105 protein-coding genes and 1 pseudogene (1 of these 106 running past the window's edge) are annotated in these 113,576 nt (G+C 74.1%); 55 read left to right on the top strand and 51 right to left on the bottom strand.

Features of this window, described 5'->3' with window-relative positions:
- The 5 genes from SM573_RS00530 to SM573_RS00510 form a co-directional block, all read left to right on the top strand.
- On the top strand, nt 1–509 hold the 3' portion of the coding sequence (locus SM573_RS00530; protein WP_474612165.1) for an endonuclease. 22 nt of this gene lie to the left of the window's left edge; only the last 509 of its 531 coding nucleotides appear in the window; the start codon falls outside the window, past its left edge; its stop codon occupies nt 507–509.
- Nucleotides 506–1,042, top strand: coding sequence for an SUKH-4 family immunity protein (locus SM573_RS00525; RefSeq protein ID WP_474615161.1), 537 nt, complete (start codon nt 506–508; stop codon nt 1,040–1,042). Before SM573_RS00530 ends, SM573_RS00525 begins: the two co-directional genes overlap by 4 nt.
- Entirely contained in the window at nt 1,039–1,575 is a 537-nt protein-coding gene (locus SM573_RS00520) for an SUKH-4 family immunity protein (protein WP_474612163.1), read from the top strand. The genes SM573_RS00525 and SM573_RS00520 overlap by 4 nt, the downstream gene beginning before the upstream one ends.
- 64 nt (nt 1,576–1,639) lie before the next feature.
- Nucleotides 1,640–2,290: a M23 family metallopeptidase gene (locus SM573_RS00515; protein ID WP_474612468.1), complete on the top strand. Its 651-nt coding sequence runs from the start codon at nt 1,640–1,642 to the stop codon at nt 2,288–2,290.
- A gap of 127 nt (nt 2,291–2,417) precedes the next feature.
- Entirely contained in the window at nt 2,418–3,440 is a 1,023-nt protein-coding gene (locus SM573_RS00510) for a DUF4331 family protein (RefSeq protein WP_474615160.1), read from the top strand.
- Nucleotides 3,441–3,518: 78 nt separating this feature from the next.
- Here the strand turns inward: SM573_RS00510 and SM573_RS00505 are convergent, their stop codons facing one another.
- Nucleotides 3,519–4,871, bottom strand: coding sequence for a CBM96 family carbohydrate-binding protein (locus SM573_RS00505; protein WP_474612161.1), 1,353 nt, complete (start codon nt 4,869–4,871; stop codon nt 3,519–3,521).
- A gap of 253 nt (nt 4,872–5,124) precedes the next feature.
- Between SM573_RS00505 and SM573_RS00500 the strand changes: the two genes are divergently transcribed.
- Both SM573_RS00500 and SM573_RS00495 read left to right on the top strand, forming a co-directional pair.
- Nucleotides 5,125–6,435 (top strand): MFS transporter, encoded by a 1,311-nt coding sequence (locus SM573_RS00500; RefSeq protein ID WP_474615159.1) that lies wholly within the window; start codon nt 5,125–5,127, stop codon nt 6,433–6,435.
- Entirely contained in the window at nt 6,432–7,418 is a 987-nt protein-coding gene (locus SM573_RS00495; RefSeq protein ID WP_474612159.1) for a TolB family protein, read from the top strand. Before SM573_RS00500 ends, SM573_RS00495 begins: the two co-directional genes overlap by 4 nt.
- A 118-nt stretch (nt 7,419–7,536) precedes the next feature.
- On the opposite strand, the gene SM573_RS00490 is transcribed toward SM573_RS00495, so the two are convergent.
- Together SM573_RS00490 and SM573_RS00485 are read right to left on the bottom strand one after the other, a co-directional pair.
- Nucleotides 7,537–8,709, bottom strand: a complete 1,173-nt coding sequence (locus SM573_RS00490) for an alanine--tRNA ligase-related protein (protein ID WP_474615158.1) — start codon at nt 8,707–8,709, stop codon at nt 7,537–7,539.
- A gap of 331 nt (nt 8,710–9,040) precedes the next feature.
- Nucleotides 9,041–11,302: a catalase gene (locus SM573_RS00485; RefSeq protein WP_474615157.1), complete on the bottom strand. Its 2,262-nt coding sequence runs from the start codon at nt 11,300–11,302 to the stop codon at nt 9,041–9,043.
- 200 nt (nt 11,303–11,502) lie between these two features.
- Here SM573_RS00485 and SM573_RS00480 point away from each other — a divergent pair, with 200 nt between their 5' ends.
- Nucleotides 11,503–12,066 carry a cysteine hydrolase family protein gene (locus tag SM573_RS00480; RefSeq protein ID WP_474615156.1) on the top strand — a complete coding sequence of 188 codons (564 nt, stop codon included), beginning with the start codon at nt 11,503–11,505 and terminating at the stop codon, nt 12,064–12,066.
- Between the two features lie 72 nt (nt 12,067–12,138).
- Here the strand turns inward: SM573_RS00480 and SM573_RS00475 are convergent, their stop codons facing one another.
- The 3 genes from SM573_RS00475 to SM573_RS00465 form a co-directional block, all read right to left on the bottom strand.
- Complete coding sequence (locus SM573_RS00475) at nt 12,139–13,596, bottom strand: M1 family metallopeptidase (RefSeq protein ID WP_474615155.1); 1,458 nt, start codon at nt 13,594–13,596, stop codon at nt 12,139–12,141.
- Nucleotides 13,597–13,765: 169 nt separating this feature from the next.
- A complete protein-coding gene (locus SM573_RS00470) occupies nt 13,766–14,647 on the bottom strand; it encodes an alpha/beta fold hydrolase (RefSeq protein WP_474612154.1) in 882 nt (293 codons plus the stop codon).
- Between the two features lie 111 nt (nt 14,648–14,758).
- Nucleotides 14,759–15,712: an RNA polymerase sigma factor gene (locus tag SM573_RS00465; protein WP_474615154.1), complete on the bottom strand. Its 954-nt coding sequence runs from the start codon at nt 15,710–15,712 to the stop codon at nt 14,759–14,761.
- A gap of 223 nt (nt 15,713–15,935) precedes the next feature.
- On the opposite strand from SM573_RS00465, the gene SM573_RS00460 reads away from it, so the two are divergent.
- Entirely contained in the window at nt 15,936–16,271 is a 336-nt protein-coding gene (locus SM573_RS00460) for a hypothetical protein (protein ID WP_474612152.1), read from the top strand.
- A 97-nt stretch (nt 16,272–16,368) separates the two neighbouring features.
- Here SM573_RS00460 and SM573_RS00455 read toward each other — a convergent pair whose 3' ends face one another.
- Complete coding sequence (locus tag SM573_RS00455) at nt 16,369–16,656, bottom strand: DUF1905 domain-containing protein (protein ID WP_474612151.1); 288 nt, start codon at nt 16,654–16,656, stop codon at nt 16,369–16,371.
- A 95-nt stretch (nt 16,657–16,751) separates the two neighbouring features.
- A complete protein-coding gene (locus SM573_RS00450) occupies nt 16,752–18,299 on the bottom strand; it encodes an alkaline phosphatase D family protein (protein WP_474615153.1) in 1,548 nt (515 codons plus the stop codon).
- A gap of 231 nt (nt 18,300–18,530) precedes the next feature.
- Between SM573_RS00450 and SM573_RS00445 the strand changes: the two genes are divergently transcribed.
- Both SM573_RS00445 and SM573_RS00440 read left to right on the top strand, forming a co-directional pair.
- Nucleotides 18,531–19,646 carry an SdiA-regulated/phytase-like domain-containing protein gene (locus tag SM573_RS00445; protein WP_474615152.1) on the top strand — a complete coding sequence of 372 codons (1,116 nt, stop codon included), beginning with the start codon at nt 18,531–18,533 and terminating at the stop codon, nt 19,644–19,646.
- Nucleotides 19,647–19,725: 79 nt separating this feature from the next.
- Nucleotides 19,726–20,886 carry a low temperature requirement protein A gene (locus SM573_RS00440; RefSeq protein ID WP_474612148.1) on the top strand — a complete coding sequence of 387 codons (1,161 nt, stop codon included), beginning with the start codon at nt 19,726–19,728 and terminating at the stop codon, nt 20,884–20,886.
- 11 nt (nt 20,887–20,897) lie between these two features.
- Here SM573_RS00440 and SM573_RS00435 read toward each other — a convergent pair whose 3' ends face one another.
- Nucleotides 20,898–21,506: a TetR family transcriptional regulator gene (locus SM573_RS00435; RefSeq protein WP_474612147.1), complete on the bottom strand. Its 609-nt coding sequence runs from the start codon at nt 21,504–21,506 to the stop codon at nt 20,898–20,900.
- A gap of 105 nt (nt 21,507–21,611) precedes the next feature.
- Between SM573_RS00435 and SM573_RS00430 the strand changes: the two genes are divergently transcribed.
- On the top strand, nt 21,612–22,082 hold the full coding sequence (locus SM573_RS00430; protein WP_474615151.1) for a MarR family winged helix-turn-helix transcriptional regulator: 471 nt from the start codon (nt 21,612–21,614) through the stop codon (nt 22,080–22,082).
- Nucleotides 22,079–23,719: an MDR family MFS transporter gene (locus SM573_RS00425; RefSeq protein WP_474612145.1), complete on the top strand. Its 1,641-nt coding sequence runs from the start codon at nt 22,079–22,081 to the stop codon at nt 23,717–23,719. The genes SM573_RS00430 and SM573_RS00425 overlap by 4 nt, the downstream gene beginning before the upstream one ends.
- Nucleotides 23,720–24,025: 306 nt before the next feature.
- On the opposite strand, the gene SM573_RS00420 is transcribed toward SM573_RS00425, so the two are convergent.
- The gene (locus SM573_RS00420) at nt 24,026–25,369 is read right to left on the bottom strand and encodes a low temperature requirement protein A (RefSeq protein WP_474612143.1); all 1,344 of its coding nucleotides are present in this window, start codon (nt 25,367–25,369) and stop codon (nt 24,026–24,028) included.
- Between the two features lie 162 nt (nt 25,370–25,531).
- The gene (locus tag SM573_RS00415; protein WP_474612142.1) at nt 25,532–26,107 is read right to left on the bottom strand and encodes a hypothetical protein; all 576 of its coding nucleotides are present in this window, start codon (nt 26,105–26,107) and stop codon (nt 25,532–25,534) included.
- 307 nt (nt 26,108–26,414) lie between these two features.
- Between SM573_RS00415 and SM573_RS00410 the strand changes: the two genes are divergently transcribed.
- Nucleotides 26,415–27,572 (top strand): low temperature requirement protein A, encoded by a 1,158-nt coding sequence (locus SM573_RS00410; RefSeq protein WP_474612141.1) that lies wholly within the window; start codon nt 26,415–26,417, stop codon nt 27,570–27,572.
- 45 nt (nt 27,573–27,617) lie between these two features.
- Here the strand turns inward: SM573_RS00410 and SM573_RS00405 are convergent, their stop codons facing one another.
- The 7 genes from SM573_RS00405 to SM573_RS00375 form a co-directional block, all read right to left on the bottom strand.
- On the bottom strand, nt 27,618–29,924 hold the full coding sequence (locus tag SM573_RS00405; RefSeq protein ID WP_474615150.1) for a M64 family metallopeptidase: 2,307 nt from the start codon (nt 29,922–29,924) through the stop codon (nt 27,618–27,620).
- 168 nt (nt 29,925–30,092) lie between these two features.
- Nucleotides 30,093–30,740: a TetR/AcrR family transcriptional regulator gene (locus SM573_RS00400; protein WP_474615149.1), complete on the bottom strand. Its 648-nt coding sequence runs from the start codon at nt 30,738–30,740 to the stop codon at nt 30,093–30,095.
- 88 nt (nt 30,741–30,828) lie between these two features.
- Nucleotides 30,829–32,208, bottom strand: a complete 1,380-nt coding sequence (gene zwf, locus SM573_RS00395; protein ID WP_474615148.1) for a glucose-6-phosphate dehydrogenase — start codon at nt 32,206–32,208, stop codon at nt 30,829–30,831.
- A gap of 155 nt (nt 32,209–32,363) precedes the next feature.
- Nucleotides 32,364–35,177, bottom strand: a complete 2,814-nt coding sequence (locus SM573_RS00390) for a M14 family zinc carboxypeptidase (RefSeq protein ID WP_474615147.1) — start codon at nt 35,175–35,177, stop codon at nt 32,364–32,366.
- A 69-nt stretch (nt 35,178–35,246) separates the two neighbouring features.
- Complete coding sequence (locus SM573_RS00385) at nt 35,247–36,638, bottom strand: MFS transporter (RefSeq protein WP_474615146.1); 1,392 nt, start codon at nt 36,636–36,638, stop codon at nt 35,247–35,249.
- Between the two features lie 253 nt (nt 36,639–36,891).
- A complete protein-coding gene (locus tag SM573_RS00380) occupies nt 36,892–38,760 on the bottom strand; it encodes an adenylyl cyclase (protein ID WP_474615145.1) in 1,869 nt (622 codons plus the stop codon).
- 201 nt (nt 38,761–38,961) lie between these two features.
- Complete coding sequence (locus tag SM573_RS00375) at nt 38,962–39,477, bottom strand: winged helix-turn-helix transcriptional regulator (protein ID WP_474612134.1); 516 nt, start codon at nt 39,475–39,477, stop codon at nt 38,962–38,964.
- Nucleotides 39,478–39,592: 115 nt separating this feature from the next.
- Between SM573_RS00375 and SM573_RS00370 the strand changes: the two genes are divergently transcribed.
- The 5 genes from SM573_RS00370 (at nt 39,593) to SM573_RS00350 (ending at nt 44,792) form a co-directional block, all read left to right on the top strand.
- Nucleotides 39,593–40,384, top strand: coding sequence for an SDR family oxidoreductase (locus SM573_RS00370; RefSeq protein WP_474615144.1), 792 nt, complete (start codon nt 39,593–39,595; stop codon nt 40,382–40,384).
- 25 nt (nt 40,385–40,409) lie between these two features.
- A complete protein-coding gene (locus SM573_RS00365; protein WP_474615143.1) occupies nt 40,410–40,733 on the top strand; it encodes a nuclear transport factor 2 family protein in 324 nt (107 codons plus the stop codon).
- A 53-nt stretch (nt 40,734–40,786) separates the two neighbouring features.
- Nucleotides 40,787–41,578, top strand: a complete 792-nt coding sequence (locus tag SM573_RS00360) for an FkbM family methyltransferase (RefSeq protein WP_474615142.1) — start codon at nt 40,787–40,789, stop codon at nt 41,576–41,578.
- A gap of 112 nt (nt 41,579–41,690) precedes the next feature.
- Nucleotides 41,691–44,087, top strand: coding sequence for a PEP/pyruvate-binding domain-containing protein (locus SM573_RS00355; RefSeq protein ID WP_474615141.1), 2,397 nt, complete (start codon nt 41,691–41,693; stop codon nt 44,085–44,087).
- Nucleotides 44,088–44,156: 69 nt separating this feature from the next.
- The gene (locus SM573_RS00350; protein ID WP_474615140.1) at nt 44,157–44,792 is read left to right on the top strand and encodes a TetR/AcrR family transcriptional regulator; all 636 of its coding nucleotides are present in this window, start codon (nt 44,157–44,159) and stop codon (nt 44,790–44,792) included.
- Between the two features lie 55 nt (nt 44,793–44,847).
- Here the strand turns inward: SM573_RS00350 and SM573_RS00345 are convergent, their stop codons facing one another.
- From SM573_RS00345 to SM573_RS00335, 3 genes are all read right to left on the bottom strand, one after another.
- On the bottom strand, nt 44,848–45,603 hold the full coding sequence (locus tag SM573_RS00345; RefSeq protein WP_474612467.1) for an ABC transporter permease: 756 nt from the start codon (nt 45,601–45,603) through the stop codon (nt 44,848–44,850).
- A gap of 104 nt (nt 45,604–45,707) precedes the next feature.
- A complete protein-coding gene (locus tag SM573_RS00340) occupies nt 45,708–46,685 on the bottom strand; it encodes an ATP-binding cassette domain-containing protein (RefSeq protein WP_474615139.1) in 978 nt (325 codons plus the stop codon).
- A gap of 67 nt (nt 46,686–46,752) precedes the next feature.
- Nucleotides 46,753–49,914 carry an AfsR/SARP family transcriptional regulator gene (locus SM573_RS00335; RefSeq protein WP_474615138.1) on the bottom strand — a complete coding sequence of 1,054 codons (3,162 nt, stop codon included), beginning with the start codon at nt 49,912–49,914 and terminating at the stop codon, nt 46,753–46,755.
- A gap of 112 nt (nt 49,915–50,026) precedes the next feature.
- Between SM573_RS00335 and SM573_RS00330 the strand changes: the two genes are divergently transcribed.
- Nucleotides 50,027–51,211, top strand: coding sequence for an FUSC family protein (locus tag SM573_RS00330; protein WP_474615137.1), 1,185 nt, complete (start codon nt 50,027–50,029; stop codon nt 51,209–51,211).
- 113 nt (nt 51,212–51,324) lie between these two features.
- On the opposite strand, the gene SM573_RS00325 is transcribed toward SM573_RS00330, so the two are convergent.
- Together SM573_RS00325 and SM573_RS00320 are read right to left on the bottom strand one after the other, a co-directional pair.
- Nucleotides 51,325–52,098 (bottom strand): hypothetical protein, encoded by a 774-nt coding sequence (locus SM573_RS00325; protein WP_474615136.1) that lies wholly within the window; start codon nt 52,096–52,098, stop codon nt 51,325–51,327.
- A 70-nt stretch (nt 52,099–52,168) separates the two neighbouring features.
- Nucleotides 52,169–53,251 (bottom strand): Gfo/Idh/MocA family oxidoreductase, encoded by a 1,083-nt coding sequence (locus SM573_RS00320; protein ID WP_474612124.1) that lies wholly within the window; start codon nt 53,249–53,251, stop codon nt 52,169–52,171.
- Nucleotides 53,252–53,434: 183 nt separating this feature from the next.
- On the opposite strand from SM573_RS00320, the gene SM573_RS00315 reads away from it, so the two are divergent.
- Together SM573_RS00315 and SM573_RS00310 are read left to right on the top strand one after the other, a co-directional pair.
- Nucleotides 53,435–53,917, top strand: coding sequence for a hypothetical protein (locus SM573_RS00315; RefSeq protein ID WP_474615135.1), 483 nt, complete (start codon nt 53,435–53,437; stop codon nt 53,915–53,917).
- A 77-nt stretch (nt 53,918–53,994) separates the two neighbouring features.
- Nucleotides 53,995–55,200, top strand: a complete 1,206-nt coding sequence (locus tag SM573_RS00310) for an MFS transporter (protein WP_474615134.1) — start codon at nt 53,995–53,997, stop codon at nt 55,198–55,200.
- A gap of 28 nt (nt 55,201–55,228) precedes the next feature.
- Here the strand turns inward: SM573_RS00310 and SM573_RS00305 are convergent, their stop codons facing one another.
- Nucleotides 55,229–56,167 (bottom strand): SMP-30/gluconolactonase/LRE family protein, encoded by a 939-nt coding sequence (locus tag SM573_RS00305; RefSeq protein ID WP_474615133.1) that lies wholly within the window; start codon nt 56,165–56,167, stop codon nt 55,229–55,231.
- A gap of 251 nt (nt 56,168–56,418) precedes the next feature.
- Between SM573_RS00305 and SM573_RS00300 the strand changes: the two genes are divergently transcribed.
- Together SM573_RS00300 and SM573_RS00295 are read left to right on the top strand one after the other, a co-directional pair.
- On the top strand, nt 56,419–57,318 hold the full coding sequence (locus SM573_RS00300) for a LysR family transcriptional regulator (protein WP_474612120.1): 900 nt from the start codon (nt 56,419–56,421) through the stop codon (nt 57,316–57,318).
- Between the two features lie 143 nt (nt 57,319–57,461).
- Entirely contained in the window at nt 57,462–58,202 is a 741-nt protein-coding gene (locus SM573_RS00295) for an SDR family NAD(P)-dependent oxidoreductase (RefSeq protein WP_474612119.1), read from the top strand.
- A 75-nt stretch (nt 58,203–58,277) separates the two neighbouring features.
- Here the strand turns inward: SM573_RS00295 and SM573_RS00290 are convergent, their stop codons facing one another.
- Together SM573_RS00290 and SM573_RS00285 are read right to left on the bottom strand one after the other, a co-directional pair.
- Complete coding sequence (locus SM573_RS00290) at nt 58,278–58,577, bottom strand: putative quinol monooxygenase (RefSeq protein ID WP_474612118.1); 300 nt, start codon at nt 58,575–58,577, stop codon at nt 58,278–58,280.
- Nucleotides 58,578–58,727: 150 nt separating this feature from the next.
- Complete coding sequence (locus SM573_RS00285; RefSeq protein WP_474615132.1) at nt 58,728–60,197, bottom strand: S1 family peptidase; 1,470 nt, start codon at nt 60,195–60,197, stop codon at nt 58,728–58,730.
- Between the two features lie 237 nt (nt 60,198–60,434).
- Between SM573_RS00285 and SM573_RS00280 the strand changes: the two genes are divergently transcribed.
- The 3 genes from SM573_RS00280 (at nt 60,435) to SM573_RS00270 (ending at nt 62,395) form a co-directional block, all read left to right on the top strand.
- Complete coding sequence (locus tag SM573_RS00280; RefSeq protein WP_474612116.1) at nt 60,435–60,848, top strand: RlpA-like double-psi beta-barrel domain-containing protein; 414 nt, start codon at nt 60,435–60,437, stop codon at nt 60,846–60,848.
- 15 nt (nt 60,849–60,863) lie between these two features.
- Entirely contained in the window at nt 60,864–61,460 is a 597-nt protein-coding gene (locus tag SM573_RS00275) for a cell wall protein (RefSeq protein ID WP_474612115.1), read from the top strand.
- 68 nt (nt 61,461–61,528) lie between these two features.
- Nucleotides 61,529–62,395 carry a MauE/DoxX family redox-associated membrane protein gene (locus tag SM573_RS00270; RefSeq protein ID WP_474612114.1) on the top strand — a complete coding sequence of 289 codons (867 nt, stop codon included), beginning with the start codon at nt 61,529–61,531 and terminating at the stop codon, nt 62,393–62,395.
- Between the two features lie 101 nt (nt 62,396–62,496).
- On the opposite strand, the gene SM573_RS00265 is transcribed toward SM573_RS00270, so the two are convergent.
- From SM573_RS00265 to shbA, 4 genes are all read right to left on the bottom strand, one after another.
- The gene (locus SM573_RS00265; RefSeq protein WP_474612113.1) at nt 62,497–62,820 is read right to left on the bottom strand and encodes a TraR/DksA family transcriptional regulator; all 324 of its coding nucleotides are present in this window, start codon (nt 62,818–62,820) and stop codon (nt 62,497–62,499) included.
- Nucleotides 62,821–63,160: 340 nt separating this feature from the next.
- Nucleotides 63,161–63,928 carry an ABC transporter permease gene (locus SM573_RS00260; protein WP_474615131.1) on the bottom strand — a complete coding sequence of 256 codons (768 nt, stop codon included), beginning with the start codon at nt 63,926–63,928 and terminating at the stop codon, nt 63,161–63,163.
- Between the two features lie 112 nt (nt 63,929–64,040).
- Nucleotides 64,041–64,868, bottom strand: coding sequence for an anti-sigma-D factor RsdA (locus SM573_RS00255; RefSeq protein WP_474612111.1), 828 nt, complete (start codon nt 64,866–64,868; stop codon nt 64,041–64,043).
- A complete protein-coding gene (gene shbA, locus SM573_RS00250; RefSeq protein ID WP_474612110.1) occupies nt 64,865–65,443 on the bottom strand; it encodes an RNA polymerase sigma factor ShbA in 579 nt (192 codons plus the stop codon). The genes SM573_RS00255 and shbA overlap by 4 nt, the downstream gene beginning before the upstream one ends.
- 164 nt (nt 65,444–65,607) lie before the next feature.
- On the opposite strand from shbA, the gene SM573_RS00245 reads away from it, so the two are divergent.
- The 11 genes from SM573_RS00245 to SM573_RS00195 are packed head-to-tail and all read left to right on the top strand — an operon-like array spanning nt 65,608 to nt 76,903.
- On the top strand, nt 65,608–66,621 hold the full coding sequence (locus tag SM573_RS00245; protein ID WP_474612109.1) for an ABC transporter ATP-binding protein: 1,014 nt from the start codon (nt 65,608–65,610) through the stop codon (nt 66,619–66,621).
- Nucleotides 66,618–67,388, top strand: a complete 771-nt coding sequence (locus SM573_RS00240) for an MlaE family ABC transporter permease (RefSeq protein ID WP_474612108.1) — start codon at nt 66,618–66,620, stop codon at nt 67,386–67,388. Before SM573_RS00245 ends, SM573_RS00240 begins: the two co-directional genes overlap by 4 nt.
- A gap of 1 nt (nt 67,389) precedes the next feature.
- Entirely contained in the window at nt 67,390–68,193 is an 804-nt protein-coding gene (locus SM573_RS00235) for an MlaE family ABC transporter permease (protein ID WP_474612107.1), read from the top strand.
- 2 nt (nt 68,194–68,195) lie between these two features.
- On the top strand, nt 68,196–69,527 hold the full coding sequence (locus tag SM573_RS00230; RefSeq protein WP_474612106.1) for an MCE family protein: 1,332 nt from the start codon (nt 68,196–68,198) through the stop codon (nt 69,525–69,527).
- Entirely contained in the window at nt 69,524–70,558 is a 1,035-nt protein-coding gene (locus tag SM573_RS00225) for an MCE family protein (RefSeq protein WP_474615130.1), read from the top strand. The genes SM573_RS00230 and SM573_RS00225 overlap by 4 nt, the downstream gene beginning before the upstream one ends.
- On the top strand, nt 70,555–71,535 hold the full coding sequence (locus tag SM573_RS00220; protein WP_474615129.1) for an MCE family protein: 981 nt from the start codon (nt 70,555–70,557) through the stop codon (nt 71,533–71,535). The genes SM573_RS00225 and SM573_RS00220 overlap by 4 nt, the downstream gene beginning before the upstream one ends.
- Nucleotides 71,535–72,785 carry an MCE family protein gene (locus SM573_RS00215; RefSeq protein WP_474612103.1) on the top strand — a complete coding sequence of 417 codons (1,251 nt, stop codon included), beginning with the start codon at nt 71,535–71,537 and terminating at the stop codon, nt 72,783–72,785. The genes SM573_RS00220 and SM573_RS00215 overlap by 1 nt, the downstream gene beginning before the upstream one ends.
- 50 nt (nt 72,786–72,835) lie before the next feature.
- The gene (locus SM573_RS00210; protein WP_474615128.1) at nt 72,836–74,248 is read left to right on the top strand and encodes an MCE family protein; all 1,413 of its coding nucleotides are present in this window, start codon (nt 72,836–72,838) and stop codon (nt 74,246–74,248) included.
- Complete coding sequence (locus tag SM573_RS00205; RefSeq protein WP_474615127.1) at nt 74,245–75,489, top strand: MCE family protein; 1,245 nt, start codon at nt 74,245–74,247, stop codon at nt 75,487–75,489. Before SM573_RS00210 ends, SM573_RS00205 begins: the two co-directional genes overlap by 4 nt.
- 26 nt (nt 75,490–75,515) lie before the next feature.
- A complete protein-coding gene (locus tag SM573_RS00200; RefSeq protein WP_474615126.1) occupies nt 75,516–76,367 on the top strand; it encodes a hypothetical protein in 852 nt (283 codons plus the stop codon).
- A gap of 17 nt (nt 76,368–76,384) precedes the next feature.
- On the top strand, nt 76,385–76,903 hold the full coding sequence (locus tag SM573_RS00195; RefSeq protein ID WP_474612099.1) for a hypothetical protein: 519 nt from the start codon (nt 76,385–76,387) through the stop codon (nt 76,901–76,903).
- Between the two features lie 50 nt (nt 76,904–76,953).
- Here the strand turns inward: SM573_RS00195 and SM573_RS00190 are convergent, their stop codons facing one another.
- The 3 genes from SM573_RS00190 to SM573_RS00180 form a co-directional block, all read right to left on the bottom strand.
- Complete coding sequence (locus SM573_RS00190) at nt 76,954–77,412, bottom strand: DUF2267 domain-containing protein (RefSeq protein ID WP_474615125.1); 459 nt, start codon at nt 77,410–77,412, stop codon at nt 76,954–76,956.
- Between the two features lie 29 nt (nt 77,413–77,441).
- The gene (locus SM573_RS00185) at nt 77,442–78,665 is read right to left on the bottom strand and encodes a PP2C family protein-serine/threonine phosphatase (protein ID WP_474615124.1); all 1,224 of its coding nucleotides are present in this window, start codon (nt 78,663–78,665) and stop codon (nt 77,442–77,444) included.
- 80 nt (nt 78,666–78,745) lie between these two features.
- Complete coding sequence (locus SM573_RS00180; protein WP_474615123.1) at nt 78,746–79,222, bottom strand: STAS domain-containing protein; 477 nt, start codon at nt 79,220–79,222, stop codon at nt 78,746–78,748.
- A 3-nt stretch (nt 79,223–79,225) separates the two neighbouring features.
- On the opposite strand from SM573_RS00180, the gene SM573_RS00175 reads away from it, so the two are divergent.
- Nucleotides 79,226–79,630, top strand: a complete 405-nt coding sequence (locus tag SM573_RS00175) for an ATP-binding protein (RefSeq protein ID WP_474612095.1) — start codon at nt 79,226–79,228, stop codon at nt 79,628–79,630.
- A 154-nt stretch (nt 79,631–79,784) separates the two neighbouring features.
- Here the strand turns inward: SM573_RS00175 and SM573_RS00170 are convergent, their stop codons facing one another.
- The 4 genes from SM573_RS00170 to SM573_RS00155 all read right to left on the bottom strand — a co-directional run bounded on the left by SM573_RS00170 (nt 79,785) and on the right by SM573_RS00155 (nt 83,718).
- Nucleotides 79,785–81,371, bottom strand: coding sequence for an MDR family MFS transporter (locus SM573_RS00170; RefSeq protein WP_474615122.1), 1,587 nt, complete (start codon nt 81,369–81,371; stop codon nt 79,785–79,787).
- An 8-nt stretch (nt 81,372–81,379) separates the two neighbouring features.
- Entirely contained in the window at nt 81,380–82,024 is a 645-nt protein-coding gene (locus tag SM573_RS00165) for a TetR/AcrR family transcriptional regulator (protein WP_474612093.1), read from the bottom strand.
- Between the two features lie 122 nt (nt 82,025–82,146).
- Entirely contained in the window at nt 82,147–83,412 is a 1,266-nt protein-coding gene (locus SM573_RS00160) for a low temperature requirement protein A (RefSeq protein WP_474615121.1), read from the bottom strand.
- A 150-nt stretch (nt 83,413–83,562) separates the two neighbouring features.
- Nucleotides 83,563–83,718, bottom strand: coding sequence for a hypothetical protein (locus SM573_RS00155; protein WP_474612091.1), 156 nt, complete (start codon nt 83,716–83,718; stop codon nt 83,563–83,565).
- A 238-nt stretch (nt 83,719–83,956) separates the two neighbouring features.
- On the opposite strand from SM573_RS00155, the gene SM573_RS00150 reads away from it, so the two are divergent.
- A complete protein-coding gene (locus SM573_RS00150) occupies nt 83,957–84,991 on the top strand; it encodes an extracellular catalytic domain type 2 short-chain-length polyhydroxyalkanoate depolymerase (RefSeq protein WP_474615120.1) in 1,035 nt (344 codons plus the stop codon).
- A 51-nt stretch (nt 84,992–85,042) separates the two neighbouring features.
- On the opposite strand, the gene SM573_RS00145 is transcribed toward SM573_RS00150, so the two are convergent.
- The 3 genes from SM573_RS00145 to SM573_RS00135 are packed head-to-tail and all read right to left on the bottom strand — an operon-like array spanning nt 85,043 to nt 87,037.
- On the bottom strand, nt 85,043–85,264 hold the full coding sequence (locus SM573_RS00145) for a hypothetical protein (protein ID WP_474615119.1): 222 nt from the start codon (nt 85,262–85,264) through the stop codon (nt 85,043–85,045).
- 16 nt (nt 85,265–85,280) lie between these two features.
- Nucleotides 85,281–86,123: an ABC transporter permease gene (locus SM573_RS00140; RefSeq protein WP_474612088.1), complete on the bottom strand. Its 843-nt coding sequence runs from the start codon at nt 86,121–86,123 to the stop codon at nt 85,281–85,283.
- The gene (locus SM573_RS00135) at nt 86,120–87,037 is read right to left on the bottom strand and encodes an ABC transporter ATP-binding protein (protein ID WP_474612087.1); all 918 of its coding nucleotides are present in this window, start codon (nt 87,035–87,037) and stop codon (nt 86,120–86,122) included. The genes SM573_RS00140 and SM573_RS00135 overlap by 4 nt, the downstream gene beginning before the upstream one ends.
- A gap of 527 nt (nt 87,038–87,564) precedes the next feature.
- Between SM573_RS00135 and SM573_RS00130 the strand changes: the two genes are divergently transcribed.
- The 10 genes from SM573_RS00130 (at nt 87,565) to corA (ending at nt 100,672) form a co-directional block, all read left to right on the top strand.
- Nucleotides 87,565–89,685, top strand: a complete 2,121-nt coding sequence (locus SM573_RS00130) for a TOMM precursor leader peptide-binding protein (RefSeq protein WP_474615118.1) — start codon at nt 87,565–87,567, stop codon at nt 89,683–89,685.
- A 53-nt stretch (nt 89,686–89,738) separates the two neighbouring features.
- Nucleotides 89,739–89,921 (top strand): hypothetical protein, encoded by a 183-nt coding sequence (locus tag SM573_RS00125; RefSeq protein ID WP_046564715.1) that lies wholly within the window; start codon nt 89,739–89,741, stop codon nt 89,919–89,921.
- Nucleotides 89,922–90,107: 186 nt separating this feature from the next.
- A complete protein-coding gene (locus SM573_RS00120; protein ID WP_474612085.1) occupies nt 90,108–90,323 on the top strand; it encodes a thiazolylpeptide-type bacteriocin in 216 nt (71 codons plus the stop codon).
- Between the two features lie 76 nt (nt 90,324–90,399).
- Nucleotides 90,400–90,585, top strand: a complete 186-nt coding sequence (locus tag SM573_RS00115) for a thiazolylpeptide-type bacteriocin (protein WP_120331700.1) — start codon at nt 90,400–90,402, stop codon at nt 90,583–90,585.
- A gap of 94 nt (nt 90,586–90,679) precedes the next feature.
- Nucleotides 90,680–92,644 (top strand): TOMM precursor leader peptide-binding protein, encoded by a 1,965-nt coding sequence (locus SM573_RS00110; RefSeq protein ID WP_474615117.1) that lies wholly within the window; start codon nt 90,680–90,682, stop codon nt 92,642–92,644.
- Between the two features lie 10 nt (nt 92,645–92,654).
- Nucleotides 92,655–94,343 carry a nitroreductase family protein gene (locus tag SM573_RS00105; RefSeq protein WP_474615116.1) on the top strand — a complete coding sequence of 563 codons (1,689 nt, stop codon included), beginning with the start codon at nt 92,655–92,657 and terminating at the stop codon, nt 94,341–94,343.
- 40 nt (nt 94,344–94,383) lie between these two features.
- Complete coding sequence (locus tag SM573_RS00100) at nt 94,384–97,164, top strand: lantibiotic dehydratase (protein WP_474615115.1); 2,781 nt, start codon at nt 94,384–94,386, stop codon at nt 97,162–97,164.
- Nucleotides 97,157–98,203 (top strand): lantibiotic dehydratase C-terminal domain-containing protein, encoded by a 1,047-nt coding sequence (locus SM573_RS00095; RefSeq protein WP_474612081.1) that lies wholly within the window; start codon nt 97,157–97,159, stop codon nt 98,201–98,203. The genes SM573_RS00100 and SM573_RS00095 overlap by 8 nt, the downstream gene beginning before the upstream one ends.
- Complete coding sequence (locus tag SM573_RS00090; RefSeq protein WP_474612080.1) at nt 98,200–99,429, top strand: hypothetical protein; 1,230 nt, start codon at nt 98,200–98,202, stop codon at nt 99,427–99,429. Before SM573_RS00095 ends, SM573_RS00090 begins: the two co-directional genes overlap by 4 nt.
- 109 nt (nt 99,430–99,538) lie before the next feature.
- Nucleotides 99,539–100,672 carry a magnesium/cobalt transporter CorA gene (corA, locus tag SM573_RS00085; RefSeq protein WP_474615114.1) on the top strand — a complete coding sequence of 378 codons (1,134 nt, stop codon included), beginning with the start codon at nt 99,539–99,541 and terminating at the stop codon, nt 100,670–100,672.
- A gap of 73 nt (nt 100,673–100,745) precedes the next feature.
- Here corA and SM573_RS00080 read toward each other — a convergent pair whose 3' ends face one another.
- Together SM573_RS00080 and SM573_RS00075 are read right to left on the bottom strand one after the other, a co-directional pair.
- Nucleotides 100,746–100,931 carry a hypothetical protein gene (locus tag SM573_RS00080; protein WP_474612078.1) on the bottom strand — a complete coding sequence of 62 codons (186 nt, stop codon included), beginning with the start codon at nt 100,929–100,931 and terminating at the stop codon, nt 100,746–100,748.
- Between the two features lie 191 nt (nt 100,932–101,122).
- Nucleotides 101,123–101,638 carry a 2'-5' RNA ligase family protein gene (locus tag SM573_RS00075; RefSeq protein ID WP_474615113.1) on the bottom strand — a complete coding sequence of 172 codons (516 nt, stop codon included), beginning with the start codon at nt 101,636–101,638 and terminating at the stop codon, nt 101,123–101,125.
- Nucleotides 101,639–101,717: 79 nt separating this feature from the next.
- On the opposite strand from SM573_RS00075, the gene SM573_RS00070 reads away from it, so the two are divergent.
- The 3 genes from SM573_RS00070 (at nt 101,718) to SM573_RS00060 (ending at nt 104,864) form a co-directional block, all read left to right on the top strand.
- The gene (locus SM573_RS00070; RefSeq protein WP_474615112.1) at nt 101,718–102,230 is read left to right on the top strand and encodes a mycothiol transferase; all 513 of its coding nucleotides are present in this window, start codon (nt 101,718–101,720) and stop codon (nt 102,228–102,230) included.
- 172 nt (nt 102,231–102,402) lie between these two features.
- The gene (locus SM573_RS00065; protein ID WP_474615709.1) at nt 102,403–102,801 is read left to right on the top strand and encodes an SCP2 sterol-binding domain-containing protein; all 399 of its coding nucleotides are present in this window, start codon (nt 102,403–102,405) and stop codon (nt 102,799–102,801) included.
- A complete protein-coding gene (locus tag SM573_RS00060; RefSeq protein ID WP_474615708.1) occupies nt 102,798–104,864 on the top strand; it encodes an amylo-alpha-1,6-glucosidase in 2,067 nt (688 codons plus the stop codon). Before SM573_RS00065 ends, SM573_RS00060 begins: the two co-directional genes overlap by 4 nt.
- Nucleotides 104,865–104,973: 109 nt before the next feature.
- Here SM573_RS00060 and SM573_RS00055 read toward each other — a convergent pair whose 3' ends face one another.
- Both SM573_RS00055 and SM573_RS00050 read right to left on the bottom strand, forming a co-directional pair.
- A complete protein-coding gene (locus tag SM573_RS00055; protein WP_474615111.1) occupies nt 104,974–105,768 on the bottom strand; it encodes a hypothetical protein in 795 nt (264 codons plus the stop codon).
- A 62-nt stretch (nt 105,769–105,830) separates the two neighbouring features.
- A complete protein-coding gene (locus SM573_RS00050; RefSeq protein ID WP_474615110.1) occupies nt 105,831–106,337 on the bottom strand; it encodes a DinB family protein in 507 nt (168 codons plus the stop codon).
- Between the two features lie 115 nt (nt 106,338–106,452).
- Between SM573_RS00050 and SM573_RS00045 the strand changes: the two genes are divergently transcribed.
- Entirely contained in the window at nt 106,453–107,391 is a 939-nt protein-coding gene (locus SM573_RS00045; protein ID WP_474615109.1) for a DUF72 domain-containing protein, read from the top strand.
- 60 nt (nt 107,392–107,451) lie between these two features.
- On the opposite strand, the gene SM573_RS00040 is transcribed toward SM573_RS00045, so the two are convergent.
- A complete protein-coding gene (locus tag SM573_RS00040) occupies nt 107,452–107,826 on the bottom strand; it encodes a hypothetical protein (protein ID WP_474615108.1) in 375 nt (124 codons plus the stop codon).
- 198 nt (nt 107,827–108,024) lie between these two features.
- On the bottom strand, nt 108,025–108,753 hold the full coding sequence (locus tag SM573_RS00035; protein ID WP_474612071.1) for a hypothetical protein: 729 nt from the start codon (nt 108,751–108,753) through the stop codon (nt 108,025–108,027).
- A gap of 262 nt (nt 108,754–109,015) precedes the next feature.
- Between SM573_RS00035 and SM573_RS00030 the strand changes: the two genes are divergently transcribed.
- Complete coding sequence (locus tag SM573_RS00030) at nt 109,016–109,186, top strand: hypothetical protein (RefSeq protein WP_474612070.1); 171 nt, start codon at nt 109,016–109,018, stop codon at nt 109,184–109,186.
- 2 nt (nt 109,187–109,188) lie between these two features.
- On the opposite strand, the gene SM573_RS00025 is transcribed toward SM573_RS00030, so the two are convergent.
- The 5 genes and pseudogenes from SM573_RS00025 to SM573_RS00005 all read right to left on the bottom strand — a co-directional run.
- A complete protein-coding gene (locus tag SM573_RS00025; protein WP_474615107.1) occupies nt 109,189–110,049 on the bottom strand; it encodes an alpha/beta hydrolase family protein in 861 nt (286 codons plus the stop codon).
- A gap of 22 nt (nt 110,050–110,071) precedes the next feature.
- Nucleotides 110,072–111,061 (bottom strand): glycosyltransferase family 9 protein, encoded by a 990-nt coding sequence (locus SM573_RS00020; RefSeq protein WP_474615106.1) that lies wholly within the window; start codon nt 111,059–111,061, stop codon nt 110,072–110,074.
- Nucleotides 111,058–111,753 (bottom strand): SDR family oxidoreductase, encoded by a 696-nt coding sequence (locus SM573_RS00015; protein ID WP_474612067.1) that lies wholly within the window; start codon nt 111,751–111,753, stop codon nt 111,058–111,060. Before SM573_RS00015 ends, SM573_RS00020 begins: the two co-directional genes overlap by 4 nt.
- A complete protein-coding gene (locus tag SM573_RS00010; protein WP_474615105.1) occupies nt 111,750–113,159 on the bottom strand; it encodes a PfkB family carbohydrate kinase in 1,410 nt (469 codons plus the stop codon). Before SM573_RS00010 ends, SM573_RS00015 begins: the two co-directional genes overlap by 4 nt.
- 302 nt (nt 113,160–113,461) lie before the next feature.
- Nucleotides 113,462–113,576, bottom strand: a pseudogene (locus tag SM573_RS00005) (phosphoheptose isomerase); the annotation flags it as partial.

Below are 113,576 nucleotides of genomic sequence, written 5' to 3'. Positions count from 1 at the left end.
GTCGGGGCGCGGCCACCAAACCGGCGGCGGGGAAGATCGTCCGCAAGGCCGTCGAGAAGCTGGAGAAGCCCATCGTCCGGGTCAAGGGCCCGGACCGCAGCCTGCCGACGAAGGTGGTGCGGGTGGAGCGGAGGGACTTCCACGCGACCGCCCAGTTCCGCCGCAAGATGGCCGCGCTGAAGAAGCTGAGCGACGAGGGCAAGCTCTACAAGGCCACCAACCCGGTGGAGCGGGACAAGAGCATCACCGACGGCTACAAGGAGCGGATCCGGCAGAAGATCTGGGACAAGTACTGGCCCCACGACAAGGATCTGGCCAACCGGCTCAGCGAACGGCTCAGCGACTACCACCCCGACCACGTCTGGGAACTCCAGCTCGGCGGGCCGGACACCGTCGACAACCTCAAGCTGTTGCATGGTAGAACCAACACGGACATCGGCTCCCAGATCTGGGGGCAGATCCAGAACCTGCCGGACGGGACCCCGATCCGAATAGAGGTAGTGGATTGACCCCCGAGCTTGCACAGCTCCTCGACGAACTGCGGGCCGACCTGGCCGAGGACGTGCCGGCCAGCCTGTCGTACGCCCAGTTCGGCGACCCGGCGTCCGGGGCCGCCGTGCCGGCCGGGCTGCCGGCGGGCCTGCGCGAGTTCCTGCTGGTGGTCGACGGTCTGCGCGCCGGGTCCGTCGAGCTGGCGTCGACGTCCAGGCTCGGCGGCCTCCAGTACCACCTCGACTACGCGCCGGACTTCTCGCCCATCCCGGGCGACAAGGCCGGTTGGCTGGTCGTCGGCACCCGCAGCGACGAGCCGATCTTCATGGAGCGCGAGACCGGCTCGATCTGGTACTTCCCGCCCACCGGCACGGAGTGGTTCATGGGGGACGCCTTCGAGGAGATAGCCCCCGACCTGGACTCGTTCGTGGACTACTACGTCCTCGGGCCGGGCTACGCGGAGTTCGCGAGCCCCGACGACAGGTGGCACCAGTTCCTCGACCGGCAGGGTCTGCTCGACGAGGGCGACGACGCGGAGCAGGAGCAGTGAGCGTCACCCGCGAGCAGCTCACCGCCCTGTGGGGCGAACGCGGTGTCATCTACTTCCCCGACCGGCGGTTCGACGCGATCCTCGGTCCGCTCGGGCCGGAGACGTTCCCGCCGGACGGCGCGCTGCCGGTCGAGGTGCCGATCCTGTTCACGGTCGACGTGACGGCACCCGACGTCGAGCTCTTCTCGACGCTGGCGATCGAGCTGGGAGACGAGGGGCCGCGGCCGTACATCGTCCTGGGCTGTTCGCCCGAGGACCCGATGCTGCTCTTCTGCCTCGACGCGACGGCCGGCGCGGTGCTCCTGCTCGACCTCCAGACGCCCAACCTGGAGACGGTGAACAGCACCTTCGCGGCGTTCGTGGAGTTCCTCTACCGGCTGGGTCAGCTCATCGCCACCGACCCCGGCGGGCGGGAGCGGGCGGTGCGGGCCGCGGCCATCCGCGAGGACCTGCGCACCGTCGACCCGGCCGCCTTCGGCGACCCGGAGTCGTGGTGGAACCTGGCGTTCGACGAGCTGGAGTCGACCCGCTGACCGGTGCCGCGGGCCCGTTCCGCCGACGGTCGGGGTGGGTCGCCGGGCCTTGCCGACGTCTGCCATGCTCTGGGCGGTGACGACCGGTCAGCCCCCCAGACGGCACGCCCACCGCCGCCCCCGTCGCCGCGCGACCCGGGTCGTCGTCGTGCTGGTCGCGGTCGCCGCGGTCGTGGCTGTCGCCGCCCTCGTCGTCCCACTGCTGCGGCCCCCGGGCCCGCGTCCGCTCTTCCAGCTTCCCGTCGCGTGTGGCGAGACGTGGCAGCTCGGCACCTACCCGGGCCACGACGACTACGACGTCGACCTGTTCCCCACCGAGGGTGAGGCGTGGGGGAGGCCGGTGCTGGCGTCGGCCGCCGGCACCGTCACCGTGGCTGGGATCAACGGGTCCCTCGGGGGCCGCACGCCGGAGAACCCGGACGGCCCCCGCGGCCGCGGAGGCGGCTACTGGGTGAAGATCGACCATGGTGGCCGGTGGGAGACGCAGTACCTGCACCTGCTCGAACCGCCGCTCGTGCGGGAGGGCCAGCGGGTGGCCCAGGGCGAGCAGATCGGGCGGCTCGGCAGCACCGGCAACTCCGGTGCGCCGCACCTGCACTACGAGCAGCGCCGGGGCTGGGAGAAGGTCGAGACCTGGTTCGACGGCTCGCCGTCGGGCATCACGAACGACGACCGGGAGTACACGGTCCGGCGGACGAGCAACAACTGCGGCTGAGCGAGCGCCCCGGGCACCGTCACTCGTCCGGGGAGGCGATCCGGCTTCGACGGATCACGCCGATGCGGCGCTTTCGGCCCGTTATGGTGGCAAACGTCCAGAACGTCGGCCCGCCGGAAGTGAGATCATGTCCCACCACCTCGACACCCCGCTCGCCGCGCAGGGCGGCCAGCTCTACCTCGACGACCTGTACGTCTTCGACGGGGAGCGCGGCACCGTGCTCGTCATGGACGTCAACAGCTCGGTGACGGGAGCCGACATCAAGCGGGGCTTCCACCCGGAGGGACGGTACGAGTTCAAGATCCACTTCAACGGCGCGGAGATCGAGGACCTGACCTACCGGGTGGCCTTCGGCGAGCCCGACGCCCAGGCGCGCCAGGAGCTGACCCTGCACGCGCTCACCGCCGCCGAGGCCCGCGACGACGGCGCCACCGGCACCCTGCTCGCCCAGGGCCGCACCGGCGAGGTGGTCGAGGGCAACAACCTGCGCATCTGGGCGGGACGGATCCACGACCCCTTCTACATCGACCTCGACCAGCTCGCCACGGTGAACGACGCGTTCAAGAACGGCGCCGCGCTGGACCGGTCGGCGTGGCGGCCCGAGAACGCGAAGAACACGTTCGCCGGCACCACCGTCGAGTCGATCGTCCTGGAGATCTCCCGGGACGAGCCGATGCTGCGCGACGGGACGCGGATCGGCGTGTGGTGCCGCACCATGCTCGCCACCGACGCCGGCGGGTGGCGGCAGATCAACCGGGCCGGCCACCCCATGATGTGGCCGATCTTCTGGCCCACCGACACCGACTTCTCCAACCCGGCGAACGTCCGCCACCCCTGCGACGACCTGAGCGCCGACGGGGAGGAGATCGCCTCGGCGGTCGCGCGGGTCGTGGCGGCCAACGGAACGGCGCCGGACCCGATGGCGTACGGCTGGAGCGTGGCGCGCGCGGTCTATCCCGACCTGCTGTCATACCAGGTCGGCACAGCGGCGAACTACGGGTTCGCGGTGCGCAACGGGCGGGCCATGGCCGACAACGCCCCCGAGGTGATGTTCTCCCTGGTCCTGAACACGGGCATGACCTCCGGCCTGGGCGCCGACGTGGCCGGCGCCGCCCGGGCCGCGACGTTCCCGTACGTCGTGCCGGCCTGACCGGTCCGCGGCCGCGCCGGCGCCGACCACCGGCGCGGCCACCGCGGGGGGTGACCGCGCCGGCGGGTGCGCGGTGCGTCAGTGGCAGGAGCCGGTGCCGCTGTCGCTGTAGCTCTGACCCGCCACCGGCACGAACTGCCAGTCGTAACTGCTGGCGTGCAGGGTGAACTTCAGCACGCCGTAGGCCGAGCTGTTACGCGCCTCGCTGTTGGGCTGGATGGTGCCGAAGCTGTAGTGGCTGGCACCACCCATCCCGGCGACGAAGCTGCGCAGGCCCCGCGCGGCGTCGTAGCCGCCGTTGGCGTTCATCGGCGCGAACCGCTCGTAGACGTGGTTGTGACCCCAGACCACGACGTCGGCGTTGTGGTCGTAGAGCGCCTGGTAGAGCGGGCGCGTCGACGTCGACGGCGCGTGGTTGGAGCTCGACGTGTAGAGCGGGTGGTGCCAGTACGCCAGTGTGCACGGCTTCGTGCTGGCCGCCAGGTCGTTGCGCAGCCACTGCTCCTGCGCCGACCCCACCGACATGCTGATGTTCGAGTTCAGCGAGACGACGTGCCAGTTGCCGAGGTCGTACGAGTAGTAGCCCCGGCCGCTCGGGCCCGCCTGCGCGCCGAAGTAGTTGTAGTACGGCGTCGCACCCGAGGTGTTGTAGTCGTGGTTGCCCGGCGACGGGCGCGTGCGCGCCTTGTGCCGGCCCCAGGTCGGCTCGTAGTAGGTGTTGAACTCCGACGCGGTGCCGTTGTCGTAGACGTTGTCGCCCGTGGTGAAGACCGTGCCGGCGATGCCGTCGAGCAGCGCCGCCGTGGCCGTGTCGCCGGAGCCGGAGTTGGCGATGTCGCCGACGCCGACGAGGACCGGGTCGCCGGAGGGCGGCGGAGTGGTGGTCCCCGTGGTGACGACCAGCTGCGGCGCGTCCGCGCCGCTCTCCCGGGAGTCGTAGTAGGCGCCGTCGGTGCTGGACGAGGTCGCGCCGAAGCTGAACGTGCCGTTGCCCGTGACCCGGGACGTCACGTCGACCTCGTACCAGCCGTTGGCGCTGACCGCGCCGATCGAGCCCAGCGTCGCGCCGTCGACGGCCGGCTGGTTGTTCCACGTCGTGCCGGTCTCCGACCAGGTCGTGTTCGACATGGCGCGGAACGTGCCGCCGACGCTGCTGCCGTCGTTGCCGCTGATCGTGCGCAGCCGCAGCTTGGCACTGGTGACCGTGCCGCTGACGCCGCTCACCGTGAAGCGCAGGAACATCCGCCGGACCGGCGAGTTGTCGACCACGATCTGGCTCGACGTGCCGTAGTTGGTGGACGCGGCGTCGCTCTGGACGTAGGTGTCGGCGACCGGGGTGAACGTGACGGTCGCCGCCGAGGCCGACGTCGCGCCGGTCAGGACGACGGTGGCGGTGGCGACGAGCAGCACCGCGACCGTCCCCCACGTCACCGGCGGACGAGATGGACGAATACCCATCCGGAAACCCTTCTGTCTCTGAGTAGGTGGCGAGCGGATGGAATGTAGGGAGGTCGATGGACCGACCGGCGACGGTGGGATGAACAACCCGTCGGGACAGGCGAACACCTCGCTGTTGCGCGGATGTTCACCGGGTCCATGCCCGCGCGGCACACACCGTCCGTTGTGGCCGGTCCGCGCGGGCCGCACCATGGTCGACCGTCAACCGCGATCCGGAGGAAGCCCCGTGTACCTGTCGACCGTCACCCGGCCGGTGAGCGACCCGTCCCGGCCGGGCACCGGCCGGTCGGGTCGCCGGGTCGCGGTGGTCAGCGGCAACGTCATCGCGCTCGGCACGGTCAGCCTGATCACCGACGTCTCCGCCGAGATGGTCACGGCGGTGCTGCCGCTCTACCTGGTGCTGGGCCTGCAACTCAGTCCGCTGGCCTTCGGTGTCCTCGACGGCGTCTACACGGGCGCGACGGCCGTGCTGCGGGTCGTGGGCGGCTTCGTCGCCGACCGGTTCCGGCGGCGCAAACTCGTGGCGGGCCTCGGCTACGCGCTCTCCGCGGTGGCCAAGCTGGGCCTGCTGCTCGCCGGGCGCTCGGTGCCGGCCATCGGCGCGGTCATCGCCGTCGACCGGCTCGGCAAGGGCGTACGCAGCGCGCCCCGCGACGCCCTCATCACCTCCTCCACAGCGCCGGAGTCGCTCGGCCGGGCGTTCGGGGTGCACCGGACGATGGACAGTGTCGGCGCGTTCCTCGGGCCGCTGGTGGCGATGGCGGTGCTGCTGGCCGTCGGCCAGTCCTACGACGCGGTCTTCGTGACCAGCTTCTGCATCGCCGCCCTGGCCGTCGTCGTGCTCGTCCTGTTCGTCCGCGAGCGCCCGCCGGACGCCGCGCACGCGGCCCCCGGCGAGGGCACGGCCACGACGGCGGAGGATCCGGCCGTCTCGCTCCGCGAGGCGTTCGGCCTGCTGCGCGACCAGGCGCCCCGCCGGCTCGTCCTGGCCGCCGCGCTGCTCGGGCTGGCCACCGTCGGGGACGGCTTCGTGTACCTGCTGTTGCAGCGCCGGGAGAACCTCGCCCTCACCTGGTTCCCGCTGCTCGCGGTCGGGACGAGCCTCGTGTACCTGCTGCTGGCGACCCCGCTCGGCCTGCTCGCCGACCGGATCGGCCGGCTGCCCGTGGTGCTCGGCGGGTACGCGGCGCTCGGCGTGACCTACCTGCTGCTCGCCGGCCCGGTCGGCGGCTGGCCGCTGCTCGCGCTGGCGTTGGGCCTGTACGGCCTGTTCTACGCGGCCACCGACGGTGTGCTCGTCGCGCTCGCCGGGCCGGTGCTCCCGCCGCGACTGCGCACCACGGGCATCGCGCTCGTGCAGACCGGGCAGGCGCTCGCGTACCTCGTCTCGTCGGTCCTGTTCGGACTCGCCTGGCAGGCCTGGGGGCCGGCGGCCGCGGTGCGGGTCGCGGCCGGCGCCGTCCTGGCCGTCCTGCTCGTCTCGGTGCTGCTGCTGCGCCCCGCTCACCGCCTCGTTCCCCGGAAGGTGTCCCGATGACCACGCTGCCGACCCGAGTGAAGGTGCTGGTGGCCGCGGCCTCGGCCGTGCTCCTGGGAGGCGTGGCGGCCGGCTACGCCGCTCTCGCCGCCGCTCCCGCCGCGCCCGTCACGGACGCCGCGCCGGATGCCGGCACGGTCACCCTCGACCCGGGGCCGCGTCTGCTCACGATCACCGACCGGCACGTCGCCTCCGTCGCGACGGCGGACCCGTCGGGTCCGCGCGCCGTGTCGACGCTGGAGTGCCTGCGCGTCTACGCCGCGGCCGGCACCGGCGTGTGTCTCGGGCCGGAGAACGCCTGGTCGTACCGGCTGATCGTGCTGGACGCCGCGCTGCGCCCCCAGCGTTCGTTCGCCGTCCCCGGCCTGCCGAACCGCGCCCGCGTCTCCGCGTCCGGGCGCATGGTCTCCTGGACGACGTTCGTGGGCGGGGACTCCTACACGGCCAGCGGCTTCTCCACGCGTACCGGCATCCTGGACGCCCGGGCCGGGACCACGGTGATGTCGCTGGAGGAGTTCGCGGTCACCCGCGACGGTCGGCCGTACCGCAGCGCGGACGTCAACTACTGGGGTGTCACCTTCACCGCCGACGACAACACGTTCTACGCGACCATGTCCACCGGCGGGAGGCGGTACCTCGTGCGGGGCGACTTCGCCGCCCGGACGGTCGAGACGCTCAAGGAGAACGTCGAGTGCCCGTCGCTGTCACCCGACGGCACGCGGATCGCGTTCAAGGAGGCGATCGGCGCGGACCCGGGCAGGGGTTGGCGTCTCTCGGTGCTCGACCTCGCGACCCTGCGGGTGACCGCCACCGCCGAGACCACCAGCGTCGACGACCAGGCGGCCTGGCTGGACGGTGGGACGCTGGCCTACACCCTGCGTCAGGACGACGGCCGTCCGGACGTGTGGGCGGTGCCCGCGGACGGTTCCGGCGCGCCGCGCCTGCTGGTGCCCGGGGCGGAGTCCCCGTCCCCGCTGTCCTGACGGGCGTCCGGGCTGGCACGTGCGCCGGCCCGGACCGTCCCCGTCCCGTGCGCGGCCGGACCGCTGCCGCCGCCGCGGGTCGTGCGCGCCGGCCCGCCGTAGGCCGCTCGGCGGCGTCTCAGGCCGCCTCGGCGACCAGCCCGTCGACCAGCTCGCGCGGCAGCCCGTGGGTGTCGTGCAGGTAGCGGTAGTCCGCGTCCCGCAGCGGGCCACGGGACAGGTAGCGGGAGACGACCGTTCGCCCCCGGCTCAGCAGCGCCCGGAACCGCCGCTCCTCGTCCAGCAGCACGCCGCGCAGCTCGTCGACGCCCATGTCCTGCCGGAACCGGTCGAGCGTCCGGCCGAAGGGCTCGTCGGGCAGGTCCCCGATGCTCCGCGACGGGTCCTCGCGCCACAGGGCGGTGAGCGTACGGCGGACGAGGCGACGCAGCACGTACCCGCGACCCGTGTTCCCGGGGCGCACCCCGTCGCCGATGACCACGACGCTCGACCGCAGGTGATCGCAGACGAGGCGAAGGGTCTCCTCGTCCGGCTGCCACAGACCGCCCACGCCGCGCACCCAGGGCGTGAAGGCCTCGCCCTCGAAGACCGAGCGGTGCCCGTGCAGCACCATCTCCAGGCGCTCCAACCCCATCCCGGTGTCGACGTTGCGGCGGCGCAGCGGCTCCAGCCGGCCGTCGCCGTGGCGGTGGTAGCGCATCCCCACGTGGTTCCACACCTCCATCCACCGCTCGTCCGTCCCCGGGGTGCCGCTCGGTGGGCCGTCACCCGTCCAGACGAAGATCTCCGAGTCGGGGCCGCAGAGGCCCGTGGGCCCGTTCGACCACCAGTTCTCCTGGCCGGTCAGCTCCACGGGCACACCGAGATCGCGCCAGACCTCCCGCGCGCCGTCGTCCGGACCGACCTGCCCGTCGCCGCCGAAGACGGTGGCGTGCAGCCGGTCGTGGGGGATGCCGAAGCCGTCGCGCAGCAGCTCGTAGCCCCAGCGCAGGCTCTGCGGGTTGTCGTAGTCGCCCAGGGACCACGAACCGAGCATCTGGAACACGGTGAGGTGGGTGGAGTCGCCGACCTCGTCGAGGTCGGTGGTGCGGAGACTGCGCTGCACATTCACCAGCCGGCGACCCAGCGGGTGCTCCCGCCCCTCCAGGTAGGGGGTCAGCGGGTGCATCCCGGAGGTGGTGAACAGCACCGGGTCGTCCGGTGGGCGGACCAGCGAGCTCTCCGGGAGCAGCAGGTGGCCGCGCTCCCGGTAGAAGTCGACGAACGTGCCGATGATCTCGTCGGGTGACATGGTGGGCCTTTCGGGTCGGAGCGACCGGAAAGGTCCGCGGGCACGCGGGGCGAGCACGGAGAAGAGAATGCCGGCGGACCGTTTCCGGTCGCCGGCGGACTTCAGGAGATCAGGCTGCGGCGACCGTCGAGCGGGTAGCTCGCGCGGCCGCGGCGGTGGAAAGCCGGGTGATCTCCATGTCCTGCACTGTAGCTCGCCACCGCGCCGGCGCCCACTCCGTTTGCGGTGCACGCCGGCGCGGGCCCCGGAGCGGGGAGGTGGATCTCCCGCGCACGACGAGGGGCCGCCGCTCTCCGCAGGGAGAGGGGCGGCCCCTCGCGCCGTGCCGATCTCAGAGGACCCCGGCGGGGAACCTCTCCCAGACGCGGTGGCCCGCCATCAGCTGCTGCACCGCGGCGAACGCGTCCGTTCCCGAGTCGGCGGTGACCACGCCGGGGGTGCCGGTCACACCGGCCCGGTCCAGCACGCCGACGCCGGGGCCCCACGCCCCGACGGCCTTGGCGTGCCGCCAGACCTCCTCGACGAGGAGCAGCACCCGCGGGTCCACCGTCGCCGAGTCGGCCGCGCCGGCCTTGGCGTCGCGGGCGGGCAGCGCGTCCGGGGCGGGTGCCGGGGCGCCGGCCAGCAGCAGCGCGTCGAACTCGACCGACCGGGCCGTGGCGAAGGTCCGCTGCACGGGCAGCCCGCCCACCTCGCCGCCGCGCGGGGCGATCAGGAGGGGCACCATGCCGGCGGCGAGCACGGCGCGGCGTACCTGGTCGACGTCGTCGAGGTCGGCTTCCGGGTCGACCACGACGCCCACCATCCGGCCGTCACCCGGCCACTCCCGGCCCAGCTGGGACAGCGCGGGGCTCGGCGTGACGTCGGCGAGTGGCAGGGTCGGCTCCGGCGCGGGCAGGCCCAGCCCGGTGGCGACCTGGGCGCACAGCACCGGGTCGATGTTGGCGAGGCAGCGCAGCTGCCGCTCCTTGATCGCCTGGTGGTAGCACTTGCCCAGCTCGAAGGTGTACGCCCGGATGATGTGCTCCTTCTCGACGGGGGACATGCTCAGCCAGAACAGGCGGGCCTGGCTGAAGTGGTCGTCGAAGGAGGCGGGGTTCGCGCGTACCTTCGGCGCCTCCGTCACCGTGACCGGGACGTCCACGAACGCGCCGTCGTCCACTCCGGCGGGGAACGGGTTGCCGCCGTCGAGCGAGTTCGGCCGGTACGGTGCGACGCCGGCGTGGACGGCGTGCTGGTGGAAGCCGTCGCGGAGCATGTCGTTCACCGGTGCGTGCGGACGGTTGACCGGGATCTGCGGGTAGTTCGGCCCGCCGAGCCGGGTCAGCTGGGTGTCGACGTACGAGAAGAGGCGGCCCTGCAGCAGCGGGTCGTTCGTGACGTCGATGCCCGGCGGCAGGTGGCCGGGGTGGAACGCGACCTGCTCGACCTCGGCGAAGAAGTTCGTGGGCGTCCGGTTGAGGACCAGGCGTCCGATCGGCTGCACCGGCGCCAGCTCCTCGGGCACGATCTTCGTGGGGTCGAGCAGGTCGATACCGGCGAAGGTCTCCTCCGGGGTGTCGGGGAAGACCTGGATGCCCAACTCCCACTCGGGGAACGCGCCGGCCTCGATCGCGTCGTAGAGGTCGCGGCGGTGGAAGTCCGGGTCGATGCCGCCCAGCATCTGTGCCTCCTCCCAGGTCAGGGAGTGCACGCCGAGCTTCGGCTTCCAGTGGAACTTGGCCAGCGCCGTCTCCCCGGCCGCGTTGACCAGCCGGAACGTGTGTACGCCGAAGCCCTCCATCATCCGGTACGAGCGCGGCACGCCCCGGTCGGACATGTTCCACATGGCGTGGTGCTGCGCCTCGGTGTGCAGCGAGACGAAGTCCCAGAACGTGTCGTGGGCGCTCTGTGCCTGGGGGATCTCGCGGTCGGGGTGCGGCTTGCCGGCGTGGATGATGTCGGGGAACTTGATGGCGTCCTGGATGAAGAAGACCGGGATGTTGTTGGCGACCAGGTCGAACGTGCCCTCGTCGGTGTAGAACTTCGTGGCGAAGCCGCGCGTGTCGCGGACCGTGTCGGCCGAGCCGCGCGAGCCGAGCACGGTGGAGAAGCGTACGAAGACGGGCGTCTCCCGGCCCTTGGCGAGGAAGGCGGCCTTCGTGACCCCCTCGGCGGTGCCGTATCCGGTGAACACGCCGTGCGCCCCGGTGCCGCGGGCGTGCACGACGCGCTCGGGGATGCGCTCGTGGTCGAAGTGGGTGATCTTCTCGCGGAGGTGGTGGTCCTGGAGCAGGACCGGGCCGCGCGGGCCGGCCTTCAGGGAGTGGTCGGTGTCGCGCAGCCGGGCCCCCTGCGAGGTCGTGAGGAACGCCCCCTGCTGGCCGTTCGCGGTCGCCGGGGCGCCGGTCTCCGCACCGGTCGGCGTGCGGGTCTGCGGTGCGCCCTGCTCCTTCTTCGGCGGCAACGGGTCGTGCGGGGTGGTCGGCTCCGCCACGGGCGGCGGGGCGCTGCCGGGCGCGCCGGGGAGATCCGGGGTGAGGATGTCGGCCACCTTCTCCGCGGCGGCCTCGACGGCGTCCCTGACCGCCTTGGCGGGCTTGCTGGAATCCATCTGGGCGGGTCCCTCCATGGAGCTGCTGGGAGCGTGCTCCGTACGCCCTACCCCCGGCAGGAGCGGGCAAAACGGACCAGACGGCGCGCCGCCCGCCGTTTTCTGTCGGTGCCCGGGCATAGCGTGGGCGGCGTCGGACCGGCGACGAGGACCAAGCAAGCCACGAGGACCAAGCAAGCCACGAGGACCAGGAGTGACCCATGACCACACTGCCCGGCCGCAGCCACACCGCGCTGCTCGTCATCGACGTGCAGAACGGGGTGGTGGCCAACGCCCACAACCGCGACGAGGTCATCAAGAACATCAACACCCTGCTCGCCCGGGCGCGTGCGGAGGACGTCCCGGTCATCTGGGTGCAGCACTCCGACGACGAGCTCGAGCACGGCAGCGAGAGCTGGCGTTACGTGCCGGAGCTGGTCCAGGGCGAGGGGGAGCCGCTGGTCCACAAGCACTACGGCGACTCGTTCGAGGGCACCGACCTGGAGGCCCTGCTCGCGGAGCGCGGTGTGGGCCGGCTCGTGGTCACGGGTGCCCAGACCGACGTGTGCATTCGCTCGACCATGCACGGGGCGTTCGTCCGGGGTTACGACGTGACCCTCGTCGGCGACGCCCACACGACGGAGGACCTGAGCGCCTACGGGGCGCCGCCGCCGGCCCAGGTGATCGCTCACACCAACCTCTACTGGCAGTGGCAGAGCGCGCCCGGCCGCACCGGTGGCACCGTCGACACGGCGGCCGTCACCTTCGCGCCGAGCGCCGGCTGAGGCGGGCGGGCCGGGATCCGGGGCCCGGCCGACGATGCGGTCGTCGGCCGGCCGCCGGGGTGCTCGCGGCGGTCAGGCCGGCAACGGGGGGGTCTCCGGCGGTGTCGTGGGCGAGTCGAGCCACGCGTCGATGAGCGCGGTGAAGTCGTGGCCGGTCGCCCGGTTGACGTACGCGGTGAAGGACGCGCGGGTCTGGGTGGTGTGCCTGTTCTCCTGCACCCAGCCCCGCGCCAGCGCGAAGAACCGCTCGTCGCCGAGGGCCTGGTGCAGCTGTCGGAGCATGGCGGCCGGGCAGGTGTAGTGGTTGGCCGAGCCGAACTCGGCCGCGTCCGGCTTTCCCGGCGGGCCGAACTGCTTGCGCAGGTCGGCGTCGCGCTCCCGGCTCTGCTCCACGAAATCGGTGTCGCTGATCCTGAGCTTCTCCTTCTGGTAGAGGTTCTGCGCGTACAGGGCCCACCCCTCGCTGAGCCAGAGATCGGTCCAGTCGGTGGGGGTGACCGCGTTGCCGAACCAGTGATGGGCGTACGCGTGCAGGACGGTGGCGTCGAAGCGTTCGTCGCCGGTCAGCAGGAAGACGTCACCGAGGGTCACCATCTGCTGGGTCTCCACGGCCGAGGCCGACTCCACCAGCACGAGCCCCGCCGAGTCGAACGGGTACCGGCCGAAGCGCTGCTCCAGCCACGCCAGGTAGCCCGGCGACCGCCGCAGCACCGGCAGGGACGTCGCCTGGTCGGGTCGGTACCAGTAGGTGACCGGGATGCCCCGCGGCCCCGTGTCGACGGCCTTCTCGTACTCGCCGACCGCGAGGGTGGTGAGGTACGACGCCACCGGCACCGTGCTCCGGTAGCGGAAAGTGTCGCCCTCCTGCCCGACCGGCGTTCCGCTGGCGATGCCCGCCCAGCCCTTCGGCACGGTCACCGCGATGTCGTAGAGCGCCTCGTCGGAGGGGTGGTCGTTCGCCGGATACCAGGTGAAGGCGCCGAACGGCTGCTGCATCGTCCGGAGCGCGCCGCTGTCGTCGACCGTCAGTCCGAGCGGGTGCGCGTCGCCGCGCCCCGACGGCATCGGGGTCGTCGACGGCCGGCCGTGGTAGGCGACCACGAGGGTGAGGGGGCGCTCGGCCGTCACCGGGGTCCGCACGACGAGCTTCTCCCGAGCGGAGACGCTGCCCCGGACCGCCCTGCCGTCCAGCGTCAGGGCGTCGATCGCGTACGGCTTGAAATCGAGGCTCAGCGACGGCGCGTTCCGGGTCGGCCGGATGCGCAGCGTCGCGGTGCCGGTGAGGGTACGGTCGGCGGCGGACCAGGTCAGCTCCAGCCCGTAGTGGAGCACGTCGATCGCGGCGTTCCCGCGCTCCGGGTAGAGCGGGTCGACGACCGGGTTCGACCGGCCGGCGGCCCAGGCCGCGTACGGGCCGGCCGCCGTGCCCGGGCCGGCGTGCGCCACCGGTGCGGGCGCGGACGGGAGATCCGCCGTGCAGCCGGCGAGAAGGGCGGCGGCCAGCAGGAACACGCCGGGTCGGTGTCGCAACGTTCCTCCAGGGCTCGGGGCGAGCTGTACGAGCCTTGAACGGGCCACGACCTGCCCCGGGTTGCCCCGCGCGGCGTGTCGGTCGGGTGACATCTGCCGGCGGCCGGTTGCCGGACGCGCTCCGGCCGGGGCGCCGTCGCCCCGCCAGCGGGGCGACGGCGCGCGCGGTTCACCGGTCGAGCAGGTCCGTCACGGCTTTCGTGAACTCCGCCGGCTGCTCCAGGTGCCCGAAGTGGCCGCTCTGCCCCAACACCGCCAGGTGCGAGCCCTTGATGCCCTCGTGCAGCTGCTCGGCCCACCGCGTCCCGCAGATGAAGTCGTGTGACCCGACGATCACCACGGTCGGCGCGGTGATCTCGCCGAGGCGGTCCCGTACGTCGAACGGCGTCGGGTCCTGCGCCGACGCCGGCTCGGCCCACGCCCGGACGGCCGCCTGGAACGGGGCGAACTCGTCGCGGCGCCCCCAGAAGTCCGCGAAGTAGACCGGGAGGGCCGCGCGCAGGGCGGCGCTGAGAGCGTCGTCGTCGGTCGCGCTGACGGCCCGCTCGAAGGCGGCCGGGACGGCGGCGGCCTCCGGGTGCCCCGGGTGGCGCTGCGGGTAGGCGACCACCCCGGCCATGGCGTCGGCCCAGAACTCGGCGCCGGTGACCGGTGAGGTGTCGTAGAGGGCGAGGCCGGCGACGCGCTCCGGGTGCTCCAGCGCGTACCGCTGGACGACGAAGCCGCCGTACGAGTGCCCGAGCAGGTGCACCCGGGGCTCACCGAGGTGCGTGACGAGAGCGTCCAGGAAGCGGACGTAGGTGGACATGCGGTAGTCGTCCCGGCTGCCGAGGCGGCCGGAGGCGCCCGTGCCGACCGGCTCCACGTACACCATCGTGAAGTGCTCCTCGAGGCTCGGCATCCGCAGGTACGCCCACTCGATGCCGGGCCCGCCGGAGTGCGCCACGCAGATGGGGCCGCTGCCCGCTACGTGGTAGACCTGCCGGACGCCGTCGACGCTGACCTCGTGCTCACCCGGGGTGAGCGGTGCGGCGTGGCTGGTGGAACCCATGACTGTCTCCCGATCCGTGGCCCGCCCGGCTGGGCCGGGCGGGAACGTGCTGTTGGCGTGGACCGGATGCACGGGCCGGGTGGAAAGTTCGCCGGGCGAGGGAGATTTTTCTCAGGCCGCGGCCGGCTCGCGCCGCTCGCGGGGCGGCGCCGGGTGGAACAGGGTCATCCGTCGCACGCGCCCCTCGCGCAGCTCCTGCACCCAGATCGCGCCGGGCGGGCAGTGGTCCGGGTCGTCGGGCGGGCTGATCAGGTCGGTTTCCCAGATCAACAGGTCGCGGCTGCCCACGACGTTGCACAGCCGCTGCCGTACGCCGTCGTCGAGGTCCTTCGTCATGCCGCGGACGGCGAACGCGCGGTCGCCCCGGAGGCCGCCCGCGGGCACGATCATCTCGGCGTCGGGCCACCAGGTGTCGCGTACCACCCGCTCGAACTCGCCGCGCATGGCCGCGGCCAGCACGTCCCGGCCCTCACGCCACCGGGCGTCGGCGGTCGCGGCCGCGTCGGCGTGGGCCACGGCGGCCGACGAGCGCAGCCCGTCGGTGAGGGCCCGGCGGGCGTGGTTCAGACGGCTGCGGACGGTGCCGACGGGCACGCCGCACAGGGCCGCGATCTGGTCATACGAGGAGGCGTCGCTGAAGTAGCGCAGCAGGACGACCAGCCGGTCGGGCTCGGAGAGCTGGTCGACGGCGTGCCACACCCAGTCGCGCAGGGCGCCCCGGTCCAGCTCCTCCTCGGGGGTCGGGGTGTCGGCGGGTGGGGTGAACCACTCCGGCTCGGCCACCGGCAGCGGCCTGACCGCCCGCAGTGTCATCCGGGCGTTGTTCCGGACGATCGCCCGCAGCCAGGAGCCGACGGCCGCCGGGTCGCGGACGTCGCCGACGCGCCGGAGGGCGACCACCATGGCGTCCTGCACCGCGTCCTCGGCCTCGGGCCGGTGACCGAGCAGGCTCAGGGCGACCGCCCGCATCCCGGCCTCGTGCCGGGCCAGCAGCACGCCGAGCGCCGCCGCGTCGCCCGACTGGGCGAGGCGGACGAGTTCCGCGTCGTCGAAGGTGGCGCTCATCCTCACCTGCTCCGGTCGGCGGGCACGAGCCCCGGCGGCGCCGGGCCCCGTCGAGTATGCCCGGGTCGTCCGGGCGTACCCCGGGCACGCGGGGGAGCGTGCCCAGGTTCACGGAGCGGCCTGTGTCGTTCCTCTCGCCCCCGGTGAACCCGGAATTACTTGTTCCCGCAAACAAACTGCGTGAGGATGCTCAGAGGTTTCCATCGATACGAGGAGGGTTTCCATGCGTCGAAACGGAGCGAGGATCGGGGCGGCCCTAGCCGCGTCCGCGTTGATGGCCGTCGGTCTCGGTGTCGCGACGTCGCCCGCCTCGGCCGCCTCGTCCGAGCCGTCCGGTCTCACCTTCTACACGACGAACTTCGGCGCGGAGGTGGCGCACGTCGACGTGCCGACCGGTGAGTGCACCCCGCTGCCGCCGACGGCGGGCGCCCACGTCGGCTGGAGCGGGTTCACCGACGTCGTCCTCTACCAGACCGCCGACTGCACCGGGTGGGCCGTGCACACCGGCACCCTACGGACGTACACCGCCGGAAAGTACCTGAGCTACCGCGCCTTCTGACGCCGGGGCCGCCGACGGGGCGAGCCTGCGCCCCGTCGGCGGCCGGCCCGGCCGCGGCGGGACGGGCGGCCGCCGCGCGACCGGCGGGTGACGCAGGTCAGACGGCCACGGTCAGCCGGACGGTCACCGTCTCGCCCGCGTCGATCCCCTCGGCCCTGCGCACCGAGGTCCGCACCGGCACCAGGTAGCGCCCGTCCTTAGGGAACAGGGAGGTCGCCCACGTCGTCGCGCCGATGTGGGCGGTGACCGGGATCATGCCCCAGCCGTAGCTCACCACCCCGGCGGTCGCCGCCAACTCGCGGCACGCCTCCTCCGGCACCGTGACGAAGTGCCAGGGCGCGGGCCCCTTCCAGAACCACACCTCGCCGCTGAACTCCAGCTCCATCGGTTCAGCCTAGGAGCCGGACGCGCCCGGGTGGGGGACGGCACGGGCGCCCGGGCCGTCGGGACGGACGACGACCCGGGCGACCGCGAGTCCACTCAGGCCGTGTCCACCCGGACGCCGGGCCGGTCGCTCTCCACGACGAAGCTGGCGCGGGTGGAGACCGGCGCGCCCTGCTCGGTCACGTACGGCACGACCCGGTAGTCGGTCCGCCACTGCCGATGGTCGAGCTCGCAGCGCACGTAGCCACGCCGGGCGTTGTAGAACTTCATGTGCGGGTTGCTGGCCAGCCACTCGTTGCCGCGCCCGTCCATGTCCGCACCGTCGCCGCCCGAGGTGATCGAGGTGCCGAGAAACTCGACCCCGACGGTGCGGGACGACGGGTCGTCGAAGTTCTGCTTGAGCTCCGCGACCATGCTGCAGTGCGCGTCGCCGGTGACCACCACCATGTTGCGCACGCCGCGCTCGACCACGCCGTCGAAGAGACGCTGCCGCGCCGCCGGATAGCCGCTCCAGTTGTCGTCCGAGAGCGTCTTGCCGGGGCCGGGGTCCCGGTCCGCCTCGGCGATCACCGTCTGGTTGCCCAGCACGTTCCAGCGCGCCCGCGACGCGGCCAGGCCGTCGAGCAGCCACTTCTCCTGCGCACCGCCGAGCATCGTGCGGGACGGGTCGTCCCCGCCCGTGGGCACCTGGTCGGAGCGGTACTGCCGGCCGTCGAGGATGTTGAACTCGGCGAGGTTGCCGTACCGGAGCCGGCGGTACAGGCGCATGTCGGGGCCGTGCGGGATGCTGATCCGCCGCAGCGGCATGTGCTCGTAGTACGCCTGGTAGGCCGCCGCCCGGCGGACGCGGAACTCCTCCGGCGACTGCGCCGCGTCCTCCGACGTCCCGTCGGCGTAGTTGTTCTCCACCTCGTGGTCGTCCCAGGTGACCGCCCACGCGAACCGGGCGTGCGCCAGTTGGAGGTCCGGGTCGGTCTTGTACTGGGCGTGCCGGATCCGGTAGTCGGTCAGCGAGAAGATCTCGGCGGCGGGCAGGTGCGGACGGCCGATCGTGCCGGCGGCCGCTCCCTCGTAGATGTAGTCGCCGAGGTGCAGGACGAGGTCGAGGTCCTCCTCCGCCATGTGCCGGTAGGCGGTGAAGTGCCCGGCCGGCAGGTTCTGGCAGGACACGAAGCCGAAGGCGAGCCGCCGCCGGTCCGCGCCGTGCGCGGGTGCGGTGCGGGTCCGCCCGACCGGGCTGAGCTGGTTGCCCACCCGGAACCGGTAGTAGTACTCGCGGTCGGGGCACAGGCCGGTGACCTCGGCGTGCACCGAGTGGCCGAGCTCCGGGGTGGCGCGCTCCGCGCCGGCGCGGACCACCCGCCGGAACCGCTCGTCCTCGGCGACCTGCCACGAGACGGGGACGACCCGTCGCGGCATCCCACCGAGGCCGTCGACGGCGAGCGGGTCCGGCGCGAGGCGGGTCCACAGGACGACGCCGTCGGGAAGCGGATCGCCGGAGGCGACCCCGAGGGAGAACGGGTTGTCGGTGAAGGCGGGGTCGGCCCAGGCCGGTGCCGACGAGAAGCCGGCGATGGCCGCGGCCACGCCTGCTCCGGTCGCACCCGTCAGCCCGAGGAAGGCGCGTCGATGGAGATGGGGCATGCGACGGTCCCTTCAGGACGCTGGAGAAAACTACCGTCACCGATTCTTTGGGCGAAGATTGCCGTCGGGTGGCCGTACGGGGACCTGCGGCGTACGGGCCGGGGCACATCTGATCACCGGTCGCCCGCTGGTGGGATTCCGGCGGCGCGGTGATTGCCGGGCCAGGCGTCGTCAACCCGACGAGCGTCGACGGCCAGTCCCCGACGACGCGGGCGGGGGGACGGTGGAAAGATGGCGCCGGTGTGGGGAGTCGTGGGGGTCGGGAAGCGGCGGCTGGCCGCCGGTGCGCTGACCGTCCTCGCGGTCGTGGCGTCGCCCGCTCCGGCGCCCGCGGCGCCGACGCCCAGCGCGGCGCCGGGCCGGCCCGTCTGCGAGGTGCGCGACGAGCGGCTGACCGAACTCTCCGGGTTGGTCGCGACGGAGGACGGGTTCGTCGCCGTGAACGACGGGGCGGACAACGAGGCACGCCGGCGGATCTTCTTCCTCGACTGGGACTGCGCGGTCGGACGGGAGGTGCGCTATCCGTCACCGCCCCGGGACACGGAGGATCTGGCCGTCGGCCCGGACGGCACCGTCTGGGTGGCGGACATCGGGGACAACGACCGCTCCCGCACGACGATCGCGGTGTGGCGGTTGGCGCCGGGGGCCGACCGCCCCGTGCTGCACCGGATGACCTACCCGGACGGCCCGCACGACGCCGAGGCGATGCTCGTGACCGGTGACGGCCGGCCCGTGATCGTGACGAAGTTCTCGGGCAACCTGTACGCCCCGACCGCCGCCCTCCGGGCCGACGCGACGGTGCCGCTGGCGAAGGTGGGGCAGGTGCGAATGCCGCCGTCCACGACGTCCAATCCGTACGGACTGCTCGGGCGGACGGCGGTCACCGGCGGCGCCACCGCGCCCGACGGACGCCGGGTCGTGCTGCGCACCTACGCCGACGCCGTCGAGTTCGACGTGGCCGGCGGAGACGTGGTCGCCGCGTTGACCGGCGGTGCCACCCCCCGGGTCACGCCGCTGCCCGACGAGCCGCAGGGCGAGTCGATCACCTACAGCACGGACGGCCGGTCCCTGCTCACCGTCTCCGAGACCGCCGACCAGCCGCCGGGCACGCGGCCGAAGATCCTGCGCTACCCGGTGCCGGGCGCGGCGTCGACCACCCCGTCGTCCAGGCCGGATACCGCGGCGGCGTCCACCCCGGCCGGCGCCGCGCCGCGCGCGGCGGCCAGCGATCGGGACGACGGTCGCGGTGGTACGGCGATCGGCGCGGCGGTCGCCGGTGGGCTCGGGGCGGCTCTCCTGGCGGGGCTGCTCCTGGCGCTGCGCCGCCGGCGGAGCCGAGCCGGCTGACCACGCGCCGCCGAGCGTCCCCGGCGCCGGGCCGAGCAAAGGGGATATCCAGCGCAGATGGGGCGGATAGGCTGCTTCGGTGGAGCGACAGAGCCGCCCGGACGTCGGGTCCGGTCTCGTGGCCCCGGCGCGGCGGTCGAGTTGGCTCGAACTCTTCTTCGACCTGGTCTTCGTCGTCGCCGTCTTCCAGCTCGGCGGGCTCCTGAACGAGAACCCGTCGCCCGGCGGCGTGCTGGTCTTCGCGGGGCTGCTGACCACGATCTGGTGGCTCTGGTTCAGCTTCTCCTACTTCGCGGACCTCTTCGACGACGACCGTCCGCCGAGCCGGTTCGCGCAGCTGACCGCGATGCTCGGCGTGCTGGCCCTGGCCGCGTCGCTCGACCGCGGGGTGGCCGCGCACTCGGCCCGGTACGCGGTGCTGTACGGGCTGCTGCTCGTCCTGCTGACCGGCATGTACGGGGTCGTCGGCTGGCGGCGGCCGGCGGCCCGGGAGTTCTGCTGGTGGAACGCCGCGGGGTTCCTGCTCGGCGCGGCGCTCTGGTTCGGCTCCCTGCCGGCTCCCACGCCGCTGCGGTACGCGCTCTGGGGTGTCGGGTTGGCGGTCAACGCCGCGGTGGCCGGGCCGCTGGCGTACGCCCGCTCGGGTCGGGCGCCGGTCCAGCAGTCGCACATGCCGGAGCGGTTCGGGCTGTTCACCATCGTCGTCCTCGGCGAAGCGGTGCTGGCGGTGGCGAACGGGATCGGGGACACGGGTTGGCAGCCGGCGGCCGTGGTGGTCGGCCTCGGCGGCTTCGTCATCGCCTGCGGCATCTGGTGGGTCTACTTCGCCTCCACGTTCGACCCGGAGGCGGGCAACCGGGCGGTGCGTGCCGGCCGGAGCCTGGTGATCCGCAGCTACCTCTACGCGTACGGCCACCTGCTGGTGTACGGCTCGATCGTGGCGTCCGGGGTGGCGGTCGAGGTGGCGGCGCGGGAGGCGGTGCACGGCGGTCACGGTGTGGCGGGGCCGCTGCTGGGCGGGAGTCAGCTGACCCTGATGCTCGGCTGCGTGGTGGTCTACCGCGGGTTCGACGTGCGGGTCAGCCGTCGGGTCGCGTACGCCCAGGTGGGCCTCGTCGTGGCGGCCCTGCTGATCGGACTGGGCGGGTTGCCGCCGGTGGCGACGGTGCTGCTCGTCGCGCTGGCCTGGGTCACCCTCGCGGTGATCGAGTGGAGCGCTCCACCGGTCTGGCGACGCTGAGGGCCGGCCGGTCAGCGTCCCGCGTCGAGCGCGGCGTCGGCGGGGGCGACCGCCGCGAGCGCGGCGCGCACCACGTCGAGCAGCGGCCGGTCCGGGTGCTCGGTCCAGACCTGGACGGCGACGCGCACGGTGGTCAGGAACGTCGCCGCGAGGACCCGGGCCCGTAGCGTCGCGTCGTCACCGCGCAGCCGGTGCGCCAGCTCCGCGGCCACCTCCCGCTCGACCGTCGCGTAGACCGCGACCTGGTGCGCCGCGAGGGTGGGGTGCCCGCGCAGTTGGCGGCGCTGCGCCAGCCACTCCGCGTCGGCGTCCAGGTACGCCTCCTCGGTGAGCCGCAGCGCCGCCCGGGTCAGCACCGTCCAGGGCTGCTCGTCGGCGGGCTGTTCGCGGATCAGCTCCAGCAGGCGGTGCAGCCGCACCGTGTCCCCGTGGAAGATCGCCTCTTCCTTGCTGGAGAAGTAGTTGGAGAACGTCCGCCGCGAGACGTTCGCCGCGTCGGCGATCGCCTCCACGGTCACGCGATCGAACCCCTGGTCGATCGAGAGTCGTAGGGCGGCCTCGTGCAGGGCCAGGCGGGTCGCCGCCTTCTTGCGTTCCCGCAGCCCCGGGGTCTCGTCCATGACCTGAACGGTACGTGACGCACTTCTCAAGGCGCAAACTTGCCTGCTGGGCAAGTTTTGTAGATGCTTGCATGAGGCAACCATCTGTCGGCCGGGGGAGGACGTGTGGGCAACGACGTTCGCGAACTCGTGCACCGTTTGCACGATCTCCTCCGCAGCGTCCGGTTGGTGAAGCAGCGGCGCGCCGAGGAGCGACCGGCCGTGCCGGTGGGCCTGGTCGGCATCCTTCTGCAGATCGACCGGCTCTCCAGCGGCTGCCACGCGCGGGAGCTGGCGCAGCGGGTCCGGCTGGATCCGTCGACCGTCAGCCGCGCGGTCGCCGCGCTCAGCTCCCACGGCCTGATCGAGCGACGCCCCGATCCGGACGACAAGCGCGCCCAGGTCCTCGCGCTCACCGCCGAGGGCCGGACGGCCATGACCGACACCTACGACTGGTACGCCGGGCTGCTGGCACGGGCCCTCGCCGACTGGACGCCCGACGAGGTGGCCGCGCTCAGCGCCGGGCTGCACCGACTCACCCGCGACATCGAGGTCGCCCTCGCACCACACCACGACAATCTGGAGGCCGCGCGATGAGCGCACCCACCACAACGGCCGGCGTCGAGCCGATGACGCACCGGCGGACGCTCGAAGCACTGAGCGGTCTGCTGCTGGTGCTCTTCGTCGCGATGCTGAGCAGCACCGTCGTCTCGACGGCGCTGCCGAAGATCATCGGCGCGCTGAACGGATCGCAGACCCAGTACACCTGGGTGGTCACCGCGACCCTGCTCACCGCCACGGCGACCACCCCCATCTGGGGAAAGCTCGCCGACCTGTTCAACAAGAAGCTCCTGATCCAGCTCGCCATCGTCGTCTTCCTGCTGGGCTCGATCGTCGCCGGCTTCGCGCAGAGCGCCGGCCAGCTGATCGCCGCCCGCGCGTTCCAGGGCATCGGGGTCGGCGGTCTGCAGGCCCTCGTCCAGGTGGCGATCGCGGCGATGATCCCCCCGCGTGAGCGAGGCCGCTACAACGGCTACCTCGGTGGCGTGATGGCTCTCGCCACGGTCGGTGGGCCGCTGCTCGGCGGCGTCATCGTCGACACCTCCTGGCTCGGCTGGCGGTGGTGCTTCTTCGTCGGCGTGCCCGTCGCCATCATCGCGCTGGTCCTGCTCCAGGCCACGCTGCGGCTGCCCCTGGTGCGCCGGGACAACGTGAAGATCGACTACCTGGGCGCGTTCCTGATCGCCGCCGGCGTGAGCGTCCTGCTGATCTGGATCTCGTTCGTGGACAGCTCGTTCGCCTGGGTCTCCTGGCAGAGTGCCGCCATGGTCGGCGGCTCGGTGATCCTGCTCGCCCTGGCGATGTGGGTCGAGTCGCGGGCGGCCGAGCCGGTTGTCCCGCTGTCGATCGTCCGCGAGCACACCACGGCGCTCGCCATCCTCGGCAGCCTCGCGGTCGGCATGGCCATGTTCGGCGGTGCGGTCTTCCTCGGCCAGTACTTCCAGATCGGTCGCGGCTACAGCCCCACCGAGGCCGGGCTGCTCACCATCCCGATGATGGCCGGCGTGCTGCTCTCCTCGATCGTCGCCGGCCGGCTCATCACCCGCACCGGCAAGATCAAGCCGTACATCGTGGCGGGCTCGATCGTCCTCGTCGCCGGCTTCGCCCTGCTCGGCACCATCGACCACGAGACGTCCCTGCTGATCGTGGGCGCCGCCATGTTCATCGTGGGCACCGGCGTCGGTCTGACCATGCAGAACCTGGTCCTCGCCGTGCAGAACACGGTCGCGCTCAAGGACATCGGCGCGGCCAGCTCGAGCGTCGCGTTCTTCCGGTCGCTCGGCGGCACCATCGGCGTGTCGGTGCTCGGCGCCGTCCTGGCCCGCCGCGTCACCGACCAGATCACCCACGACCTGGCCGCCGCCGGTGTGCCCGCCTCCAGCGGGGGTGGGAGCAGCAACCTCAACATCACGGCGCTGCCCGACGCGATCCAGCACATCGTCCGCGCCGCGTACGGCGACGCCACCGGGCACATCTTCCTCATCTCGGCGGCCATCGCCGTGGTCGGGGTCATCGCCGCGGTGCTGCTCAAGCCGGTCACCCTGCGCACCAGCCTCGACCTGCCGGACGCCGCCCGCTCGGCGGCCGTCGCCGCCGACGCCGTCGACGGCGCCCCGGCCTTCGACGAGGTGACCATCGACGACGCGCCGGAGCGGGCGGCCACCCGCCGCTGACCGCCGACGCGCCGACCGGGGCCGCCCACCGTACGACGGTGCGGCGGCCCCGGCCCGTCTCGGACACCCACCTCGGCCCGGCCCCTCACCCGGCCCGGACCGGCCCGCCACCCTGATCGGGACGCGGTCTGTCCCGCCCCCTTCGGACGTCGTGCGTGGGCGCCACGGGCGCCGCGAACCGGAGCAGCTGGCCCGCCTCGGTCTCGACCGCCCCCTCGTCCTCGGGGCGGAGGGCGGCGAACGGCTGGACCGTGACGACACCGGCCCGGCGGTCGAGCTCCCACGTGCCCGGCACCGTGCCGTCGACTAGATCGGCCCCCCGACATCCCCGTCCGGCCCGCCCCGCTCGCGCCAGCGGGCTCGCCAGGCCGCCTCGCTCGCCTCGTGCGCCGTCTTCTCCTCCAGCACCGCGGCGCGCAGCGCGCGGCGGGAGCCCGCGAACAGCACCGCCTCGACCGTCACCAGTGCCACGCAGATCGCGGTGAGCAGGGCCAGGGCGGCGAGGGCGGGCAGGTGGGCGCTGATCGGAAGGGCGCCGGCCAGGACCACCAGCGCCCCGACCCGCGTCCAGGTGACGGTGTGCAGGGCGCGCAGCTGGAACGCCATGCCGGCGGCCAGGTAGAGCATCACGCCGCCGAAGAGCAGCGGCAGGGCGGAGCCGTGCGCCGGCTGGCCCACCCCGCCGGCCGGGTCGGTGATGACCCGCACGACCTCCTCGGCGCCGATCGCGAAGGTGATGACGCCGGCGATCATCGGGAGGTAGAGGTACGCGTAGGCGTCGCGCGCGAGTGCGATCCGGGGGCCGTCCTCCGCGGCGTGCAGCGCCATGCGCGCGGCCGGCCCGACGAGGTCGAAGTGCGCCCACCACAGCGCCGCGGTGAAGATGATCCCCAGCATGGCCGCCGGGATCGCCTCCCAGGTCACCGGCTTTCCGATCAGATTGCCGCCGACTCCCACCGAGATGACCGACTCACCCAGCGCGATGATGAGGATCAGGTCGTACCGCTCCGTCCAGTGCTCGGCCGAGGGGAGTTCCCAGCCCCAGGTGCCGGCGAGCAGCCCGCTGCCGTACTGGATCACGACCACCCCGATCCAGAGACCGTCCCGGACGAGGCCGGCCGTCTCCGGGTCCGCGATGTGCTTGGGGAGCATCGCGGCGACCAGCAGCAGGATGGCGGTGAGCACGATCTCCGGCACGAACTGGAGCATCTTCCGGCGAGCGTGCGGCTTGCCGCGGACGGCGTGCAGGTAGAGCAGCAGGTGTACGAGGCGGATCGCCACGTAGCTGATCGCGACGAGCAGGGGCCCGGCGGTGCCGTGGTGCGGATCGTCGAAGGCCTGGGGCAGGGCCAGCGCGAAGGTGAAGAGCGCCGCCATCCCCAGCACCATGATCACCGGGACGAAGCCCTCGCCGAGCCGCACCCGGCTGGCCACCACGCTGTGGACCACCCAGCACCACCACAGCACGGCGAGCACCAGGAGCGCGTGCAGCAGCTCCCGGCTGGTGACGTCGGCGACGGTGGCGCGGGTGATGATGAAGAAGGAGACGACGAAGACCAGGTCGAAGAAGAGTTCGAACCGGTCGGCCCGGGTGCCCGGGGCGATGGGTACGGCGGGCCCCAGCATCCCTCGCCACCGGTAGCCCCGCACCGGATGAGTCTCCCAGCGCTGGGTGCCGTCGAGGGCCGATTCGAGGTGCGCCGGCCATGATCGACTGCCCGCGGGCGGCCCGACGGTGGCTCGCGTATCCGCGGCGCGGTGGACGAACGGTGAAGGCGGCACCCCGCTGGGCGCCGCCTTCGCCGTGGCCGTTCACCTGAGGAAGGGCAGCCGCCGTACGAGCGGGATGCGGGCCCAGGCCCGGCCGAGGCCCAGGGTGTCGCCGGCGGCGGTGAGGGCGAGGACGGCGAGGACGGCGGCGTAGACGAGGTGGTCGTCCACGAAGGGGTTGTTCTCCGGGGGCAGGACGGCGGTCCACATCAGCACCAGGAGCAGCGCGCCGGCCGTGGCGGCGATCCGTAGGCCGATGCCGAGGACGAGCGCGGTGCCGATGGCGGCGAGGCCGATCATGAAGAGCCAGTCGGCCCAGGCGGCGCCGGCGAACGACCGGTAGACGTCGGCGAACGGGCCGGCGACCGCGTTGCCGAGGAAGCCCTTGGTGGGGCTGCCGCCGTTGACCCAGGCCTGCGCGCCGGCGGTCTCGTGGCCCAGGCCGAACGTCTTGTCGAGGAAGGCCCAGAGGAACGTCCAGCCGAGGGCGAGGCGCAGACCGGCGAGGAGGTAGCGGGTGGTCCTCGCCCGGGTCGTCCCGACGGCGGTGGCGGGCGGTGCGGGGGCGGTGCGGGTGGCGGTCCGGTCGATGGTCGGACGCTCGGCGATGGCGGTCATCTGTCCGCTCCTCTCACTTCTCTTCGACACCTCAATTGCACCCGCCACGACCGCGCGGGAGCAGTGCCGACGGACCGCAAGTGGTGGGACCTTCGGCCCGGGCCGGCGGGACGTGGGCCTCGCGGCACCCGTCGGCGGGCCGGGACGAGGGGAGGGGCCGGTGCCGTCGCGGGCCCGTTGGGTGTGAACGCCTCCACTGGCACCCTGTCGTCGGTGCCGCCCGTGGTAGAACGGATCTGAGAGTGGTGTAAATCGTCATAGGGCGGACACGTTGGCGCAGGTCGGGGCCCGCCGGTTCGGAACGGGCGTGGTTCCCCGCGGGGCGACCGTCCTGGAACTGCTGTACGACATCGTCTACGTGTTCGCGCTCGCCCGGCTGGCCGGCCGGGTGGCCGACGACCTGACCATCGTCCGGCACGCGCTGCTCTCCGAGGCGGGGCAGACGCTGCTGTTCTTCACGGCGATGTGGATGATCTGGTCGCACAACGCGCTGATGACCAGCATCTACAACCCCCGCAAGACCGACATCCAGGTGGTGCTGCTGGCCTCGATGTTCGGCACGCTGGTGCTGGCGGTCTCGCTGCCGCAGGCGTTCGGTGAGCGTGGCGCGATCTTCTCCGCCACGTACGTCGTGATCCAGGTCGGCCGGCCGCTCTACCTGACCTGGGCGCTGCGCCGGCAGCCGGAGTGGCGACAACCCGCCCGCGTGCTCACCTGGCACTCGATCTCGGGCACGTTCTGGATCGCCGGTGCGATGAACAGCGGGCTGGCCCGCGGCATCCCCTGGACCATCGCCCTCGCCATCGAGATCCTCGGCAGCGTCACGAGCTGGTCGGTGCCCCGGCTCGGCGTGGGCCGGCGCGGGTACGCCCGGGTCGCCTACGACCACCTCGCCGAGCGGTACAACCAGTTCTTCATGATCGCCCTCGCCGAGGTGGTGCTCGAGGCCGGCGCGGCGGTCAGCTTCCCGGGCTTCTCCGTCAAGCGGACGATCGTCCTCGTCGTGGCCTTCGTCGCCGTCGTCGCCTTCTGGCGGATCTACTTCTACCACTCCGGATCGCGCGGGACGGGTCTGTCGGGCACCGACGGGCCGGCCCTGCGCCTCTCCGCGTGGTCGAGCTTCAGCCTGCTGCTCGTCGTCGCCGGCGTCATCTGCACGGCCGTAGGGTTCTCCCAGGTCGTCGAGGACCCGGCGCCGCCGATCGACTGGGCGCTGGTCGTCGTCGTCTTCGGCGGCCCGGCGCTCTTCCTGGTCGGGCGGTACTTCCTCGAGGACTCGATCCGCACCGCCCGCGACCGCCCGGTGCTGCTGGTCGGCCTGCTCGCCCTGGGAGCGGTCGCGCCGATCACGCTGTTCTTCCCGCCGCTCGCCGCGGCGGTCGGCGCCAGCCTGATCCTGGCCGGGGTCGCCGTCTACGACTGGCTGACCCACCGGCACGGCCCGGAGAGCAATCCCGAGCTGTAGCCGGCGCGGGGCCATCGCACGCCGAGGGCCCCGCGCCGCCTCGACCTACAGCCCGCGGCACTGCCCGGACGCCGCGCCGCGCACCGCGTTGGGCGCGCCGAGGTTGGTCGGAGCCGGGCTGTTGCCCGCGCAGTGCAGCGTGGTCGCCTCGTTGCCGGCCAGGATCGCCGCCGTCGTGCCGGTGGCGTTGCCGGTGAGGACGAGCGCGCCGTCCACCCGGGTGCCCACCGCCGTGACGTGGCCCGTGGTGCCGGTGACCGCGACCGCGCCCCGCACGTTGCTGTCGAGCAGCTCCACCGCGCTCGCGCCGGTCGCCGCCACCGCTCCCGTGATCGACGACCGCTCGACGACCAGGGCCGCGCCCGGCCGTACGGTCACGCTGCCGGTGACGGTCGCCGCGCGCAGACAGGTGACGCCGGAGGTGACCACCAGCGAGCCGGCGTGCCGGCCGGAGACGACCTCGGTGCACGCCGGCGGTGGCGGGATCAGCGTCGCTACGAACGTTCCCGCGGCGCCGATGTTGCCGACCGCGTCGATGCCCCGGTACTCGACCGTGTGTCGCCCGTAGCCGGGGGAGCGCTGCGCGAACGGTGACACCGACAGGCCGCCGGAGCCGAGGTTGCCGTAGACGAGGCCGTCGACGTCGGTGCCGGTGGCGGTGAACAGGAACGGGGCGCGCGCGTCGGTCGGCCAGCCGTAGTAGTTGTGCCAGCCGTCGCCGTCGACCCGGAACTCGGCGGTGATCTCCCCGGCGCGGTCGTCCGTGCCGGTGAGGCCCATGGTGAAGGGGCCGTTGTACAGGTACTCGGTCGGCTTGCCCGGCTTGCGCGTCGTGAGCAGCGGTTCCGAGAGGTCGTAGTCGACCTCGGGCCGGGTGGCGTCGACCGTCCAGCCCCGGGTCGCCGACTCGCCGGTCGCCGGGTCGCTGACGGTGGCGGTGAGGTGGTGGGTGCCGCTGCGGAGACCGAGCGGGCCGAGTTCGAGGGCGCCGTCGTGACCCGGGTTGGCGACCGCCCGGCCGTCGAGCGTCCAGCTCACCGCCGGCACCCGGTCGGTCGGGTGGGTGGTCTGCACGTACACCACGTCCTGGGCGCCGACCGGCCGGTCGGTCGCCGTCGACGCGGTGACGGCGAGGGGCCCGCCGGCGGGAGTGGTGGTCAGCCCGGTGTCGACGGTCCACGTCCGGCGCTGGGTCAGCGCGGGCGACTCGCGTACCGCCGGGTCGCGGACGAACGGCGTGGGGTCGGTGACGGTCGCGGTGACCGTGTGCGTACCGGGCGCGAGCCGCAGTGACCGCAGGTCGAGGCTCCGGGCGTTGCCGGTGCCGGGGACGGCCGCGCCGTCGACCGTCCAGCTGACCGTCAGCTCGTGGCTCACCGGGTGCAGGGTCTCCACCCAGACGACCCGGTCGGCCCCGATCGGCTGGTCCGTCGGTGTGCTGTCGGAGAGGATGTCCACCCGGCCGGCGATCCGCTCGGTCATCCGCTCCCGGGCCACCTGGTCGAAGTAGAAGCCCAGCGACTTCATCATCGAGTGCCGGCTGGGGCGCCAGACGCCCTTCTGCAGGTAGAGCCCGCCCTCGTAGCGGCCGATGGTGCCACCGGACTCGCTCGGCTCACCCAGCCAGCGCCACCACTTGGCCCGGGTGTCGCGCATCTGCTGCTCGGTGAGGACGGTGTGGTGTGCGGAGGAGGGCTCCTCCCCGGTGTACGTGTCACCGGGTACGCCGCGGGCGTAGTAGTCGTACTCGTCCTGCAACCCGCCGAGCGAGTGGCCCAGCTCGTGCGGGCTGATCAGCGCGGAGAGGGCGTTGCCACCGGAGGCGGTGGCGTTGACCCCGCCGGCGCCGCCGTAGGTGTCGCTGTTGGCGAGGGCGATGAGCTGCCGGTTGCCCCCGTGGGTGCCGGCCGCCAGGTCGGCGTACGCGTTCGCCGTGGCGCCGTCGACGGCCAGCAGGCGCTGCACGCTGCCCGGGTTGCAGCCGCCCCAGAAGCCCATGTCGAGCACCGTGTCCCGCTGGGGGTCGGTCAGGCCGGGGTCGCAGTCCACGCCGGACTCCGCGGAGACGATCTCGACGGCGTAGACGTTGAAGTAGCTGCGGTAGGACTTGAACGGCTCGATCGTCCAGAGCGTGTTGAGGTGCTTGTCCACGTGCGCGCGGAACCGGGGCAGGTCGGCCTCGGTGTAGCCGTCGCCGAGCACCACCAGGTTGAAGCGCTCGGCCGGATCCCCCGTCACCTGGACGGGCACCACCGTCGCGGCGCCCACCTCGACGGCGGCCGCCGGTGGCGCGACGGCCACCAGGCCCGCCGCGACCGTCGCCGCCACACACAGCCCAGCTCTGACCCTCACGAGCGCTCCCTCCGAGACCGGCCGGATGCCGCACGATGCCCGGCCGCGCATCGGCCGTGATCGTGGTCATAGGGACCGTACAAGGCTTCGGCTCGCGGCAGAACCCTCCGCGGACCGGCGATGCGCGGGGGTCGTGCGGCATCAGGGAGCGGACCGGGCGGGTGGCGATCAGGCGGCGAAGGTCTCGATGTAGCCGACGGCCGCCCCGGTGGCGGCGTGCAGCGGCTCCGTGGAGCGGCGCACCTGGCTGAGCAGCAGACCGCCCTGGACGGCCGCCAGCAGCGCGGTGGCCAACCGGTCCACGTCGGCGGACGCGACGAGGACGCCGCCCTCCCGCATCCGGCGCAGCCCCTCCCGGATCGGCGTCTCCCAGCGGTCGAAGGCCGCGACCAGGTCGTCACGAATGGCGTCACAGGTCTCGGCCAGTTCGCTGGCCAGGGAGCCGATCGCGCAACCCCCCTCGCAGTTGCGTCGCTCCTGGGTCTCGATCACCACGGCGCACCACGCCCGGAGGGCGTCGAGACTGTCCAGCCGGTCGAGCAGCGGCCGCTGGCCCTGGAGGGTCTGCTCGACCTGGTGGGCGATCACGGCCCGGACCAGCGCGTTCTTGTCCCCGAAGTAGTGGTAGACCTGCGAGGCGCTGACCCGGGCCGCCTGCTGCACGTCCGGGATGCTGGTGCCGGCGACACCCCTGCGGAACATCAGCTCCGCCGCGATCCGCACGATCCGCTCCCGGGTGCGCCGGCCGGCGGCCGTGATCCGGGGCCCGGGCGGCGCCGAGCCCGCGTCCGTGGCGGCGGCGTCGGTGGGCGTCATCGTGCCAGCTTACCGCCGGGTAACCAGGGGTCCGGATGCTCGCCGTGAAGCGGGCGGGCCGCCGTCGGCGAACCCACCCGCCAGGTGGTCACCGCGGCGTCGGGGCGTGCCAGTGACCGGCCAGCGTCTCCGCCTCGGCCGGCCCCCAGGTGCCACGCGGGTAGGAGGCCACGGGCTCCGACAGGTCGAGGATCGGCTCGACGATCCGCCACTCCTGCGCGATGGCCTCCTCGCGGGCGAAGCGCAGGTGCCGGCCGTCCAGCGCGTCGTCGAGCAGCCGCTCGTACGCCTCCCGCCGGTGCCCGAGCGCCGCGTCGAAGTCCACGGGGAGGGTGACCGGAGTGCCCGTCACCTCCGCGCCGGGCTCCTTGACCTGTATCGACAGGGTGACCCCGTCGTTGCGACCCAGGCGGAAGCGGAGCAGGTTCGGCTGCGGGGCGGCCCCGTCGGCGGCCGGCACGAGGGTGCGGTCCGGCGTCTTGAACTGGACCACGACCTCGGTGGCGGTGCCCGGCATCAGCTTGCCCGTACGCAGGTAGAACGGCACGCCGGCCCAGCGCGGCGAGTTGATCCGCAGCCGGGTGGCGACGAACGTCTCGGTGTTGGAGTCGGGTGCCACGCCGGGCTCGTCGCGGTAACCCGAGTACTGGCCCCGGACCGTCGAGGCGGGCGAGAGCGGTTCGACGTGGCGCAGGAGCCGGATCTCCTCGGCGCGGAACGCCTCGTCGCCGGGCTCGGCCGGGGGCTCCATGGCGAGCAGAGCCACGACCTGGAGCATGTGGTTCTGCAGCACGTCCCGGGTGGCGCCCATCCGGTCGTAGAAGCCGGCGCGCCCCTCGGTGCCGAAGCCCTCGGCGAGCGTGATCTGGACGTTGTCGATGTGCGCGGCGTTCCAGAGCGGCTCGAAGAGCCGGTTGGCGAAGCGGAAGACCCGCAGCCCCTCGACGGCCTCCTTGCCGAGGTAGTGGTCGATGCGGAAGATCCGCCGCGGGTCGAAGGCCGCCCGCAGCGCCTGGTTCAGCTCGTACGACGAGGCCAGGTCGCGGCCGAACGGCTTCTCGACGACCACCCGGCCGCGCGCGGCGAGACCGGCGCCGGCCAGCCCGTCGACCACCGCCGTGAAGACCGCCGGCGGGATGGCCAGGTAGAACAGCGGCCGCTCGGCGTCCGTGAGCGCCTCGGCCAGCCGCTGGTAGGTCGCGGCGTCGGCGTAGTCGCCGGAGAGCATCGTGAGGTTCCCGGCGAGGGTCTCGAAGACCTCGTCGTCGACCTGGCCGTTCGCCTCCAGCACCGACTTGCGCGCCGCCGTGAGCAACTGCTGGTGGTCCCAGCGGGAGCGGGCGACGCCGATCACCGGCATGTCCAGCCGACCGCGTCGGGTCAGCTCGTAGAGCGCCGGGAAGAGCTTCTTCGCGACCAGATCTCCGGTCACGCCGAAGAGCACGACAGCGTCTGAGCGCAGGTCCATGGCAGGTTCACCTCATCTTGGAATCAGCTTTCCAAGACTCCTGCGCGGCGGTGCGACCGTCCATCACCGGCCGCGTGAGGTGCGCGACAGCGCCCTGGGGAACAATTCGGCGACGGCCGGTCCTCCCCCGGAGCCGGACCGGCCGTCGCGTCGCCTCAGGCCACGACGGAGCGCAGCGGCACGCCCGCCTCCCGGAGGGCGCGCAGCAGGTCGGTCAGGAACGGGTGCTCGTCGGCCTGCCGGCCCTCCCGGTTGGGGATCACCAGGTACGCCGACCCGTTCGCCACGGAGGCCCGGACGTCGCCGGTGAAGCGCTCGACGACGGCCCGCGTACGGGCCAGGTCGCCGCTCGCCACCTCGATCGTGGTCGGCCGCCAGCCGCCGCCGAGGTCCTCGGTGACCGGCGCGGCGGCCGCCAGGGCGCGGGCCGGGTCGACGGCGACGGGCCCGGTGGCCCGCCCCGCCGGGCCGGCGCCCGTCCGCGGGTACAGCAGCGCGTTGGCCACCAGGTGCAGCCCGTTCTCGTTGTACGCCCGGAACAGCGGGTTGAACGCGAAGAGCACCGAGCGGCCGGCGCCGGTCGGCTCGTCCACCAGGGCCGCCGTGCCGCGCAGGGCGTCCGCGCCCACCGTGTAGCCGTTCGCCCAGAACGTGTCACCGCTCGGGTAGCGCAGCACGTTGGTGCCGGTGGTGCTCGGGTTGAGGATGGGATCGCCGTTGTTGAACTCGAAGTCCTCCGCCGGCCGGCCGGAGGCCACCGGGCTGTCCCGGTCGACGTCGACCCGCAGGTGCGACCCGATCACCTGGTAGCCCTCGGGCTTCGTCTTCTCGGTGGTGGAGGTGAGCCCGGCGGCGCGGGCCATCCGGGTGCCCTCGTTGCGCAGCCCGACGTAGGTGTGCCCCTGGGCGATCCAGGCGCGCAGGTTGGCCTGCCCGGCGGCGGTGAGGCCGCCGGTCGGGCTGCTGCCGTCGGGCACGAGCAGCACCGTGCGACCGGTGAACGCCTCGGTGTTGTCGTTGATGTCGGCCGTGGTCACCGGCGTCAGGTCCAGGCCCCAGCGCTCGCCGAGCACGTACCGCGCCTCGCCGTGGGAGCCGGCGGTGGTGGAGATGCCGGTGCCCTGGAACAGGCCGACGTCCGGCAGCTCCAGGCGGGTGCCGGTGGCCCGGCCACCCGGCGTGAGGGTCACCCCGAGCGACCGCGCGAGGCCGTCGATCTCCCGGGTGAGCCGGGTCGCCGCCACCCGGACCACGCTGGTGTCTACGTCACGCACCAGCGGTACGCCGCGGCCGAGCAGCCGGAACGTGAACTCCGCCGCCGCGGCGGAGTCGAGGCGGTAGCCGTACGAGCCGTGGACCGGCGCGGGGCCGGACCTCCCGCCCGAGATCCGCCGCACCAGCTGCGCCTTCGGCCGCACGTCGTCCCCGGTGTAGATGGTCGGGACGCCCATCAGCAGCGGGTTGCTCCAGGAGGAGACGTCGTAGAAGTACGGGAACGGGGTGTACGGGTCCTCACCCATGATCGCCTGGATCCAGTGCTTCTGCGGCTGGTCCATCGGGATCCAGTACGCGCCCTTCGGCACCGTGACGTCGTGGGCGCTGCGGCCGCCGAAGACCCGTGCCGTCGGCACCCGGGTCGGCCGCTGCACCTCGTACACCTCGACGTCCATCCGGCGCAGCCGCTCGACGAGTTGCCGCACGTCGGCGAGCTGCCGGTCGGGGAGCAGGAAGTACGACCGGATCCGCAGATCGGGGACCGGGAACTGGACCTCGTTGGTGGGCTGGACCACCTCGTTGGGCTCCAGCGTGCCGGCGCGGCCCTGGGCGAGGGCGTCGGTCCAGATCCGGTAGTAGTCGGAGAGCACCTCACGCCGGTTGGCCGCGGCCCAGCCGAGCGTGGACCACTGGGTGTGGAACTGCTGCTGGACCCGGTCGGCGACCGCCGAGGCGCTGCCCTTCTCGAAGGTCATGCCGGCGGCGCCGAAGCCGGCGGCCGGCACGGTGTCTCCGTAGCCCATGAAGAAGAGGTCGTAGGTCGCGTAGTTGAAGTAGCACTCGGTGGTCACCGCGCCGCCACAGGCGCCGTTGTAGCCGAAGCCGGCCTTGTTGGCCTCGCCGATCCGGTTGATCCAGTCGACCGCCTCCCCGGCGATCTCGTGGTGGATGGGGTCGGCGTTCGGCGGGAAGAAGTACTGCCGGCCGCCCATCTCGTGCGCGTCGACGAACACCTGCGGCGGGTAGCGCCGCATCAGCTCCAGCTTGCTGTCGGTCTCCTGCTGGGTGCGGGCGAACCAGTCCCGGTTCAGGTCGAAGCCGAACTCGTTCTGCCGGCGGCTCGCGTCGCGCCCGTCGGGGTTCTGGGTCGGCACGATGATCGTGACGAGGTTGTCGTTGCGCTCGGCCACCGCGCAGGACAGCCCCGCCGCCAGCTCGTACAGCGTCTTGAGCGCCGCGTCGGTGCCGCTCTTCTCGCCGCCGTGCACGTTGCCGGCGACCCAGACGATGGCCGGGGTGTCGGCGGCGGTCCGGGCGGCCTGTGTCCGCGTCGTGCGGCGGGGGTCGCGCAGGTCCCGGATGTCGTCGGCGATGCGGCGCAGCGCGGCCGGCCGGACGTGGCGTTCGTTCGACACCACGGCGTACGGCAGGGGCTGGCCGAGCGTGCTGGTGCCCAGGACGCCGGTGACGACCCGGTCGGAGGCCCGGTCGACGGCACGCAGGTAGGTGTCGACCTCGTCGGTGGTGACGACGCGCTCCTGGCCGACGCCGAGCGGGAAGCCGAGCACCGTCTCCGGGCTGGGCACGCTCGCGAGGCGGGCGGTGGGGTCGGTGGCGCAGTGGGCGGTGGCGGGCCGGGCGCCGGCCGGGGCGTGGCCGAGCAGCGGGGCGGTGCCGACCAGGAGGGCGACGGCGGCGACGCTCGCCAGTCGCCGTACGGGGATGATCCGGAGTGGACGCGACGACGGGGCCATGCAGGCTTCCCTTCCCCCGGGGGAGACGGCTCACATTGATGTGAGCCTATGACCTGCGGATTCCCAGGGTCAAGATCCCATCGACGTGCGTCGCCGGAGCCGACGGGGTGCCGGCGCGGGCCGCCGGGAGCCGCCGGGACGGGTGGCCGCCGGTGGCCGCCGCCGCTGCCCGGCACCGGACCGGACGCCCGTCGCCGGGCCGGCCTCGGGCGCGCGCCGCGGTGCCAGCTCGTCCAGGTCTCGCGCCCGGCGCAGCGGGGACAGCAGCAGCGGTACCGGCGCGAGGGTGAGCCCGACCCCGATGACGAGCAGCGTGGCGCGGACGCCGAGCGCGTCCCCGAGCAGGCCGCCCAGCAGGCCGCCGAGCGGCATCGCCCCCATGACCAGGAAGCGCATGCTGGCGTTGACCCGGCACAGGAACCGGTGCGGTACGACCGTCTGCCGGTAGGTGATCTGGGTGATCCCGTAGACGACCTGACCGATCCCGCCGCCGACGAGCCCGGCGACGAAGGCCGCGACGCCCCAGCCGGGGCCGGTGAGCGGGATCAGCAGGTTCGCCGGGCTGGTCACGGCGAGGGACAGCCAGATGATGCGGGCCGACCCGACGCGGTGGGCCAGCCGGGTGGCGGTGAGGGCGCCCAGCAGGGCGGCGGCCGGTGCGGCGGACATCAGCATGCCCGCGGCGCCCGGGGCGAGGCCCACGGTGTCGACCAGGAACAGGACGAGCAGCGCGGTGGCGGCGGTGAAGAACAGGTTCGACAGGGCGCTGGTGGCGGCGACGGCCCGCAGGACCGGGTCGGCGAGCACGAACCGCAGGCCCTCGCGCGCCTCCTGGACCGGCCCGCCGCGGCCGGCGCGGCGCGGTGCGCGTTCGGTGGTCCTGATCCGGGCCAGGCAGGCGGCGCTGAGCAGGAAGCTCGCCGCGTCGAGCAGCAGTGTGTTGGTGGCGCCGACCAGCTGGGTGAGCCAGCCGCCGAGGCTCGGGCCGGCGACCTGCCCGGACGACCGGAACGTCTCCACGGCGGAGTTGCCCCGCAGGAGGTGCCGGCGACCCAGCACCACGGGCAGGTAGGACTGGTGACCGATGTCGAACAGCACCCGCATGACGGACAGGACCGCGGCCGCCGCCAACAGCAGCGGAAGGCTCAGCCAGGAGAGCGCGGCCGCCACCGTGACCGTGACGAGCGCGGCACACCGTACGAGGTCGGTGGCGATCAGCACGGGCCGGAGCCGGCGCCGGTCCAGCCACACCCCGGCCGGCACCCCCACGAGCAGGAACGCGCCGTTCTGCACGGCCACCAGCACGCCGAGCTGCCAGGGCGTCGCGTCCAGGAGCAGCACGGCGATCAGGGGGAACGCGAGCGCCGTGACGTCGGTGCCGAGCTGGGTCACCGTCTGCCCGGCGACCAGCAGCCGGAAGTCCCGGGACCGCCAGGGCCCGTCCTGCGGTCGAACGGTCATCTTCGCCCTTCGCACCAGCCGACGAGTCGGACGTCGTGGCGGCCCGGAGCAGCCAGGTGCGGCGGGCCGTCGACGGAGTGTGCGAAAGGGCGCGGTCTCGGCGCGTCCCCGACCTGAGGCTAGCCGAACCCCTCGGGTCGGATGGCGATACCGGCCGAGTCGGGGACGGGCTGCCCGGACCACGGGCGCCGGGCCGGGACGGCCGGCGTGGGCCGGAGCCGGCTTCGGCTCCGGCCCACGGTGCGGCGACGCGTCAGGGCAACGGGTACTGCGCGACGTAGACCGGGGCGCCGACCCGCGTCGTGTCGGCCGCCTCGCCCACGCCGTTGACCACGTGGTCGATCGTGCCGGCGCTGAGGTTGACGGTCATGATGTGGTGCAGCCGTACGCCCGGCCTCCGCGGCACCTCGAAACCGTTCTCGGTGTGGATCGACGGGTTGTTCTGGTTGAAGACGTAGACGCCGCCGCCGTGCAGGGTGTGGTGGCGCACCCGGTCACCGACCTTGTAGCCGGCCCAGCCCTCGACGTCGCCGTTCATCCAGTCGGCCTGCGTCGGCGGGTCGTACGGCAGCTCGTTCTGGTAGAGGATCGTCGTGCCGTGCTCACCGTTCCAGACGGTGTTGTACCGCTGGAAGTGCTCCACGAAGAGGCCGGTCGCCGTCACGTGGTCGCCGTTGATCACCGCGCCGTAACGGCCGGTGTTGGTACGCCAGCGTTGGGTGTCGCCGTTGACCCCCTCGGTGAAACCCTCGACGCCGTGGTCGCCGCGCCAGACCCAGGTGTGGTCGATGAGCACGTTGTCGCTGTTGACCTCGAGCGCGATGTGCGTCCGGCCGATGTGCGGCCCGCCGACGCGGAAGTACACGTCGGAGAGGGTCGTGGGGTTGGCCGGGTCGCTGCGGTCGCGCCCGTGCCGGTCGCCGACGCGTAGCAGCACCGGCGACTCCCGTAGGCCGGCGTCGACGGTCACCCCGGCCACGACGACGCCCGGCACGTCGGCGACCGCCAGCGGCACCGCGCCGTCCACCGCCGTGAGGGTGGCGTGGCCGAGCCCGAGCACCACGGTGTCCGGGCGCTTGACCTCGATGGTGCGGGCGATGTCGTACACACCGGGGGTGAGTAGGAGGTGCTTGCCCCGGGCGAGCTGGCTGTTGATGGTCCGCACCGAGTCCGAGGGCCGGGCCACGAAGAAGTCGTCGAGGGCGATACTGCGCCCCGCGGTCAGGCCGTCGGCCCAGGAGACACCACGGGTGCCGCGCTTCGCGACCGGTACCCGGACCTGGTACCGGCCCCTGCCGTCGACGAAGAGGTAGGGCTTCTCCCGGCTCAGCGGGGTGGTCTCCAGGGTCGTGTACGGCGGGTTCGGAAAGCCGGCGTCGTCGGGCGCGCCGACGACACCGGCGAAGACCTGGTTCCACACGCCGTTGGACCAGCCGGCGACCTCGCTGTTGCGGGTGAGCCACTGCTGTTGGGAGCCGTTGGTGGTGGCGGGCAGTCGGGAGTCGGCGATGAAGCCGCCGCTGGCGTACTGCGGGCCGGCGGTGCAGTAGTCCATCAGGGACAGGCCACCGCCGTCGACGTCGAGGCGGCGCATCGACACGGCCTGGGAGACCGCCCAGAAGTTGGCTGAGGAGCGGCAGCCGTCCTGGCCCGTGCCGTTGACGGTGAGGGAGAGGTTCGACAGCGTGCGCCAGAAGTTGACCAACGCGATGCAGTTGCTGGTGCCGCCGCCGTCGAGGCAGCGGTTGTACGCCTCGATCTTGCCGTTGATCCGGACGTCGGTGGGGGAGGCGCCCAGGCCGGCGATCTCGGTGTAGTAGCCCACCTTGATCTGCAACGGCTGCTCCGGGGTCCCGTACGTGCCCGGCTTGAACAGGTACGCGTATCGCTGGGTGCCCATCTCGTTGCCGACCTGCCGGGCGTACGTCGCGTCGAGCGTCGCCTGGATCTCGCTGACCGGCATGCGGGGATCGAAGATTGTGACGTTGGGGCCGAGGCCCGGCGTGTGGTGCCGGGACGGGCCGGCGCTCGCGGCCGTGCTCGTCGTGCCGACGGCCGTGCAGAGCACCAGGCCGAGGGTGAGCGCGCGGCGGAGCCGCCGCGCGCCGGGGGAGTGGGTCATCCGGTTCGTCCTCTCCGCCGCGCCGGAGGGGACCCGGCGCGGCGACGTGGGGGATGGGACAGGTTAGAGAGCGCTCTCTTGGCCCTCCGGACTTGTATCACGTCGTAAAAGAAGGATGGGCATGTTTCTACCCGGTAAACCGGCCGAGCGCTACGGGTGTGCCACCGAATCCCACCGGGAGCCGAGCGGGGCGGCGGCTGCCTAGCGCCGCCCCTCGGGTGCGGGCCCTGCCGGGGCGACGCCCGCGTACCGGGTCCGCATGATCTCGCTGGCGGCGGGGCCGGCCGCGAAGACGAAGTTCTCCGGGTCGAGTTCCCGACCGGTGGCCCGGTCCACCACCACGGGCTCGACCTCGGTCCCGGTCTCCCGGTCGACGAGGATCATGCTGCGCTGCTCGGGCCGGAGCCGGGAGTTGCCCCAGGCGGCCAGGGCGACGATCACGGGCCGCAGGCTGCGGCCGAGATCGGTCAGGACGTACTCGTAGCGGTCGGGGTGGGTCTGGTAGCGGCGGCGCTCCAGCAGCCCGTTCGCGGTGAGCGTACGGAGCCGGCTGGTCAGGATGCTGGAGGAGATCTTGAGGTTCTCCTGGAACTGCTCGAAGCGGGTGTAGCCGTCGAACGCGTCGTGGAGGATCAGGAGGGTCCACCACTCGCCCACCACGCCGAGCGTCGCGGAGAGCGGGCACTCGCGGTCCTCGAGGCGGATCTTCCCAGCCATCCTTGCTCCTCACCGAGTTGGTGCTAAAGTCGAAGCGACTCACTTCTAGTTCAGCAGTAACAGTACGACGCCAGCGCGCGTCTGTCTCGTGCTGCGCAGCGAGAGGAGACCGTTCATGGCCTCGACCCTGCCCGACCGGGACTCCCTGGCCGGCCGGCGGGCCCTGGTCACCGGTGGGACCAAGGGCGCCGGCGCGGCGATCGCCGAGCGGTTGCGCGCGGCCGGCGCGGAGGTCTGGGTCACCGCCCGCAACCAGCCGGCGGACCACCCCCACCCCGACCGCTTCGTCGCGGCGGACACCTCGACGGTCGGCGGGGCGGACGCCGTCGGCGACCGGCTGTCGGCCGTCGGCGGCGCCGACGTCCTCGTCCACGTGGTGGGCGGCTCGCACGCCCCCGGCGGGGGGTTCGCCGCTCTGGACGAGGCCACCTGGCTGGACGAGCTGAACCTGAACCTGCTCGGGGCCGTCCGGATCGACCGCCGCCTGGTTCCCGCCATGATCGAGCGGCGGCGGGGCGCGATCGTGCACGTCTCCTCGATCCAGCGCCGCAAGCCGCTGCATCACGCCACGCTCGCGTACGCGGCCGCCAAGGCGGCCCTCACCACGTACAGCAAGGGGCTCGCCAACGAACTCGCCCCGTACGGCGTCCGGGTGAACAGCGTGGCGCCCGGGTTCATCCAGACCTCGGCGGCCGACGCGCTCGTCGACCGGCTCGCCGCCGCCTCGGAGGTCGACCGCGACACCGCCCTCGGGCGGTTGATGGACAGCCTCGGCGGCATCCCGTTGGGCCGTCCCGCCCACCCCGCCGAGGTGGCCGACCTGGTCGGCTTCCTCGTGTCGGACCGCGCCTCCGCGATCGTCGGCGCCGAGCACGTCATCGACGGCGGCACCGTCCCGACGGTCTGACCCGCATTCCTGAGAGGAGCCCCAGATGAACACCGCACCCGAGATCATCGGTCGGTACTTCGCGCTGGCCGGCCAGCCGGACCGCGACGCCTACCTCACCCTCTTCGCCGACGACGCGGTGGTGGAGGACGAGGGGAGGACCTACCGGGGCATCGATGAGATCCGCCGGTGGCGAGGCGAGGTGCCACTGGTCTCGTACGAGATCACGGACGTCCGGGACACGCCGGAGGGCACCGTCGTCACCGCGACCATCACCGGTGACTTCCCCGGCAGCCCCTTCGCGGGCCTGCGGTTCCGCTTCGAGGAGTACGACGACGACGTGATCCGCCGCCTGCGGATCGCCCCCTGATCACCCACGGAAAGTGAGCACCTCTCGGGCCTGCCGGGGCTAGATTCCAAGCAGTGGACCGAACCGGCGCTGTCGAGGCATTGAAGGCGGACCCCGCCACCGTCTCGCTGCGCCGTTCCCTCGAGGTCTACTACGGCGACCCGGCCCGCGACGCGGCCATGGACGCCTTCTACGCGCGCTTCGTCCGGCCGGGGGACCTCGTCTTCGACATCGGCGCCCACGTGGGTGACCGGGTCGGCAGCTTCCGCCGGCTCGGCGCCCGCGTGCTCGCGGTGGAGCCGCAGCCGACCTGCACCCGGGCGCTGCGCGGGATCTACGGCGCGGACGGCGAGGTGACCGTCGTCGAGGCGGTCTGCGCCGCGGACGCCGGGCGGATGACGTTCAACGTCAACTCCGCCAACCCCACCATCTCCACCGCCTCGCCCGACTTCATCCGCGCCGCGGACGGTGCGGCCGGGTGGGAGGGGGAGCGGTGGGACGCGCGGATCGACGTCCCGGCGGTGACCCTCGACGGGCTGATCGCCGACCACGGCGCGCCGGCCTTCGTGAAGATCGACGTGGAGGGTTTCGAGGACGAGGTGCTCGCCGGGCTGAGCGGCCCGCTGCCGGCGCTCTCGTTCGAGTTCACCACTATCGGGCGGGAGGTGGCCCAGCGCTGCCTCCGCCGTCTCACCGCGCTCGGCTTCCACGCCTTCAACCTGGCCCTGGGCGACACCATGGCGCTGGCCTTCCCGCAGTGGATGTCCGCGCCCCGGATGGCCGCGCACCTGCGTGGGCTGCCCCACGCGGTCAACTCCGGCGACGTGTACGGCCTGTCCCGGGCCTTCCCGCGGCGACCCCGCTGATCGCGCTGCCCCTCGGGCGGCCGCGCGTTCGCGATCTCTTCGCATTGCACTCGCATTGTCAAACGCGTACCGTGGTTTGCGTTGCAGTCGCATTGTAAAAGAGGTGCCTCCGATGCGTGTGGCGTCGTTGTCCGAGTCCAGCGGCGGGATGATCGACCTGGTCGGGGGCAAGGCCGCCGGCCTGGCCGAGCTGATCCGGCTCGGTGAGCGGGTGCCGGAGGGCTTCTGCGTCACGACCGAGGTGGAGGAGTCGGCCGTGCTCCCGGAGGCCGAGATCGAGGCGGCGTACCGGCGGCTCGGTGGCGGGTCCGTCGCGGTCCGCTCCAGCGCCACCGCCGAGGACCTCCCAGACGCCAGCTTCGCCGGGATCCAGGACACCTTCCTCAACGTCGAGGGCGTCGCCGAGCTGCTGAGCGCGATCGGGAAGTGCCGCGACTCCCTGCACCACGAGCGGGCCGTCGCCTACCGGGAGGCGCACGGCATCGACCACCGGACGGCGCGGATGGCCGTCGTGGTGCAGCGGATGGTCGACGCCGAGATCGCGGGTGTGCTGTTCACGGCGAACCCGGTCACCGGCCGGCGGACCGAGATGGTCGTCGAGGCCGCCGCCGGTCCCGGCACCGCCGTGGTGGACGGCACCGCCGACGTCGACCGGTACGTGCTCGACGGGTCGCCGCACCCCGACCACGGCCTGCTCGACGCCGCCCGGCTCGACGAACTGCGCCGGGTCGGCGAGCGGCTCCAGCGTCACCTCGGCGGCCCGCAGGACGTCGAGTGGGCGTACGACCGCGACGGCTACCTCTGGCTGCTCCAGTCGCGGCCGATCACCACCCTGTTTCCCCTCCCGCCGGCGCCCGACGGCCCCGAACCCCGGGTCTACCTCGAGTTCGGTCACGTCCAGGGCATGCTCCGTCCGGCCACGCCGATGGGCATGGACAGTCTGAAGTCCGTGGTGGCGGCGATGCTGGCGGGCTTCGGGCTGCGCGTCGAGATCACCGACATCGGTGGCCGGCTCTACGGCGACCTGTCCGATCTCGCCCGCGACCGGATCGCCCGCAAGCGGCTGGTCAAGCTCATGGCGGTGGACTTCGGCCCCCGCGCGCAGGCCGTCATGGCGCACGTGCTCGCCGATCCCCGCTTCGCGCCCCGCCCGGGTGGCGCGACGCGCAAGGGCGGTGGACCGTCCCCGCGTACCGCCATCCGGGCGCTCTCCGGGGTGACCCGGGCGCTGGCCCGGCCGGAGGCGGCCCGGGCCCGGCTGTTCCGCGAGATCGAGCGGTTCGCGGAGGACGCGGCCGCCCCGGCCGAGCTGCGTACGGCGGCCGACCGGCTCCGGTTCGTGCGGGAGCAGGACGCGTCGCCGAGCGTGGACGAGATCGTCTGGCCGATCGTCGCCGGCATGCTGGCGGCCACCCTGCCCGGCCACCTGCTGAAGGGCGTGGTCACCCGCGAGGAGATCGACACCGTCCTCGGCGGGATGCCGCACAACGTGACGATCGAGATGGATCTCGCGCTGTGGCGGCTCACCGACGGGGCCCGCGCCCACCGCGACCTCCTGCTCACCACACCGCCGCACGAGCTGGCCGACCGGTACCGGCGCGGCGCACTGCCCGACATCGGGCTCGACGCGTTCCTCGACCGGTACGGACACCGCGCCGTCGCCGAGGTGGACCTCGGGATGCCACGCTGGGACGAGGACCCGGCCCCGGTCTTCGCCATGATCGCCAACTACCTGCGGGTCACCGACCCGGAGCAGGCGCCCGACCGGCGCTTCGCGCGCGCCGCCGCGACCGCCGAGGCCACCCTCGACGTCCTCGTGGCCCGGGCCCGGCGCCGCCGGCCGGTCCGCGGGCGCGTCGCGGCCTTCCTGCTGCGCCGGGCACGGGCGCTCGCCGGCCTGCGGGAGTCCGGCAAGTTCGCCGGCCTGTACCGGCTGCGCGAGATGCGCCGCCAACTGCTGCTCGTCGGCGCCGAACTGGCGGAGCACGGCCTGCTGGCCCGGGCCGACGACATCATGTTCCTGACCCTCGACGAGGCCGCGGCGGCCGTGCACGAGCACACCGACCAGCGCGCGACCGTCGCCGACCGGCGCGCGGTCTACGAGCGGGAGCTGCGTCGCCGGAGCGTGCCGGTGGGCCTGCTCTCCGACGGCACCGACCTGGAGGCCGTCCTGCCGTCGCCCGCCCCCACCGCCGGGGCGCTGCGCGGGGTCGGCGCGGCGGCCGGGGTGGCCACCGGGCCGGCCCGGGTGGTCCACGACCCCGCTACCGCCCACCTGGAGCCCGGCGAGATCCTGGTGGCGCCCACCACCGACCCCGGATGGACGCCGCTGTTCCTGACCGCCGCCGGGCTGGTCACCGAGACCGGTGCCGTCATGGCCCACGGGCCGACGGTCGCGAGGGAGTACGGCATCCCCGCCGTCATCTCCGTGCCCGGCGCCACCCGGCTGATCCGCACCGGCGACATCGTGACGGTGGACGCCGCGGCCGGCACGGTGACGCTGGGGTGAGCCGAAACGCCGGCCGCAGGCGAGCGGCGACGATCAACGACCCGACCACGACGTGACAGCATGGGGCCCATGCCGAAGAAGGTCGACCGGCACGAGCGGCGCACGCTCATCGCCGACGCGCTGATGCGGGTGGCCGCCCGGCAGGGCCTGGAGGCGGTCAGCCTGCGGCACGTCGCGGCCGAGGCCGGCGTCTCGTCGGGCATGGTCCAGCACTACTTCCGCACGAAGGACGAGATGATGGCGTTCGCCATGGCCGTCGTGCGGGAACGCAACCAGGTCCGGGTGACCGAGGCGCTCGCCCGGCTCGGCGAGGACCCGCCGGCCCGGCTGCTGCTGCGCACGATGATCGCCACGCTGCTGCCGCTCACCGACGAGTCCCGCGCCGACAGCCGGGTCGCGCTGGCGTTCCTCGCCTACACCGCCGTACGGCCCGACGCCGCCGCCGGTCTGCGCGAGGACACCCGGCAGCTGGTGTCCTTCCTGGCCGACCTCATCCCCGGCCCGTCCTCGGCGCAGCGGGCGGCCGGCCTGCTCGCGCTCATGGAGGGCCTGGGCGTCTACCTGCTCGGCGGTCACTACACCGCCGAGCAGGCGCTGGCCGCGCTCGACGTCCAGCTCGACCTCGTCTTCGCGGCGGCCGACGCCGGTGAGCCCGGCGACCTCGCGGGGATCGGACGACCCGGCGGCGACGACGCGGTCGGATGACCCGGCGACCCCGCGTCCGCCGGTCGCCCGGCGCACGCGGAGCCACGACGTCGGCTCAGCGGCTTAACCGCTGGTAGCGGCGCACCGCGAGCGGGGCCGCCAGCACGATCAGCAGCGCCGGCCAGCCGACCGCCAACAGCAGGGCGTGCTGCGCCGCCCACGACTCCCCGCCGATGCCCGGGTTGCCGAAGAGTTCACGGGCGGCCGCCACCGTCGCGGAGAGCGGGTTCCACGCCGCGATCGCGCCGAGCCAGTCCGGCAGCAGCTCCGGGGCGACGAACACGTTCGACAGCGCGGTGAGCGGGAAGGCGAACGGGAACACGATCACCCCCACCGTGTCCGGGTTCGGCACGAGCAGGCCGAGCAGGATGCCCACCCAGGTGATCGCCATCCGCAACAGCAGGATCAGGCCGACCGCGGCGAGCGCGTCACCCGTCCCGTGGCGCCACCGCCAGCCCACGAGCAGGCCGCACACCACCAGGACGGCCAGCTCCAGCAGGGCCCGCAGCAGGTCCGCCCCGGCCCGCCCGGTCAGCAGCGCCGACCGGGCCATCGGCAACGAGCGGAACCGGTCCACCACGCCCCGGCTGGCGTCGTAGGCGATCTGCGACGCCGTCGCGCCGAGGCCGTAGAGCATGGTCATCACGAACACGCCGGGCAGCAGGAACTCCCGGTAGCTGCCCTCGCCGGGCACCGCCATGCCGCTGCCGAACACGTAGCCGAAGACCAGCACGAACATGATCGGCAGGCTGAAGTAGAGCACGATCTCCTCGGGCGACCGGATCACGTGCCGCATGTTCCGCCCGGTCATCACCCAGCCGTCGGCGACCGCCCAGCCCAGCCGGGCCAGCGGTCCGGAGGGCGGAGCCGGCGCGGGACGCGCCCGCGTCGCCGAACGCGTCGTCACCGTCGTGGTCACGCGGCCACCTCCGTCCGCTCGGTGCCGCCGGCGCGGTGCCCGGTGATGTGCAGGAACGCCTCGTCCAGGGTGGGGCGGCGCAGGACGACGTCCTCCACCGCGACCGCGGCGTCCCGCAACGCCCGGAGAGTCTCGGCGAGCGCGGTGATCCGGTCCTCGACGGGGGCGCTGAGCCGCCGGATCTCCCGGTCGACGACCACCGGCCCGCCGGTGATCCGTTCGACGACGCCGGCCGCCACCGGCAACTGCGCGCCGTCGTGGACCACCAATTCGATCCGGTCCGCGCCGATACGGGCCTTCAGCTCGGCCGACGTGCCCTCGGCCACCACCCGGCCGGCGTCCATCACCGAGATCCGGTCCGCCAGCTGGTCGGCCTCCTCCAGGTACTGCGTGGTGAGCAGCACCGTGGTGCCGTCGGCGACCAGCGAGCGGACGGCGTCCCACAGCGCGTTGCGGCTGCGTGGGTCCAGCCCGGTGGTCGGCTCGTCGAGGAAGAGCACCCGGGGCGTGGTGATGAGGCTGGCGGCCAGGTCGAGCCGGCGGCGCATCCCACCCGAGTAGGTGCCGGCCGAGCGGCTCGCGGCGTCGGCCAGCCCGAACTGGTCGAGCAGCTCGTCGGCCCGACGCCGGGCCACCCGCGCCGGCAGGTGCCGCAGCCGGCCGAAGAGCACGAGGTTCTGCCGGCCGCTGAGCGTCTCGTCGACCGCGGCGTACTGGCCGGTCAGGCCGATCACGGCCCGCACCCGCTCCGGGTGCCGCGCCACGTCGTACCCGGCGACCCGGGCGTGGCCGGCGTCGAAGCGGAGCAGCGTGGCCAGGATCCGCACGGCGGTGGTCTTGCCGGCGCCGTTCGGGCCGAGCAGCCCGCAGACCGTGCCGCCGGGCACGGTCAGGTCGAATCCGTCGAGGGCGGCCGTCCGGCCGTACCTCTTGCGCAGGCCCGTCGCCACGACGGTGGATGTCTCGTCTGTCATACCGGCAGCGTCGCGGGCGGTGCTGACCGGGCGCGCACCGCGCGCTGACCGCTCCCCGGTCAGCTCGTCAGGGCACGTCGAGCAGTGCCAGCGCCCCGTCCCGGTCCAGCGCCGCGCCCCTTGCGAACTGCCGGTCGAAGCGCTCGGCGCCGATGCCGGAGCGGGCCGCGGCGGTCACGGGAGCGGCCTGCACCGCGGCCTCGGCGCCGGTGTCCCGCAGCACCGCGGCGACGGCCCCGAGGAGCAGCGCCGCCCGTTCCCCCTCGCCCCGGCGGAGCACCGGCCCGACGAACCCCTGCACCGCCGCGGCGAGCGTCGGCATGTCCCACTTCCCCGCCGTCGCCTCCAGCACCGTGCGGTAGCGGGTGCGCGCCGTCGCCGGATCGCCCGCCGTCTCGTCCAGCTGGGCCAGGGTGACCAGCGCCGACAGGCGCACCATGTCGGCGCCGAACCAGCCGCTCGGGCACTGCGCGACCGCCCGCTCGCAGTGCCGCCGCGCGGTGACCAGGTCACCGCGGCGGCGGGCGATCTCGCCGAGGCCGACGTGGCCCGCCGCGACCAGTTCGGGCGCGCCCGCCGGCTGGGCGACCTCCGTCACCCGTCGGTAGTCGATCTCGGCGCCGGCCAGGTCGCCGGCCCCCAGCCGGCCGTCCGCACAGGCGCGCAGCAGCTCGGCCGTGTCGAGCGCCGACCCGAGTTCCTGCGCCAGTCGGAGGGCCTCCGACATCGACGCGTCGGCGGCCGCCGCGTCGCCGAGCCGGTAGGCCACCTCGACGAGCGCGCTGAGCGCCAGGATCATGCCCCAGCGCTCACCGAGGGCGCGGAACCCGGCGACGGCCACGGACAGCTCGGCGCGGGCGGCGTCGTACCGCCCGTCGAGCAGAGCCATGGTGCCGAGGCCGACCGGCCCGAGCGCCTGGCTCCACGGGTCGGCGCCGAGCAGCACGTCGCGGTTGTCCAGCATGTGCTGCTCACTGAGCCGGTCGCGGGCCGGCGGGCCGACGGCGGCGGCGGAGAGGTAGAACAGAAACGGGTACTCCGGCGGCCGGCCGAGATCCCAGAGGAGGGCGCCGGCCGCGCCCACGTCCGGCGCCCGCGCCCCCCGGGCGCCGGTGATCGCGGTGACCAGCAGGCAGACCGCGTACTCCTCGGCGAGCCCCGGCGGCGGACCGTCGAGCCGGTCGACGAGCCGGCCGGCGAGCGCGGCCCCCTCGGCGCGCAGGCCGCGCAGCCACCAGTAGAACGACAGGGAGGCGGCCAGCCGCAACGCCGTCGGGGTGTCGCCGTCGGCCGTGCACCAGCGCAGGGCGGCGTGCAGGTCGTCCCGGTCGGCGTCCAGCCGGCGCAGCCAGTCCAGCTGGGCGGGGCCCCGCAGCCCCGCGTCGCCGGCCCGGGCCAGGTCGAGGAAGTACGCCGCGTGCGCGCGGCGGAGCCGGTCGGCCTCGTCCGCCTCGGCGAGCCGCTCGGCGGCGAACGCGCGCACCGTCTCCAGCATCCGGAAGCGGCCGTCGGCCGCCTCGACGAGCGACTTCTCCACCAGGCTGGTCAGCACGTCCAGCACGTCCGCGCCCAGTGGCGCGCAGATCCGCTCGACGGCCGTCAGGTCGGCGCTGCCGGCGAAGACGCTCAGCCGGCGGGCGAGCCGCCGCTCCGGCTCGTCGAGCAGGTCCCAGCTCCACCGCACCACGGCACGCAGCGTCTGGTGGCGGGGTGGGGCGCCCCGACTGCCCCGGTTCAGCAGCCGGAACCGGTCGTCCAGCCGGCTCGCGACCTCCGCGACGGGCAGCGCCCGCAGGCGCGCCGCGGCCAGCTCGATGGCGAGCGGCAGGCCGTCGAGGGTACGGCAGATCCGCAGCACCGCCGGAGCGGTGCCGGTGTCCACCGTGAAGCCCGGCGCGACGTCCGCCGCGCGTTCGGCGAAGAGTCGCACGGCGGCGTACCGGCCGGCCTGCTCGGGGGCGCTGGTCTCGGGGGGCACCGGGAGGCCGAGCACCGGGCAGAGCGCCTCGCCGGTCAGCCCGAGCGGCTCCCGGCTGGTGGCCAACACCCGGACGGTCGGGACGGCGCCGAGCAGCCGGGCCGTGAACCGGGCCGCGTCGTCGACGACGTGCTCGCAGTTGTCCAGCACCAGCAGCAGCCGCCGGTCGGCGAGCGCCGCCACCACCCGTTCGGTGACGTCCCGGGGACCGTCCGGTACGCGCAGCGCGGTGTCGCGCAGGTCGAGCGCGGCCAGCACCGCCGGGGCCACGTCCGCCCCGGCTGGGAGCGCGGCCAGCTCGACGAGGCGGACCTCGCCGTCGTACCGCTCGGCGGTCTCCAGCGCCAGCCGGGTCTTTCCGGCGCCGCCCGGGCCGTGCAGGGTGACCAGCCGGGCCTCGCCCAGCAGCTCGGCCAGGCGACCCAGCTCCTCCTCCCGGCCGACGAAGCTGGTCAGCTGGCTGGGCAACGGGGGGCGGCGGGGCGTGGCCGGAGGGGCCTCGGGCTCCTGGCGCAGCAGTGCCGTGTGCAGCGCCACCAGCTCGGCGGACGGGTCCGTGCCCAGCTCCTCGGCGAGCACGCGGCGCAGCTCGGCGAAGACGGCGAGCGCCTCGGCCCGGCGGCCGTCGGCGTGCAGCGCGCGCATCAGCTGGCCGTGCAGGCGCTCGCGCAGGGGATGGGCGGTGACCAGGTCCCGCAGCTCGGTCAGGAGCGGCCGGAGCGGCTCGGTGCCCCCACCCGCCAGCTCCGCCTCGATCCGGTCCTCGATCGCGGTGAGCCGCTGCTCCCGCAGCCGGGCCGCCTGGACCGGGGCGAACGGCGCGTCGGCGAGGTCCGCCAACGGCTCCCCGCGCCACAGCCCGAGCGCCTCCCGGAGCAGCCGGGCCGCGCGGCGGTGGTCACCGGCCCCGAGCGCGGCGCGCCCGGCGTCCGCCAACCGGGCGAAGCGGTGCGCGTCGACGTCGTCCGGATCGACCGCGAGCCGGTAGCCCGCCGGGTGGAACTCGACCGGGTCGCCCGGCTCGGCCGACAGCGCCTGGCGCAGGCGGGACACCTGTGACTGGAGGGCGTTGGCCACGCCGGCCGGCGGGTCGGCGCCGTAGAGGCCGTCGATCAGGCGCTCCCGCGACACGACCCGCCCGGCGTCGAGCAGCAGCAGCGCCAACAGCGCGCGCAGCCGTGGCCCGCCGACGGCGAGCGGGCGACCGCCGGCCGACCGGACCTCCGTCGCGCCGAGGATGCCGAACCGCACGGCGCACATTGTCGCGCAGGCGTGCCGGGGCCGGTGGTCACCGGGCCGCCCGGTCGACGAGCGCCACCGCGGCGGCGACGATTGGTCCGGCCGGCACAGGGTAGATGCGGCCGTGGTCGATGCTGGCGCGCGGACGGACGGCAGCGAGGCTCGCGCCGGCGCGTACGAGGCGGCACGGGCCCGCCTCGCGCGCCTGCGCGAGCGGCTGACCGGCTCGTTGCGGGACCGGCTGCGGCGGCTGGGCGCCGGCGCCGGGCTCGCCGTGCAGGCCGGGCTCGCGGCGGCCCTCTCCTGGTGGCTGGCCCACGGCCTGCTGCACATCCCGCAACCGGTCTTCGCGCCGATCTCGGCCGTGATCGCCCTGGCCGCCTCGCTGGGCCAGCGGGTACGCCGCACCGTCGAGCTGATCATCGGGGTCGCCGTGGGGGTGCTCATCGGTGACCTGTTGATCTGGCTCCTCGGGACCGGTGCGTGGCAGCTCGGCCTGATCGTGGTGCTGGCGATCGTGGCGTCGGTGGTGCTCGGCGGCAGTCCGGCCCTCATGGTGCAGGCCGCGGCGACGGCGGTGCTCATCGGCACGCTGAGCCCGGCCGTGGAGAACCTTGAGTTTCCCCGCTGCATCGCCGCGCTCGTCGGCGGCGCGGTGTCGCTGGTGGTGACGGCGGTGTTGTTGCCGCTCAACCCGCTCCGGGTGATCAACCGGGCGGCCGCGCCGGCGCTCACCCTGCTCGCCGACCAACTCGACGCCACCGCCGGCGCTCTGGACCGGCGTGACGCCACCGCCGCCCGCGAGGCCCGCGACCGGTTGCGCAACAACAAGCAGGAGGTGGGGGCGTTCACCGAGGCGACGCAGGCCGCGCGGGAGGCGAGCACCCTCTCGCCGGTGCGCTGGGGGAGCCGACGCGGACCGGTGGGCAGCTACGCGAGGGCGGCCGAACCGATCGACCGGGCCATGCGCAACAGCGGGACGCTGATCCGCCGGGCGATGACCCTGATCGAGGACGGCGAGCCGATCCCCGAGCACCTGCCGGTGGCGGTCTCCGTGTTGAGCGAGGCGACCCGGGCGCTCCGCCGGGAGTTCGCCACCGCGGAGGATCCCGACGACGCGCGGGAGGCGGCGCTGCGGGCCGTGTGCCACGCGGGGCACGCCTACCGGGCCGGCGTCGGGTTCTCCGGGGCGGTCGTGGTCGCCCAGGTCCGCACCACCACCAGCGACCTGCTCGTGGCCACCGGGATCGAGCAGGAGGACGCCAACGACATGGTGCGGCACGCGTTCGGCCCGCTGCGGGCCGGCTGACCCCGGCCGTCACCGCACGGCCCACGCCGGACCGGTCCGCGGCGGCCCGGCCGTCGTCGCGGACCTGGTCGGCGCCGCGGCGCTCGCGGTCGCCGGGCCCCGCCGGGGCCCGGTCAGGAGAACCGTTCGGTCATCAGCGGCACGAGCCCGCACAGCCGCACGATCGAGGTCAGCTCGTGCAGCAGCGGCCCGACGGTGGCGTCGTCGTCACCGGCCAGCAGCACGGTGAGGTCGAGGGACCAGGCGAGATCCCGGCCGACGGGGCGTACCGTCCACGCGAACCGGTCGTCGCCGACGCGCCGTCCACCCGCGGGAAGCGCGCCGGAGGAGGGTTCCGTGCCCGTCGGCCGCCACCGGGCGGCCAGCTCCGCCACCCGGTGTGCGGGCAGCTCTCCCGCGAACAGCACCCGGTAGACCCGCCGCTCGTGGCACCCCCGCGGGGCGTCGACCGGGCCGAGCCGCAGCGGTGCCGCCGTCGGAAACGCCTGGTCGTCGTGGAAGGCGGCGCGCAGCGCCGGCTCGTCCGGCAACGACCCGCCGCCGAGCTGCCGGTAGAGGGTCGCGGCGTCGCTGCGGCGGACGGGGGCCACGCGGGCACGCAGCTCGGGATCGGCGCGCATCGCCCGGCTGTACGCCGCGGAACTCCACCACCGCGCCGCCGACGGCGTCCACCCCGCGCTGCGCAGGCCGGCCGTCGTCCAGTCGGCGGCCCGGACGAACTCCTCGACGACGATCGCCCCGGCGCGCGCCCAGGGCCCGCCGGGCCGGTCCAGGACCACGTAGTAGTCCAACCCCCGTCCCGCTCCGGCGGCGTGCACCGGCGCCGCCCACCGTCGTGCGGTCGGCGGCGTCGCCGCCCGACGCGCGTGATCCGCCTCGGTCGTCACCCGGCCTCCTCTGGTCGCGGGCACGCAGCCCCGATCCGCGACGCTAGCGGAGACCGGGTCGACCGAACGGTCAGCGCGCCGGTGACGGCGGCACGGGCAGCACGGCGCCCTGCGCGGCGGAGCGGTGCGCCAGCTCGATCAGCGCGACGGTGTCGACCGCGTCCACCGGATCCACCGGCATCGGCCCGTCACCGCGCAGCGCCGCCTCTACCTGCTGGTAGAAGCTCTGGTAGCGACCGGCCTCGGTGGGCACGGGCCGCAGGTCGCCGTCGACGCCGAGCCGGCCGTACCGCTCGGGGTCGACCTCGCCCCAGCCCGGCGTCCCCGGTCGGCCGCCGTCACGCAGCGCGGCCTCCTGCGGGTCGAGCCCGTAGGTCGTGTAGCCGGCGCGGTCGCCGAGCACCCGCAGGCGCGGCCCGAGCTGCGGGGTGACGGCGCTCATCCACAGGTGCGAGCGGGCACCGCCGTCATGGGTGAGCGCGACGAAGGCGTCGTCGTCGACCTGGGCGCCCGCCCGGCGGCGGTCCACCTCGGCGTAGACGTGCGACACCGGGCCGAGGAGCTGCACCGCCTGGTCGACGAGGTGGGCGCCGAGGTCATAGAGGGCGCCGCCGGCCTCGTCGGGTGCGGCGCTCTCCCGCCAGCCGGGCTTGATCGCCGGCCGCCAGCGCTCGAAGCGCGACTCGAAGCGGGTGACCCGCCCCAGCTCGCCCTGCTCGACCAGCCGGCGGGCGGTCAGGAAGTCGCCGTCCCAGCGGCGGTTCTGGAACACGGTGAGCGGCACACCCCGGCGGGCCGCCTCGTCGACCAGCTCACGTCCCTGCGCGGCGGTCGCGGCGAGCGGCTTGTCGACCACGACCGCCAGGCCGGCGGCCACCGCCGCGCGCGCCATCGCCACGTGCTGGCGGTTCGGAGTGGCCACCACCACCAGGTCGAGCGCGTCGGGGGAGCGCCACAGCAGCTCGACGTCGTCGACCAGTCGGGCGTCGGGGTGGTCGTGCCGGACCTGCTGCCGCCGCTGCGGGTTCCGGGTCACCACGGCGTGCAGCCGCAGCCCCGCGGTGGCGGCGATCAGCGGGGCGTGGAACACGCGGCCCGCGATGCCGTAGCCCAGCAGCGCGACCCGCAACGGCGCCTGCCCCGTACCCGCCATGCCACCCTCCGTCTCCCGGGCGGCGTCCTGGTGAGCCCGGCCCCGGTGGCACCGAATCTACGCCGCGGGGTCGGCCACCAGCGGCATGAGGACGATCACCCTGCCCGGCCGGCCCCACGAGAGGCGCTCGTCTCCGGCTCGCCGACCCCGCTGCCGCCGTGGCTGTCAATGTAGCGTTGACAGGTGACCGACGAGCTGGACCGCCTGGGTGAGCTGCGTGCCGCTCGGCTGCGTCTCGACGAGGAGGAGCTGCACCTCATCGACCGTGCCCGGCGCGCGGGCGCGACCTGGGCGCAGGTCGCGGCGGCGCTGGGCCTGGCCAGCCGCCAGGCGGCCGAGCAGCGCCGGCAGCGGCTGGTCGCGGCGCGGCGGGCCCGCCGGCGCGACCTGGACCGGGGCTGGTTGGCCCGGGTCGTCGCGCTGCGGTCGGTGGTGGCGGACCTGCAACGGTGGATCGACGCCGACCGCCGCTGGGACACCCGCTTCCCGGGCGCCGTGCTCGTCCGCGACACGGTGGCGGTCGCCCACGACGCCGACCCCGGGGCGCTGCACACGCTGGCCCGGCACCTCGCGGCCGACCTCGCCGCGGCGGGGCGGGAGCGCCTGCCGGGACCGGTGCGGGCCGTGGCCGCCCGGCTGGACGCCGAGCTGTCAACAAATAGTTGACGGCGCTCGGCCGTATTGATTGGCTGACGCTCAACTTCGACGATCGAGGTCGTACCCGACTCGACGACGGAGGGGCCATGCGACGCAACGCCGCACTGTTCGTGGCGATCTCGGTGCTGTCCGGGCTGGGCAGCAGCGCCATGAACCTGGTGACCGGCATCTGGGTCCTCGACCTCACCGGCTCCGCCGCCGTCGCGGCGCTCGCCGGGATCTGTCTCTACGGCCCGCAGCTCGCCGGCCCCTGGCTGGGCGGCGTGCTCGACCGGGTGCCCCGACGACCGCTGCTGATCGCGACCAACCTGGCCCTGGCCGCGGTCGTGCTGAGCCTGCTCGCGGTGCGGGGGCCGGGCCAGACCTGGCTCCTCTTCGCGGTCTCCCTCACCTACGGCGTCAGCTACCTGCTGATCGACGCGGGCGAGACGGCGCTGCTGCCGTCCGTGCTGGCGCCCGATCGGCTCGCCGACGTCAACGGCTGGCGCTCCAGCGCCCAGGAGGGCATGAAACTGATCGCCCCGGCGCTGGGCGCCGGCCTGTACGCGTGGCGGGGCGGGCACATCGTGGCCGTCTGCGCCGCCGTGCTGCCCGCGCTGGTGGCCGGCCTGTACGCCGCACTACGGCTGAGCCACGCACCGACCGTCCCGGTGCGGCACCGGCCCGGCGGGGCGAGTCAGGGTGTCCGCGCCCTGCTCGGGCAGCGGGCGACCCGGGTCACCGTCGGGCTGGCGGCCGTGTCGATCGCGATGTCCGGCTTCGCCACGGCGGCGGGCTACGCGGTCGTCACCGAGGACCTGGGTCTGCCGAGCACGTTCCTCGGCGTCCTGCTGAGCGCGCAGGGCGCCGGGTCGATCGCCGCCGGGCTGTTCGTCGGCCGGCTCCTGACCCGGTACGGCGCCGTGCCGGTCGCCGTGGCGGGCGCCCTGCTCGTCGCCACCGCCTTGCTCGGCCGGTGCCTGCCGTGGCCGCCCGCCGTCGTCGGGGCGGCCGTGGTCGGCGGCGTCGGTCTGCCGTGGACGCTTGTCGCGGCGATCACCGCGGTGCAGACGCACACACCGCGGGCGCTGCTCGGTCGGGTCTCCGCGACGGCCAACACCGCGATGTTCGGGCCCATCGTGCTGGCCATCCCGCTGGGCTCCGCCGCCCTCGGCCTGGGCAACCGCCCCGCGCTCGTCGCGGCCGGCGCGATCTGCCTGCTCGCCGTGGCCGCCGCCGTGCGCCGGTCAGGGTCGGGGCGGCGGCCCGTCGGCGTGCGGACGCCCCGGCGGGAGCGGGAGCCGGCCGGCTGACCGGCGCTCCGCTCCCACCGGCGGCGGGTCAGCGCGGGGAGACCGCGACCACGTCGTACGGCGTGGTCGGGGTCGGGGTCGTGGTGAAGCGGGCGTTGGGGAGGTAGAGCCGGCCGAGCGCCCGCGCGACCGTGGTGGGGACGTCGAAGCCCGCATGGGTGACCGTGCCGGTGAGCCGGCCGGCGGTCCCCGCGCCGTTCAGGTCGACCACGGCGATCTGGTTGAGCCGGTTCTGCACGACGTAGAGGGTGCGGCCCACGAGGAGCAGCCCGTCGCCGTTGGCGAAGCTGTGCCCGGGCACGTCGACCACCGTGGTGCCACCGGTGACCGGGTCCACCCGGAAGAGCGAGCCGGTGTTGGACTGCACCACGATCAGGGCCCGGCCGTCCGGCGTACGGGCGATGCCGTTCCCGTTGATTCCCGTGCCGACCTGCTGGAACTCGCCGGTCAGAGGGATCGTGGCGACACCGTCGGCCGGCGGCAGCGCGCCGTGGCGGCCCAGCGGCAGCCGGTAGAGCACCGGCCGGTGGGAGTCGGTGAAGTAGGCCGCCCGTTCGGTGAGGACGACGTCGTTGACGAACGTCGGCGCCTCGGCGAACTGGTACCGGGCCAGGACCCGGCCGCTACGGGCGTCGATCACCCGGGCGTCACCGGCCGAGCCACCCGCGACGAAGAGCCGGCCGCGGTGGTCCACCTTGAGCCCCAGGGACGGGGTGCCGGTGGCCGGGCTGATCACCCGGCCGCCGCCGGTGAGCAGGTCAGCGCGGTAGATCTCCCCGGTGGCGCGCGAACCGAGGTACGCGTAGCGGCCGGCGGCGGCGATGCCCTCGGGCTGGAAGCCGTCGGGCAGCGCGATGACGCCGGGCCCGACGGGCCGGCGGTGCGCCTCGGCCGGCGCCGCGGCGACGGTGGTCAGGAGGGTGACGGTCAGGGCTGCGGAGAGCGCGGTCCTGAGGGGTCGGTTCACTGTGCTCCTTCCGGTCGGCGGGCCGATCCCGCCGGCTCCGGTCGGAGCGGGGGGACCGGACCAGCCACGATCAGTGGGGCCAGGACCTTCCCCACTGTACGTGCCCCTCCGTCGATGCGATGGGCGTGGATGCGCCGATGGCGGCTGCGTGCCGCCCCGGTGGCCGCCGGTCGTCGCCCGGGAACGCCGGCCGAGCACCCACGGCAGACCGTTCGGCGGACCGGCGGCCCCGGTCGTGATGTCATGGCCGCGTGGACCTGCGGGAGATGCGCGCGTTCGTGGCGGTGGTCGAGGAGGGCAGCCTCTCCGGGGCGGCCCGGCGGCTGCACGTGAGCCAGCCGGCGCTGTCACAGCAGATGAACGGGTTGGAGCGGCAGCTCGGCGTGCAACTGCTGGTGCGAACCAGCACGGGGGTGCGCGCCACCGACGCGGGGGTGACTCTGCTGACCGAGGCGCGCGCGGTGCTCGCCCGCTACGAGGCGGCGGTGACGGCGGTCACGCGGCACGCCGGGGCGGGGGAGGCCGTGCTGCGGCTCGGGATCCCGCTCGAACTCCCGGCCGACGTGCTGCCCGCGCCGCTCGCCGCGCTGGCGGAGGCATACCCCGACACCCGCGTCCAGGCGCTGCACATGTCCACCGCGGCCCAGATCGCCGCGCTGCGCGCCGACGAGCTGGACGTCGGCCTGGTGCGGGAGCACCCCATCGGCCCCGACCTCGACGCCGTCCTGGTCGTCGAGGAGCGGCTGGGGGTGCTGCTGGCGGCCGACCGGGTGGCGGAGCTGTCCGGTCCTGGTGGTGTGCGCCTGGACGCGCTCGCGGGCTTGAGCTGGGTCGGGTTCCCCCGCTCCGGGAGCCCCGGCTGGTACGACGAGGTCACCGCGATCCTGCGCAGCCACGGGCTCGACCTGGGGCCCGCCGCCCCGGAGGGACAGGAGCTGATCGCGCCGGTGAAGCTCGCCGCCGTGACCGCCGGCGGGGCGTTCGCCCTGGCACCGCCCCGGTGGCAGCACCCCCTCCCGGAGTCGCTGGCGTGGGCGCCCCTCGTCGGTCATCCGCTCGTCCGGCGCACCTGGGCGGCCTGGCCGGCCAGCTCCCGTCGACGCGACCTCGGCCACCTGATCGCCGCCCTGGAGTACCGCGGGCCGCAGTAGCCCGCGGCCCACTTATGGCGGCCATAAGCGGCTCCAGCAGCCGGGCGGGAAAGTCGCGGCCGCCCTGCGCCTTACACCCACGGGCCGGGAGAACACCGGCCGAGGCACGTGCCTCAGGACACGAGATGTGGGTGAAAAGGATCATGGAATTGCAGGGGAACACGGCGCTGGTGACCGGCGGCACGAGCGGCATCGGCCGCGCCGTCGCCCTGGCGCTCGCCGAGCGGGGCGCCCACGTGGTGGTCTCGGGCCGGGACGAGGCCCGGGGCGCCGCGGTGGTGCGGGAGATCCGGGCGAGCGGCGGTCGGGCCGACTTCCTGGTCGCCGACCTGCGGGACGAGGCGTCGGCGCGGTCGCTGGCCGCCCGGGCGCGGACGGTCACCGGTCAGGTGGACATCCTGGTCAACAATGCCGGGATCTACCCCTTCGGTCCGACGGAGCAGACCAGTGGGGAGACCTTCGACGCCGTGTACTCGCTCAACGTCAAGGCGCCGTTCTTCCTGGTCGCCGAGCTCGCTCCGGAGATGGCCAAGCGCGGCCATGGCGCGATCGTCAACGTGACGACGATGGTCGCCGAGTTCGGCGCCTCGGGCTTCGCGCTGTACGGGTCGAGCAAGGCGGCCCTGGTGCTGCTCACGAAGTCGTGGGCGGCCGAGTACGGGCCGCAGGGCGTCCGGGTCAACGCCGTCAGCCCCGGCCCGACGCGCACCAGCGGCACCGCTCCGATGGGTGACGCGCTCGACGACCTGGCCTCCCAGGCGCCCGCCGGTCGTCCCGGCTCGGCCGAGGAGATCGCGGAGGCGGTCGCCTACCTGGTCACCGACCGGTCCAGCTTCGTCCACGGCGCTGTGCTTCCTGTCGACGGTGGGCGGGTCGCGGTCTGACCGCTGACGCGGCGGCCCGTGGCCATCGTGGCGCGGGCCGCCGCCGCACCGGCGCCTCGGCGGGGGTGTGCGCGTTCAGACGCCCAGGCCGCCGCGGACGGTCATCTCCTGGGTGGCGAACTCCCCGGTGAGCAGGGGCATGGCGCGGGCGATGGCCGCCCGGGCCTCGGGCAGGTGCAGCGAACGGTCGTGGTGCTCCTTCGACTCCCACAGCTCGCTGACCCGGATCAGGTCGGGGTCGTCCTCCGCCACCCCGACCGCGTAGAGGTGGCAGCCCGCCGCGCGGAGGCCGTCGACGCCCTCCAGCAGGATGCCGACCACCTCGTCGCGGTGCCCGGGTCGGACCCTGATCGAGTTGAAGTAGCCGTAGGTCATGTCACGTCCTCCGGTCGACGCGGCTGCTGACAGCCGTCAGCATCCCCGGACCGTACGACGGCGACGACGCGCGGGGTGGGATCGTCGGCGCCCCGCGCGTCGTCGGGTGGTGCTCCGGCCGGCCGGGACGGTGCCCGGCCGGCCGGTCGATCACGGGTTGGTGATGCCCAGGGAGTAGCTGCCGGAGCCGCTGTAGGCGTGCACCTCGAACCGGTAGTAGCCGGCCGTGCCGTTGTAGGTCAGCGACTCGTCGGGGCCGGCGCCGTACGACCCGGCCACGTCGACCCAGGTGGAGCCGTTCCACTTCTGGAGGTAGAGGTCGAAGTCGACCCCGGTGGGCCCGTCGAGGCAGCCGCGGTGGGTGCCGGAGACGGACGAGTAGTAGTAGCTGCCGTTGGGCTGGAAGACGCTCTGGCCGCTGGAGACCGACCCGGTGTAGGTCGCCTCGTAGCCGGTGCAGCCGGTCGGCGGGGGCTCACCGCCGCCGCTGGTGCGCAGCGTGAGGCCGTACACGGAGAGGATCTCGTTGACCGGCTGGAAGTAGGTCGTGCCGCCGGAGGTGCAGTTGCCGGAGCCGCCGGAGGTGACGCCCTGCGCCTGCTGGCCGGAGAGCCACGAGCCGCCCGAGTCGCCGGGCTCGGCGCACGCGTTGGTGCGGGTCAGGCCGGTGACGGTGCCCTGCGGGTAGTTGACCGTCTGGTTCTTGGCCTGGATGGTGCCGCAGCGCCAGCCGGTGGTCGAGCCGGAGCGGCAGACCGCCGCGCCAACCGCCGCCTCGGTGGAGCCGGCCACCGTGACGTTGCCGCCCGAGTAGTTGTTCACCCACGGCTGCGGGGTCCAGTTGGAGTTGGTCTGCACCCAGGCGTAGTCGTTGCCCGGGAACGAGGACCCGCGGAACGTGCCCTGGGCGACCTGGTTGTAGCCCTGGGTCGCGGTGCCGACCGTGCCGCAGTGCCCGGCGGTGACGAAGCCGCCGGTGACGGAGAAGCCGACGGAGCAGCGGCCGCCCATGTAGTACGCGTCACCGCCGCGGACGTCGTAGTAGGTGCGCGGGGCCTCGGTGGTGGTGACCACCCGGACGGCGGCGGGGTCGACCCGGCTCGCGCGGATGAAGCCGGTGGCCGCGCCGGTGTCGCGGGCGAGCACGGTCACCGTGTTGGTGGCCACGTCGACGTACCAGCCGGGGATCGCGGCGGCGGGGGCCGCGGTGGCGTGCCGGTCCAGTGTCGACTTGATCCGGTCGAGGTCGGCCGCGCTGCGGCTGACGATGGTGGGCCGGGCGCCGGCCGCGCGCACGCGCTCGGCGGCGGCCCGGTCGGTGACCGCGACGACGAGCGCGTCGCCGGCCAGCCAGCCGCCGGCGTACGCCGCGCCGAGCGAGGCGCGCAGGGTGGCGTCCGTGCGGCTGCCCTTCTCGTCCCGGGCCACGCGGTCGCGGACCTGGTCGGGGGAGAGTCCGAGGTCGCGCTGCATCGCGGTGTGCATCGCCGATGACGTCAGGTCCGGCCCGGCGGCGACGCCGGGGCCGGCCGGCGCCGCCGCGGCGGGTGACACCACGGCGGTGAGGGCACCGACGGGCAGCAGGATCGCTGCTGCCGCGACGGCGAGGCTTCGTCTCATCCGTGCCTCCTTGGGGGACGGCCGCGGCGCAGGTCGGGGATGCGCCGCGGGCAGATGAGCGTCAACCTAGCGGCATCCGATCGAGATATCTCTATATCAGCTGGCTCATACCGTCGTTGGTAGGGGTGGGCGGCTGTAGGAAAACTTCTTTCAAGCGATTGACTTCGATGTTTTATGTCACAACAATCTCCGGCTATATCCATGCCCATCGATTGTCATCCCTGGAAGGAGGCACCCATGGCAGCTCTGCGAGGCGAAGTGTCCTGGTTCTGCTGCGGCAGCGCCTGGGGTCCGTGCGGCACCGCCGGCGGCGGCGCCTGCGGCACCTGCAGATCGGCCAACTACCAGCACGCCTGGCCGAACACCTCGGACGCGTGCCTGGCGATCACCCGCCCCGACGCGTGCGGGGTCACCGGGATGAGCCGGCGAGGCTGCGGCTTCCGGCATTACACCACCAACCTGTGCAACGGCGCCCGGGTCGGCACCACCATCGCCGACTGCGGCCCACAGACCGACCTGTTCTGCGGCGAGCGCACCTGCTGCGGCTCGGCCTGCGGCAGCAACCGGATCATCGACCTCACCCCGGCGGCGTACAGCGCGATCGCCAGTCTCTCCACCGGGCTACGGCCCTGCTCGGTCGACACCGTCTGAACGGAGGGGGCCACCATGAACCAGACCCTGGACCGCCGCCGACTGCTCGCCACGGCCGCGCTCGGCGGCGTGGTCGGCGCCACCGGCCTCGGCTCGCTCGCGCCCGACGCGGCCTTCGCCGCCGAGGCGGCGGGCATCGAGCCCGGGGCGCCCGACCCGAACTTCGCCGAGGGGCGGATCAGCAAGATCTCCGGCAGCATGCTGCTGGTCACCGGCTCGGACACGGTCCTGCACTCGATCCGGATCACCGACGGCACGAGCATCTGGAAGCTGCACCCCACCACGTTCGACCGGGTCGCGGTCGGTGACGGGCTCTACGCCCGGGGCGTACGCCTGCCGGACGGCACCCTCGCCGCCGACTCCGTCTGGGTGAACATCGTCAACCTGCACGGGCATATCACCTCGGTGGGCCGCAACGTGCTGCACCTCGACCACAAGGGACAGCGCATCGTCGCGCACGTGGTGCCGCAGCTCTCCGCCGCGGTCTACAACGGCACCCCGGCGGTCAGCGACCTGTCGCTGCTGCGGGTCGGCCGGCACGTCCAGGTGCTCGGGGCCTGGCACCCCGACACCAACGAGATCGACATCGCCACCGTCTACGCCGCCGCCTGACGCGCGACGTCCCGGGCGGTGCCGCGCATCGCCCGGGACGTCCCCACCCGAGCACCGGAGGGAGAAACATGATCGAGACGATCGCGTCGCTGCAACCGCTGGTCATCGGCGCGGTGCTGCTCTGGTCCGCCCGCGTCAAACTCCTCAGCCGGCACGCCGCCGCGGCCGCCGCCCGGTCCGCGCTCGTCCGGCTGGTCGGTGAGCGGCGGGCGCTGACCGCGTACCGGCTGCTCGGTGGCGTCGAGCTGACCCTGGGCGGGTTGCTGCTGCTGCCACCCGCCCGCTGGTGGGAGGCCGTAGCGGCCGCCGTGCTGGCCCTCGGCTTCCTCGCCTACCTCGGCTACGCACGCCACGCCGCGCCCACCTCCTCCTGCGGCTGCCTCAGCGCCCGGGCCACCCCGGTCTCCGGCCGGAGCCTCGGTCGGGCCGGTCTGCTGGTGGTGGCCGGTGGCCTCGCCGTACCGGCCACCGGCGGTTGGTTCGACGCGCTGGGCGCACGGCCGGTGGCGGGCGCCGTCCTGGTCCTCGCCGAGCTGGGCGCGATCGTGGCGCTCTCACCCGAGCTGGACCGGGCCTGGCTGCTGCCGCTGCGCCAGGTGCGGGTGCGGCTCACCCATCCGCTGCGCGGCGACTCCGGCGTACCGCTGCTCGCCACCGTCCAGCAGCTCCAGCTCAGCGACGCGTACCGCCGGGTGGCGCCGCTGCTCCGCTCCGACGTGCGCGAGCACTGGGACGACGCCGGGTGGCGCTTCGTCGGGCACGCGGCGCGCTACCAGGGCCGGCCGGCGACCGCGGTGTTCGCCGTGCCGCTGGGTGACCCGCAGCCCACCTCCGTACGCGTCGCCGTGGTCGACGACGCCACCGGGCACACCCTGGTCAGCCTCGCCGGCGCGCCGCCACCGGCGGGGCCACACCTGTCCGTGGTCCCCGCCTGAGCGGACGGCCCGACCGCCACCCCGCGCTGATCATGAGGTCTGCGGTGTCTCCGCTCCCGGACGCCGCCTCGACCTCATGATCAGCCGCGTGGGTGCCCGGCTCAGCCCTGGTGCTTCTGCTGGCAGGGGACGCAGAAGCGGGCGTGCGGCAGGATCTCCAGGCGTTCGGCCGGGATGTCCGACCCGCAGCGCTCACAGACGCCGTAGCTGCCCTCGGCGATGCGCCGCAGGGCGCCGGTGATCTGCTCCAGGCTCTGCCGGGTGGCGGCGATGAGCGCCGCCTGCGTGTGCGCCTCGCCCGGGTCGCCGGTGTCCGCGGTGAGTTCGGTCAGTCTCGCGGTGTGGACCTCGAACTCCTTGGTGAGGGATTCGTGCAGGCTGTCGAGCCGTTCCTGGTCGGCCCGTCGGTGGGTTCCGGTGCTCATGATCGATCTCCTTGTCCGGATAAAGAAAAAAGGGCCGAAGCGGAAAGCTTCGCCCTTGGCGTCCGTTACGGGGTGTGACGGATCCGCCGGTGGGCCACGACCCGGAACCGGGCTCGGCAGCCCCCGGGTGGCCAGAGTTGGCGCGATGCGCGCGCCGGTGGAGAGGCCAGCCGGCAGCGCGGCGCGAGCGTGCGCGTGGACGGCCGGCAGCGCGGCCCCGACCGGTCGGCGGGCAGCCGGCAGCGCCGTCAGCGCGGTGACGGTGGCGGCGACCTGACCTGCCCGTGGCATCCGACAACCATAGGTGGGCGTCGCGGGAAAACCAACCGCCTTCGGCGTACTAGCCGAGCAGGGCCGGGATCGGATCGGCCGGACGGAGTCGGCCGCGCGCCACCAGTTCCACGGTGACCACCACGGCGACCGCCTCCACGGCCAGCAACCCGATGAGGACGAAGAGCTGGGTCATCCCCGCCTCGACCGGGCTCGCGCCGCCCAGGAGCACACCCACGAAGGCGCCGGGCAGGGTCACGAGCCCCACCGTGCGGGTCTGGTCGAGCGCGGGGACGAGGGCCTGCGCGGCCGGCGTGCGGCACACCAGGAGCACCGCGTCCCGAGGGGACAGGCCGAGCGCGAGCGCGGCCTCGACCTCGCCGCGCCGGCCCGTCAACTCGTCGAGAGCGCGGCGGCCGGCCAGCGAGGTGGCGGTCATCGCACCGCCGATCAGGATGCCCGCCACCGGGATGACGGCGATCCCCCGGGGCGGCACCAGACCCGCGGCCAGCAGCGCCGCCACCACGGCGAGGCTCCCCGCCGCGATCGGCAGCCCGGCCCACCAGCCCCGCGCTCCGCCGGTGATCCGCCGGGCGGACGTGCCGGCCGCGACGACGCACATGAGTACGACGAAACCGGCCGTCGCCCAGTGCGAGGCGACGATGGCGGCGATGAGCAGCGACACGGCGGTGAGCTGCACCGCGGCCCGGACGGCCGCGACCAGGATCTGCCGACCGTGGCCCAGCCGGCCGAGCGCCGCCACGGCGGCCGCCGTGGCGGTCAGCGCGGCCAGGGCCACCCAGAGCTTCGGACCGAGCACCAGCATCGTCGACGACATGGGGCCCAGTCTCGCGGTGACGGAGCGCCCCCGCTCACGACGGCGGCGGCAGCCCGGGGCCGCGCCGACCGGCACGGGCCGGGTCACCGGGGCGTCGGGCGGTGGCTGCGCGTCAGCCGAGGGGGATGCCGGTGGGCAACGGCAGCAGGGGCAGCGAGGGGAGGGAGGGCAGCGGCAGGGCCGGCGACCCGCTGGGGTTCAGACCCGGCAGGGAGGGCAACGGCAGCACCCCGGGCAGGCCGGGACGGGTCGACGTCGGGGGCGCGGGCGCCGACGGGGTGGGGGCGGCGCCGGTGCCGGCGGGCGCCGGAGCGGTCGTCGGGGCGGGCGACGCGGGGGCACTCGGCGCCGGGCCGGTCGCGCCGGACGTCGGCGCCGGCACGGGCACCGTCGCGGCGATATCGCGCTCCAGGGCGTCCAGTTCGGCGCGCAGCCGGGCGGCGGCCGCCGGGTCGCCGACGGCGGCGAGGGCGTGACGGGCCTCCGCGACCAGGTCACGTGCCTCGTCGGGCCGTCCCTCCGCCACGGCTACCCGGGCCCGGACCAGCGTCTCCTCCACGCTGCGCAGCTGCGCCTGCTCGGGGTAGAGCACACGGGTCAACGACCAGAGTGGACTGGTGGGGCCCGCGTTCCGGCTGCCGAGGCCGAGCCCGGTCGCGATCGCGAGGAGCGCGATCACGGCGGCGGCGAGGCGCAGCGCCCCTCGGCCGACCGGCGTCGCCCCGGTGACCGGGGCGGGAGGCCGGACGTCGGCGCCGGCCCGGACGAGCCGCTGCTCGCCGTCGCCGTCGACGTCGGTGCGCCAGGCGGCCAGCATCGCGGCGACGTCGTCGCCGGCCGGCGCGGGCTCGCCCCGGCCGAGCGCGTCGAGCAGCGCGTCGTCCCGGGCGATCGTCGCCAGGTCCAGCTGCTCGCCGCCGTCGCGGGCCTGCTCGGTCATGCCGCCACCTCGCCCAGTGTGTCGCCCGCCAGGGTACGGAGGCGCGCCAGTGCCCGGGACTGGGCCACCCGCACCGCGGCGGCGGACATCCCGACGATCGTCCCGACCTCGTCGGCCGACAGGCCCACGGCCACCCGGAGGACGACGATCTCCCGTTGCGGCTCCGGCAGGCGGTCGAGCAGGTCGGAGAGGCGGCGGGCCAGGTCGGTGGCGACCGCGCGCTGCTCCGGGCCGGGCTCCGCGTCCGGTGTCTCCGGTGGCGGGTCGCCGGCGGTGACCGACGCCGCGCGCACCGCCGCCCGCTGCGCGTCGGCCACCTTGTTGCCGGCGATGGCGTAGACGAACGCCGAGAACGGGGCGCCCTGCTCGCGGTAGCGCGGCAGCGCCGCCAGGACGGCGAGGCAGATCTCCTGGGCCACGTCGTCGGCCGTGGTGTACGCCCCGCCGACCCGGCCCAGTCGCGCCCGGCAGTAGCGGACCAGCCCGGGGCGGACGTCGGCGAGCAGCATCGCGGTGGCCGTCCGGTCGCCCTGGGCGGCCCGGCGGACGAGCTGGGGCTCGATCGTGGTGGTCATCGCGTCGGGGGGACACCTTCGTTACCGGCCGGTTAACGGGCACGCTATCGACCCGCCCGCCGGTGCGCCAGCTCACGCTCCGTCACCCGGTGCTGGCGCAAAGAAAGTCTGTTGCGTTCGGACGCCCCACCGCGATGTCCCCAGTAACGACCGGAGGAGGGACCATGGGCGTCGAGGTCGCCGTGCGAGGGCTGACGAAGTCCTTCAACGGCCAGCCGGTCTGGTCGGACATCAGCCTCACCCTGCCCGCCGGCGAGATCTCGGTGCTGCTCGGCCCCTCCGGCACCGGCAAGTCCGTGTTCCTCAAGACCCTCGTCGGCCTGCTCCGGCCGGACCGGGGCTCGATCGTCATCGAGGGTCTCGATCTGCCCCGGCTCTCCGAGCGGGCCCTCTACGAGGTGCGCAAGCTCTTCGGCGTGCTGTTCCAGGACGGCGCGCTGTTCGGGTCGATGACCATCTACGACAACGTCGCGTTCCCGTTGCGGGAGCACACCCGCAAGACCGAGGCGGAGATCCGCGCCGTCGTCGGCGAGAAGCTCGACATGGTGGGCCTCGTCGGCGCGGAGCGGAAACTGCCGGGAGAGATCTCCGGCGGGATGCGCAAGCGGGCCGGTCTGGCCCGGGCGCTCGTCCTCGACCCCCGGATCATCCTCTTCGACGAGCCCGACTCCGGTCTGGACCCGGTGCGCACCGCGTACCTCAACCAGCTCATCATCGACCTCAACCAGCGCACCGAGGCGACGTTCCTGATCGTCACGCACGACATCAACACCGCCCGGACGGTGCCGGACAACATCGGCCTGATCTACCACGGGCACCTGGCCATGTTCGGGCCGCGCGAGATGCTGCTCTCCAGCACCGAACCGGTGGTGCGGCAGTTCCTCAACGCGCAGCGGATCGGCCCGATCGGCATGGCTGAGGAGAAGGACGCCGAGGAGCTGGCGGCGGAGGCGCTGGCCGGCGCCGAGCTGCCGCCGCTGCCGCCCATCCCGCTCCAGCTGCCGCCGTCGGACGGGCGTGCGCGGCGGGCCGAACGCCCGCCCGGGCAGTGGTGCCGGGAGCACGGGGTCACGCCGCCGCCGGGCTCCTTCGCCGGCCGTGCCGCCGCGCCGACCGCCGAGGGGCGCGAGCGACAGCCCGCGGGCGGGCCCGCCGGCCCGGGAGGTGGGGCCCGGTGAGCGCCCCGGTCGCCGCGCTGCGCCGCTCCGGCGAGTTCTTCGCGTTCTGCCTGGACACGCTGCGCGGGCTCGGCCGCCGGCCGGTGCAGGTGCGGGAGTTCGTGCAGCAGGCCTGGTTCATCAGCTCGGTCTCGATCCTGCCCGCGGCGCTGGTGTCGATCCCGTTCGGCGCCGTCATCGCGCTGCAACTCGGCTCGCTGGTGCGCCAGCTCGGCGCGCAGTCGTTCACGGGCGCCGCCTCCGTGCTCGCCGTCGTCCGGGAGGCCGGGCCGATCGTCACCGCCCTGATCATCGCCGGGGCGGGCGGCTCGGCCATCTGCGCCGACCTCGGCTCGCGGAAGATCCGCGAGGAGCTGGACGCCATGCAGGTGCTCGGCATCGACCCGATCCAGCGGCTGGTCGTGCCCCGGGTGCTCGCCTCGATGCTGGTCGCGGTGCTGCTGAACGGGCTGGTGAGCGTGGTCGGGGTGAGCGGCGGCTACGCCTTCAACGTGCTGCTTCAGGGCGGTACGCCGGGCGCGTACCTCGCCAGCTTTCAGGCCCTCGGGCAACTGCCGGACCTGGTGGTCGGCGAGGTCAAGGCGCTGCTGTTCGGCGCCGCGGCGGCACTGGTGGCCTCGTACCAGGGGATGACCGCGAAGGGCGGGCCGAAGGGGGTCGGCGACGCGGTCAACCAGAGCGTCGTCATCACCTTCATGCTGCTGTTCGCGCTGAACTTCCTCGTCACGGCCGTGTACTTCCAGGTCGTACCGCAGAAGGGAAGCTGACGTGGCGCTGCTGCGGATCCTCGACGGCCTCGGCGGTCAGCTCGCCTTCTACCTGCGGGCGTTCGCCTGGAGCCCGCGCACGCTGCGCCGCTACAAGCGCGAGATCGTACGGCTGCTCGCCGAGATCAGCTTCGGCAGGGGCGCGCTCGCGGTGCTCGGCGGCACCGTCGGCGTGATCTGCTTCCTCACCTTCTTCACCGGCACCGAGGTCGGGTTGCAGGGCTACCAGGCGCTCAACCAGATCGGCAGCAGCGCGTTCACCGGCTTCGTCTCCGCGTACTTCAACACTCGGGAGATCTCGCCGCTGGTGGCGGCGCTGGCCCTGTCGGCCACCGTGGGCTGCGGGTTCACGGCGCAGCTCGGCGCCATGCGGATCTCCGAGGAGGTGGACGCGCTCGAGGTGATGGGGGTGCCGTCGTTGCCGTTCCTCGTCACCACCCGGATGATCGCCGGGTTCATCGCGGTCATCCCGCTGTACGTGGTCGGCCTGCTGGCGAGCTACCTGGCCACCCGCACCATCGCCGTCGTCTACTTCGGCCAGTCGGCCGGCACCTACGACTACTACTTCCACCTCTTCCTGCCACCGGGCGACGTGCTCTGGTCGTTCGGCAAGGTGCTGGTCTTCAGTGTGATCGTCGTGCTCGTGCACTGCTGGTACGGCTACACCGCCAGCGGCGGCCCGGCCGGGGTCGGCGTCGCCGTCGGCCGGGCCGTGCGGCTCGCCATCGTGGCGGTCAACGTCGTCGACTTCTTCCTGTCCCTGGCCATCTGGGGCGCCACCACCACCGTCCGGATCGCGGGGTGAGCATGAGACATCGCATCCTCGGCATCGTCTTCGTCGTCGTCCTGACGGCGGCACTGACCGCCTCCGTGCTGCAGTACCGCAAGGCGTTCACACCGGTCGCCTGGGTGACCCTGCACGCCGACCGCGCCGGCCTGCAGCTCACCGAGGGCGCCGACGTCAAGGTGCGGGGGGTGCTCGTCGGCGAGGTGCGGTCGGTGCGCGGCACCGGCGAGGGCGCCGTGCTGCGGCTGGCTCTCGACCCGGCCCGCAGCGGCCGGGTGCCCGCCGACGTGACCGCCCGCCTGCTGCCCAAGACGCTCTTCGGTGAGCGCTACGTCGAGCTGGTCCCGCCCGCCGGCGCCGGCGCCGAGCCGATCCGCGACGGCGCGGTCATCGGCCAGGACCGCAGCCGCACCGCCGTGGAGCTGGAGCGGGTGCTGGACGAGGCGCTGCCGCTGCTGCAGTCCATCCGCCCCGACCAGCTCGCCGCCACGCTCGCCGCGCTGGCCACCGCCCTGGAGGGGCGCGGCGAGCAGCTCGGCGCCACCGTCGAGCGGCTGGGCGACTACCTGAGCCGGCTCAATCCCGCGATGCCCACCATCGCCGAGGACGTCCGCAGGCTCGCCACCGTGCTGGACGGCTACGACGCGGCGCTGCCCGACCTGCTCTCCCTGCTGCGCGACGTCACCGTCACCGCCGGGACCGTCGCCGACCAGCGCACCCAGCTCGCCGCGTTCCTCGCCGACACCACCGGGACCGCCGAGGCCGCCTCGGGGTTCCTCGACCGGCACGGCGACCAGCTCATCCGCCTCGGCGCGGTGAGCCGGCCCGTGCTGGAGCTGCTCGCCACGTACGCCCCGGAGTACCCGTGCCTCGTCGCCGGCCTGGTCGCGCTGCAACCGCGGGTCGAGGAGGTGTTCGCGGGTGGACGGATGCACATCACGCTCGAGGTGACGCGCAGCGGCGGGCCGTACGAGCCGGGCCGGGACGAGCCGGTGTACGGCGCCCGCAACGGCCCGCAGTGCCACGACCTGCCGCACCCGCCCGTGCCCGCGCCGGAGTGGCCGGTGAACGACGGCTACGACTACACGGGCGACCGCCCGCACCCGCTGCTGCGGGTCGGTGTGCCGGGGCCGGCGCCCGCGAAGCAGCCGTCGGCCCCCGCCCGCCCCGCCGTGCCCGACGACACCGGCCCGCTCCCCGTCGAGATGGGACGCGCCGGCACCGAGGAGGAGAGGTCCCTGGTCAAGCCGCTGGTCGGCGCGCTCACCGACACCCTGCCGGCGGAGGTGCCGGACATCGCGGTCCTGCTGTGGGGGCCGCTGCTGCGCGGCGGGGTGGTGAACGCCCGATGAGCGGGAAGACCCTGGCGCCACTGGTCAAGCTGCTGACCTTCGCCGCGGTGACGGTGCTGCTGACCGCGCTGCTCGCCCAGACCCTCGGCGCGTTCCCGCCGGAGGGCGACACCTACCGGGCCCGGTTCACCGACGTCACCGGCCTCCTTCCCGGCGACGACGTCCGGATCGCCGGGGTCCGGGTCGGGAAGGTCAGCGACATCCGGGTGGTCGACGACACGCTGGCCGAGGTCGCCTTCACGGTCAGCGACGACGTGCCGCTGGCCACCGGCGTCCGCGCGAAGATCCGCTACCGCAACCTGGTCGGGCAGCGGTACCTGGCGCTGACCGAGGGCCCCGGGGACCGCCGCCCGCTGCCGCCGGGCGGGCTGATCCCGCTCGCCCAGACCACCCCGGCGCTCGACCTCACCACCCTGTTCAACGGGTTCCGGCCCCTGTTCACGGCGCTCGACCCGGACGACGTCAACAAGCTCGCGTACGAGATCATCCAGGTGTTCCAGGGCGAGGGCGGGACGGTCGCGAGCCTGCTGCGACGCACCGCCTCTGTGACCGACACCCTCGCCGACCGGGACGCCGTCATCGGCCGTGTGGTCACCAACCTCAACCAGGTGCTCGCCACCCTGGCCGGGCGGGACGCCGAACTCGACCGGACGATCGGCCAGGTGCAGCAGTTCGTCTCCGGCCTCGCCGCGGACCGCACCGCCATCGGCGACGCGCTCACCAACCTCGGCGAACTCACCGACGTGACCGCCGGGCTGCTGCACGACGCGCGGCCGTCGCTCGCCGCCGACGTGCGCGCCCTGGGCGAGCTGGCCGGCACCCTCGACCGCAACGCCGCCGTCATCGACAGCACGCTCGGCCGGCTCCCCGAACGGTACGAGTCACTGACCCGCGTCGCCTCGTACGGCTCCTGGTTCAACTTCTACCTCTGCGACTTCGACGGCCGGGTGGCCGTCGCCGGCCACGCCCCGCTCAATCCGGCGACGTTCAGCGCCCCGGCCGCCCGCTGCGCCACCGGAGGACGCCAGTGAGACCCTTCCGCGAACGCAATCCCGCCGTCGTCGGCGCGGTCGGGCTCACCGTGGTCCTCGCCGCACTGCTCGGCGCGTTCCAGTTCGACCGACTGGCCGCGCTGACCGCCCGGTCGTACCAGGCGGCGTTCCACGACGCGAGCGGCCTCGCCACCGGCAACGAGGTCCGGGTCGCCGGCGTCCGGGTCGGCACGGTCACCGCCGTCGAACTGGCCCGCGACCCCCAGCCGTACGTGCGGGTCCGGTTCCGGGTCGACGACGACGGCGTCCGGCTCGGCCGCGACACCGGCGCCACCATCCGGATCAAGACGGTGCTCGGCCAGAAGTACCTGGCCCTCGCCCCGGCCGGGCCCGGACGGCTGCCGGAGGGCGGGCAGATCCCCCTGGACCGCACGGCCGCGCCGTTCGACGTGGTGCAGGCGGTCACCGGGCTGGCCGACACCCTCGACCGGGTCGACACCGCGCAGCTCGCCACCGCGTTCCGCACGCTCACCGAGACGTTCGCCGACACTCCCGGCAGCGTCCACTCGTCCCTGACCGGGCTCTCCCGGCTGTCCCGGACCGTCGCCGAGCGGGACGCGGAGCTGCGGTCCCTGCTCGGGCGGGCCCGGCAGGTCACCGACGTGCTCGCCACCCGCGACGAGGAGTTCCGCCGGCTGGTCGCCGACGGCGAGGCGCTGCTGGCCGAGGTGAGCCGCCGTCGGGACGCCATCCACCGGTTGCTCGTCGGCACCGACGAGCTGTCACGGGAGCTGTCCGGCCTGGTGGCCGACAACCGGGCCCAGCTCGAACCGGCGCTGCGCAAGCTGCGCGACGTGGTCGCCGTCCTGCAACGCAACCGCGACGACCTGGAGCAGACCATCCGGCGGATGGCCCCGTTCGTCACCGCCTTCGCCAACGTGGTCGGCAACGGCCGCTGGTTCGACTCGTACGTGAGCGGTCTGCTCCAGCCCTACGTGCCGACGGGAGGACGCTGATGCCCGGCCCGATCCGAGGGTGGCGCCGGCCGGTGGCCGCCGCCACCGTGCTGGTGACCGCGCTCGCCGCCGGCGTCGTGCTGTGGCGGCACGACCCGCCGCAGCGGCGGCTGGTCGCCTACTTCACCCGGGCGGTCGGGGTCTATCCCGGCTCGGACGTACGGGTGCTGGGGGTGCGGGTCGGCGAGGTGGAGGAGGTCACCCCGCAGGGACGCGTGGTCCGGGTGAGCATGCGCTACGACCCGCGGGTGACGGTCCCCGCCGACGCGCAGGCCGTGATCGTGCCGCCCAGCGTGGTCAGCGACCGGTACGTGCAGCTCACCCCCGCGTTCACCGGCGGCGCCGCGCTCGCCGACGGCGCGCGGATCCCGGTGGAGCGCACCGCCGCGCCGATGGAGATCGACGACATCTACCAGGCGCTCGACGACTTCAACCGGGCGCTCGGCCCGCAGGGCGCGAACGCCGACGGGGCGCTCTCCGACCTGCTCGCCGCGGGCCGCGCCAACCTGGCCGGGAACGGCGACGAGCTGCGGGAGACCCTGCACGGTCTGTCCGAAGCGCTCGACACCCTCTCCGACGGCCGGCAGGACCTGTTCGGCTCGGTCGCCAACCTGCAACGGTTCACCACCGCGCTGGCCCGCAGCGACCAGCAGGTACGCGGCTTCCAGCAGCAGCTAGCGGACGTCGCCGAGCAGCTCGCCGGCGAACGGGAGGAGCTGGACGCGGCCCTGCGCAACCTCGCCGCCGCGCTCGCCGAGGTCACCGCGTTCGTCCGGGGCAACCGCGACGAGCTGACCGGCAACGTCGCGGCGTTGGCCGACGTCACGGGCGTGCTCGTGCGGCAGCAGAAGGCCGTCGTCGACATCCTCGACGTGACGCCCCTGGCGCTGAACAACCTGGCCCTGGCCTACAACCCCCGGTCGGGCACCCTGGACACGAGGGACAACGTGATGGGCCCGTACGACCCGCCCGGCTTCGTCTGCTCCCTCATCGTCGACCAGCTGCCCGGCACCGAGGTGCCCGAGACCTGCACGGCGCTCGCCCAGACCCTGCACGCCCGCGGCCTGCCGATGACCGACCAGCTGCGCGGGCTCCTCAAGCTGCCGCCCGGCGCCCCGGACAAGGGCTCCGCACCCCCGGCTCCTCCTCCGGTCAGCTCCGCCGGTGGGCCGGGCCCGGACGGGGCGCCGGGCGGCCCCGGCATCACCCGTGACCTCACGCTCGGCGGCATCCTGCGGGGTGAGCCGTGAGCGCCGGGGACCGGCCGGCGGGCCCGGCGCGGGCTCCGGTCAGCGCGAGGGTGCGACTCGCACTGGCCGGGGCGCTCGCCGTGCTGCTGCTACCGGCCGGGTGCGGCCTGCCGGACCTGGCCGACCTGCCGCTGCCCGGCGGCGCCCCGGCCGGCGACGGCTACACCGTCACCGCCGAGTTCAGCGACGTACTGGACCTGGTGCCGCAGGCGGCCGTGAAGGTCGACGACGTGACCGTGGGCAGCGTGGAGAGGATCTCGCTGGCGGGCTGGACGGCCCGGGTGCGGCTGCGCATCGACCGCGAGGTCCGGCTGCCGGCGAACGCCACCGCCGCCGTGCACCAGAGCAGCCTGCTCGGCGAGAAGTACGTGACGGTGGCCCCGCCGCCCTCGGGCGCCGCCGGGCGGCTCGCCGACGGCGACGTCATCCCGCTGTCGCGCACCCGGCGGGGCGCGGAGGTGGAGGAGGTGCTGGCCGCGCTCGGGCTGCTGCTCAACGGCGGCGGGCTGGCCCAGCTGCGCACCATAAACGAGGAGCTGGGCCAGGCGCTCGACGGGCGGGAGCCCGCCGTGCGCGACGCGCTGCACCAGCTCGACACCTTCGTCGGTGGGTTGGAGCGGCAGAAGGCCGACCTGGTGCGGGCCATCGAGGCGCTCGACCGGCTGACGGACCGGCTCGCCCGGCAGCGTCAGGTGGTCGGCGAGGCGCTCGACTCGCTGGCCCCCGGTCTGACCGTGCTGGCCGAGCAGCGGGCCCAGCTCACCGACGCACTGACCGCCCTCGGGGAGCTGGGCCGGGTCGGCACCCGGGTCGTCGACCGCAGCCGGGACGACACCCTCGCGAACGTACGCGCCCTGCGACCGATCCTGGAGCAGTTGGCCCGCGCCGGGGACGACCTGCCGAAGTCGCTGGACTTCATGCTGTCGTACCCGTTCCCGCCGAACGTCACCGGCGCGATCGCCGGCGACTTCGTCAACCTCGCCATCACCGCCGACCTGGACGCCGCCACCATCCTGGCCAACCTGCTCGTCGCGGAGCCACCGCCGCCACCCCGGCCGGCGGCCCGGCCGTCCGCCCCCGACGCGGACCGCGCCCCGTCCGGTGAGCGACCGGGTGCCCCGCGCCCCCGGCCCGGGCCCGGCAAGGGCGACGAGCCCCGGCCCGTCCTGCCGCCGCTGACCCGGTGCCTGCCCGACCTGAAGGACTTCCCGACGACCTGGACCCCGCCGACGGAGTGCCTCCTGCCGAAGGGTTGCAAGCTGCTGAAGCCCGGCTCGACGGCGCCCCTCGGCGCGCTGATCCTGCCGAAGGGGCTGGTGCCGCCCGGCACCGTGTTCCCGGAGGGGACGGAGTTGCTGCCCGGCACCGTGCTCACCGCCGAGTGCGTGCTGCCGGTCACCGGCGCGGTGACCGGCCTCGTCGGCGACCTGTCGGACCTGCTGGGCGGAGGGCTGCTGAAGTGATCGGACGATCCACGAGAATCCAGGTCCTGGTCTTCGTGCTCGTGAGCCTGCTCGGCATCGGGTACGTCGGGGTCCGCTACGTCGGGCTCGGTGACCGCCTGCTCGGCGGCGGCTACCTCGTACACCTGGACCTCACCCGCGCCGGCGGTATCTACCCCCACGCGCCGGTCACCTACCGGGGGGTGCCGGTGGGTCGGGTCACCGCCGTGGAGCTGCGCGACGACGGCGTCCGGGCCGACCTGCGGATCCGGCGTGGCGTACGGGTTCCGGCGGCGCTGCGCGCGGTGGTGACCCAGCGCTCGGCCGTCGGGGAGCAGTACGTCGACCTGCGCCCGGACAGCGACGCGGGCCCGTACCTCGCCGACGGCGCGGTGATCCCGGCCGACCGCACGGGTGTCCCGCTCGCCCCGGAGACCCTGCTGACCAACTTGGACGCGCTCGTGCGCTCGGTCGACCCGGAGGACCTGCGGGTGCTCATCAGCGAGTTGGGCGCCGCGTTCGAGGGCAACGAGCAGGCGTTGGCCCGCATCCTCGACGCCGGTGACGCGCTGCTCGCCGACGCCGCCGCGCGGCTGCCCGAGACGCTGGCCCTGATCCGGGACGCCCGCACCGTGCTCACCACGCAGGCCGAGTCGGCCGAGGCGCTGCGCCGCTGGTCGGCGGGGCTCGCGGCGTTGGCCGCCACCGTCCGCTCCGCCGACCCGGACCTGCGCCGGCTGCTCGCCGAGGGTCCGCCCGCCGGCGTGGAGCTGCGGGCGCTGCTGCGTGGTCTGGAGCCGACCGTGGGCGCCCTGCTCGGCAACCTGGTGACCACGGGCGGCATCGTGGCCCGCCGGCTGCCCGGCATCGAGCAGTTGCTGGTGGTCTATCCGATCGCGGTCGCCGGCGGTTTCACGGTCACCCCCGGGGACGGCACCGCCCACCTCGGTCTGGTGCTCAACGTCGACGACCCGCCGTCCTGCGTGTACGCGGGCGGGACCCGGTGCGGCGACCGGGACCGCGCGGCCGGCGGGAGCGTGCGGGGCGCCGGCAACGCGCCGCGTCCCGGCGGACCCGAGCCGGGGTCGGCGTCCGGCGCCGCCGGGCCCACACCGACCGCCCCCGGGGGTTACGACCCGGCGACCGGTCTGGTGCTCGGCTCGGACGGGCGGCCGTTGCAGTTCGGCGGCACCGGGGGGCAGTACCGGACGGCCGGGGACCAGTCGTGGAAGCAACTGCTGCTCGCCGGGGTGACTCCGTGAGCGGCGACCGGGAAGGAGGTGACGGCGTGCCGACCCGCAGGGAGCGGACGCTCAGAGTGATCAAGGGGGCGAAGGCCGGCACGCCGGGCCGGCCCGTGCGGCGCCGGGTCGTCACCCGGACCGCCCCCGTCGCCAGCGACCGGATCGAGGAGGTGCTGGAGGGGCTCGACCGGGAGCCGGTGGAGGATCCCACGGAGGCCGGTGACCTGACCGTGGTCGGGGACCCGGCCGAGGTCGAGGACCTGCCGGACCCCGACGCGCCGAGCGGCGACCACGGGCCGGGCGGCGACGACGGGCGGGGCGACCGCGACGGGGCGGGTGACCCCGAGGGGCGGGCCGGGTCGGCACCCGGCGCCGACAGGTCCGGCGACGGCGGGCCGGATGGCGCGCGGGGCGGTCGCCGCGTCCTGGCCGCCCTGCTGGTGGTGCTGCTCGCGGCTGCCCTGGCGGGTGCCGGCCTGTACGGACACCGCTGGTACGTGGCGCGGGCCACCGAGTCCGCCCGGCAGGAGGCGCTGGCGGCGGCCAGGCAGGCGAGCGTCAACTTCGTCTCGGTGAGCGCGGCCAGTGTGGACCGTGACCTGCAGCGGATCACGGCGGGCGCGACCGGGGAGTTCAAGGACGAGTTCACCCGGGGCCAGGCCCAGGTCCGCACCGCGGTGGTCGAGAACAAGGTGGACTCGCAGGGCACGGTGCTGCGCGCCGGGCTGGTCTCCGGGGACCGGCGGCGTGCGGTGGTGCTGGTGGCCGTCGACGCCACCGTGAAGAACGCCAAGGCGCCGCAGGGCCGCCCGTCGCACTACCGGATCCAGCTCGACATGGTCCGCGACGGCGACTCCGGCGACTGGCTCGTGGCGAAGCTGCAGTTCGTCGGATGAGGTCGAGGAGGTCCGTCATGCGTACCCCGCGTTTGTCCCGGCCCGGCCGAGCCCCGCGCCGTCGCCGTCCCTCCCTGGTCGCCGTGTTGACCGTCCTGACCGTGCTCGTGACCGCCGTCGCCGCCCTCGGCTGGTACGGCGACCGGGAGACCGCCGGGCGGGACGAGGCGGTGCGGGAGGCGCTCGCCACCGCGCCGGCGGCGGCGAAGGCCCTCTTCTCGTACGACTACCGCACCTTCGACGAGAGCGTCGCGAACGGGCGGACCTTCGCCACCGGCGCGTTCGCCGACGAGTACGCCCGGACCACCGGCACCCTCAAGGAGACGGCGGGCAAGCAGCAGGCGGTGGTGCTGGCCGAGGTCTCGGCCACCGGCGTGGTCAGCGCGGAGGCCGACCGGGTGGAGCTGCTCGTCTACCTCAACCAGTACCGGCGCAACGTGAGCACGGCGGGGGAGAAGGTCGACCAGAACCGGGTCGTGCTGACCCTGGTGCCGGTCGGTGGGGAGTGGAAGGTGGCCGCGGCCACCGCCATCTGAACCTGGCGACCCCCGCGGGCCGCTCACCCACCGCGGCGCCCCGCGCGGGCTCAGCCGCCGCGACGGCCGTCGTACCGGCCCGCCGAGTCGGTGAGTTCCCAGAAGTCGGCGGGCAACTGCGTGATCACGTCGTCGTACGCGCCCGGCGGGATGGCCTCCCGCAGCGTGTCGAAGACGGCGCGCACCCCGTCCCGGGCCGTCGAGTCGTCCACCTCCGCGCGGCCCCGGACCTGGTTGAGGAAGGAGGTGAAGCTGAACCGCCCGGTCTCCCCGGCGGGCCCGTGGGCGTACCCCCGCAGTTCCTCGGGCAGTTGGGCCGCGAGGTCCTTGGCCTCGCCGCTCTCGATCCGCTCGGCCAGCGTGGTGAGCGTCGCGCGGGTGATGGCGGTCGCCTGCTCGGGTGAGGTCCGCAGGCGCTTCGCCACCGAGTCGATGAACTCGCTGTTCTCAACCTTCGCGGCCTTTCTCTGCGACGGACAGCGGCGTCTACCCGCGTGCCGGGTCGGCAAACCGTCGCGCGGTGCCCCGGCCGTCCCGGTCAGGCGGCGCCGGTGCGGCGTACGGCCAGCAGCGCGACGTCGTCCGTGGCCGCCGCCTCGCCGACCAGCGCCGACATCGCGCTGACGCACATCGTGTCGGCCGACCCGCACTCCAGGGACCGGCGGAGCAGGTCGACCCCCGCGTCGAGGGGGCGGGTGCGCCGCTCGATGAGCCCGTCGGTGTAGAGGAAGAGGCAGCCGCCCGGCGCCAGGTCGGCGTGGGTGCGCCGCCGGGGGGCGTCCCGGTAGGCGCCGAGGGGGAGGTCCGGCGGGACCGGGACGAGCCGGGTGGGCTCGCCCGGCTGCGCGATGAGCGGCGGGAGGTGCCCGGCGCTGGAGATGGTGAGGTGGCGCAGGGTCGAGTCCAGGACGGCGTAGATCGCGGTGGCCATGGCGCCGGGCTCGAAGAGCTGCACCTTGCGGTCGAGGCGGGTGAGCACCTCGGCGGGGTCGTCCGTCTCCAGGGCGTACGCCCGCAGGGCGCTGCGGACGCGGCCCATGACCACCGCGGCGCGCAGGCCGTTGCCGGCGACGTCACCGATGGCGACCCCGATGTGCCCGGAGGGCAGCGGGAACAGGTCGTACCAGTCACCGCCGACGCCGACCGCGGTGCCCGGCACGTAGCGGGCGGCGACGTCGAGCCCCGGCACCGCCGGCGGGCGGGCGGGCAGCAGGCTGCGTTGCAGGGCCACCGCGGCGGCCCGGTCGAGGCGTGACATCCGGGCCTGGGTGGCCAGGCTGGCCCGGTCCGCCACCAGCCGCAGCAGCTCGACGTCGTCGTCGGTGAACCGGCGCGGGGTCAGCGTGCCGACGTGCAGCACCCCGATGACCTGGGTGCCGTTGCGCATCGGCACGCCGAGCAGAGACGCCACGCCCCGGTTGACCAGAATCGGGTTGATGACGTTGGTCTGGTCGACGTGCTCGAGCATGATCGGCTCGCCGCGGGCGGCGACGGAGCCGGCGAAGCCACGGCCGACCGGCAGCCGTACGCCCTGGCGGACCTCCTGCTCCAGCCCGCTGGCGGCGGTGGCGATCAGTTCCTCGCCGCTGGGATCGACCAGGAGGATCGCGGCCGTGTCGGCCCGGAGGAGGTCGCGGGTACGCTCCAGCAGCTCGTCGAGCAGGTCTTCCACGCCGAGCTGGGAGAGCGCGGCGTCGGTCACGGTCTGCAGCCGGCGGAGCTTCTCCGCGCTGCTCGCCTGTGAGAGGTCGCCGCTGGTCACCATCGCATCCTCACCCGGCCCGGACCGTCCGTGCCGGCAGCTGTCCGCCCGGGCCCGGTGGGCCCGTCCCCGCGCACGGACTACCCACCGCCCGGCGTGGAGAGGTGGTCCCAGACCCCGGTCATCTCCAGGAGCTGCCGGACCATACCCTGCGCGTTCGTGACGTGGTAGTGCTTGCCCTGCTCGTCGGCGAGCCGTCGCCCCCGGAGCAGCACGTTGATGCCGGCCGAGTCCAGGAAGCTCACCTCGCCGAGATCGACGACGACGGCGGGGGAGTCGCCCGCGAGGGCCGCCTCGATGTCGTGCTGGAGGTCGTCGGCGGTGGACAGGTCGACCTCGCCGCGCGCCGCCACCGTGACGGACCCGGCGTCGCCCCGCTCGGAGTACGACAGCGCCACGCCGCACCTCCTCCTCTCGTCCCCGGACTGGGTGAACGTGCTGACTTTATAGTGAATCACCGGCATCTCCACTCCCCGGAGAAGATCGCCGGTAAAGGTGGGGGGTTCGGCGGTGAGGATGTTGTGGATGTGACAGAAGCCGATCAGCCGCGCGCTCATCCGGTGGCGGCCACCGTGCGGGGAGTCACCGCGCCCGGGGTCGCCGCCATCCGGCACCGTGTGACGGACGCGGCGCTGGGCGCCGGGCTGGGGGCCGAGCGCGCGGAGATGTTCACGACCGCCGTGAACGAGGTCGTGATCAACGCGATCCAGCACGGTGGAGGCAGCGCCGACGTCACGGTCAGTGCCGGCCCGGGCGGTGTGGTGGTCACCGTCCAGGACCACGGGGGCGGGATCCCGCCCCACGTGTCGCCTCACCTGCCGTCGCCGCACACGGTCGGGGGGCGTGGCCTCTGGCTCGTGCGGCACCTCTGCGAGAACGTCACCTTCCACACCTCCGGCGCCGGCACCCTCGTGACTCTGAGCGCCGCGACGACTCCCGGTGTGACATCCGACCGCCGGGACTGAGGCCGGGGGCCGGTCGTCCGTCGCGAAGATCAGCACCTCCGAACCCGGGGTGACGTACCTCTCCCGTCGGGACCGGCGGCGCGTGGCCCGGGGGGAGGGGAGGGCCCCGCGGCGCGGTGCCGGCGCCGCGGGACCCCGTCCGGGTGGGGGTGCCTCAGTGGGACAGGGACGCCGTCCGGGCGGCCTCCTCCTGTGCCCGCCGCTCGTCACCGCTGAGCGTGTGCAGCGGCTTCTCCTTGATGAAGAGAACCACCACCATCGCGAGCAGGGCCAGCGGCGCGCCGATGAGGAACAGGTCCGCGGTCGCGATGCCGTAGACCTCCTGCACGACCCGCAGCACCGGCTCGGGCAGCGCGGCGAGGTCCGGCACCTCCGCGGTCGAGCCGCCGCCGGTCGCGGCGGGGCCGAGCCGGTCGGTCATGAGGTGGGTGATCCGGCTGGCGAGCACGGCGCCGAGCGCGCTGACGCCGATGGCGCCACCCATGCTGCGGAAGAACGTCAGGACGCTGGTGGCGGCACCCAGCTCATGGGCCGGCACGTCGTTCTGCGCGGCCAGCACCAGGTTCTGCATGAGCATGCCGACGCCGATGCCGAGCACGGCCATGTAGATCGACAGGACGGTCACGCTGGTGCGCGAGTCGATCGTCCCGAGCAGGATCATGCCGGCGGTCATGATCGCCCCGCCCGCGACCAGGTAGATCTTCCACCGGCCGTACTTCGTGATGAGCTGTCCGGCGACGGTCGACGAGACCAGCAGACCGAAGACCATCGGCAGGCTCATGAGGCCCGCGACGGTCGGCGACTTGCCGAGGGACACCTGGAAGTACTGGGACAGGAAGACCGTGCCGCCGAACATGGCGAGGCCGACCAGCACGCTCGCGATGGTGGCCAGCGAGACCGTGCGGCTCCGGAAGATCTCCAGCGGGATGATCGGCTCGGCGGCCCGGGACTCCACGAAGACCGCCACCGCCAGCAGGACGACACCGACGGTGACCATCAGCGCGGTCCAGCCCGACGCCCAGGCGAACTTGTTGCCGGCCAGCGACGACCAGATCAGCAGCAGCGAGACGCCGCTCGTGATCAGCAGGGCGCCGAGCCAGTCGATGCGTACCTCGCGGCGGACGACCGGCAGGTGCAGTGTCCGCTGGAGCAGGAAGATCGACAGGAGGGTGAACGGGACGCCGATCAGGAAGCACCAGCGCCAGCCGAGCCAGGAGGTGTCGACCAGGACGCCACCGATCAGCGGGCCGGCGATGGTGCCGACGCCGAAGACGGCGCCGAAGATGCCGGCGTAGCGGCCCAGTTCCCGCGGCGGGATCATGGCGGCCATGACGATCGTGGCCAGCGCGGTCATGCCGCCCGCGCCGACGCCCTGGATGATGCGGCTGACCAGCAGCACCTCGACGTTCGGGGTGAAGCCGGCGACGAGCGAGCCGATCACGAACAGCGCCAGGGACGACTGGATGAGCAGTTTCTTGCTGTAGAGGTCGGCCATCTTGCCCCAGAGCGGCACGGTCGCCGTCATGGCCAGCAGCTCCGTGGTGACGATCCACGTGTAGACCGTCTGGCTGCCGTTCAGGTCGGCGATGATGCGCGGCAGCGCGTTCGCCACGACCGTGGACGCGAGGATCGACACGAACATGCCGACCATGAGGCCGGAGAGGGCCTGGAGGACCTCCCGCCGGGACATGCGCGCCGGGGCGACCCCGACCTCGTCGGCGGGCGCGGTGGGTACGGACATCTGCTTCCTTAGCTCGTCGTGACGATGGGGGGCGGAGTCGGGTGGCCGGACGGGTCCGGCAGGCCGGCGCCGAGCGCCTCGAACGCCTCGTCGACCAGATCGGTCAACGGGCGGGCGCCGGCGTCCGCGGCCCAGCGGAGCATGGCGGTGCGGAAGGCGGCGCCGCTGACGGCGGTGACCAGGGCCGGGAAGCCGTGGTCCGGCGGCACGCCCAGCCGGGCGGCGACGACCTCGGCCATCGCGCGTTCGGTCTCGACGCCGGCGGCGACCAGGCGCGGCAGCAGCGCCGGGTTCTGCTCGATGACCACCATCCGCAGCAGCCAGCGCTCGCGGTCCGCCTGCATCCCGGCGATGACCTCGCCGAGGGCCGCCCGGACGGCGGCGAGGGCGGGCACCGCCGGCGGCACCTCGGCCAGCCGCGCCAGGAACCGGGCGGTCTGGTCGGACTGGTCGCCGACGAGGGCTTCGTCCTTGGAGGAGAAGTAGTTGAAGAACGTGCGGGACGACACGTCCGCCGCCGCGCTGATCTCCTCCACCGTCACGTGGTCGAGCCCGCGCTCGGCGACCAGGCGCAGCGCGGCGGTCGCCAGCGCGTCCCGGGTCTGCCGCTTCTTGCGGTCGCGCAGGCCGACAGGGGTGGAGTCGACGGTCACCAGGACAACCTAGGGACGAGTTTTCAGCTCCGGCAAACTTTCGCGATGTGAAGTGAGAAGGCTAACGCCGCGCTCCCGGCGACCGCCGGGTCGCCCGCTCGGGACGGGGGACCCGGCGGCGGCTACTCCTGATCCAGCTCCGCCCGCAGCTGCCGGCGCGCCGGGCGACTCACCACGAACTCGACGATCGCCGTGAGCACGCAGATCACCGCCAGCCAGCCGAGGGCGCCCATGGCCGAGATGTGACCGGTGACGGGCACCATGACGAGCAGGACCAGCACCGCGAGCAGCCGGGGCCACACCACGGGCAGCACCAGGCGGCTGAGCCGTAGCTGGAACGCGGCGTGGGCCAGCAGGAACAGGGCGACGCCGCCGTACATCGCGTACCGGCCCAGCGGATCGAGGGGCTCGCGATGCTGGTAGGCGGCCGCGTCCGCGACCAGGCTCGGCATGTGCTTCAGCCCGGCTGCCAGCAGGATGATTCCGGCGATCATCGGCAGGTGGAGGTAGCTGTAGGCGTCCCGGGCGAGGGTCACCCGGCCGCGCCGGTCGGCGCCGCGCAGGGCCCTCTCGCCCACCAGCGCGGAGAGGTCGAAATAGATCCACTCCAGCGCGCCGGCGACCACCACCGCGAGCGCCGAGGCGAAGATGAGAGCCCGCGAGTTGGCGATGTCGGTCCCCGCGATGCCGACCGCCACCAGCACCTCGCCGAGCGCCACGATCACGATCAGGCGGTGCCGTTCGGTCCAGTGCCGCGCGGAGAGGACCGCCCGCTCGGGTACGGGGAGCGCCAGGGCGGCGCCGTAGTCGACGACGATCGCGAGCATCCACAGCGCCACCTGGCCCCAGCGCACCGTCGCCTCGTCGAGGCCGGACCCGGGCAGCAGCGCGGCGAGCAGCAGCAGGAAGGTGGCGAGCAGCATCGGCACGGTGAGCGCGAGGACGTCCCGGATCCGCAGCGGCGTGGTCGCGTAGAGCCGCAGGGCCAGGTAGACGAGCCGTACGACGAAGAAAGTGGCGACGAACACCACGGGCGTGTGGGGGCCGCCGCCGGGGAAGTCGGTGAAGGCCTCGCGGGTGTTGACCGCCAGCACGAACATGACCGGCGTGGTGAGCAACAGGACGACGCGGCAGAGGCCGTAGTTCGCCCGTACCCGGTTGCCCAACCAGACGAAGAGCGACCAGGACCACCAGAGCATGGTCAGGACGAGCAGCCCGTGCAGGACGCCGAGCGCGCTGTCCTCGTCGGTGACGAGCGTGGTGACCTGGATGAAGGCGAAGACGAAGACCAGGTCGAAGAAGAGTTCCGCGGTGCTGGCCCGGGTCTGTTCGGTGACCGGCCGCAGGCCGCGGCGCAGCGGGACCGTCAGCTCGCCGGTGGCCGGCACGGCGTGTGGCGGGGGACCGCCCGGGTCAGGTCCCGGCACCGACTGGGGGCGGGTGCGTTGCCGACACGGTCACGACGCCTCCTCGCTGTGCCACGACTGCTCGGCGGGGCGCGTTCCCACCCGTCGGTACGGCAAACCCGGCGGGGCCGGCTACGGCGCCTCCGTCGGGGCCGTGTCCGGAGCGCGGGCGTCCTCGTCGGTCAGCGCGTCGTCGTCCGGGTCGAGGGGCCGTTCGGGTTCGCGCCGCACGGGCTGCTCCGGCTCGTCCGGGGCGTGCGCGTGCTGCTCGTCGGAACCCTGCGACATCCGTCCCCTCCCCGGCGCTGCCCGACCCCCGCCCGTCCGCGGGCCCGCACCGGATACCCGTGCCAGCCGAGGCGACACCCGCCGTCCGAGCCGCCCGGTCGGGTCCCGGCGAGCACGGCGGCCGGCGACATCCGGGAGCGCCCGCTTGTGTGGGACGCGCTCATATGGACTGTGATGCATGTCTCGGTACCGTCGGCGCACGCCGGCACCACCGTCGCCCGGCGATCAGGAGGGCATCATGAAGGTTCCGTGGAAGGCCCTGGGCGCCGCCCTGGCCGGCCTGCTGCTCGCGCTGCCTCCCGCCGGCGCGGCGCACGCCGCCGGCGACCCGTACACGGTCCCGCCGGTCGCCGGCTCGCTCGCCACCTACAACGTCTCCGCCGTGTACGTCGCCGGGGTGTCCTCCGGCGGGTACATGGCCACCCAGCTCCAGGTGGCGTACTCGGCGCGGATCCGCGGGTCCGCCGTCTTCGCGGCCGGCCCCTACTACTGCGCGCAGAACACCGTGAGCCAGGCCCTCTACGCGTGCGGCGACAACATCTACCCGACCTACCTGGCCAACCTCGAAGCGTACACCCGCACGTGGGCGTCGTACGGCTGGATCGACCCGGTGGGCAACCTCGCGTCGCGGCCCGCGTACGTCTTCCACGGCAACTCCGACGGCACCGTCGAGAAGTCGGTCACCGACGACCTGGTCCGCTACCACCAGCGCTTCGCCGCGAGCGTGCAGTACGACAGCGGCTCGTCGGCCGGGCACGCGTGGGTCACCCCGTACGGCACCGGGGGGTGCGCGGTCACCGCGGCGCCCTACCTCAACGACTGCGGCACCGACCCGCAGAACGCCCTCCTGCGCAAGCTGCTCGGCTCGGTGCAGGCGCCGAACCGCGGGCCGCTGCAGGGCACGCTGACCCGCTTCAACCAGAACACCTTCGCCGTGAACGGCTGGGCGGCGGGCATCAGCATGGACAGCGCCGGCTTCGCGTACGTGCCGCCCACCTGTGCCGCCGGCGGGTCGTGCCGCCTGCTGGTCGCGCTGCACGGCTGCCTCCAGGGCTACGGCCGGGTCGGTACCGCCTTCGTCGACCGGGCCAATCTCAACCAGTACGCCGACACGAACCACATGATCGTGCTGTACCCGCAGGCCACCACGTCGGCCGTGAACCCCAACGGTTGCTGGGACTGGTGGGGCTACCTCGGCGCCACGAACTACCCGATCAAGGGGGGCGCCCAGGTGGAGACGATCATGAACATGGTCCGCCGGGTCGACGGCTGAACCGGGCGCGGCCGGGCCGGCGTCGCCACGCTCCGGCCGCCGCTCCCGGCGTCACGGCTCCGGGTGGCGCCGGACGAAGTCCTGGTAGGTCTCGTTGGCCAGCTCCCGCTCCCGCACCTCGGCCTGCCGCAGCTCGGCCGCCGCCCGGGCCCGGGCCAGCCGCAGCTCGTGCCGGCGGTCCCGGGCCCGGGCCCAGCCCCGGGCCGCCCCCCAGGCGATCCAGCCCCCGGTGGCCACCAGGCCGGTCAACCCGAAGGCGAGGAGGAACTCCATGGCGACAACCCTTCCGTCAGCCGACGTCCCGCCGTGCGGCGAGCCACGTACCGAGCCCGAACATCACCACGACGTAGCCCACCAGCACGGTAACCGGGAGCGCGGCGTTCGCGGCGTCGAGCACTCCCGGCGTGCCGCCGTCGAACTGGGACCGGGCGCCCAGCGCGCCCGCGAGCGCCCCCGAGCTGGGCGCCAGCAGCACGTTCCGTAGCGCGGTCAGGGGGCTCAGCACGAGGGCGAGCCCGCTGACCGCGTTCTCCAGCACGAGCGTCCACACCAGCCCGACCGCGATCGCCGTGGCGGTGCTGCGGAACGCGACGGCGAGGAAGTAGCCCAGAGCGGCGTGCGCGGTGCAGATGAGCCAGGCCGCCGCGACGGCGGCGGCGAGCCGGCCCGGCGCGGGCAGGTCGAGCCCGCGCCCCTCCACGAGCGCGATGACCGAGGTGACCACGCCCAGCGCGACGAAGGTCAGCACGGCCACCAGCAGGGTCAGCCCGCAGAGCGCGACCGCGTGCCCGACCATCACCTGGGCCCGGCGAGGGCGCTGGGTGAAGATCAGATTCAGGGTGCCCCAGCGATACTCGTTGCCGACCACCAGGGCGCCGAGGATCACCACGATCGCCCCGCCGAAGAGCGGGAAGAGCCCGATCCCGGTGGTGACGAGCTGGCCGGGCAGGACGCTGTCGAGCAGCGACGCGGCGGCCTCGGCCTCCTTCGGGTCGCCCGACAGCGCGAGGTGCACCAGGTAGGGGACGCCGATGCCGAAGGCGAGCGCGAGCGCGGTCCAGGTGAGGGTGACGGTCCAGACCGCCGGCCGTTTCCGGTCGGCGAACCAGGCCGCGCGTACCGAGGCGATCACCGGGTGCCTCCCGTCGTCGTCGCGTCCGCCAGCGCGGGTTCGTCGGCCCCGGTCAGCTCCAGGAACGCCTCCTCCAGCGAGTGGCGCACCGGTCGCAGCTCCCGGACGTCGACGCCCGCCTCCACGAGCCGCCGGTTGAGCGCCGCCGCGAGGGCCGGGTCGGTGCTGACCCGCAGCTGCCCGTCGCGCACCTCGACGGCGCGGACGTCCGGAAGGTCCCGCAGGCAGGCGACCGCCCTGTCGAGCGGGTCCGCCCCGATCAGCAGCGTGCCGTCGCCCAGCGTGGCGCGCAGCTCGTCCGGGCTGCCCTCGGCGACCAACCGGCCCCGGTTGATCACCCCGATCCGGTCGCAGACCTGCTCCACCTCGCCGAGCACGTGGCTGGAGAGCAGCACCGTTCGCCCGTCCCGGCCCAGCTCGCGCAGCAGCTCCCGCATCTCCGCGACACCGGCCGGGTCGAGCCCGTTGGTGGGCTCGTCCAGGATGAGCAGGCGCGGCTCCTTCAGCAGCGCGGCGGCCACCCCGAGCCGCTGCTTCATGCCGAGCGAGTACGTCCGGAACGGCGAGCGGGCCCGCCCGGTCAGCCCCACCCGGGCCAGCGCGCGGTCGGCGGCGGAGTCGGGCACGCCCGCGTACCGGGCGGCGAGCCGGAGGTTGTCCACTCCGGACAGGTGGGGGTAGAAGGCGGGCGACTCGATCAGGGCGCCGACCCGGGCCAGCTCCCGCGGGGTGCCGGGCGGGCAGCCGAGGACGCGGACCCGCCCGGAGGTCGGCCGGACCAGGCCCACCAGCATCCGCATGGTGGTCGTCTTGCCGGCGCCGTTGGGCCCGAGGAAGCCGAAGACCTCCCCCTCGGGGACCCGCAGGTCGAGCCGGTCGACGGCGGTGATCCCGGCGGGATAACGCTTGGTCACCTCGTGCAATTCAATGGCGAATCGGTCATTCTCCACGGGAGTGTCGCAATCGATCGAAGGTGTGGCGTGGTCGGTCGACAGGATTTCGTGCACGGTTCATGCAAGATTCCTTCAAATTCCCGATCGCGACGCGGAGTAATGGGATCGCGCCCTTGACTAACTGTTCGTTAAGGCGCGGTCCGGTGGCCCGAGGTCGCACCGGTGCTCGGGCCGAGGCGCCGCACCGGTCGGCGGAAGCCTCGACACGCCAACGATGTAAAAGCTCCTGACCTGCGGTGGGGCGAATGACGCAGACAGCGTAGCCGAGGTTGATCCGCTCGGGAAGGCCCCGGCATTGGGCGCGTCGCGCCTTTCTGTCCCCACTGCAGGTCACCGCGGGTCAATTTACTGTTGCCACTACCCGACACCAAACATTCTGTTGACGGATGGATTGGCCCTGTGCAGCATGAAGACACTTTGGATTAGATGGTCATCGTTGGCTAGGAGCCCGGATGAGCCTGCCGCCGGACGGTACACAAACCCTCGAAATGCGGCCGAAGCTGCGCCACGACGTGGTCTTCCTGGACGCGCCGGCCGGCGCGTACCTCCGCGGTCCGGACACCGCGTTCCTGATCAAGGGCCGCTCCGCCTTCCGCTGGCTGACCTCGCTGAGCCCGTACCTGACCGGGGAGCACACCCTCGCCCAGCTCACCGCCGCACTGGATCCGGGGCAGCGGCAGACCGTCGTCACCCTGGTCCGGGCGCTGCTCGACCGGGGATTCGCCAAGGACGCCGGTCGCCGCACCGAGCTGACCGAGGCGGTGGCCCGCCGGTTCGCCGCGCAGATCGAGTTCATCGACCACTTCGCCGACGACCCCACCGGCCGGTTCCAGCGCTTCCACACCGCACGGGTGGCGCTCTGCGGCGCGGGACCCACGCTGCTCGCCGCGGCCGGCGGCCTGCTGCGCAACGGATGCCTGCGCCTGGACATCCACCCGGACGACGCCCCGGGCCGGTACGCCGAGGCCGTCCGCGCCGAGGTCGCCGACCTGCGCGCCGACGGGCTCGCCGCCGACGTGCGGGTGCACGACGGGCCGGTCGACCCGTCCGAGGTGGACGCCGTGCTGCACTGCGCCGACCAGAGTGCCCTGCCCCGGCTGGCCGACCTGGCCCGCGCCTGCCACCGGGACGGCCCGCTGCTGGTCCCCGTGCTCTGGGACGACGAACGCGCGGTGCTGGGGCCGGTCGTCGCGGCCGGCACGACGCCGTGCTGGCTCTGCGCCCAGCTCCGCCTCACCGACGCCGCCGATCCCGCCAGCGCGGCCGCGTTCTGGCGTCAGCTCGCCGTCGGCGCCGCGTCCGACACGCCCACGCCGCTGCCCGAGGTCACCGCACGGATGATCGGCAACGCCGCCGCCTTCGAGCTGTTCCGCGTGCTCACCGGCGCGCTCGCGCCGGACACCGACGGCGGGGTGCTGGTCCTCGACCGGTCCACCCTGGAGGCGGCCCGCGAGCCCGTGCTGCCGCACCCGGCCTGCCCGGTCTGCCGGGACGTCGATCCCACCGCCCCGGCGCCCGACGCCGCCACCGAGGAGGAGACGTACCAGCGCGCGCAGGCGCTGGTGTCGGTGCACGCGGGCGTCTTCACCCGCTTCGTCGACGACCCGCTCGAACAGGCCCCGCTCAAGACCGCCCGGCTGCGCCTGCCCGGGCCCCGTGGCCCGCGCGAGCTGACCGCGTTCGACGTGCACACGGTGATGAGCGCGCGGCTCGCCGCCTACCGGGTGGCCGTCCGGGAGCACGCGGCCCGCTACGCCGACCCGGCCGGCGGCGTCCTGGCCACCGCCCGCGAGCTGACCGACCGGGGCGAGCAGCCGGTGCCGTGGACCGAGCTGGGCACGGCCAGCGGCGCGCTGCCGTACGACCCGGACCTTCCGATCCGCTGGCTGCCGGCCACGGTGCTGGGCGGCGCGGCAACGGTCCGGGTCCCGGCGGCGGCGGTGCTACCGGCGTCCGCCGCGAACGGGGAGCGCCTCGCCGAGCGGACCACGGCCGGGGCGGTGGCCGCCGACACCCTCGACGGCGTCATCGACCAGGGGCTCGCCGACGCGCTCGCCCACCACGCGCTGACCGCCGCCCTGCGCGGCGACGCCGGCCTCGTCCGCCTCGGCGAGGAGGAGCTGACCGGCGACGACGACACGGCGTTCGTGCTGAAGGCGGCCCACCGCTTCGGTCGCCGGGTCGCCGCCTTCACCCTCACCGGGGCGGCCCCCGCGCACGCCGTGCTCGTCGTCACGCAGGAGCCGGGCGCGGGGGAGCGCGAGTGGGCGCTCGCGGCCGGCTACGACCCGGTCGCCACGCGGCTCGCGGCGCTGCGCGACCTGGTCGGACGCATCCAGGTGCGCCACTTCGAGGCGACCGAGCCCGACCTCGGCGAGCCGGTCCTCGCCGATTTCGACCCGGCCGTGCTCACCGCCTCAGCGCTCGACCCGTCCGCCGCCGAGCCCGCCCCGACGACCGGCACCGACCGGGACGCGGTGCTGGCCGCGCTCGCCGCGCGGGGAACGAGCGCCCTGCTGGTCGAGACCACCACCCGGGACGTACGGGCCAGCGGCGCGTTCCGCAGCGGCGTCGTCCTGCTGCGCCACCACGGCCGCACGGCCGACTGAGCCACCACATCAGTGGTCCGAGCGAGGCACGCACGGTGGAAGGAGGTGGAAACATGCCGATCACCCTGAACGACGAGCTCCGCGAGCTGGAGACCGAGACCTTCGAGATCGAGGAGGTCGAGGACGGCGGCGAGGCGCTCGCCGCGACCAGCTCCAGCTGTTCCTGCTCGAGCTGCTGCAGCTGCAGCACGTCGAGCTGCTGCAGCACCAGCACCAGCACCTCCAGCTGCGGCTGACCGGGTGACCGGGGTCGAGCCCCGACGCTGACGAGATCCGGTCCCGGTGGGACGCCCGCAGGAACGCACCATCCGCCGCCGGCCGACACCGGCGAGTAGCCCCGCGCGCCTCCGCTGGAACCACCGTGGTGGTGCGGACGCCACACCCACCGCCGACCGGCCCGACCGCGGCTCAAGGAGAGGCCCGTGACATCACCCCTGGCAGCCGTCGCGCTGCCCGACTCGGTCCGCAGCGAACTGCGTGACCTGCAGACCGAGACGTTCGAGGTCGAGGACATCGCGGATCTGTCCGCCGACCTCATGGACATCTGCAGCAGCAGCACCAGCACCTCCAGCTGTTCCAGCTGCAGCACGTCCAGTTGTTGCAGCTGCACCTCGTCGAGTTGCAGCAGCACGAGCTGAGCCACGTCACCACCGGCCGATCCGGACGGCCGAGCGGTGGTGGGGCCCGGGACACGTCCGGAGGGAGGTAGAGGAAATGCCGGAACTGACTGAGGAACTGCGCGCGCTGGAGAGCGAGACCTTCGAGATCGAGGACGTCGACGCGATCGACGCGATGGTCATGGACTGGTCAAGCTCCAGCTGTTCCTGCTCGAGCTGCTGCAGCTGCAGCACGTCGAGCTGCTGCAGCAGCAGCACCAGCACCGGATGCGGCGGCGGCTGACGCCTCCACCGCTTCGTCCCCGCCGGCGAGCCACGCCGGCGGGGCGCCCCGGTCCCGCAGAACCCGTACCGCAGCGACCAGACAGGTGAACCGCATGATCGTCGACGTCCGGACCACCTCCACCGCGTGGGACACCAGCCTCAAACAGCTCGGTGAGGCGTTCCACGAGCGCATCCCGGACCGGGCGCAGCCGCCGACCGCCGCCGGCGCGCCACCGGCCGGGGTGACCGTCCGCATCGCCGCCCTGGGCCTGGCCGACGCGTACGCCGACACCGGCGACGGTCTCACCGGCGATGTCGTCCCGATCTGGCTGCACGGCGCGACGGCGCTGGTCGGCCCCCGCTGGGACGGTGTCGACACCTCCCCGGCGCGCCCCGGCCCCTGCCCGCTCTGCGTCCAGCGCCGCTGGCAGGCGATCCGGCTCCGGGAGGAGCGGCACGCGCTGGAGCACGGCGCGCGCGTCGGCGTCGTCGCCGCGCTGCCGCACCTCACCCCGTTCGCCGTGGACGCGCTCTGGGAGCTGCTCAGGCAGGCGTGTCACCCCGCCCCTGGCCGGCCCGGCGTCGGGCGCGCCCACCAGCTGCGGATGGACACGCTGGAGACCACAGTCGTCGAGGTGCTCGCCGACTCCGAGTGCCCCGCCTGCGCGCGTCCCCGCCCGGACAGCGCGGAGGCTGCCGCGATCCCGCTGACCCGCCGGCCCAAGCCCGGCCCGACCTCGTACCGGCTGCGCTCGGCCGACGAGCTGGACCTGCCGGTCGGCGCCCTCGCCAACCCCGTCGCGGGAGCGCTCGGCGGCAACGCGCTGCGGGCGTACAACGCCACCGCCACCGCGCCGGTGACCGGCTACTTCCGGGTGCGCAGCCGCTACGACCTGCACGAGATGTGGTGGAGCGGGCACGCCAACAGCTACGGCGGCAGCGAGACGTACGCCCTGCTGGAGGGGTTGGAGCGGTACGCCGGCCAGTTCCCGCGGGCCCGGCGCACCGAGGTCTTCGACAGCTACACGAACCTCGCCCCGGACGCGCTGGACCCCGCGGGCCTCGGCTACCACCCGGCCTTCTACCACGGCCACGGGCTCTACTACGCCCCCTACTCCCCGGACGAGCCGATGCACTGGGTCTGGGGATTCTCGCTGCGCGACCGGCGGCCACGGCTGGTCCCCGAGCAGCTCGTCTACTACCTCGACCGACGCACCGACCAGCGCAAGTTCGTGCAGGAGTGCTCCAACGGCTGCGCCAGCGGCAGCTGCCCGGAGGAGGCGCTGCTGCACGGCATGCTCGAACTCGTCGAGCGGGACGCCTTCCTGCTCGCCTGGTACGGCTCGGCGCGGCTCGCCGAGATCGACCCGGCCACCTGCCGGGACGAGCGGGTGCACTTCATGCTCGACCGGGTCGACCTGCTCGGCTACGACGTACGCCTCTTCGACACCCGGGCCGATCTGCCGGTGCCCGTGGTGACCGCGGTCGCCGTGAAACGCGGCGACGGCCTCGGCCAGCTCTGCTTCGCGGCCGGTGCCAGCCTCGACCCCGACGACGCCGTCCGGGCCGCGCTCTGCGAGACCGCCTCCTACGTGCCCGGCTTCGACGAGCGGGTCGCCGCGAGCGAACCGGAGCTGCGGGAGATGGTCCGCGACTACACCAGGGTCACCGAGCTGAGCCACCACGCCCTGCTCTACGGCCTGCCGGAGATGGCCCGCCACGCCGACTTCCTCTTCGCCGACCCGCCCCGCCGGTCCATGTCGGAGCTGTACGACGACTGGCTGGCCGTCCGCCCGGCGCACGACGACCTGCGCGCCGACACCGAGTACGTCGCCGGCCTGATCGCCGGCCTCGGCGGTGACGTCGTGGCCGTCGACCAGACCTGCCCCGAGCAGGAGATCGCCGGCGTCCACACGATGGCCGTGGTGGCCCCGGCCCTGGTGCCGATCGACTTCGGCTGGCAACGACAGCGGGTGCTCTGGACCGACCGGCTGGCGCGGTACCTGGCCCGGGGCCGCCAGGGCCCGGACGGCCTCGGCGCGACCGGCCGCAACCCCCACCCGCACCCCTTCCCCTAGGAGCACCGACATGCAGCAGGAGGCCGTCGAGGTCGTCCGGAGCTACACCGAGGCCGTGTTCCGCCGGGCCCGGGTGCCGATGGAACCGCTCAACTACGAGGTGGACTGGGCCGACCAGCCCTCCCGGCACAAGAGCTACCCGAGCGCGTCCCGGTTGCCGCTGCCCGCCGTCCACCCGGAGCTGCCCACCCTGCGGGACCTGCACACCGGGGAGGGCCTGCCGCCCGTCACCGGCTGGTCGCTGCCGCGGCTCGCGGCGCTGCTGCGCCTGTCGTACGGGGTGCTGGACCGCCGGCTGGGCGTCAACTGGAACCAGGACGCCGCGAAGCGGGCGCACTTCGAGCACGCGGTGTGGGGCCGGGGCACCGCCTCCGGCGGCGGGATGTACCCGGTCGAGCTGTACCTGGTCAGCGGGGCGCGCGGGCCGCTGTTGCCGGGGGTCTACCACTACCACACCGGTGCGCACGTGCTGGAGCGGCTGCTGCTCGGCGACGTGACCGGCACCGTCCGGGACGCCCTGGCCGACGGCGGCGCGCGCGACGACGGGCAGCCGGACGCGACCGACAGCTACCTGCTGGCCAGCATCCGGTTCTGGAAGAACTCGTTCAAGTACAACAGCTTCTGCTACCACGTGGTCACCCAGGACCTCGGCGCCCTGCTCGGGTCGTGGGACCTGCTGGCGCCCGCGCTGGGCGCGCCCCTGCGCCGGCTGCTCCGCTTCGATCCGACGCCGGTGGACCGGCTGCTCGGCCTGGTCGCCGACGCGGAGAGCGTCTTCGCGGTGGTGCCGCTGACCTGGGCGGACCAGGCCACCCCGGAGGGTGGTTCCGCGACGGTGCCGCCGGGCGGGTCGGGGCACGCCGCGCCGCGGGGCGGGCCCGCGGTGAGCACGGCGTCCGGGACCGACCTCGTCCGGGTGCGGCACGAGGCCTTCGAACGCTCCCGCCGCGTGCGGGAGTTCCCCGCCGTGACGGCCGTGCACCGTGCCGCGGCCGCCCCGGCGGCCCCGGCCGTGGACGCGGCGGAGGTCGCCCCGCCGGAGCTGGCCGGCGAGCCCGTCGCGCTGCCGGCGCCCCGGCTCGACCGGCTCGCGACCCCGCTGTCGGCCGTGCTGGCGACCCGGACCAGCAGCTTCGGCCGGTTCCGCCGGCCACCCGAGACGACCGCCGAGGACCTGGCCACCACGCTGGCCTTCGCCGCCGGGGGCGGGCGGTACGCCGCCGACGTGAAGCGACCGGACGGCGGGCCCGCGCTGACTCGGCTCTGGGTCTTCGCCAACCACGTCGACGGGCTGCCCGCCGGGGGGTACGCCTACTGCCCGCGCCAGAACGCACTGCTGCCGGCCGGCCCCGAGCCGGCCGGCGGGATGTCCGCCTTCCTTCAGCAGCAGTACTTCCTCACCAACTACACGATGGACCAGGTCGGCGCGGTGCTCGCGATCTCCGGCCGCCCGGACGCGGTGCTCGACGCGTTCGGCCCCCGCGGCTACCGGATCCTCAACGCCGAGGTGGGCACCGTCGCCCAGCGCGCCTACTGCGCCGCCACCGCCCAGCGCCTCGGCTGCGGGGCCGTGCTCGGCTTCGACAACGTCGCCATGAACACCGCCCTCGGGCTGGACGGGACCGACGAGCGGACCGTGCTCTTCCTGCTCCTCGGGCGGCACCCGGACCCGCCCGCCGACCTGGTGTACCGGCTGTGACCCGCCCCCGACCCCTGACCCCACGACGAAGGAGGGCCCCGTGACGGTGTCCCTGCCCGCACCCCCGGCGACCGCCGTCACCTGGCGTACCCCCGAGGTGTTCATGCTGCGCACCGCGGGTCTGCCGATCGAGGTCGCCGACCGGTTGGCCTTCGACGACAGCGCCGGGTGGGCCCGTCGGGTGCTCGACCTGGAGGAGCTGCTCCGGAGCAGCGGGCGCGCGCTGGCCGACGCGCTGGAGGAGGCGGTGGCGCGCAACCTGGCCGACGACCGGCTGCGGCAGCGGCTGATCCGGCTCCGCCGGGACGTGTTCAACCTCCGCCCGCCCCGCCCGGCCGACCCGGCGCAGTGGCCGGTCGAGGCGCTCGGCGCACGGACCCACGCGGACCTGGTCCGCTGGCTGGAGACGTACGCCGCCTACCGGCGGGAGGTGGCGGCCGGCCCGGCGGTGCTCGACGAGGAGCTGGGCCGGCGGCGTGAGGTGCTGCGCGCCCTCGCCGACGACCCGGACCTGCGCGGGGGCATCCTGCTCGCCTCCCCGTCGCTCGACCGTTACCTCCCCGGTTACCTCACCGGGGCGGGAGCGACCGGGAAACGCGCCCGGCGGGTGGAGCGGTCGCTGCTGGAGTACGCGTACCGCACCGCCACCAAGACCAGCCCGTTCAGCCGGCTCACCACGGTGAACCTCGGCACGTTCGCCGCCACCGGCCCGGGGCCGCTCCTGCGGGTGGCGCCCACGACCGACGGGACCGGCACCGTGAAGCGGGGCCGGGCCCGCCTCAACCTGGCGGCCGTGGGCCGGTTGTCGGCCATCGTGCTCGCCGACGAGACGCTCCGGGCGGATCTCCCCGTGACCGTCACCACCGGCTGGCGGATCAGCCACGGGCGCCTGCGCTACCTGCGGCGGCGCCGGACCAGCTCGGAGGACGGCGACGCGGCGATCACCCTGGAGTCGATCCACGAGTCGCTCTTCGTCCTGCCCACCGGGCGGGTGCTGCACGACATCCTGGCCGCGCTCGACGGCGGCCGGGTGCGGCGGCTGGCGGACCTGGTCGCCGAGCTGACCACCGACACCCGCCCCGCCGACGAGATCGCCCAGTACCTGCACCACCTGCTGCGGGTCGGCCTGCTCGTGGTGCCCCACCTGCACCTGGACATCCACGCCGAGGATCCGGTGGAGGGCTACCGGAGCGCGCTGGGCCGCATCGGCCGGGACTGGGCCGACCGGCTCGCCGCGCGGGTGGCCGCGGCCAACCGCCTCGCCACCGGCTACGCGGCCCTGGGGGTCGACGAACGACGCCGGACGCTGGACGCGATCCGCGACGAGCTGGTCGCCGCGCACGGCGAACTCGGTCGCCCCGACGTGCCCGCCCCGCGCACCCTGCTCTACGAGGACGCCACCCTGGACACCCGGGCGCCGGTCGTCGCCGACCGGACGCGCTGGGAACGCGACGTGCTGCCCGGCCTGCGCGCCCTCGCCGCGATCATGCCGGTCTTCGACATCAACCTTCCCCGCCGGCTCGCCACCCGGGGTTTCTTCCGGGCCCGGTACGGCGCGGGCGGGCGCTGCGACGACCTGCTGACCTTCGCGCACGAGTTCCAGCAGGACTTCTTCGAGCACTACACCGGCCGGATGATGCGCCGACGCGCCTTCGACGCGGACAACCGCTACGTGCGGCAGGAGAACTGGTTCGGCCAGGAGGAGATCACCGCGCTGGACGACGCCCGGGTCGAGGTGGCCCGGCGGATGAGCGAGGCGTACCGGCGACTTCCCACCGGGGCCGAGGAGCTCGTCCTCGACGAGTCGTTCATGACCGACGTCGCCGCGATGGTGCCGTCCACGCTCGGCACCCTCGACCCGCGGTCCTTCTTCCTCCAGCTCGCCGACCAGGGCGGGCGGCAGCGGGTGGTGGTCAACCGGATCTACTCCGGCATGACCCTTCTCTTCTCCCGCTTCGCGCACCTCTTCGCCGACGAGGACCTGGCCGGGACGCTCCGGGCCGAACTGGCCCGGCTCCAGCCGCCGGGTGCGGTGCTCGCCGAGCTGAAGGGCGGCTACGACGCCACCAACCTCAACCTGCACCCGGCGGTCACCCCGTACGAGCTGGTCTGCCCGGGGGAGATCAGCTTCCGGCCGGCGGCCGAGCAGATCCACATGGACGACCTCAGTGTCGAGCACGACCCGGTGACCGACCGCCTGCTGCTGCGCTCACGCCGGCTCGACGCCGAGGTCATCCCGGTCTACCTCGGCTTCCTGCTGCCGATGGCGTTACCGGAGGTACAGCAGGTGCTGCTCACGTTCGCCTACCTGGGCATGGCCCAGCCGGACCTGTGGGCGGGCACCGAGGTGCCGCTGCCCGGCCGGGGCATCGCCGGCTACCCGCGCATCGTGCACGGCGACGTCGTCCTGCAGCGGCGGATGTGGAAGCTGCACCCGGACCACCTGCCGGCGCGTACGGCCGGGCAGAGCGACGCCGACCGGTTCCTGGCCTGGCAGCGGTGGCGGCGGGAGAACGGCCTCCCGCGCCGGGTCTTCGCCACACCCGAGGGCACCCGGCTCGCGCCGGCGGACCGGGAGGAGCCCGGCCGGGCACCGCAGGCGGGCACCCGGCCCGACCACAAGCCGCTCTACGTGGACTTCGACAGCCACTTCTCGCTCCAACTGCTGGACGCGACCGCCCGCGCGGCAGGCAGCCGGTTGGTGCTCACCGAGATGCTGCCGGGCCGCGACGAGCAGGTCCTCCGCGGCGGGACCGGCACGTACGTGACCGAACTGACAGTCGAACTCAATGGTGTCCAAGCGGGAGCGGGCGATGACTGACTATCCCTCACCGGTCGACCACGGCTGGCTCAGCGTGCACGTCTTCTACGCCAGCAACGCCAACCCGATGCTGGTCGAGGGCGTCCGGCCACTCGTGGACGACCTGCGCGAGGAAGGGCTGATCAGCCGGTACTTCTTCATCAAGTACTGGATGGAGGGGCCGCACGTGCGGCTGCGGGTCCTGCCCGCGGCCGGCGTCGACCCGGCGCGGGTGCGCGCCCGGGTGGACGAGGCGATCACCGCGTTCCTGCGGCGCCGCCCCGCGCTCTACGAGGTGGACAGCGCCGGGCTCGGCGACCTCTACAAGCAGATGTTCCTCGCCGAGTACGGCCGGGCGCGCTGGGACGAGGAGTACGGCCCGGACGGCGTCATGCCGATGCGGCCGAACAACAGCTTCCACCACATCCCCTACGAGCGGGAGTACGGCCGCTACGGCGGCCCGGCGGGGATCGAGATCGCCGAGTGGCACTTCGAGCACTCCAGCGACGTGGTGCTGGACCTGCTGGCCACCACGAACGTGCACGTACGCCCGGTGCTGCTCGGGCTCTCCGCGCAGCTCACCATGATGATGTGCGCGGTCTTCCTCGGCGACGACCGGCGGATCGCCGGGTTCCTGGAGGAGTACCGGCGGTTCTGGGAGGTCTCCTACTCCGAGCCGTCCGACGAGTACCACGCGAGCTTCGACACCAGCTACCGCCGGATGGACAGCGGCCTGCGCGGCCGGCTCGCCGACATCCGGGCCGCCGCCCGCGGCAGCGCCGACGTACGCCCCGGCGGGGTCGAGGGCCGCTGGCTGGCCCACTGCCGCGAGCTGCGCGAGCGCGTCGTGGACGCCGCCGGGCGCGGAGAGCTGGTGTTCCAGCGCGGCGCAGCGGACCCCACCCCGGTCACCGACCTCGACGCGGCGCTGCCGATCCTGCTCAGCTCGTACGTGCACATGACCAACAACCGGCTCGGGGTGAGCATCCTCGACGAGATCTACCTCGCGTACCTGATCTGCGCCGCCCTGCGCGACGACGCCCCGGCCGGTGCGCGATGACCACCGTCGACGCGACGTGGACCCGCCCCCGGCTCCGCGCCGACGTGGTGCTCGGCCCCGGCCAGTGGCGGGGCGGGAAGCTCGTGCACCACGTCCGGGACCGGGAGACCGGTTGGTTCTACCGCATCGGCCCGCGGGAGCACTTCCTGCTCTCGCGGATGGACGGCACCCGCACGCTGGACGACCTCGCCGCCGAGTACGCCGCCGCCTACCAGCGGCGACTCGGGCCGGAGAACTGGCAACAGCTCTTCGGCATGCTGCACCAGCGGCAGCTGCTCGACGGCGCCACCGACCCCGAGGCGCTCGCCCGGCTGACCGAGTCCGCGGCGCAGGGCGCGGCTCGCCACCGCCGGGGCCCCCTGTCGGCCCGGTTCCCGCTCTTCGACCCCGGCCCCCTCTTCGACCGCGTGTTGCCACGGCTGCGGCCGGTGTTCGGCTGGGCCTTCGTCGCGCCGGCGCTGCTGGCCGTCGTCGGCGTCGCCGCGTACGTGGCGCTGCACCTGCCGGATCTCGTCGGCGGGGTCGGCGCGGGCCAGCGCCCGCTCGCCGCGATCGTCGCGGCGGTGGTGGTCACCTGGGTGATCGTCTTCCTGCACGAGTGCGCCCACGGTCTGACCTGCCGCCACTTCGGCGGGCGGGTCGACGAGATCGGGGTGATGTGGCGGTTCCCGCTGCTGGCCCCGTACTGCAAGGTCGACGACATCGTGCTCTTCACACCGCGGCGCCGGGTCGCCACGGCGTTCGCGGGCGTGTTCGTGAGCATGCTCGCCCTGGTGCCGTTCGTCGGCATCCGGATCTGGGCGGGGCCCGGCGCGCTCCGCGACCTGGCCGGCACGATGCTGCTGTTCGGCACCGCCACCGCCGCGCTCAACCTGGTGCCGTTCCTGCGGCTGGACGGCTACTACATGCTCAGCCACGCGCTGAACCTCACCGACCTGCGAGCCGACACGTACGCGTTCTGGGGCGGGCTGCTGCGCTCGGGGCGGGCGGGCGTGGCGTCCTACCGCCGTCGTGACCGCTTCGTCCACGTCGCGTACGGGCTGGCCTCGGCGCTGTTCGCGGTGACCGTGCTGACGCTGCTGGTGCGCTTCTGGTACGACTCGCTCGCCCGCTGGGTCGGGCCGGGCCGGGCGATCGCCCTGCTGGTCGCGGAGGCCGTGGTGCTGCTGGCCCTCGCCGCGTACCTGGCCCGACGGCGGCGCGGGTCCGCCGCACCCGCACCCTGAACCGGGCAACGTTTGACGGGCGGAACAGTGGGGATTCCCCCGCCCCGGTCGGCGTGCCGGACGGGGACGCGGCCCCGTCGTCCGTCGGGCGGGCCCGGGGGAGGTGCTCATGGTCGGTGACGCTCATCCCCACCTGGAGGGGGAGGGCGGCTTCGGGCGCCGCCTCGACGAGCACGAGCACGGCCCGGGCGGGTGGTGGCCGCAGGAACCACCGACGGGCCCCGGCGGCCTCGTCGACAGCGCCGTCTACACCGGCGGCCACCGGTACGCCTCGCCGCCCACCCTCGCCGACACGTACCGCTGCCTCCAGGAGCGGCCCGGGTCCATGGCCTGGATCGGCCTCTACCGGCCCGACCGCGCGCAGATCACCTCGGTGGCCCAGGAGTTCCGGCTGCACGACCTGGCCGTCGAGGACGCGATCAACGCGCACCAGCGGCCCAAGCTCGAACGGTACGGCGAGACCCTGTTCGTGGTGCTGCGCGCCGCCCGCTACGTGGACGTGCGGGAGGAGGTCGAGTTCAGCGAGGTGCACCTGTTCATCGGCCCCGGGTTCGTGATCACCGTCCGGCACGGAGAGGCACCCGACCTGGCGGCCGTACGCCGCCGGATGGAGGCCGACCCGGAGATGCTGGCCCGGGGCCCGCAGGCGGTGCTGTACGCGATCCTGGACCAGGTGGTCGACGGGTACGCCCCGGTGGTGGCGGGGCTCGAGCACGACATCGACGAGATCGAGACGGAGGTCTTCGGCGGCGACCCGAACGTCAGCCGGCGCATCTACGAGCTCAGCCGCGAGGTGATCCAGTTCCAGCGCGCGGCCCGGCCGCTGCTGGGCGTGCTCGACGCGCTCGCGGCCGGCTCGGGCAAGTACGCCACCGACGAGGAGCTGCAGCGCTACCTGCGCGACGTCATCGACCACCTCACCCAGGTGGTGGAGCGGGTGGACAGCTTCCGTCACCTGTTGCAGAACATCCTCACCGTCAACGCGACCCTGGTGTCGCAGCAGCAGAACGAGGAGATGCGCAGCCTCACCGCCGCCAGCTACGCCCAGAACGAGGAGCTGAAGAAGGTCTCGTCCTGGGCCGCGATCCTCTTCGCCCCCACCCTGATCGGCACCGTCTACGGCATGAACTTCGTGCACATGCCTGAGCTGCACTGGCGGTTCGGCTACCTCTTCGCGCTGGGGCTGATGGCGCTCGTCTGCGTCACCCTTTACCTGATCTTCAAGCGTCGCGGGTGGCTCTGACCCCGGGGCACGGACCATCGCCAGGCCCCGGGAGGGCGGGGCTCTCCCGGTGGTCCGTGGGTGCGTGCGTCGACTACTCGAAGCCGCGCAGGATGTGGCGCTCGTCCTCGACGTCGTCCTCGTCCGCGCCGATGCGGCCGAGGAGGGCGGCCGCCGCCCAGATCGCGAGCGGGGTGGCCGGCCCCGTGGTGCCGGCGACCTGGGCGTCGTCGCTGACCCGGCTCGATTCGACCGTTGGCGCGCTGCGTTGAGCCTGCATGGCACTGCCTCTCTCGTGAAGCCGTGACCCGACGGAGCCCACCGGTGGACGGTGAGCGGCAGGTGGGCGGATCCCGCCCCCTTGCGGCCCGCACGCCGGCCTGTGACACGGCTCACTCGAACCATCCCACGTCGAGGAGCGTTCGCACAGCCGGTTTCCCATTACCCGACTCGCGCCGCGCCGACCGCCGCTCAGGACAGGGGGAAGGAGATGCCGTGGGCGTGGTCGGTGAGGGCCGCGCCGACCACCGTCGCCTCCAGGGGCAGCATCTCCAGGCAGCGACGTACGGCCGCGGCCATCAGCGTGTTCGGCACCCGCATCGACAGCGTGCAGTGCGGCACCCAGCGCCCCGGCCGGTAGTGCTCGACCAGCGGGACACCGGCCGCGTCGAGCCGGGTGTGCACCTCCCGGTGGTGGGCCAGCAGCTCGGCCGTCGGCGCCGGCCCGAGCCAGAGGACCCGTCCCACGAACTGCCCGGCGTGCTGGAACGACAGCCGCAACGGCGCGGCGACGACCATCCTGCGCAGCGCCGCGCTCACCCGCTCCGCGTCGAACCGGGGCGCCACCGCGAGCGACACGTGCGGGCGGTGGCGCTGCTCCAGCAGCGAGCGCATGCTCCGCACACCCTCGGCCTCCAGCGCGTCCCACAGCACCCGGATCCGCCGGCTGGCGTCGGTGTCGAGGTAGAGCTCCAGCGCGGCGACCACGAGATCACCGTAACGGGCAGGTTTGGCCGTCGCGGTGCGCGGTACCACGCTGGTACGACGACGCGGGGAGGCACGACAGGTGGACGTGAGTGACCTGCTGACCGAGACGTACGACCGGCTGCCCGACCTCGTCGGCGCGGCCGTCGACGGGCTCGGGGCCGAGCAGTTGCGACAGGCGCCCTGGCCGGGCGCCAACACGGTGGGCTGGCTGGTCTGGCACCTGACCCGGATCCAGGACGACCACCTCGCCGACGTGATCGGCGCCGACCAGGTGTGGGTGACCGGCGACTGGTCCGGGCGCTTCGGGCTGGACGCCGCCGATCCGCACGACACCGGGTACGGGCACACCCCCGAGCAGGTCGCCGCGGTCCGCCCGGAGAGCGCGCAGACACTGCTGGACTACTACCGTGCCGTGCACGGCCGGACCCGCGACTTCCTGTCGGGGCTGAGCGCCCAGGACCTGGACCGGGTGGTGGACGCCGCGTGGGACCCGCCGGTGACCCTCGGGGTCCGGCTGGTCAGCGTGGTCGAGGACTGCCTCCAGCACGTCGGCCAGGCCGCCTACGTGCGCGGCCTGCTCCAGGCCGGCTGACCGGCCCGGTCGCCCACGGCACGACCACGTCCCGGCCCTCGATCGTCCCGTCCCACCCGCGCGCCCGCACCCGTCGCGTGCGGCCGGCAGGCGCCCGTCCACGTCTCACCCGCAGCGGGTGAGCCCGCCTCACCCGCCGGGGTGCGACGGTGACCGGCGGGGGAGGTGGACGATGGCCACGAGGGCGGGGGAGTACCTGCTGACGCTCGGGCCCGAGCGGCGTCCGGACCTGCCGGACACGATCGCGGGGACGCTGCGGCTGGACGCCCACGAGGACGGTCGGACCGAACACTGGTACCTCCGGATCGCCGACCAGCGCGTCGAGGTGAGCCGCTCGGCGGAGCCCGCCGACCTGGTCGTCCGGGCGGAGCGGGAGGTCTTCGACCGGATCGCGTCCGGAGAGCTGCACGTGGCGACGGCGATGCTGCGCAGCGACCTGATGTTGCAGGGCAACCTCCGGCTGCTCATGCTGCTGCGCCGGATCTTTCCCGGCCCGGCGGACGCCCGGGACCCCCGTGCGGTCGCCCGGGCCGCGGCGGCCGCGCACACCGGTGGAGGAGGCGGTGGCTGATGTCGGAGCGCGTCTACGTCGTGGCGGGCAACTCGTTCGCCGTCAGCGACCCGCAGGGCGACATGGTGATCAACCCGCACAACCCCATCGGCCTCTTCTCGTTCGACACCCGGTTCCTGTCCCGCTGGGTGCTCAGGGTGAACGGGGAGCAGTTGAACGCGCTGTCGCGCGACGACATGGCCTCCTTCGAGACCCGCTTCTTCCTGGTGCCCGGGGCGGCCAGCCACTACGTCGACTCGGACGTGTCGCTGATCCGGCACCGCTCCATCGACGACAGCTTCCACGAGCGCATCACCGTGCTCAACCACTCGCCGGAGCCGGCCGAGTTCACCGTCCGGATGGAGATCGGCAGCGACTTCGCCGACACCGCGGAGATCCAGCGGGCGCGTCACCGCCCGGTCGCCGTCGTCGCCGACCCCGGCCGTCGCCAGCTGCGGCTGCGCTACGCCCGTGACCGGTTCGTCCGGCAGACCGTGGTGACCAGCACCGCCCCGGTCGACGTGGACGAGGGCGGGATGACGTTCCGGATCCGGGTGGCGCCCGAAGGCCAGTGGGTCACCGACCTGCACGTCGTCACCGTCATCGGTGGCGCCGGTGGACGGGACATGCGCGCCAGCCTGGAGGAGCACCGGGAGAACGTGCACGCGGGCATGCGCAAGAGCCTGGAGGAGTGGCTCGACCGCGCGCCGGAGCTCGTGGCCGAACGGCCCGAGCTGGAGGCGGTGTACCAGCGCTGCCTCACCGACCTGGCCTCGCTGCGCTACCTGCCGTTCACCGCCGTCGGGGCGGTGCCGGCGGGCGGCGTGCCGTGGGCCATGACGATGTACGGGCGGGACGCGCTGATCACCTGTCTGCAGACCATGGCGTTCACCCCCGAGCTGACCCGGCCGACGCTGCGGTTCCTCGCGAGCCTCCAGGGCGGTCGCCTCGACGACGAGTACGACGAGGACCCCGGGAAGATCGTGGGGGAGCTGCGCTACGGCGAGGCGGCGGCGTTCGGGGAACAGCCGACGTCCCTCTACTACGGTGCCGCCGACACCACCCCGCTCTTCGTCGTGCTGCTCGACGAGTACGAGCGCTGGTCGGGCGACGCCGACCTGGTCCGCGAGCTGCGGCACCCCGCACGCATGGCGCTGGACTGGATCGACGAGTACGGGGACCTCCTCGGCGACGGCTACCTGCGCTACCTCACCCGCAACCCGCGCACCGGCACCATCAACCAGGGGTGGAAGAACTCGCCCGAGGCGATCACGTACGAGGACGGGCGCCTGCCGGGCTTTCCCCGCGCGACCTGTGAACTCCAGGGCTACGCGTACGACGCGAAGAAGCGCGGCGCCCGGCTGGCCCGGGAGTTCTGGGGCGACCCCGGCTACGCCGACCGGCTGGAGCGGGAGGCGGAGGAGCTGAAGCGGCGGTTCAACCGGGACTTCTGGCTGCCCGAGCGGGAGTACTACGCGCTGGCGCTGGAGCCGGACGGGACACCGGTGGACGCGCTGTCGTCCAACATCGGACACCTGCTGTGGAGCGGGATCGTCGACGACGAGCGTGCCCCCATGGTCGCCGCGCACCTGGTCGGCGCGGACCTCTTCTCCGGCTGGGGGGTGCGTACGCTCGCCGCCGGGCAGCGGGCGTACAACCCGGTGGGCTCACACCTGGGTGCGGTGTGGCCGTCGGACAACGCGCTGATCGTCGCCGGGCTGCGTCACTACCGTCGGGACGTGGAGGCTTCCCGGATCGCCCGGGGCATCTTCGACATGGCGTGCACGCTCGAAGGGTCGGTGCCCGAGTTGATCGCCGGTTACGAGCGGCACGTGACGAAGTACCCGGTCCAGTTGCCGGCCGCGGGACGACCCCAGGCGTGGTCGGCCGGGGGGATGCTCATGCTCCTCGGCGCCCTGCTCGGTCTGCGGCCGAGCGGGGACAATCTGCTGGTGAACCCGGCGCTGCCGCCCGGCTTCGGCCGGATCGAGCTGCTGGACATCCCCGGTAGGTGGGGGCACTCGGACGCGTACGGCCGCGACCGCGCCGCCGTCCTGAGGGGACGCCGGCCGCGGATGCGTTGAGGGCGGGGTCGGCGCCGACGGGCGCCGGCCGAGCCGGGCCCGATCCGACGTGTCGGGCGCGGTCCGGCGGCCCGCGCGGGGCGACGGGCGGCCGGCGGGGCCGACCTCGTCACCCCGTCGGTCGGCCGGCCGGCTGGTCGGTGGCGCGCCTGCCGCCGGCGACCTCCGGGCCGGTGGCGCCGCCCCGCGCGCCGGGCCGGTCGCCGGGCGTCGTGCGCGGCACGACGGGCTCCGGGTGCGGGCGGGAGGGCTCCTTGACGTGGCCCGAGGGAGTCGGTCTCGCGCTCTTCCCGGCCAGCACCTCGTCGCAGTAGGCGGCCACCTGCCCACGTCCGCCGGCGGCGGCCACGAGCCGCGCGAAGGCGGCGCTCTCCAGTGCCCGTCCCGGATCCGCGTCCTCCCGGAAGGCCCGGCAGAGCCCGGGGATCGACGGGTCGGGCGTCGTGCCGGCCCCGCTGGCGCCCGCCGACGGGACCGTCGGGCGGTCAGCACCCGGCGTCTCCCCGCCCGGCGGGGAGGCCGGTGGGGGCGATGCGGGCGCGCTGGTCGCCGGTGCCGGCCGAGGGACCGGCAGGGTGCCGGTGGCCGCCAGCGCCACTCCGCCCGTGGTGACGACGACGAGGGCCGCGAGGCCGGCCCGCGCGCCGACGCCGGTGACCCGGGACCGGCGTCGGGACGGCGCGGGCACCGTGCGGGCGCCCGTGGCCGGTCGCGGTGCCGACCCGGCCAGGGCACGGCGGTATGCCTGCACGGCGGCGCCCTCACCGGCGACCTCCTCGGCCCGTGGCGCGGCGCGTACGGCCGTCAGGAGGAGCACGAGGGGGTGCGAGCCGGCGCGCGCGGCGTCGACGGGATCGTCGAGCAGCCGCTCGACCACATCCCGATTCATCCGGTCTGCGTTCATCTCGTGTCCCTCAGCGCCGGGCGCCGACGGGACGTCACATCACCCGGCCCGCGGGGGAGCGGTCACCCCATCGTCTTGGCGCCGTCGATCGCCTCGCGCAGGATGTCGGCGTGCCCCGCGTGCTGCGACGTCTCGGCGATGATGTGCAGCAGCACCCGACGCACCGACCAGCTCGCCCCGGGCTCGAACCAGGGAGCGACCGGGAGCGGGTGCGCGGCGTCGAGGTCGAGCGCGGCGACGAGGTCGTCGGTGCGGGCGGCGACCAGGGCGTACTCGTCGAGCAGGCCGGCGAGCGTCTCGCCCTCCCGCATCTGGAACTGGCCCACCCAGTCGACCGGCTCGCTCTGCATCGCGTCGGCGCCGCCCACCGCGAAGCGCATCCAGCTGGCCTCGGTGAGGGCCACGTGCTTGATCAGACCGCCCAGGCACAGCTCGCTGACCGTGGTCCGGGTCGCGGCCTGCTCGTCGGTGACGCCGTCGACGGTCTGCCGCAGGAAGCCGCGGTGGCGGCGGAGGGCCTGCACGAGGTCGGCTCGCTCGCCGGTGATGACCTGCTCAGAGGTTGTCATGGGGTCGCCCTTCGCTCGTCGTCTGCTCGCACACCGTATGGCCGGGCACCGACATTTCCGGGCGACGCGCCACGATCCGCGGTTGCCGCCTCCGCCGCCCGGGTACCTGAATGACATGGGTGTCATTCGGGTGGGCACGTCGTCCTGGGCCGACCGGGACCTGCTGCGGTCCGGCTGGTATCCGAGATCGGTGAACACCCCGGCCGGCCGGCTGCGCTGGTACGCCGAGCACTTCCCGATCGTCGAGGTGGACACGTCCTACTACGCGGTGCCGGCGCCGGAGACCACGCACGGATGGGTCGAGGCGACTCCGGACGGCTTCACCTTCGACGTCAAGGCCTTCAGCCTCTTCACCGGTCACCCGACCCCGGTCGCCGCGCTCCCGCGTGACCTGCGACCGGCCGGCGGCCCGAGCCGGCTGCGCCGACGGGACCTGCCCGCCGGGGCGTACGACGAGCTGTGGAGCCGGTTCCGCGCGGCGCTGGACCCGCTCGCGGCGGCCGGCAGGCTCGGTGCGGTGCTGCTCCAGTTCCCGCCCTGGCTGGTCCGGGGTGCTGCCGCCGAGCGGCGCATCGCCGAGCTGGCCGAGCGCTGCCGGCCGTGGCGTGTCGGCGTCGAGCTGCGCCACGGGTCCTGGTTCGACGGACCGGCGGCACCGGCCACCGTGGACTTCCTCCGTGCGCACGAGCTGAGCCTGGTCTGCGTCGACATGCCGCAGGGGCATCCGTCCTCGGTCCCGCCGGTCCTGGTCGCCACGAACGAGCTGGCGATGATCCGGTTCCACGGGCACAGCGACGCCTGGGCGACCGGCGACAAGCAGGAGAAGTTCCGCTACGCCTACGGCGAGCGGGAACTGCGGCACTGGGCCGAGCTGCTCGCCGAGCTGGCCGGGCAGGCCGACGAACTGCACGTGCTGTTCAACAACTGCTGTGGCGGGCAGGCGCAACGCGACGCGGCACGGATGGCCGGGCTGCTGGCCGCCGCCGGGCACGGGCGCGCCGCCGGCACGGGGCGGGGATCCGCCGCGGCGGCCGGCGCCGCGCGGCCCGGGTGACCCGTGCCGGCGTGACCGGGCCGCCGAGCGGCCGCCGGGTGGGACGCGCGCGCCCGCTGGTCAGGCGGAGCGGCGTCCGCGGCTGCGGAAGGCGTCCTGGGTCCGCTCGTTCACGTCGGCGTCGTCCGGGAAGGGCCGCACCGACGGCGCGGGGTCGGGTGGCGCGCCCGGGCCGGCCTCCGGCGCCCGCGACGGCTCCACCGAGCCGAATCCGTGGCGTCCGGCCGGCCCGGTGGGCGCAGAGGGTCTGCTGGCCCGGCGCTCGCCCCGACGCCCCTCGGGCACGGCGGTCTCCTCGCTGCCCTCGTCCATCGGATCGTGCTCGCCCACGCCCCAGGGCGGCTCCGCGTCGTAGACGTCCCGCGTGCCCCAGGGGACCGTTGCCTCCGGATCGCGCGGGGCCTGACCGCCGCCGCGTCCCTTGTCCGCCGTCATGTCCACCTCGCTGCTCGTCCGCCGAATCGGTGCTGAATGCCCGCCACGCCGCCCGTCATGCCCGCTCGCGGCCCGTCGGCGCGAGGCCGGGCGCGGCCGACGGAGGCGATGGGGGCCGGGCGCGGCTCGTACCTCGGCACGCGAAACCGGCCGGCACCGCGCCGCAGGAGTCGGCGGGCACCGGCCGGTACGCCTCGCTCAGCGGCCGGCCGTCGCCATGTGTCGCTTGGCGCTCATGCCGGCGAGCTTGCTCATCCCGCCGGCCATGCCGATTCCCATGCCCAGGCCCGGGAGCTTGCCGATGGCACCCGGCTTGCCGGCCCCCGTGAGCTTGCCCAGGGCGGCGACCTTGGCCATGCCCTTCGGGGCGGTGAACAGCCCGCCGGCCCGGCCCAGCATCCCGCGCCACATCTGGCCCGGCTTCTGCTGTTCGCTCATGTACGCGGTCACCACCACGAGCGCGCCGGTCAGGGCCGGCACGGCCCACTGGAGCATCTTCATCTGGCGCTGGCTCGCGGCCACCCGCGCGGGCGTCTGGTGGTTGGGCTCGGTGACCCCGTCCACGGGCGGGCCGCCGGCCTTCTGCAACCGCATCCCGAGCAGGCGGCTGTAGCCGGTGACCGCGAGGGCGCCCAGGGTCAGCGCCGTCTTCACCGTGCTGGCCCGCGCCACGCCCGCCTGCGCGGCGACCCGTGGGCTCTCCGTCACCAGTTCGCCGACCGCACCGGCCAGGTGCGCGCCGATCGCGGCCGCGTTGACCGGTGTCCACCGGGACCAGCCTGCCGAGGCGATCGGCAGCCGCTGGCTCGCATCATTGATCTTCGCAGCCGCGCCGTTGACACCGAGCGCCCCCATCAGGGAGCCCCCGAACCAGGCCGCCAGACCCAGATCGTGCATCGAACGCAGTGCGGTGTGCCGTTCCGACATCTGATCCCCTTCCACCGTCTCGGGCGGTGCGGCTTACCCACCGCCCGCGCGGCTAACCCCGTACGTCACCGACCGAGACCTCCGGTCACGGGACGGACGGAACGGCGGGGTGCCGGCGCCGGATTCCGGGCGGGTGGGGCACGCCGCGACGGGACGGCCCGGACAGGACGGACAGCCGTGCCGGCGGGGCCCGGGCCGGCGGCAGGAGTCGACCTCGCCTGCGGGGGTAGAGCAGGAAGCAAGGACGAGGAGGGGAGCGGCGATGACCCAGCCGGACGAGAGCCGGGAGAAGACTTCCGACACCGACGCGGTGCTCATGCATCCGGGCAACGACCCCGAACGGAACATCGCGGAGGTGCCGCCCCGGCGGGACCACGGCGAGATCCGGGTGGAGCGCGACGGCGAGATGGTGCCGATCGAGCCGGAGGAGTGAGGTCAGCGGGGCGGGAGGCCGGCGGCGAACGCGGACACCCGGGCGGCCAGCGGCGCGGCCGCGCGTACCCAGGTGAAGTGGTCCAACGCGGCGCCGGCCTCCGCCACGGTGTAGCGCTCCCGGACGACGGGCGCCGACGCCAGCTTCGCGCAGAGGCGGTCCATCGTGGGGTGCGGGGTGTACTGGTCGTCGTCCACGCTGACCGCGAGCACGGGTGTGCGCACCGCTCGCACGGCGGCCTCGGTGTCCACTCCGTCCAGGCGGGGGAAGCGGCCGGTGCGGGCGGTGTACGCCCAGTCGCGGATGACCCCCCGCGCCTGCCGACCACCGAAACCCCAGCCGGGCCAGACCCCGAGCAGCGCCGTGGTGAGGGCGATGCCCTGGGTGTACGGCAGGACGCCGTAGCCACGACGGCCCGGATAGGCGCGCCAGTGGGGAAGGCCCACGGCCACCAGGGCCAGCCCGTCCACCGTGTCCTCGCCGTGCAGGGCGAGGTGCAGCAGCGCCGCCTGCCCGCCGAGCGAGTGGCCGAGCAGCAGCCGGGCGCGCCCGTCCAGGCGCGGCTTGAGCGCCTCCAGCACCGCGCCCACATCGCCGGCCAGCTCGCTGTAGCCGTAGCGGGAACGGCGGCTGGGGGCGGGCGTGCTGGTGCCGGTGCCGCGCAGGTCGGCGACGACGACGGCCAGCCCCTGCGCGCGCAGCGCCGCGGCCAGCGGCCGGTAGTAGCGGGCCCGGACGCCCATCGCCGGCCAGACCACCACCACCGGCGCGCCCGGCCGGTCGGGCTCCGGGTAGACCTGCACGCCCAGCCGGCCGCCGTCGACGTCGACGAACTCCTGCGTGTACTCCGTCTCCCCGCTCACCGGTCCAGCCTACGGCCCGCGGCTACCGGCGGGTAGCCACCTCCGGCCGGCGAGCCACGTCCGGCCGCCGCGGTGATCCGATCCGTGGCCGGGCGCGCTCCACCCGGTCCACGGCCGCCAGCACCTCCGGCACGTCGACCGCCGCGAGCGCCGGATGCGGTGCGGCGTCCGACCCGTGCGGCGGCCTCGGGCCCGCCCAGATCGCCTCGTGCCACGGCCGGTCCGGCGGCGGGCCCCACTGCGCGGGCGGGACCGGGCCGAACAGCAGCACGGACGGCGTGTCGTACGCGGTGGCCAGGTGGGCGATCCCGGTGTCCCCGCTGACCACCAGCCGGGCGTGTGCCACGAGCGCCGCCAGCTCGCCGACGTCGGTGCGGCCGGCGAGCACCGCGGTCGCCGGCAGTCCGGCGAGGGTGGCGACCCGTTCGGCGAGCGTGCGCTCGCCGGCGCTGCCGGTGACCACCACGCGGTGCCCGCGTCCGGTCAGTTCGCGGGCCACCGCCGCGAAGCGCTCCGGCGGCCAGCGCCGCTGCGCCGCCTTCGCGCCGGGATGCAGGATGCTCACGTGCACCGGCAGCGCGCCCGGTGCGGGCCGGCGCAGGCCCAGGTCGGCCCGCTGGGCCCGGATGCCGTACCAGGCCAGCAGCCGGCACCACCGGTCGACCTCGTGCTCGTCGGCGCGCCAGGGCGGGCCGTCGGTGAACCCCGCGTCCGGGTTGGCGAACGCGAGCAGCCGGTCGGGCCGCAGCTCGGCCAGCATCCGGTGCGACTGCGGGCCACGACCGTGCAGGTTCACGGCGGCCTCGGGCGCGGCTGCCGACCAGGCCAGGTGGCCCAGGCCGGGTGCGTCCACCAGCCGGTCGACGCCGCCCACGAGGTCGACCAGCGGCGCCAACCAGCGGGGTGCGACCAGCGCCAGCTCCTGCTCGGGGTACGCGGCCCGCAGTGCCCGCAGCGCCGGCACCCCCGTCGCGAGGTCGCCGACGCCGAGCGCGCGCAGGACGAGGATCACGGGTACGAGGACTCCTGCTCGGCGCAGACCACCAGCTCCCGCACCGCGCAGCCGGGCGGCTGGGACAGGGCGAAGAGCACGGCGGCGGCGGTGTCGGCCGGGTCGTTGAGCACGGCGTCCGGTCCCGGCCTGTACCGCTCCTCCCGGTCGTCGAAGAAGGCGGTGCGCATGCCACCGGGGATCAGCAGCGTCACCCCGACCTGACCGGCCAGCTCGGCGGCGAGCGCCCGGGTGAAGCCGACGACGCCGAACTTCGCCGCGCAGTACGCCGTGGCGTCGCTGACCGCCTTGACGCCCAGCGTCGAGGCGACCGTCACCACCGTGCCGTGCGAGCGCTCCAGCCACGGCAGCGCCGCCCGGATCACCGCGGCGGTGGCGAGCAGGTCGACGGCGACGATGCGGTCCCACGTCTCGCCAGGCACGTCGGCCAGCCGGCCGGGAACGTCCATCCCGGCGGCGGTGACCACCCCGTCGAGCCCGCCGGCCCGCTCGGCGAGCCGCCGGGTGGCCGCCTCGGCGGCGCGGGTGTCCGCGAGGTCGCACTCCTCCCACGGCACTCCGTCGGCGGGCGCCTGCCGGTCCAGCACGTACGGCCGTCCGCCGGCCTTGGTCACGGCGGTGACCACCGCGGCGCCGAGCCCGCTCGACCCGCCGGTGACGAGGACGGCCGATCCGTTGAGGTCCCTGCTCATGCTGCTCCCTTCACGAGGTGGCCGTCGCGCGTGCGCGCGGCGGCGATGGTGGCGGTGGTCGACCGCCCGGCGAGGTACGGCACGGTGACCACCCGTCCACCCCAGCCGCGCACCAACTCGGCCTCGGGCAGCTCGGGCGCCCCGTCGCCGGAGTAGTCGCCGCCCTTGACCCACACGTCGGGGCGGAGCCGGGAGAGGACCGCCCGCGGGGTGGGCTCGTCGAAGACCACCACCGCGTCCACACAGTCCAGCGCGGCGAGCAGCCGCGCCCGGTCGTCCTGCCCGTTGACCGGCCGCTCCGGCCCCTTCAGCCCGCGTACGCTGCGGTCGGAGTTCAGGCAGACCACCAGCGCGTCGCCGAGGCCGCGGGCGGCCCGCAGGGTGGCGAGGTGCCCGGCGTGCAGGATGTCGAAGCAGCCGCCCGTGGCCACGACGGTGCCGCCCGCGGCGCGCACCCGCGCGACCAGCTCGGTCGCCGTGGCGGCCGGGTCGGCCGGTGACCGAGGTGGCTCGGCGTGCAGCCCGGCCGCGCCCCCGGCGGCCACGTACGCCGACGCGGCCGTCACGGCCGCCCGTACCGCCTCCGACACCAGTGCCCCGCCGGCGAGCGCGGTGGCCGCGGCGGCGGCGAACCGGTCCCCGGCGCCGCAGGTGTCCTCGGCCCGCTCCAGCGGGTCCGGTGGCGGCACCACCAGAGGGGTGCTGCCGGAGTGACAGAGCACGGCGCCGTCCGCTCCGGTGGTCACCGCGACCGCCGCCGCCCGCCAGCGTCGGCGCAGCTCGTGCCCGGCGCGGGTCGCGGTGGACAGCGGCGGTCCGGCACCGGCGTCGCCGGTGAGCTGGCGCAGCTCGGCCAGGTTCGGCGTGGCCAGCCGGACGCCGGGCACCGCCGCCGGTCCCCGTGGGTGCGGGTCCCACACCACCGGGGCGGACGCCTCGGTCAGCGCCGCCCGCAGCGCCGGGTGCCGGAGCAGCCCGCGCCCGTAGTCGCTGACCAGGACGGCGTCCGCGGTGCGCAGCGCGTCCAGGGCGGCCTGCGGTGGGTCTGCCGGCGGCTGCGGCGGCCCGCCACGGTCCAGCCGCAGCAGGGTCTGCCCGCCGGCACGCAGCCGGATCTTCTCGGGGGTCGGGCCGGGCAGCCGTACCGGGTGGACGGTCACCCCGGCTCCGGCGAGCAGCTCCGCGAGCCGTGCGCCTCCGGCGTCGTCGGCGAGCGCCGTGACCAGCGTGACCTCGGTGCCCTCGGCGGCGGCGAGCAGCGCGGCCAGGCCGGCGCCGCCGGGCCGTTCGGTGGCGGACCGCTCGTCCAACACTGGCACGGGCGCGTCCGGGCAGACCCGGGTGACCGCACCGGTGACGTCCCGATCCAGCAGGGTGTCACCGACCACCACGAGACGCGTGTTCACGAGTCACTCCCATCGCAGCTGTGACCGGCGGTTCCGGTGCCGCTCGGCGCCCCCCGCTGCCCGTCACGACCGGGCACGCCGGGACCGGCCGGGCCGGCGCCCCGGCGTCCGTGCCCGTTCGGCCCGTGCCCGTTCGGCCCGTGCCCGTTCGGCCCGTGCCCGTTCGGCCCGTGCCCGTTGGACCCGTGCGCCCGGCCGTCGCCGCCGACGACCGCCAGTGCCCGGCCGTCGGACCCGGCGCGGTCCGGCGCGGCGGGACGGCGGGTCACCGGCGTGGTCAGCCGCGGCAGTTGCCGGACCAGGGGCAGGGCCTGCTCCACGTACTCGCAGAGCAGGTGGGTGGAGACCAGGTGCAGCTCCTGTACGACCTGGCTGTCGGTGGAGGTGACGGCGAGGACGTCGTCGCAGAGTTCGGCG

It is taken from the genome of Micromonospora xinjiangensis (assembly GCF_056150165.1).
Note: the sequence above shows the minus strand (reverse complement) of the source record. Positions and strands in the feature narration are given on the sequence as shown.

Excerpts from the sequence above, each read along its gene's own strand:
- SM573_RS00385 (WP_474615146.1), bottom strand. The coding sequence starts at position 36,638 with ATGACCGTTCGACCGCAGGACGGGCCCTGGCGGTCCCGGGACTTCCGG.
- SM573_RS00110 (WP_474615117.1), top strand. The coding sequence starts at position 90,680 with ATGATCGTCGACGTCCGGACCACCTCCACCGCGTGGGACACCAGCCTC.
- SM573_RS00310 (WP_474615134.1), top strand. The coding sequence starts at position 53,995 with ATGCGACGCAACGCCGCACTGTTCGTGGCGATCTCGGTGCTGTCCGGG.
- SM573_RS00155 (WP_474612091.1), bottom strand. The coding sequence starts at position 83,718 with ATGTCGCAGGGTTCCGACGAGCAGCACGCGCACGCCCCGGACGAGCCG.
- SM573_RS00105 (WP_474615116.1), top strand. The coding sequence starts at position 92,655 with ATGCAGCAGGAGGCCGTCGAGGTCGTCCGGAGCTACACCGAGGCCGTG.
- SM573_RS00150 (WP_474615120.1), top strand. The coding sequence starts at position 83,957 with ATGAAGGTTCCGTGGAAGGCCCTGGGCGCCGCCCTGGCCGGCCTGCTG.
- SM573_RS00285 (WP_474615132.1), bottom strand. The coding sequence starts at position 60,197 with ATGAGACGAAGCCTCGCCGTCGCGGCAGCAGCGATCCTGCTGCCCGTC.
- SM573_RS00095 (WP_474612081.1), top strand. The coding sequence starts at position 97,157 with ATGACTGACTATCCCTCACCGGTCGACCACGGCTGGCTCAGCGTGCAC.
- SM573_RS00180 (WP_474615123.1), bottom strand. The coding sequence starts at position 79,222 with ATGAGCGCGCGGCTGATCGGCTTCTGTCACATCCACAACATCCTCACC.
- SM573_RS00115 (WP_120331700.1), top strand. The coding sequence starts at position 90,400 with ATGCCGGAACTGACTGAGGAACTGCGCGCGCTGGAGAGCGAGACCTTC.
- SM573_RS00090 (WP_474612080.1), top strand. The coding sequence starts at position 98,200 with ATGACCACCGTCGACGCGACGTGGACCCGCCCCCGGCTCCGCGCCGAC.
- SM573_RS00015 (WP_474612067.1), bottom strand. The coding sequence starts at position 111,753 with ATGAGCAGGGACCTCAACGGATCGGCCGTCCTCGTCACCGGCGGGTCG.
- SM573_RS00030 (WP_474612070.1), top strand. The coding sequence starts at position 109,016 with ATGACCCAGCCGGACGAGAGCCGGGAGAAGACTTCCGACACCGACGCG.
- SM573_RS00125 (WP_046564715.1), top strand. The coding sequence starts at position 89,739 with ATGCCGATCACCCTGAACGACGAGCTCCGCGAGCTGGAGACCGAGACC.
- corA (WP_474615114.1), top strand. The coding sequence starts at position 99,539 with ATGGTCGGTGACGCTCATCCCCACCTGGAGGGGGAGGGCGGCTTCGGG.
- SM573_RS00320 (WP_474612124.1), bottom strand. The coding sequence starts at position 53,251 with ATGGCGGGTACGGGGCAGGCGCCGTTGCGGGTCGCGCTGCTGGGCTAC.
- SM573_RS00045 (WP_474615109.1), top strand. The coding sequence starts at position 106,453 with ATGGGTGTCATTCGGGTGGGCACGTCGTCCTGGGCCGACCGGGACCTG.
- SM573_RS00450 (WP_474615153.1), bottom strand. The coding sequence starts at position 18,299 with ATGCCCCATCTCCATCGACGCGCCTTCCTCGGGCTGACGGGTGCGACC.
- SM573_RS00225 (WP_474615130.1), top strand. The coding sequence starts at position 69,524 with ATGAGCGGGAAGACCCTGGCGCCACTGGTCAAGCTGCTGACCTTCGCC.
- SM573_RS00055 (WP_474615111.1), bottom strand. The coding sequence starts at position 105,768 with ATGAACGCAGACCGGATGAATCGGGATGTGGTCGAGCGGCTGCTCGAC.
- SM573_RS00290 (WP_474612118.1), bottom strand. The coding sequence starts at position 58,577 with ATGACCTACGGCTACTTCAACTCGATCAGGGTCCGACCCGGGCACCGC.
- SM573_RS00470 (WP_474612154.1), bottom strand. The coding sequence starts at position 14,647 with ATGGGTTCCACCAGCCACGCCGCACCGCTCACCCCGGGTGAGCACGAG.
- SM573_RS00435 (WP_474612147.1), bottom strand. The coding sequence starts at position 21,506 with ATGGACGAGACCCCGGGGCTGCGGGAACGCAAGAAGGCGGCGACCCGC.
- SM573_RS00510 (WP_474615160.1), top strand. The coding sequence starts at position 2,418 with ATGTCCCACCACCTCGACACCCCGCTCGCCGCGCAGGGCGGCCAGCTC.
- SM573_RS00340 (WP_474615139.1), bottom strand. The coding sequence starts at position 46,685 with ATGACAGACGAGACATCCACCGTCGTGGCGACGGGCCTGCGCAAGAGG.
- SM573_RS00460 (WP_474612152.1), top strand. The coding sequence starts at position 15,936 with ATGCGTCGAAACGGAGCGAGGATCGGGGCGGCCCTAGCCGCGTCCGCG.
- SM573_RS00215 (WP_474612103.1), top strand. The coding sequence starts at position 71,535 with ATGCCCGGCCCGATCCGAGGGTGGCGCCGGCCGGTGGCCGCCGCCACC.
- SM573_RS00270 (WP_474612114.1), top strand. The coding sequence starts at position 61,529 with ATGATCGAGACGATCGCGTCGCTGCAACCGCTGGTCATCGGCGCGGTG.
- SM573_RS00255 (WP_474612111.1), bottom strand. The coding sequence starts at position 64,868 with ATGACCGAGCAGGCCCGCGACGGCGGCGAGCAGCTGGACCTGGCGACG.
- SM573_RS00295 (WP_474612119.1), top strand. The coding sequence starts at position 57,462 with ATGGAATTGCAGGGGAACACGGCGCTGGTGACCGGCGGCACGAGCGGC.
- SM573_RS00490 (WP_474615158.1), bottom strand. The coding sequence starts at position 8,709 with ATGTCACCCGACGAGATCATCGGCACGTTCGTCGACTTCTACCGGGAG.
- SM573_RS00355 (WP_474615141.1), top strand. The coding sequence starts at position 41,691 with ATGCGTGTGGCGTCGTTGTCCGAGTCCAGCGGCGGGATGATCGACCTG.
- SM573_RS00465 (WP_474615154.1), bottom strand. The coding sequence starts at position 15,712 with ATGAGCGCCACCTTCGACGACGCGGAACTCGTCCGCCTCGCCCAGTCG.
- SM573_RS00485 (WP_474615157.1), bottom strand. The coding sequence starts at position 11,302 with ATGGATTCCAGCAAGCCCGCCAAGGCGGTCAGGGACGCCGTCGAGGCC.
- SM573_RS00065 (WP_474615709.1), top strand. The coding sequence starts at position 102,403 with ATGGCCACGAGGGCGGGGGAGTACCTGCTGACGCTCGGGCCCGAGCGG.
- SM573_RS00380 (WP_474615145.1), bottom strand. The coding sequence starts at position 38,760 with ATGACCCACTCCCCCGGCGCGCGGCGGCTCCGCCGCGCGCTCACCCTC.
- SM573_RS00365 (WP_474615143.1), top strand. The coding sequence starts at position 40,410 with ATGAACACCGCACCCGAGATCATCGGTCGGTACTTCGCGCTGGCCGGC.
- SM573_RS00400 (WP_474615149.1), bottom strand. The coding sequence starts at position 30,740 with ATGACGCCCACCGACGCCGCCGCCACGGACGCGGGCTCGGCGCCGCCC.
- SM573_RS00280 (WP_474612116.1), top strand. The coding sequence starts at position 60,435 with ATGGCAGCTCTGCGAGGCGAAGTGTCCTGGTTCTGCTGCGGCAGCGCC.
- SM573_RS00170 (WP_474615122.1), bottom strand. The coding sequence starts at position 81,371 with ATGTCCGTACCCACCGCGCCCGCCGACGAGGTCGGGGTCGCCCCGGCG.
- SM573_RS00515 (WP_474612468.1), top strand. The coding sequence starts at position 1,640 with ATGCTCTGGGCGGTGACGACCGGTCAGCCCCCCAGACGGCACGCCCAC.
- SM573_RS00455 (WP_474612151.1), bottom strand. The coding sequence starts at position 16,656 with ATGGAGCTGGAGTTCAGCGGCGAGGTGTGGTTCTGGAAGGGGCCCGCG.
- SM573_RS00130 (WP_474615118.1), top strand. The coding sequence starts at position 87,565 with ATGCGGCCGAAGCTGCGCCACGACGTGGTCTTCCTGGACGCGCCGGCC.
- SM573_RS00370 (WP_474615144.1), top strand. The coding sequence starts at position 39,593 with ATGGCCTCGACCCTGCCCGACCGGGACTCCCTGGCCGGCCGGCGGGCC.
- SM573_RS00195 (WP_474612099.1), top strand. The coding sequence starts at position 76,385 with ATGCGTACCCCGCGTTTGTCCCGGCCCGGCCGAGCCCCGCGCCGTCGC.
- SM573_RS00245 (WP_474612109.1), top strand. The coding sequence starts at position 65,608 with ATGGGCGTCGAGGTCGCCGTGCGAGGGCTGACGAAGTCCTTCAACGGC.
- SM573_RS00080 (WP_474612078.1), bottom strand. The coding sequence starts at position 100,931 with ATGCAGGCTCAACGCAGCGCGCCAACGGTCGAATCGAGCCGGGTCAGC.
- SM573_RS00050 (WP_474615110.1), bottom strand. The coding sequence starts at position 106,337 with ATGACAACCTCTGAGCAGGTCATCACCGGCGAGCGAGCCGACCTCGTG.
- SM573_RS00275 (WP_474612115.1), top strand. The coding sequence starts at position 60,864 with ATGAACCAGACCCTGGACCGCCGCCGACTGCTCGCCACGGCCGCGCTC.
- SM573_RS00375 (WP_474612134.1), bottom strand. The coding sequence starts at position 39,477 with ATGGCTGGGAAGATCCGCCTCGAGGACCGCGAGTGCCCGCTCTCCGCG.
- SM573_RS00145 (WP_474615119.1), bottom strand. The coding sequence starts at position 85,264 with ATGGAGTTCCTCCTCGCCTTCGGGTTGACCGGCCTGGTGGCCACCGGG.
- SM573_RS00230 (WP_474612106.1), top strand. The coding sequence starts at position 68,196 with ATGAGACATCGCATCCTCGGCATCGTCTTCGTCGTCGTCCTGACGGCG.
- SM573_RS00040 (WP_474615108.1), bottom strand. The coding sequence starts at position 107,826 with ATGACGGCGGACAAGGGACGCGGCGGCGGTCAGGCCCCGCGCGATCCG.
- SM573_RS00495 (WP_474612159.1), top strand. The coding sequence starts at position 6,432 with ATGACCACGCTGCCGACCCGAGTGAAGGTGCTGGTGGCCGCGGCCTCG.
- SM573_RS00425 (WP_474612145.1), top strand. The coding sequence starts at position 22,079 with ATGAGCGCACCCACCACAACGGCCGGCGTCGAGCCGATGACGCACCGG.
- SM573_RS00260 (WP_474615131.1), bottom strand. The coding sequence starts at position 63,928 with ATGTCGTCGACGATGCTGGTGCTCGGTCCGAAGCTCTGGGTGGCCCTG.
- SM573_RS00390 (WP_474615147.1), bottom strand. The coding sequence starts at position 35,177 with ATGGCCCCGTCGTCGCGTCCACTCCGGATCATCCCCGTACGGCGACTG.
- SM573_RS00480 (WP_474615156.1), top strand. The coding sequence starts at position 11,503 with ATGACCACACTGCCCGGCCGCAGCCACACCGCGCTGCTCGTCATCGAC.
- SM573_RS00445 (WP_474615152.1), top strand. The coding sequence starts at position 18,531 with ATGGCGCCGGTGTGGGGAGTCGTGGGGGTCGGGAAGCGGCGGCTGGCC.
- SM573_RS00035 (WP_474612071.1), bottom strand. The coding sequence starts at position 108,753 with ATGTCGGAACGGCACACCGCACTGCGTTCGATGCACGATCTGGGTCTG.
- SM573_RS00350 (WP_474615140.1), top strand. The coding sequence starts at position 44,157 with ATGCCGAAGAAGGTCGACCGGCACGAGCGGCGCACGCTCATCGCCGAC.
- SM573_RS00415 (WP_474612142.1), bottom strand. The coding sequence starts at position 26,107 with ATGACCGCCATCGCCGAGCGTCCGACCATCGACCGGACCGCCACCCGC.
- zwf (WP_474615148.1), bottom strand. The coding sequence starts at position 32,208 with ATGGACCTGCGCTCAGACGCTGTCGTGCTCTTCGGCGTGACCGGAGAT.
- SM573_RS00345 (WP_474612467.1), bottom strand. The coding sequence starts at position 45,603 with ATGACCGGGCGGAACATGCGGCACGTGATCCGGTCGCCCGAGGAGATC.
- shbA (WP_474612110.1), bottom strand. The coding sequence starts at position 65,443 with ATGACCACCACGATCGAGCCCCAGCTCGTCCGCCGGGCCGCCCAGGGC.
- SM573_RS00265 (WP_474612113.1), bottom strand. The coding sequence starts at position 62,820 with ATGAGCACCGGAACCCACCGACGGGCCGACCAGGAACGGCTCGACAGC.